110 protein-coding genes and 1 pseudogene (1 of these 111 cut by a window edge) are annotated in these 113,756 nt (G+C 71.7%); 43 read left to right on the top strand and 68 right to left on the bottom strand.

From position 1 onward, the window contains the following. Together F1721_RS16820 and F1721_RS16825 are read left to right on the top strand one after the other, a co-directional pair. On the top strand, positions 1-789 hold the 3' portion of the coding sequence (locus F1721_RS16820; protein WP_150067640.1) for an alpha/beta fold hydrolase. 24 nt of this gene lie to the left of the window's left edge; 789 of the gene's 813 nt are visible here — the last part of the coding sequence; its start codon lies beyond the left edge, outside the window; the stop codon is at positions 787-789. Between the two features lie 64 nt (positions 790-853). Continuing rightward, a complete protein-coding gene (locus F1721_RS16825) occupies positions 854-1,258 on the top strand; it encodes a hypothetical protein (RefSeq protein WP_150067641.1) in 405 nt (134 codons plus the stop codon). 106 nt (positions 1,259-1,364) lie between these two features. Here the strand turns inward: F1721_RS16825 and F1721_RS16830 are convergent, their stop codons facing one another. Next, positions 1,365-2,114, bottom strand: coding sequence for a DoxX family protein (locus F1721_RS16830; protein ID WP_150067642.1), 750 nt, complete (start codon positions 2,112-2,114; stop codon positions 1,365-1,367). A 112-nt stretch (positions 2,115-2,226) separates the two neighbouring features. On the opposite strand from F1721_RS16830, the gene F1721_RS16835 reads away from it, so the two are divergent. Beyond that, positions 2,227-3,174 carry an alpha/beta fold hydrolase gene (locus F1721_RS16835; protein WP_150067643.1) on the top strand — a complete coding sequence of 316 codons (948 nt, stop codon included), beginning with the start codon at positions 2,227-2,229 and terminating at the stop codon, positions 3,172-3,174. A 233-nt stretch (positions 3,175-3,407) separates the two neighbouring features. On the opposite strand, the gene F1721_RS16840 is transcribed toward F1721_RS16835, so the two are convergent. Continuing rightward, positions 3,408-4,952 carry a BCCT family transporter gene (locus F1721_RS16840; protein ID WP_211840497.1) on the bottom strand — a complete coding sequence of 515 codons (1,545 nt, stop codon included), beginning with the start codon at positions 4,950-4,952 and terminating at the stop codon, positions 3,408-3,410. A gap of 306 nt (positions 4,953-5,258) precedes the next feature. On the opposite strand from F1721_RS16840, the gene F1721_RS16845 reads away from it, so the two are divergent. Further along, positions 5,259-6,416 carry a PQQ-dependent sugar dehydrogenase gene (locus tag F1721_RS16845; RefSeq protein WP_246155047.1) on the top strand — a complete coding sequence of 386 codons (1,158 nt, stop codon included), beginning with the start codon at positions 5,259-5,261 and terminating at the stop codon, positions 6,414-6,416. Positions 6,417-6,529: 113 nt separating this feature from the next. Here F1721_RS16845 and F1721_RS16850 read toward each other — a convergent pair whose 3' ends face one another. Then, a complete protein-coding gene (locus tag F1721_RS16850; protein ID WP_150067644.1) occupies positions 6,530-7,120 on the bottom strand; it encodes a TetR/AcrR family transcriptional regulator in 591 nt (196 codons plus the stop codon). Positions 7,121-7,208: 88 nt separating this feature from the next. Here F1721_RS16850 and F1721_RS16855 point away from each other — a divergent pair, with 88 nt between their 5' ends. After that, positions 7,209-8,621 (top strand): FAD-dependent monooxygenase, encoded by a 1,413-nt coding sequence (locus tag F1721_RS16855; RefSeq protein ID WP_150067645.1) that lies wholly within the window; start codon positions 7,209-7,211, stop codon positions 8,619-8,621. A 46-nt stretch (positions 8,622-8,667) separates the two neighbouring features. Here F1721_RS16855 and F1721_RS16860 read toward each other — a convergent pair whose 3' ends face one another. Then, positions 8,668-9,801: an adenosine deaminase gene (locus F1721_RS16860; protein ID WP_150067646.1), complete on the bottom strand. Its 1,134-nt coding sequence runs from the start codon at positions 9,799-9,801 to the stop codon at positions 8,668-8,670. Between the two features lie 9 nt (positions 9,802-9,810). Next, entirely contained in the window at positions 9,811-11,295 is a 1,485-nt protein-coding gene (locus tag F1721_RS16865; RefSeq protein ID WP_281288771.1) for an MFS transporter, read from the bottom strand. A 177-nt stretch (positions 11,296-11,472) separates the two neighbouring features. Between F1721_RS16865 and F1721_RS16870 the strand changes: the two genes are divergently transcribed. The 6 genes from F1721_RS16870 to F1721_RS16895 are packed head-to-tail and all read left to right on the top strand — an operon-like array spanning position 11,473 to position 15,324. Beyond that, positions 11,473-12,216 (top strand): GntR family transcriptional regulator, encoded by a 744-nt coding sequence (locus tag F1721_RS16870; protein WP_211840498.1) that lies wholly within the window; start codon positions 11,473-11,475, stop codon positions 12,214-12,216. Positions 12,217-12,269: 53 nt separating this feature from the next. Continuing rightward, positions 12,270-13,247, top strand: a complete 978-nt coding sequence (locus tag F1721_RS16875; RefSeq protein WP_150067648.1) for a nucleoside hydrolase — start codon at positions 12,270-12,272, stop codon at positions 13,245-13,247. Positions 13,248-13,261: 14 nt separating this feature from the next. Next, positions 13,262-14,200 carry a ribokinase gene (locus F1721_RS16880; RefSeq protein WP_150067649.1) on the top strand — a complete coding sequence of 313 codons (939 nt, stop codon included), beginning with the start codon at positions 13,262-13,264 and terminating at the stop codon, positions 14,198-14,200. Continuing rightward, the gene (locus F1721_RS16885) at positions 14,197-14,961 is read left to right on the top strand and encodes a DUF5753 domain-containing protein (protein ID WP_150067650.1); all 765 of its coding nucleotides are present in this window, start codon (positions 14,197-14,199) and stop codon (positions 14,959-14,961) included. Before F1721_RS16880 ends, F1721_RS16885 begins: the two co-directional genes overlap by 4 nt. Then, positions 14,958-15,134 carry a DUF397 domain-containing protein gene (locus F1721_RS16890; protein ID WP_150067651.1) on the top strand — a complete coding sequence of 59 codons (177 nt, stop codon included), beginning with the start codon at positions 14,958-14,960 and terminating at the stop codon, positions 15,132-15,134. The genes F1721_RS16885 and F1721_RS16890 overlap by 4 nt, the downstream gene beginning before the upstream one ends. Before the next feature lie 13 nt (positions 15,135-15,147). Next, on the top strand, positions 15,148-15,324 hold the full coding sequence (locus tag F1721_RS16895; RefSeq protein WP_150067652.1) for a DUF397 domain-containing protein: 177 nt from the start codon (positions 15,148-15,150) through the stop codon (positions 15,322-15,324). A gap of 57 nt (positions 15,325-15,381) precedes the next feature. On the opposite strand, the gene gatB is transcribed toward F1721_RS16895, so the two are convergent. The 4 genes from gatB to gatC are packed head-to-tail and all read right to left on the bottom strand — an operon-like array spanning position 15,382 to position 18,888. Continuing rightward, positions 15,382-16,887 carry an Asp-tRNA(Asn)/Glu-tRNA(Gln) amidotransferase subunit GatB gene (gene gatB, locus F1721_RS16900; RefSeq protein WP_150067653.1) on the bottom strand — a complete coding sequence of 502 codons (1,506 nt, stop codon included), beginning with the start codon at positions 16,885-16,887 and terminating at the stop codon, positions 15,382-15,384. Then, entirely contained in the window at positions 16,884-17,084 is a 201-nt protein-coding gene (locus F1721_RS16905; RefSeq protein ID WP_150067654.1) for a hypothetical protein, read from the bottom strand. Before F1721_RS16905 ends, gatB begins: the two co-directional genes overlap by 4 nt. Continuing rightward, positions 17,081-18,589 carry an Asp-tRNA(Asn)/Glu-tRNA(Gln) amidotransferase subunit GatA gene (gene gatA, locus F1721_RS16910; RefSeq protein WP_150067655.1) on the bottom strand — a complete coding sequence of 503 codons (1,509 nt, stop codon included), beginning with the start codon at positions 18,587-18,589 and terminating at the stop codon, positions 17,081-17,083. Before gatA ends, F1721_RS16905 begins: the two co-directional genes overlap by 4 nt. Further along, a complete protein-coding gene (gene gatC, locus F1721_RS16915) occupies positions 18,589-18,888 on the bottom strand; it encodes an Asp-tRNA(Asn)/Glu-tRNA(Gln) amidotransferase subunit GatC (protein ID WP_093146731.1) in 300 nt (99 codons plus the stop codon). The genes gatA and gatC overlap by 1 nt, the downstream gene beginning before the upstream one ends. Positions 18,889-19,189: 301 nt before the next feature. Here gatC and F1721_RS16920 point away from each other — a divergent pair, with 301 nt between their 5' ends. Beyond that, complete coding sequence (locus F1721_RS16920) at positions 19,190-19,843, top strand: ACT domain-containing protein (RefSeq protein WP_150067888.1); 654 nt, start codon at positions 19,190-19,192, stop codon at positions 19,841-19,843. A 466-nt stretch (positions 19,844-20,309) separates the two neighbouring features. Here the strand turns inward: F1721_RS16920 and F1721_RS16925 are convergent, their stop codons facing one another. The 13 genes from F1721_RS16925 to F1721_RS16985 form a co-directional block, all read right to left on the bottom strand. Further along, complete coding sequence (locus F1721_RS16925) at positions 20,310-20,795, bottom strand: GNAT family N-acetyltransferase (protein WP_150067656.1); 486 nt, start codon at positions 20,793-20,795, stop codon at positions 20,310-20,312. Positions 20,796-20,833: 38 nt separating this feature from the next. Then, complete coding sequence (gene ligA / locus F1721_RS16930; protein WP_150067889.1) at positions 20,834-22,954, bottom strand: NAD-dependent DNA ligase LigA; 2,121 nt, start codon at positions 22,952-22,954, stop codon at positions 20,834-20,836. A gap of 225 nt (positions 22,955-23,179) precedes the next feature. After that, entirely contained in the window at positions 23,180-23,854 is a 675-nt protein-coding gene (locus F1721_RS16935; RefSeq protein WP_150067657.1) for a hypothetical protein, read from the bottom strand. Between the two features lie 85 nt (positions 23,855-23,939). Next, entirely contained in the window at positions 23,940-24,947 is a 1,008-nt protein-coding gene (locus tag F1721_RS16940) for a DUF6461 domain-containing protein (RefSeq protein ID WP_211840499.1), read from the bottom strand. Between the two features lie 162 nt (positions 24,948-25,109). Next, positions 25,110-26,138 (bottom strand): methionine synthase, encoded by a 1,029-nt coding sequence (locus F1721_RS16945; RefSeq protein WP_150067659.1) that lies wholly within the window; start codon positions 26,136-26,138, stop codon positions 25,110-25,112. Positions 26,139-26,269: 131 nt separating this feature from the next. Continuing rightward, complete coding sequence (locus tag F1721_RS16950) at positions 26,270-27,802, bottom strand: fatty acyl-CoA synthetase (protein ID WP_150067660.1); 1,533 nt, start codon at positions 27,800-27,802, stop codon at positions 26,270-26,272. Between the two features lie 33 nt (positions 27,803-27,835). Further along, positions 27,836-28,750, bottom strand: coding sequence for an alpha/beta fold hydrolase (locus F1721_RS35115; protein ID WP_246155050.1), 915 nt, complete (start codon positions 28,748-28,750; stop codon positions 27,836-27,838). A gap of 154 nt (positions 28,751-28,904) precedes the next feature. Continuing rightward, a complete protein-coding gene (gene mnmA / locus F1721_RS16960) occupies positions 28,905-29,993 on the bottom strand; it encodes a tRNA 2-thiouridine(34) synthase MnmA (protein ID WP_150067661.1) in 1,089 nt (362 codons plus the stop codon). A 3-nt stretch (positions 29,994-29,996) separates the two neighbouring features. Next, positions 29,997-31,232 (bottom strand): cysteine desulfurase family protein, encoded by a 1,236-nt coding sequence (locus F1721_RS16965; RefSeq protein WP_150067662.1) that lies wholly within the window; start codon positions 31,230-31,232, stop codon positions 29,997-29,999. A gap of 33 nt (positions 31,233-31,265) precedes the next feature. Further along, entirely contained in the window at positions 31,266-32,630 is a 1,365-nt protein-coding gene (locus tag F1721_RS16970) for an MFS transporter (protein ID WP_246155058.1), read from the bottom strand. 71 nt (positions 32,631-32,701) lie between these two features. Next, entirely contained in the window at positions 32,702-33,541 is an 840-nt protein-coding gene (locus F1721_RS16975; protein WP_211840500.1) for a lysophospholipid acyltransferase family protein, read from the bottom strand. Next, positions 33,538-34,302 (bottom strand): GNAT family N-acetyltransferase, encoded by a 765-nt coding sequence (locus F1721_RS16980; protein ID WP_150067663.1) that lies wholly within the window; start codon positions 34,300-34,302, stop codon positions 33,538-33,540. Before F1721_RS16980 ends, F1721_RS16975 begins: the two co-directional genes overlap by 4 nt. Positions 34,303-34,438: 136 nt before the next feature. After that, positions 34,439-35,659, bottom strand: a complete 1,221-nt coding sequence (locus tag F1721_RS16985) for a glycosyltransferase (protein WP_170301515.1) — start codon at positions 35,657-35,659, stop codon at positions 34,439-34,441. A gap of 128 nt (positions 35,660-35,787) precedes the next feature. Between F1721_RS16985 and rnhA the strand changes: the two genes are divergently transcribed. Then, positions 35,788-36,246, top strand: a complete 459-nt coding sequence (rnhA, locus tag F1721_RS16995) for a ribonuclease HI (protein WP_150067666.1) — start codon at positions 35,788-35,790, stop codon at positions 36,244-36,246. Between the two features lie 54 nt (positions 36,247-36,300). On the opposite strand, the gene F1721_RS17000 is transcribed toward rnhA, so the two are convergent. Further along, positions 36,301-37,251, bottom strand: a complete 951-nt coding sequence (locus tag F1721_RS17000) for an electron transfer flavoprotein subunit alpha/FixB family protein (protein WP_150067667.1) — start codon at positions 37,249-37,251, stop codon at positions 36,301-36,303. Positions 37,252-37,285: 34 nt separating this feature from the next. Continuing rightward, complete coding sequence (locus F1721_RS17005) at positions 37,286-38,068, bottom strand: electron transfer flavoprotein subunit beta/FixA family protein (RefSeq protein WP_150067668.1); 783 nt, start codon at positions 38,066-38,068, stop codon at positions 37,286-37,288. Between the two features lie 284 nt (positions 38,069-38,352). Between F1721_RS17005 and F1721_RS17010 the strand changes: the two genes are divergently transcribed. Continuing rightward, positions 38,353-39,195, top strand: coding sequence for a DegV family protein (locus F1721_RS17010; RefSeq protein WP_150067669.1), 843 nt, complete (start codon positions 38,353-38,355; stop codon positions 39,193-39,195). Positions 39,196-39,519: 324 nt separating this feature from the next. Here the strand turns inward: F1721_RS17010 and hrpA are convergent, their stop codons facing one another. From hrpA to F1721_RS17025, 3 genes are all read right to left on the bottom strand, one after another. Continuing rightward, a complete protein-coding gene (hrpA, locus tag F1721_RS17015) occupies positions 39,520-43,464 on the bottom strand; it encodes an ATP-dependent RNA helicase HrpA (RefSeq protein WP_150067670.1) in 3,945 nt (1,314 codons plus the stop codon). 292 nt (positions 43,465-43,756) lie between these two features. Continuing rightward, complete coding sequence (locus tag F1721_RS17020; RefSeq protein WP_150067671.1) at positions 43,757-44,539, bottom strand: enoyl-CoA hydratase/isomerase family protein; 783 nt, start codon at positions 44,537-44,539, stop codon at positions 43,757-43,759. A gap of 110 nt (positions 44,540-44,649) precedes the next feature. Continuing rightward, a complete protein-coding gene (locus tag F1721_RS17025; RefSeq protein ID WP_150067893.1) occupies positions 44,650-45,417 on the bottom strand; it encodes an ABC transporter ATP-binding protein in 768 nt (255 codons plus the stop codon). A 483-nt stretch (positions 45,418-45,900) separates the two neighbouring features. Between F1721_RS17025 and F1721_RS17030 the strand changes: the two genes are divergently transcribed. The 3 genes from F1721_RS17030 to F1721_RS17040 all read left to right on the top strand — a co-directional run bounded on the left by F1721_RS17030 (position 45,901) and on the right by F1721_RS17040 (position 48,489). After that, entirely contained in the window at positions 45,901-46,518 is a 618-nt protein-coding gene (locus F1721_RS17030; protein ID WP_150067672.1) for a cysteine dioxygenase, read from the top strand. 127 nt (positions 46,519-46,645) lie between these two features. Beyond that, positions 46,646-47,074, top strand: a complete 429-nt coding sequence (locus F1721_RS17035) for a rhodanese-like domain-containing protein (protein WP_246155062.1) — start codon at positions 46,646-46,648, stop codon at positions 47,072-47,074. Positions 47,075-47,328: 254 nt separating this feature from the next. After that, on the top strand, positions 47,329-48,489 hold the full coding sequence (locus tag F1721_RS17040) for a hypothetical protein (RefSeq protein WP_246155065.1): 1,161 nt from the start codon (positions 47,329-47,331) through the stop codon (positions 48,487-48,489). A 1-nt stretch (position 48,490) separates the two neighbouring features. Here the strand turns inward: F1721_RS17040 and F1721_RS17045 are convergent, their stop codons facing one another. Next, complete coding sequence (locus tag F1721_RS17045; protein WP_150067674.1) at positions 48,491-49,435, bottom strand: NADP-dependent oxidoreductase; 945 nt, start codon at positions 49,433-49,435, stop codon at positions 48,491-48,493. 69 nt (positions 49,436-49,504) lie between these two features. Here F1721_RS17045 and F1721_RS17050 point away from each other — a divergent pair, with 69 nt between their 5' ends. Then, entirely contained in the window at positions 49,505-50,443 is a 939-nt protein-coding gene (locus tag F1721_RS17050) for a GlxA family transcriptional regulator (RefSeq protein ID WP_150067675.1), read from the top strand. 4 nt (positions 50,444-50,447) lie between these two features. On the opposite strand, the gene F1721_RS17055 is transcribed toward F1721_RS17050, so the two are convergent. From F1721_RS17055 to F1721_RS17065, 4 genes are all read right to left on the bottom strand, one after another. After that, entirely contained in the window at positions 50,448-51,143 is a 696-nt protein-coding gene (locus tag F1721_RS17055) for an N-acyl homoserine lactonase family protein (protein ID WP_170301516.1), read from the bottom strand. Positions 51,144-51,220: 77 nt separating this feature from the next. Further along, positions 51,221-51,394, bottom strand: coding sequence for an NUDIX hydrolase (locus tag F1721_RS34455; RefSeq protein ID WP_170301502.1), 174 nt, complete (start codon positions 51,392-51,394; stop codon positions 51,221-51,223). Then, positions 51,387-51,875, bottom strand: coding sequence for a DinB family protein (locus tag F1721_RS17060; protein WP_150067677.1), 489 nt, complete (start codon positions 51,873-51,875; stop codon positions 51,387-51,389). Before F1721_RS17060 ends, F1721_RS34455 begins: the two co-directional genes overlap by 8 nt. Then, a complete protein-coding gene (locus F1721_RS17065) occupies positions 51,847-52,455 on the bottom strand; it encodes a TetR/AcrR family transcriptional regulator (protein WP_150067678.1) in 609 nt (202 codons plus the stop codon). Before F1721_RS17065 ends, F1721_RS17060 begins: the two co-directional genes overlap by 29 nt. Before the next feature lie 112 nt (positions 52,456-52,567). Here F1721_RS17065 and F1721_RS17070 point away from each other — a divergent pair, with 112 nt between their 5' ends. Beyond that, the gene (locus F1721_RS17070; RefSeq protein WP_150067679.1) at positions 52,568-53,752 is read left to right on the top strand and encodes a Cmx/CmrA family chloramphenicol efflux MFS transporter; all 1,185 of its coding nucleotides are present in this window, start codon (positions 52,568-52,570) and stop codon (positions 53,750-53,752) included. A 5-nt stretch (positions 53,753-53,757) separates the two neighbouring features. Here the strand turns inward: F1721_RS17070 and F1721_RS17075 are convergent, their stop codons facing one another. Further along, positions 53,758-54,255: an SRPBCC domain-containing protein gene (locus F1721_RS17075; protein WP_150067680.1), complete on the bottom strand. Its 498-nt coding sequence runs from the start codon at positions 54,253-54,255 to the stop codon at positions 53,758-53,760. Positions 54,256-54,300: 45 nt separating this feature from the next. Next, positions 54,301-56,850, bottom strand: a complete 2,550-nt coding sequence (glgP, locus tag F1721_RS17080) for an alpha-glucan family phosphorylase (RefSeq protein WP_150067681.1) — start codon at positions 56,848-56,850, stop codon at positions 54,301-54,303. Between the two features lie 158 nt (positions 56,851-57,008). Here glgP and F1721_RS17085 point away from each other — a divergent pair, with 158 nt between their 5' ends. Together F1721_RS17085 and F1721_RS17090 are read left to right on the top strand one after the other, a co-directional pair. After that, complete coding sequence (locus F1721_RS17085; protein WP_246155068.1) at positions 57,009-58,169, top strand: neutral zinc metallopeptidase; 1,161 nt, start codon at positions 57,009-57,011, stop codon at positions 58,167-58,169. 187 nt (positions 58,170-58,356) lie between these two features. After that, positions 58,357-59,829: a neutral zinc metallopeptidase gene (locus F1721_RS17090; RefSeq protein ID WP_150067683.1), complete on the top strand. Its 1,473-nt coding sequence runs from the start codon at positions 58,357-58,359 to the stop codon at positions 59,827-59,829. Positions 59,830-60,144: 315 nt separating this feature from the next. Here F1721_RS17090 and F1721_RS17095 read toward each other — a convergent pair whose 3' ends face one another. Next, positions 60,145-61,062, bottom strand: a complete 918-nt coding sequence (locus F1721_RS17095) for a tetratricopeptide repeat protein (RefSeq protein ID WP_150067684.1) — start codon at positions 61,060-61,062, stop codon at positions 60,145-60,147. Between the two features lie 337 nt (positions 61,063-61,399). Between F1721_RS17095 and F1721_RS17100 the strand changes: the two genes are divergently transcribed. Next, entirely contained in the window at positions 61,400-61,654 is a 255-nt protein-coding gene (locus F1721_RS17100) for a hypothetical protein (protein WP_246155071.1), read from the top strand. Between the two features lie 76 nt (positions 61,655-61,730). Here F1721_RS17100 and F1721_RS17105 read toward each other — a convergent pair whose 3' ends face one another. Further along, positions 61,731-62,033, bottom strand: coding sequence for an MTH1187 family thiamine-binding protein (locus F1721_RS17105; RefSeq protein WP_150067685.1), 303 nt, complete (start codon positions 62,031-62,033; stop codon positions 61,731-61,733). 146 nt (positions 62,034-62,179) lie between these two features. Between F1721_RS17105 and F1721_RS17110 the strand changes: the two genes are divergently transcribed. Then, entirely contained in the window at positions 62,180-62,680 is a 501-nt protein-coding gene (locus F1721_RS17110) for a MarR family winged helix-turn-helix transcriptional regulator (protein WP_150067686.1), read from the top strand. Between the two features lie 42 nt (positions 62,681-62,722). On the opposite strand, the gene F1721_RS17115 is transcribed toward F1721_RS17110, so the two are convergent. From F1721_RS17115 to F1721_RS17125, 3 genes are all read right to left on the bottom strand, one after another. Then, positions 62,723-63,082, bottom strand: coding sequence for a DUF3817 domain-containing protein (locus F1721_RS17115; protein WP_281288772.1), 360 nt, complete (start codon positions 63,080-63,082; stop codon positions 62,723-62,725). 76 nt (positions 63,083-63,158) lie between these two features. After that, the gene (gene cutA, locus F1721_RS17120; protein WP_150067687.1) at positions 63,159-63,476 is read right to left on the bottom strand and encodes a divalent-cation tolerance protein CutA; all 318 of its coding nucleotides are present in this window, start codon (positions 63,474-63,476) and stop codon (positions 63,159-63,161) included. Positions 63,477-63,558: 82 nt separating this feature from the next. After that, a complete protein-coding gene (locus tag F1721_RS17125) occupies positions 63,559-64,944 on the bottom strand; it encodes a glycoside hydrolase family 47 protein (protein WP_246155073.1) in 1,386 nt (461 codons plus the stop codon). Positions 64,945-65,387: 443 nt separating this feature from the next. On the opposite strand from F1721_RS17125, the gene F1721_RS17130 reads away from it, so the two are divergent. The 8 genes from F1721_RS17130 to F1721_RS17165 all read left to right on the top strand — a co-directional run bounded on the left by F1721_RS17130 (position 65,388) and on the right by F1721_RS17165 (position 72,559). Next, the gene (locus F1721_RS17130; RefSeq protein WP_150067897.1) at positions 65,388-66,362 is read left to right on the top strand and encodes a LacI family DNA-binding transcriptional regulator; all 975 of its coding nucleotides are present in this window, start codon (positions 65,388-65,390) and stop codon (positions 66,360-66,362) included. Next, positions 66,359-67,402 carry a class I mannose-6-phosphate isomerase gene (locus F1721_RS17135; protein ID WP_150067689.1) on the top strand — a complete coding sequence of 348 codons (1,044 nt, stop codon included), beginning with the start codon at positions 66,359-66,361 and terminating at the stop codon, positions 67,400-67,402. The genes F1721_RS17130 and F1721_RS17135 overlap by 4 nt, the downstream gene beginning before the upstream one ends. Beyond that, positions 67,399-68,163: an ATP-binding cassette domain-containing protein gene (locus F1721_RS17140; RefSeq protein WP_150067690.1), complete on the top strand. Its 765-nt coding sequence runs from the start codon at positions 67,399-67,401 to the stop codon at positions 68,161-68,163. Before F1721_RS17135 ends, F1721_RS17140 begins: the two co-directional genes overlap by 4 nt. Next, positions 68,163-69,206: an ABC transporter permease gene (locus tag F1721_RS17145; RefSeq protein ID WP_150067691.1), complete on the top strand. Its 1,044-nt coding sequence runs from the start codon at positions 68,163-68,165 to the stop codon at positions 69,204-69,206. The genes F1721_RS17140 and F1721_RS17145 overlap by 1 nt, the downstream gene beginning before the upstream one ends. 50 nt (positions 69,207-69,256) lie before the next feature. Beyond that, a complete protein-coding gene (locus tag F1721_RS17150) occupies positions 69,257-70,234 on the top strand; it encodes an ABC transporter substrate-binding protein (RefSeq protein ID WP_150067692.1) in 978 nt (325 codons plus the stop codon). Between the two features lie 91 nt (positions 70,235-70,325). Then, a complete protein-coding gene (locus tag F1721_RS17155) occupies positions 70,326-70,508 on the top strand; it encodes a hypothetical protein (RefSeq protein ID WP_150067693.1) in 183 nt (60 codons plus the stop codon). 169 nt (positions 70,509-70,677) lie between these two features. Beyond that, positions 70,678-71,097, top strand: coding sequence for a TipAS antibiotic-recognition domain-containing protein (locus tag F1721_RS17160; RefSeq protein WP_150067694.1), 420 nt, complete (start codon positions 70,678-70,680; stop codon positions 71,095-71,097). Positions 71,098-71,239: 142 nt separating this feature from the next. Further along, positions 71,240-72,559 (top strand): DNA polymerase IV, encoded by a 1,320-nt coding sequence (locus tag F1721_RS17165; RefSeq protein ID WP_150067695.1) that lies wholly within the window; start codon positions 71,240-71,242, stop codon positions 72,557-72,559. Here F1721_RS17165 and F1721_RS17170 read toward each other — a convergent pair whose 3' ends face one another. From F1721_RS17170 to F1721_RS17180, 3 genes are all read right to left on the bottom strand, one after another. Then, a complete protein-coding gene (locus F1721_RS17170; RefSeq protein ID WP_150067696.1) occupies positions 72,560-73,321 on the bottom strand; it encodes a hypothetical protein in 762 nt (253 codons plus the stop codon). It lies immediately after the preceding gene. Between the two features lie 81 nt (positions 73,322-73,402). Next, on the bottom strand, positions 73,403-74,590 hold the full coding sequence (locus F1721_RS17175) for an acetyl-CoA C-acetyltransferase (RefSeq protein WP_150067697.1): 1,188 nt from the start codon (positions 74,588-74,590) through the stop codon (positions 73,403-73,405). 205 nt (positions 74,591-74,795) lie between these two features. Beyond that, positions 74,796-75,800 carry a hypothetical protein gene (locus F1721_RS17180; RefSeq protein WP_150067698.1) on the bottom strand — a complete coding sequence of 335 codons (1,005 nt, stop codon included), beginning with the start codon at positions 75,798-75,800 and terminating at the stop codon, positions 74,796-74,798. Between the two features lie 131 nt (positions 75,801-75,931). Here F1721_RS17180 and mce point away from each other — a divergent pair, with 131 nt between their 5' ends. Then, a complete protein-coding gene (mce, locus tag F1721_RS17185) occupies positions 75,932-76,378 on the top strand; it encodes a methylmalonyl-CoA epimerase (protein ID WP_150067699.1) in 447 nt (148 codons plus the stop codon). 42 nt (positions 76,379-76,420) lie between these two features. Here mce and F1721_RS17190 read toward each other — a convergent pair whose 3' ends face one another. The 3 genes from F1721_RS17190 to F1721_RS17200 form a co-directional block, all read right to left on the bottom strand. Beyond that, on the bottom strand, positions 76,421-78,823 hold the full coding sequence (locus F1721_RS17190; RefSeq protein WP_150067700.1) for a penicillin acylase family protein: 2,403 nt from the start codon (positions 78,821-78,823) through the stop codon (positions 76,421-76,423). Between the two features lie 73 nt (positions 78,824-78,896). Continuing rightward, positions 78,897-79,541 (bottom strand): TetR/AcrR family transcriptional regulator, encoded by a 645-nt coding sequence (locus F1721_RS17195; RefSeq protein ID WP_150067701.1) that lies wholly within the window; start codon positions 79,539-79,541, stop codon positions 78,897-78,899. 109 nt (positions 79,542-79,650) lie between these two features. Continuing rightward, entirely contained in the window at positions 79,651-80,049 is a 399-nt protein-coding gene (locus F1721_RS17200) for an SPW repeat protein (protein ID WP_150067702.1), read from the bottom strand. A gap of 294 nt (positions 80,050-80,343) precedes the next feature. Between F1721_RS17200 and F1721_RS17205 the strand changes: the two genes are divergently transcribed. The 3 genes from F1721_RS17205 to F1721_RS34460 all read left to right on the top strand — a co-directional run bounded on the left by F1721_RS17205 (position 80,344) and on the right by F1721_RS34460 (position 83,477). Further along, on the top strand, positions 80,344-82,209 hold the full coding sequence (locus F1721_RS17205; RefSeq protein ID WP_150067703.1) for a M protein: 1,866 nt from the start codon (positions 80,344-80,346) through the stop codon (positions 82,207-82,209). A gap of 175 nt (positions 82,210-82,384) precedes the next feature. After that, positions 82,385-83,206, top strand: a complete 822-nt coding sequence (locus F1721_RS17210; protein ID WP_150067704.1) for a MerR family transcriptional regulator — start codon at positions 82,385-82,387, stop codon at positions 83,204-83,206. A gap of 106 nt (positions 83,207-83,312) precedes the next feature. After that, complete coding sequence (locus F1721_RS34460) at positions 83,313-83,477, top strand: hypothetical protein (protein WP_170301517.1); 165 nt, start codon at positions 83,313-83,315, stop codon at positions 83,475-83,477. Between the two features lie 6 nt (positions 83,478-83,483). Here the strand turns inward: F1721_RS34460 and F1721_RS17215 are convergent, their stop codons facing one another. The 3 genes from F1721_RS17215 to F1721_RS17225 all read right to left on the bottom strand — a co-directional run bounded on the left by F1721_RS17215 (position 83,484) and on the right by F1721_RS17225 (position 86,519). Further along, the gene (locus F1721_RS17215) at positions 83,484-84,299 is read right to left on the bottom strand and encodes an alpha/beta fold hydrolase (protein WP_150067705.1); all 816 of its coding nucleotides are present in this window, start codon (positions 84,297-84,299) and stop codon (positions 83,484-83,486) included. Between the two features lie 76 nt (positions 84,300-84,375). Then, entirely contained in the window at positions 84,376-85,434 is a 1,059-nt protein-coding gene (locus F1721_RS17220; protein WP_150067706.1) for a metallophosphoesterase, read from the bottom strand. 122 nt (positions 85,435-85,556) lie between these two features. Then, complete coding sequence (locus F1721_RS17225; protein ID WP_150067707.1) at positions 85,557-86,519, bottom strand: extracellular catalytic domain type 1 short-chain-length polyhydroxyalkanoate depolymerase; 963 nt, start codon at positions 86,517-86,519, stop codon at positions 85,557-85,559. Positions 86,520-86,682: 163 nt separating this feature from the next. Here F1721_RS17225 and F1721_RS17230 point away from each other — a divergent pair, with 163 nt between their 5' ends. After that, a complete protein-coding gene (locus tag F1721_RS17230) occupies positions 86,683-87,930 on the top strand; it encodes a 3-hydroxybutyrate oligomer hydrolase family protein (RefSeq protein WP_387511924.1) in 1,248 nt (415 codons plus the stop codon). A 110-nt stretch (positions 87,931-88,040) separates the two neighbouring features. On the opposite strand, the gene F1721_RS17235 is transcribed toward F1721_RS17230, so the two are convergent. Genes F1721_RS17235 through F1721_RS17245 form a run of 3 tightly spaced genes read right to left on the bottom strand, consistent with a single transcriptional unit; the run spans position 88,041 to position 91,958 of the window. After that, positions 88,041-89,822, bottom strand: coding sequence for a helix-turn-helix domain-containing protein (locus F1721_RS17235; RefSeq protein WP_150067708.1), 1,782 nt, complete (start codon positions 89,820-89,822; stop codon positions 88,041-88,043). Between the two features lie 4 nt (positions 89,823-89,826). Then, positions 89,827-91,164 (bottom strand): MFS transporter, encoded by a 1,338-nt coding sequence (locus F1721_RS17240; protein WP_150067709.1) that lies wholly within the window; start codon positions 91,162-91,164, stop codon positions 89,827-89,829. Between the two features lie 29 nt (positions 91,165-91,193). Continuing rightward, positions 91,194-91,958 (bottom strand): 3-hydroxybutyrate dehydrogenase, encoded by a 765-nt coding sequence (locus tag F1721_RS17245; protein WP_150067710.1) that lies wholly within the window; start codon positions 91,956-91,958, stop codon positions 91,194-91,196. Positions 91,959-92,176: 218 nt separating this feature from the next. Between F1721_RS17245 and F1721_RS17250 the strand changes: the two genes are divergently transcribed. Both F1721_RS17250 and F1721_RS17255 read left to right on the top strand, forming a co-directional pair. Further along, positions 92,177-92,695, top strand: a complete 519-nt coding sequence (locus F1721_RS17250; protein ID WP_170301518.1) for a GNAT family N-acetyltransferase — start codon at positions 92,177-92,179, stop codon at positions 92,693-92,695. 78 nt (positions 92,696-92,773) lie between these two features. Continuing rightward, positions 92,774-93,283, top strand: coding sequence for a GNAT family N-acetyltransferase (locus F1721_RS17255; RefSeq protein WP_246155075.1), 510 nt, complete (start codon positions 92,774-92,776; stop codon positions 93,281-93,283). A gap of 136 nt (positions 93,284-93,419) precedes the next feature. Here the strand turns inward: F1721_RS17255 and F1721_RS17260 are convergent, their stop codons facing one another. From F1721_RS17260 to F1721_RS17305, 10 genes are all read right to left on the bottom strand, one after another. After that, positions 93,420-94,169, bottom strand: a complete 750-nt coding sequence (locus F1721_RS17260; RefSeq protein WP_150067712.1) for an alpha/beta hydrolase — start codon at positions 94,167-94,169, stop codon at positions 93,420-93,422. 46 nt (positions 94,170-94,215) lie between these two features. After that, positions 94,216-94,524 (bottom strand): hypothetical protein, encoded by a 309-nt coding sequence (locus tag F1721_RS17265; RefSeq protein ID WP_211840502.1) that lies wholly within the window; start codon positions 94,522-94,524, stop codon positions 94,216-94,218. 21 nt (positions 94,525-94,545) lie between these two features. Beyond that, on the bottom strand, positions 94,546-95,517 hold the full coding sequence (locus F1721_RS17270) for a DUF3558 domain-containing protein (RefSeq protein ID WP_150067713.1): 972 nt from the start codon (positions 95,515-95,517) through the stop codon (positions 94,546-94,548). 179 nt (positions 95,518-95,696) lie between these two features. Next, complete coding sequence (gene dhaM / locus F1721_RS17275; protein WP_150067714.1) at positions 95,697-96,374, bottom strand: dihydroxyacetone kinase phosphoryl donor subunit DhaM; 678 nt, start codon at positions 96,372-96,374, stop codon at positions 95,697-95,699. Continuing rightward, entirely contained in the window at positions 96,371-97,009 is a 639-nt protein-coding gene (dhaL, locus tag F1721_RS17280) for a dihydroxyacetone kinase subunit DhaL (protein WP_150067715.1), read from the bottom strand. The genes dhaM and dhaL overlap by 4 nt, the downstream gene beginning before the upstream one ends. A gap of 14 nt (positions 97,010-97,023) precedes the next feature. Continuing rightward, entirely contained in the window at positions 97,024-98,019 is a 996-nt protein-coding gene (dhaK, locus tag F1721_RS17285; protein ID WP_150067716.1) for a dihydroxyacetone kinase subunit DhaK, read from the bottom strand. Between the two features lie 137 nt (positions 98,020-98,156). After that, entirely contained in the window at positions 98,157-99,671 is a 1,515-nt protein-coding gene (locus F1721_RS17290; RefSeq protein WP_150067717.1) for an aldehyde dehydrogenase family protein, read from the bottom strand. Between the two features lie 72 nt (positions 99,672-99,743). Further along, positions 99,744-100,733 (bottom strand): hypothetical protein, encoded by a 990-nt coding sequence (locus F1721_RS17295; RefSeq protein ID WP_150067718.1) that lies wholly within the window; start codon positions 100,731-100,733, stop codon positions 99,744-99,746. 63 nt (positions 100,734-100,796) lie between these two features. Continuing rightward, entirely contained in the window at positions 100,797-101,054 is a 258-nt protein-coding gene (locus F1721_RS17300) for a hypothetical protein (RefSeq protein ID WP_150067719.1), read from the bottom strand. Positions 101,055-101,071: 17 nt separating this feature from the next. Then, entirely contained in the window at positions 101,072-102,754 is a 1,683-nt protein-coding gene (locus F1721_RS17305) for a sodium:solute symporter family protein (RefSeq protein ID WP_211840516.1), read from the bottom strand. A gap of 254 nt (positions 102,755-103,008) precedes the next feature. On the opposite strand from F1721_RS17305, the gene F1721_RS17310 reads away from it, so the two are divergent. Then, positions 103,009-103,197, top strand: a complete 189-nt coding sequence (locus tag F1721_RS17310) for a hypothetical protein (RefSeq protein ID WP_150067721.1) — start codon at positions 103,009-103,011, stop codon at positions 103,195-103,197. Between the two features lie 142 nt (positions 103,198-103,339). On the opposite strand, the gene nucS is transcribed toward F1721_RS17310, so the two are convergent. Beyond that, positions 103,340-103,999: an endonuclease NucS gene (nucS, locus tag F1721_RS17315; RefSeq protein ID WP_150067722.1), complete on the bottom strand. Its 660-nt coding sequence runs from the start codon at positions 103,997-103,999 to the stop codon at positions 103,340-103,342. Positions 104,000-104,109: 110 nt separating this feature from the next. Between nucS and F1721_RS17320 the strand changes: the two genes are divergently transcribed. Next, positions 104,110-105,510, top strand: a complete 1,401-nt coding sequence (locus F1721_RS17320; RefSeq protein ID WP_150067723.1) for an amino acid permease — start codon at positions 104,110-104,112, stop codon at positions 105,508-105,510. A gap of 59 nt (positions 105,511-105,569) precedes the next feature. Here F1721_RS17320 and F1721_RS17325 read toward each other — a convergent pair. Then, positions 105,570-107,190 (bottom strand): annotated as a pseudogene (locus tag F1721_RS17325) (glycoside hydrolase family 13 protein). 197 nt (positions 107,191-107,387) lie between these two features. On the opposite strand from F1721_RS17325, the gene F1721_RS35120 reads away from it, so the two are divergent. From F1721_RS35120 to F1721_RS17335, 3 genes are read left to right on the top strand one after another with little or no spacing between them, the layout of a single operon-like run. Continuing rightward, the gene (locus tag F1721_RS35120) at positions 107,388-108,254 is read left to right on the top strand and encodes a DUF222 domain-containing protein (protein ID WP_342782934.1); all 867 of its coding nucleotides are present in this window, start codon (positions 107,388-107,390) and stop codon (positions 108,252-108,254) included. Positions 108,255-108,260: 6 nt separating this feature from the next. After that, positions 108,261-108,752: an HNH endonuclease signature motif containing protein gene (locus tag F1721_RS35515; RefSeq protein ID WP_342782935.1), complete on the top strand. Its 492-nt coding sequence runs from the start codon at positions 108,261-108,263 to the stop codon at positions 108,750-108,752. Positions 108,753-108,798: 46 nt separating this feature from the next. Further along, positions 108,799-109,338 carry an NUDIX domain-containing protein gene (locus F1721_RS17335; RefSeq protein ID WP_150067724.1) on the top strand — a complete coding sequence of 180 codons (540 nt, stop codon included), beginning with the start codon at positions 108,799-108,801 and terminating at the stop codon, positions 109,336-109,338. 10 nt (positions 109,339-109,348) lie between these two features. On the opposite strand, the gene ehuA is transcribed toward F1721_RS17335, so the two are convergent. The 5 genes from ehuA to murA form a co-directional block, all read right to left on the bottom strand. Next, a complete protein-coding gene (ehuA, locus tag F1721_RS17340) occupies positions 109,349-110,113 on the bottom strand; it encodes an ectoine/hydroxyectoine ABC transporter ATP-binding protein EhuA (RefSeq protein WP_150067901.1) in 765 nt (254 codons plus the stop codon). Positions 110,114-110,117: 4 nt separating this feature from the next. Continuing rightward, entirely contained in the window at positions 110,118-110,768 is a 651-nt protein-coding gene (gene ehuD / locus F1721_RS17345; protein ID WP_150067725.1) for an ectoine/hydroxyectoine ABC transporter permease subunit EhuD, read from the bottom strand. Next, complete coding sequence (ehuC, locus tag F1721_RS17350) at positions 110,769-111,479, bottom strand: ectoine/hydroxyectoine ABC transporter permease subunit EhuC (RefSeq protein ID WP_150067726.1); 711 nt, start codon at positions 111,477-111,479, stop codon at positions 110,769-110,771. 12 nt (positions 111,480-111,491) lie between these two features. Next, positions 111,492-112,397: an ectoine/hydroxyectoine ABC transporter substrate-binding protein EhuB gene (ehuB, locus tag F1721_RS17355; RefSeq protein WP_150067727.1), complete on the bottom strand. Its 906-nt coding sequence runs from the start codon at positions 112,395-112,397 to the stop codon at positions 111,492-111,494. Between the two features lie 82 nt (positions 112,398-112,479). Next, complete coding sequence (murA, locus tag F1721_RS17360) at positions 112,480-113,736, bottom strand: UDP-N-acetylglucosamine 1-carboxyvinyltransferase (RefSeq protein WP_150067728.1); 1,257 nt, start codon at positions 113,734-113,736, stop codon at positions 112,480-112,482. Between the last annotated feature and the right edge of the window lie 20 nt (positions 113,737-113,756).

A 113,756-nucleotide genomic window follows, 5' to 3' on the forward strand; every position in this document is an offset into this window, starting at 1 on the left:
CGCTCGCAGGACGGCACGGAGATCGCGTTCGAGGAGTCCGGCAGCGGACCCGCGGTCGTCCTGGTGTCCTCGGCGCTGGCCGACCGCTCCGACGCGCGCAAGCTCGCCGCCCTGCTGGCCGAGCACTGCACCGTCATCAACTACGACCGGCGGGGTCGGGGCGCGAGCGGCGATGCGGCGGAGTACGCGGTCGAGCGCGAGATCGAGGACATCGCGGCGCTGATCGAGCACGCCGGTGGTTCGGCCTCGCTGTTCGGGAGTTCCTCCGGCGCGGTGCTCGCGCTGCGCGCTGCGGCGGCCGGGCTCGACGTCGAGCGGCTGGCGGTGTACGAGCCGCCGTTCGTGGTCGAGGAGGGCGACTTCGGACCGCCGCGGAACTTCCCGCAGCAGATCGGCGCGCTGCTCGCCGAGGACCGACCCGGCGATGCGGTCAAGCACTTCATGACCCGGGCGCAGGGCATGCCCTCGTTCGTGGTCAACGCGATGCGGTTGGTTCCCGGCGTGTGGTCCGGGCTCAAGGCGATGGCGCACACGCTGCCCCACGACATCGCGGTGATGGGCGACACCCAGCAGGGCAGGCCGCTCGACGCCGAGGAGTGGCCGGTGACCGCGCCGACCCTCGTGCTGACCGGTGGCAAGAGCCCGGCCGGGTTCCACGCCGCTGCCCGCGCCATCACCGAACTGCTGCCCACCGCGGAGCACCGCTCGCTGCCCGGCCTCAACCACGGTGCCGTGGTGATGGCCCCCAAGAAGCTCGCGCCGCCGCTCGTCGAATTCCTGCGCGGCTGAGCGATTCCTTCCGGCGCGCTGCACCGTCACACGAACGAAACCCCTTCGGAAAGGCGGAAATCCGATGACGAACAACTCCCTCGACCGGCTCGTCGGCACTTGGCGGGTGAGCGGTGAGGCCACCGGCCAGGTCACCTACTCGTGGTTGCCGGGCGGGCACTTCCTGCAGCAGGAGATCGACATCGAGCAGGCCGGGCACCGGGTGCGCGGTATCGAGATCATCGGGCGCGAGAAGCCCTTCGGTGCCACCGAACCCGGTGCCGACCTCAAGTCCCGGTTCTACGGCGGGGACGGCGAAACCCTCGACTACGTCTACGAGATCGACGGGGACGAGCTGATCATCTGGGGCGGCGAGAAGGGATCGCCCGCGCACTACCGCGCCCGGTTCAGCGCCGACGGCGACCACCTCGCCGGGGACTGGGTGTGGCCGGGCGGCGGCTACCACGCCGAGCAGACCCGGATCCGCTGAGCTCAGGTGTCGTGAGTGCTTCGGGGTGCTATAGCCCCGTTTCCCGCTCACGACAAGCAGAGCGGGGGCGCGCACTTCGCGTGCACGCCCCCGCTCCGGTCGTCGATCAGGGGTGGCGGAACAGCAGCAGGACCGCTGCCGCCGCGGCGGCGGCGATGATCAGGCTGATGAAGCCGAACACCAGCGGGCGGCGGAACCAGACCCGCCCGTAGTCCAGCGCCACCCGGCCGGGGCCGGTGAACATCAGGCCCAAGCCCAGCACGCCGAGCGTCGCCTCGAACTCGAAACCACCGGTGGCGGCGAAGAACCCGGCGTTGAGCTTGAGGACGATCGCGTTGGCCATCACGCCCACCACACCGGCCGCGGCCAGCGGGGTGAACAGGCCCAGCACCAGCAGCGCACCGGCACCCAGCTCGGTTCCGCCGGTGACCAGGGCGAGCACCGCGCTCTGCTGGAAGCCCATCTCGGCCAGCGCCTGGGCGAAACCCTCCGGGCCGGGGCCGCCGAGCACGCCGAAGAGCTTCTGCGCGCCGTGCACGAGGAAGATGCCGCCCAGCGCCAACCGCATGATCAGCAGGCCGAGGTCGGTGCTGCCGCTCCAGCCGAACGGCTTGCGGGTGTTGCCGAGGTCGTCGTAGTAGACGTCCTCCTCCCGCCCGCGGGCATCGACCAACGACGTGGCTTCGGCGTCGCTGTAGCCGTCGTCATCGTCGTAGTAGTCGTACTTCTGCGCACCGAGGCTCTGCGTGCTCCGGGCACCTTGCGCGCTCGCCCCCGGTTGCTGGGCGTGCGCGCCGTAGCTGCGATCGTCGGGGTAGCCGCCCGCACCGCCGGGGCGATCGTCGTGAATCCTCACGCCGGACGAGGCTAGGGCATGTTCACCCCAACGTGCGACCCCTTGCGGCAAAACCGTCCCGACACGTGACTGCATCGAGACCGCGCTCCCGGGCCTGCGGCAGAATGGTCCGATGGCGCGGCAGGTGTTCCGGGATTTCGATGTTTCCGCTGGTGACGGCGCGCGGTTCCGGGAGTGGGCGGAAGCCGGTGCGGCCGCGCGACCGATGGTGCTGCGGTGCCCGGAGCTCGACGGGGCGCCCGAACTGCTGCCGGTGGATTCCGCCACGCGAACGCTCACCTGGTCACCGCGGCGCGCTGACGCGGCCACGCCGGGTGAGCACGCGGCGGACGCGATCGCTGCCCTCGACGCCGTCGGCGCGGAGACCGGTGTGGTGGTCGGCTGGTCGGGCGGCACGGTGGTGGCGGTCGAACTCGCCCAGCGCTTCCCGGACCGGGTGCGCGGCTTGCTGCTGCTGGCCGGTCCGCCGACGCTCGGCACGGACGCCCTGCTGCGCGCCTTCGGCGTCCCGGATACCGCCCGCCGCCTGCTCGCGCTGGGCGGTTCGGCGTCGCTGCGCCTGGTCGGCGACCTCCTCGAATCGATCACCGCGAACCTGCCGATCGCCGACCTCCCCACCCGGCTGCTGCAGAACTCCGGGCTGCTGCGGGCGGACGCGGACGGGGCCGCGCTCGCCGCGGCGGTGCGGCGCCTGCTGCAGCACGACTGGCGGTGGCACGCCGAGCTGAGCCTCGCGTGGAGCGCTTCGGTCCGCTCCCGCGTCTCCGGGTTGTCCTGCCCCGTCACGGTGCTGGCCGGTGCGCACGACGTGCTGGCGGACGTCGGCAGCGTCGCGAAGTCGGTCGCGGAACTCCCGCAGGCGCGGGTGCGGACGCTGCCGACCTCCCACTTCCTGCCGTTCGAAGCGCCGGACGCGGTCCGCGCGGAGCTCGCCCAGCTGCTGCGCCGGGTCCAGGCGGTCGAGTGCGCCCGCCTGGGCATCGATCCCCCGCCGCCGGAGGTCCCCCGCCCAGTGCCGCCTCTCCCCGTGCCGCCTCTCCGCGATTCACAGCGGTGGTGACGTTTCGAGGTTTTCTCGCGTTTTTCGGGTTTCTTGTGGCTGGGTTGCGTCACGGTCCCCTGAGGTGCGGTTGGGTGGGGCTCAGGACTGTGGTCGGCGGAGTCGTCCGGGGTTCGTTCGGCGGTTTTGGCGGTAACTGACTGGGGTTCCGGGCGTGGTGGGGTGTCAGTTCTGGGCAGAACTGACACCCCTTGTCCGCCGGGCCGGAGCTTGCCGGGACCTCGGGGGGTGGGTCAGCGGATGCCCTGTTCGGCTGCCATGTCGTGGAGGATCTTCGGGGCCGTCCAGAGGGTTGGTAGCAGGACGAAACCGGCTGGGACCGCGGTGATCACGATGAACGACTGCAGCGCGCTGACGCCGCTGTCGCCGACCGCGATCAGCGCGACCGCCGCCACGCCCATCAGCAGGCCCCAGAAGGCGCGGGAGAACTTGTTCGGCTCCCCTCCGGTCGTCCCGGCCGTGGCGATGGCCAGCGACATCGAGTCCGTGGTGGTGGCCACGAACGTCGTGGTCAGCACCAGCAGCACCACGCCGAGCACCGCTCCCCAGGGCAGCTGCTGGGCGATCGAGACCAGCGCCGCGGGCAGCCCGACGTCGGCGAGCGGGCCCGCCACCGAGCCGGGGGTGCGCTGCTCCAGCATGATCCCGGTGCCGCCCAGCACCGTGAACCACAGCGCGGTGGCCACCGGCGCGACCCCGGCGGTGAAGCCGACCAGGTCGCGCACCGTGCGCCCGCGGGAGATCCGCGCGACGAAGATCGCCATCAGCGGCGCGTAGCCGATGAACCAGCCGAAGAAGAACACCGTCCAGCTGCCCAGCCACTCGCCGTCGCCGCGGTACAGCGACATCGGCAGGAAGTCCTGCACGTACCGCGCGAAACCGCTCAGGAAGCCATCCACCACGAACGCCGCCGAGCCGAGCACCAGGATCGCGGCCATCGTCGCGACCGCCAGCCACACGTTGAACCGGCTGAGCAGCTGGATGCCCTTGTCGACGCCGGTGACGACGGACAGGACCGCGACCGCCGTCAGACCGAGGACGATCGCGACCTGCATCGGGTAGCTGTCCGGGGTGCCGAACAACGTGGACATGCCGTAGGAGACCTGCATCCCCAGGAACCCGATCGGGCCGACGGTGCCCGCGACCACCGCGATGATGCAGATGACGTCGACGACCGCGCCCAGCCAGTGGTGCTGGATGCGCTCGCCGAAGACCGGGTGCAGCAGCGTGCGCGGCCGCAGCGGCAGGCCCTTCTCGTCGGCGCGCATCATCACGATCGCGCCGAGCGTGCCGAGCACCGCCCAGGCCAGGAAGCCCCAGTGCGAGAAGCTCTGCGCCAGCGCGACCGTGACCGCCTCCGTCGAACCGGGCGGCACGTCGGCGTAGGCGGGCGGCAGGTCGGCGAAGTGGTAGACCGGCTCGGCCGAGGCCCAGAACACCCCGCCCGCGGCGAGCAGGGTGCACATGATCATGGCCAGCCACTTGAAGGTGCCGAACTCGGGTGCGACGTCGCCCCCGAGCCGGACCCGCCCGTACCGGGACGCGCCGAGCACGACGGCGACCCCGAAGGTGGCCAGCAGCAGGAGCTGCCAGTACGGGCCGAACCAGGCGGCGCACGCGGTGAACGCGGCGGTCACCGCGTCGCCGGTCGCCTGCGGCGCGATCAGCGCGGTCACCACGAAGGCGGTGAGCAGTCCACCGCTGAGCGCGGACACCACCAGGTCGGTCCGGGGGCGGGTGCGCGGCTGGTCGACGACTTCCGTGCTCGTCGAGGTCACGGGATACCAATCTTCTCGGGTGCAGGGCGCCGGACCAGGCGCATCCGAGGTCGCGCGAGGGCGGAGAACGGCGCCTGATCGGATCGGCCGAAGCCGATCGGTTCCACTGAGGAAGGACCCTCCAGGTCGGCACCAACGAACCCGGGGACGCTAACCCACCGGGTCGAAACCGGTCGAAAACACCCCGTCCGACCATGACGAGGAACACCCGTCCGGGGGCGTGAGCGCGTAGCGGTGTTCGAACACCGTTACGCACTCACGACCGCTCACCGGGGGTTTACCGGCGGACCACTAGGGTCGGGCGTCGTGGCAGCCCCGAATCGCATGCGTCGAGTCCTGCTGAGCACGACCGTGGTGCTCAGCACGTTGCTGGCGGGCTGCGCGCAGTTCCCCGAGGAGCACACCAGGCCGTGGGGCGATCCGCCGTCGCTGGAACCGCAGGCCGGTCCGCAGCCCTCGTTCGAGAGCGAAGCGCCCCCGCCGCAGACCGGCACCGCACCGGACCAGCCCGCCCAGCCGGTGGGCTGCGAGGACCCGAGCCCGGCCGTGGTGGCGACCTGCCTGGACCCGATCGGCGCGATCGCCGTGCTGCCCGGCGGCACCGCCGCGCTGGTCGGCGAGCGGGCCACCGGACGCGTGCTGCGGGTCGAGCGCGGCGCGAAACCCGTTGAGCTGGCCCGGATTCCGGTGGACGCGAGCGGCGGCGGCGGGCTCACCGGGCTGGCCCTGTCCCCGACCTACCACGAGGACGAGCTGTTCTACGCCTACGTCACGACCAGCAGCGACAACCAGGTCGTGCGGGTCGCCGCGGGCGACCGCCCGAAGCCGGTGCTGACCGGCATCCCCAAGGGCCCGAGCGGCAACTCCGGCGCGCTGCTGGACGACGGGCAGGGCGCGCTGCTGGTCGCCACCGGCAACGCGGGCAACCCCGGCAACGCCGCCAACCCGCAGTCGCTGGCCGGGAAGCTGCTGCGCATCGACGGCTTCGGCAATCCTGCGCAGGGAAATCCGGACTCGAAGTCGCCGGTGGCGGTCTCCGGCCTGACCGACCCGCGCGGGCTGTGCGGCACGCCCGGCCTGGGCATCTACTGGGTGACCGACCGGCTGGGCGGCCAGGACGCGCTGTTCCGGCTGAAGCTCGGCGAACCGCTGGGTTCGCCGTCGTGGACGTGGTCGGACCGGCCCGGCGTCACCGGCTGCGCGGCCGACCCGTCGACCGTCGTGGTGGCGCTGGAGGACGCCGCCGCGCTCTACACGCTGAGCCCGGCGCCGGACGGCACCGTGACCGGCCAGCCCGCGAAGGTCATGGAGAAGACCTACGGCCGCTTCTCCGCCGCGGCGCTCGCCCCCGACGGCCTGATCTGGCTGGGCACCTCGAACAAGGACGGCGGCGCCCCGATCTCCAGCGATGACCGCGTGCTCCGCCTGGAGCCGCCGACCGGCGGGACCGCGGGCAAGGACTGATCATCACTGCCGGCGTCAGCGAGTGGCTGTGCAGGGTGACCACCGGCGGGTTCTGAGCGGTTTCCCGGCGAGGACGGCCCCTCCGCCGCGTAGCGGAGGGGCACCAGCAGCTCTCAGCGGCCGTTCACGCCGCGGTCGGTCAGGTCGGTGAGCAGGTCGATCGCCTCGTCGTCGGTGAGGTCGGCGGTCGCCGGGTGCTGCTGGACCAGCTTCGCGTGGGCGAACTGCTGCCACAGCGCGGAGATCGCCAGCGCGGTGGCCTCCGGGCGGTCCGAGGTCCCGGCGAGGTGGTCGGCGAGGTGCCGCAGGTCCGGCTCCAGCAGCTTCGCGAGGCGGTCGGCGAACTGCTGGTCGACCTGCGCGGCCTGGCCGAGCGCGAGGACCACGGTGCGGTTGTCCTGGAAGAACCGCCAGTACTGCGCGATGTGCCAGCGGATCGCCGAGCGCTTGGCGAAGTCCGGGTCGTGCTCGGCGGCGGCCCCGACCTCCCGGTCGCTGGCCTCGATCATGTCCGCCAGCAGCGATTCCAGCAGGTCCTCCTTGCTGCCGAAGTGGTTGTAGAACGACCCGGCGGCCCGCCCGGCCTCGGCGGTGATGTCGGTGATCTTGGCGTTGAGGTAGCCGACCCGGTCGAAGACCCGCTGCGCGGCGGCCTTCAGCGCGGCCTCGGTCTCCGCGGCCCTGGCCTTGCGGCTGTCCGCCACAGCACACCTCCCGTTCCTTGACAGGGCACGCTAGCAAGCTCCATTCTGAATCTGAATTCACTGAATCTCAATTCACCAAGGAGCGGACGTGGACACCCGAGTGCTGATCGCGGGCGCGGGCCCGACCGGCTTGACCCTGGGCGTCGAACTGGCCCGCCGCGGCATCGACCTCCGCATCGTCGACGCGGCCACCTCACCGTTCGCGGGATCGCGCGGCGACGGCCTGCAACCCCGCACGCTGGAGGTCTTCGACGACCTCGGGGTGCTCGACGAAGTCCTCAGCAGCGGAGCGCCACCGGCCCCGCTGCGGGCGCACGTCGGCGGCGAGTACGTCGGCGAGCGCCGGATGGTGGACCCGGTCGAGCCCACGCCCGGCGTCCCGCACCCGAACCCGTGGGTGCTGCCCCAGTGGCGGACCGAGGAGATCCTGCGCAACCGGTTGGCCGAGCTCGGCGTCCGCGTCGAGCAGGGCGTGGAACTCCTTGACTTCCAACAGGATTCCGCCGGAGTGACGGCGACGCTGAGCACCGGAGCGGTCCGCGCGGCGTTCCTCGTCGGCGCGGACGGCGGGCGCAGCGCGGTGCGCAAGACCTTGGGCATCGAATTCGCCGGTGAGACGGACGAAAGCATCCGCATGCTGCTCGGCGACGTGCAGGTGACCGGTCTGGACCGCAGCTGCGGCCACTGGTTCAGCTCCGCCGAGGACCCGGCCCGGGGCATCGCGCTGACCCCGCTGCCCGGCACGGACGCGTTCCAGTGCGCCGCCCCGCTCCCCGACGGCTTCGAACCCGCCGCGACGCTGGCCGCCCTGCAGGCGCAGCTCGACGAGCACTCGGGCCGCTCCGACCTCCGGATGCACGACCTGACCTGGTCCACGGTGTGGCGCCCGAACATCCGCATGGCCCGGCAATTCCGCTCCGGCCGCGTCTTCCTCGCCGGCGACGCCGCGCACGTCCACCCGCCGACCGGCGGCCAAGGTCTGAACACCGGGATCCAGGACGCCTACAACCTCGGCTGGAAGCTGGCCGACGGCAGCGCCGAACTCCTCGACAGCTACGAGCTGGAGCGCCTCCCGGTCGCCGCGTCGGTCCTCGGCCTCAGCGCGGAGATCCTGCAGCGCCACGTCGAAGGCCGCGCCGATGCGCACCGCCGCGGCCCGGAGACCAACCAGCTGGACATCTCCTACCGGAACAGCCCGCTCTCCCACGACGAACGCCCCGACCCGGGTGCCGTCCGCGCCGGGGACCGAGCCCCGGACTCACCGCTGCGCGACGAGAACGGCGAGCAGATCCGCCTCTTCGACCTCTTCCGAGGCCCGCACTGGACCCACCTCGCCTTCGCCGCGGAACCCCCGGCGACCAGCCCGAACGTCCACGCCCACCGCATCCCCGACGGAATCGCCCGAGCCACCTACGGCGTCGCCCCGGGCACCCACGTCCTGATCCGCCCGGACGGCTACATCGCCCGCATCACGACGACCGTCCCCGCGCAGCGGGCATAGGGCGCTTCCTCGGGCGCCTTGTGCGGAAGGCGCCCGTGGAAGCGGCTCAGGCGAGGGCCGGGGTGTGGGCCGACACCGGGCCGAAGAGGGCTTCCGAGCGCAGGGCGGCGTAGCCGGGCTTGATCACCTCGTTGATCAGCGCCAGGCGCTGGTCGAACGGGATGAACGCCGACTTCATCGCGTTCACCGTGAACCACTGCAGGTCGTCCAGCGAGTAGCCGAAGGTGTCCACCAGCTCGCGGAACTCGTTGCTCATCGAGGTCTGGCTCATCAACCGGTTGTCGGTGTTCACCGTGACCCGGAAGTTCAGCCGCCGCAGCAGCGCGATCGGGTGCTCGGCCACCGACGGCACCGTGCCGGTGTGCACGTTCGAGCACGGGCACATCTCCAGCGGGATGCGCCGGTCCCGCACGAACGAGGCCAACCGGCCGAGGCGCGCCGTGCCGTCGGCGGCGAACTCGATGTCGTCCACGATGCGCACCCCGTGGCCCAGGCGGGCGGCCCCGCACCACTGGATGGCCTCCCAGATGGACGGCAGCCCGAAGCCCTCACCGGCGTGGATGGTGAAGTGGGCGTTCTCCCGGCGCAGGTACTCGAAGGCGTCCAGCGAGCGGGTGGGCGGGAAACCGGCCTCCGGACCGGCGATGTCGAAGCCCACCACCCCGGCGTCGCGGTACTTCACGGTGAGCTCGGCGATCTCCAGGGCCCGCGACTGCTGGCGCATCGCGCACAGCAGCACGCCGATGCGGATGCGGTTGCCCGCCTCCCGGGCCCGCGCCGCACCCCGGGCGAACCCGTCGAGCATCGCCTCGACGACCTCCTCCAGCGCCAGCCCCCGCTGGGTGCTCAGCTCCGGGGCGTAGCGCACCTCGGCGTAGACCACGCCGTCCGCGGCCAGGTCCTCGGCGCACTCGGCGGCCACCCTGCTGATCGCGTCGGCGGTCTGCATGACCCCGACGGTGTGCACGAAGCGCTCCAGGTACTCCTCCAGCGAACCGGCCTCGGTCGCGGCGGCGAACCACGCGCGGACACCGTCCACATCGGACGTCGGCAGGGCGTCGTAGCCCGTCTGCTCGGCCAGCTCCGCGACCGTCTCCGGACGGAGCCCGCCGTCGAGGTGGTCGTGCAGCAGCACCTTCGGGGCGCGGCGGAGCTGGTCGGCGGTCGGCACGTCGGCCACTTGTTCCTCCTAGTTGTGCTTGTTCGGGTTCTTGATCAGCAGCGCGGTCATCAGCGCGAGGGCCACGAAGCAGCCCGAGGACCACAGCGCGGCTTGGAAGGCGTCGGCGGTCGGCGGCCCGCCCGAGCTGACGGTCGTCACGACGCTGGAGGCGACGGCGAAGCCGAGCGAGGCGCCGATGCCGAAGCACGCTCCGTTCAGGCCGGGCAGCGAGCCGGGCTTGTCCTCCGGCGCCAGGGCCACCGCGAGACCGTTGAGCGCGGTCAGCATGTACCCGGTGTAGGTCACGCCGAGCACCGCCAGCGCGGCGCAGGTGATCACGGGCGACTGCGGGAAGAGCACCAGGAACACCATCGCCGCGGCGGTGCCGACGGAGCCGATGAGCACCGAGCGCCGCCAGCCGATGCGGGGGCCGAAGTGCCCGACCAGCGGAGCGGCGATGACGCCGAGCGCGGAGGCCGGGGTGAGGTAGAGCAGGGCGGACGTGGTCGCCGACAGCCCGTAGCCCGCGCCCTCGGTCTGGGTCAGCAGCGGAATGGTGAAGTTCAGCATCCCGAACACCCCGGCGAGGGTGAAGATCGTGGTCAGCAGCAGCGGCCAGCCGCTGCGCGATGCCAGCACCGAGGTGTCGATGATGGCGTCCCGGTTGTTCCGCTCCGCCACCGCGAACAGCGCGAGGGCCAGCACCCCGCCGACGAGCAGCGCGAGCGTGGCCGGTGACGACCAGCCCCAGACGCTGCCCTCGTTCAGCGCGAGCAGGGTGCCGGTGAGCCCGGCGCCCAGCAGGGCGGCGCCCCTCCAGTCCATCCGCCCGGTCGTCGCGGCAGATGCGGGCACCCAGGAGTAGACCGCGACGAGGGCGATCACCGTGATCAGCCCGGTGAGCGCGAAGATGCCGCGGAAACCGACGGTGTCGGCCACCCAGCCGCCGATGATCAGGTCGACCCCGGCGATGCCGCCGTTGACCGCCGTGATGATCCCCAGCGCGCGGCCGAACTTCTGGGGCGTGAGGGTCTCGTGCAGCGTCAGGTAGGCCAGCGTGAAGGTCGCGGCGGAAACGCCCTGCAGGATCCGGCCGACGATGAAGACCTCGATGGTCGGGGCGAGCGCGCAGACCGCCTCGCCGACCAGCGCGGCCGCCAGCGTCGCCAGCAGCATGCGGCGGCGGCCCGCGTAGTCGCTGAGCCGCGCCAGGGTGACCTGGCCAATCGCGGAGAACAGGAAGAACAGCGTCTGGGAGAGCCCGGCGGCCCCGCTGGTGGTGCCCAACCGGTCGATCACGTCGGGCAGCGCGGGCGAGAGCATGGTGGCGTTGATCTGGTACCCGGCCACCGCCAGCACCAGGGCGGCGAGCAGAGCGCCGGAGCGCACCGGTGGTGCGCCGGTGGGCGACAGGTCGCGGACCGTCGTCATGAGAACCTCCGCATTGAGGCGGTTTCGAGGGGAGCAGCGGGAGGTGGTGGACGCCCGGAATGCTGCGGGAGCCCGGCTCACCGACCGATCTTGTCTGACATGTGCCGGGTGTTGACGGAAGGGTTTACCCGCTCCCCTCGCCTTCCGTCAAGGGTTCTCCCCTGCTGATTTTGGTTTCCCACAGGCTCGCCGCAGGGAATTGACGAGCGAGCCCAACTCTCCTAACTTGTCTGACATCAACCCATCAGGGGGTGCGACGTGGCGGCCAGACGACCGCAACGGCGACCGGTCGTGGAGCTCTACGAGCGGATCGTCGAGGCAATCCGGCAGGGTGCCTACCCGCCGGGCTCGACGCTGCCGTCCGAACCGAAGCTCGCCGCCGACCTCGGCGTGAGCCGACCGGCGCTGCGCGAGGCGCTCATCCTGCTGCAGGAGGACGGCGTGATCACCGTCCGGCGCGGAGTGGGCCGGACCGTCAACGACCGCCCGGCCCGGCGCGGGTTCGAGCGGTTGCAGCCGGTCGAGAGCCTGCTCGGGGCCGACGGCTCCAAGGTCCGACCGCTGGTGCGGATCATCGAGGAGCCGACGGACCTGGTGATGCAGCACCTGCCGGTGCCGGCGAGCTGCGACATCTGGTTCTGGGAGAGCGTCGTCGACGTCGACGGCGTGCCCAGCTGCCTGGTGGAGGAGTGGAGCGTGCACGACGAGGCGCTGGCCGCCGTCGATGCGCGGCTGCCCGGAGCGCTGGCGAGCGCCGAGGGGCAGCCGAACACGATGCTGCACGTGCTCTCCGACCTCGACCCGTACCTGCCGCTCAGCGGCACGAGCTCGCTGACCGCGACCGTGCTCGGGCGGCGCCGCGGGGAGGTCTTCGACCGGTCACCGGACACCCCGGTGGTGCTGATCACCCAGGTCGTCTCGATCGAGCGCACCCCGCTGATCGCGGCGAAGTACGTGTTGCCCAGCGGCGCGCCGAGCATCCCGGTGCGCCAGTCCCGATGAGCAGCCCGGCCCCGCCGGAGCGCGACCCCCGAAAGCAGAAAGGCCCGCAACCGATGGCGTCCGAGGAAACCCTGATCGTCGACTGCGACACCGGCATCGACGACGCGCTCGCGCTGCTGTACCTGCTCGGGGACCCGGACGTGGAGATCGGCGCGGTGACGACGGTGTTCGGCAACACCGACGCCGACACCGCGGCGCTCAACACGCTGCGGGTCCTGGAGCTGGCCGGGCGGCCGGACATCCCGGTGGCCGTCGGCGCCCGCAGCAACTGGCGCGGCGGCTCGCACCTCGCCTCGTACGTGCACGGCGACGACGGTCTGGGAAACACGAACCTGCCCGCCCCGACGGCCGCGCCGAGCAGCGAACCGGCCGCCGAGCTGATCGTGCGCCTGGCTCGGCAGAACCCCGGGACCGTGCACCTGCTCGCCGTCGGCCCGCTGACCAACCTCGCCACCGCGCTGCTGCTCGAACCGGAACTGCCGCGACTGGTCAAGCACGTCACGATCATGGGCGGCGCGCTGCGGCACCCGGGCAACGTCACCCCCGCCGCCGAGGCGAACATCCACAACGACCCCGAAGCGGCCCGGATCGTGCTGCAAGCCGGGTGGCCGGTGACGCTGGTGCCGCTCGACGCCACCATGACCGAGGTCATCACCGAGGACCACCAGCGGCGGCTCGCCGCGACGGGTTCCCCGGTGGCGACCTTCACCGCGTCGATCCTGGACCAGTACTTCGACTTCTACGAGAGCACGGTCTTCGGCGAGCGCAAGGCCGCCTGCCACGACCCGCTGGCCGCGGCCATCGCGGTCGGCGACGTCGAGCCGCTGCTGGCACCGGTCGTGGCGGTCGACGTCGACACCGAGGACGGGCCGGGCCGCGGCGCGACCGTCGCGGACCTCCGCGGGCAGTACCGGAACTTCCCGCCCCAGGAGGGCGCGACCGTGCGGGTGGTGCTGGAAACCGACCGCACGTTCCCGGAACTGCTGGTCGACCGGCTCTGCAGCGCCGCACCCGCGCGGCGCGTCGCGTGAGCGGAGGAGGTGCGATGTCGCGCGAGGTGGACCTCGTCGTGGTCGGGTCCCTGAACATCGACCTCACCGCGGGCGTGCAACGGCACCCGCTGCCCGGCGAAACGGTGCAGGCGACCGCCTTGACCACCAGCGCGGGCGGCAAGGGCGCGAACCAGGCGGTGGCCGCGGCGCGGCTCGGCGCCCGGACCGCGTTGGTCGGCCGCGTCGGCGCGGACGCGCACGGCGACACCCTGCTGGCCGCGCTGCGGGCCGACGGCGTCGACACCGCGCACACCCGCCGCGACCGGTCGGCGGCCACCGGAACCGCGCTGATCAGCGTCGCCGCCACCGGCGAGAACAGCATCATCGTGTCCGCGGCCGCCAACGCGCAGCTGTGCCCGGCCGACATCACCGCTGCCCAGCCGCTGATCGCGTCCGCGCGGGTGGTCTCGGTCGTCCTGGAGATCCCGGTGGCGACCGCAGCCGCGACCGCCCGCGCGGCGCGAGCCGCCGGAACCCGCTTGGTGCTGAACCTCTCCCCCGTGGTCGACCTGCCCGCCGAGGTGCTCTCGGCCGCCGACCCGCTGATCGTCAACGAGCACGAGGCGCGGGAAATCCTGCAACGCAACGGTTTTCCGGTACCTGACGAGGACATCGCGCACGCGTCGGCCCTCCTGCAGCTCGGAGTGCGATCGGCCGTGGTCACCTTCGGCCCGCGCGGTGCGGCCGTCGCAGAACCCGACCGCGCCGAGCACGTTCCCGGAGTACCGGCCGACGCGGTCGACACCACGGGAGCCGGAGATGCCTTCGCCGCCACCGTGGCCTGGCGCCTCAGCCAAGGCGACCCGCTCCCCACCGCCGCCCGCTGGGCCACCCTCGTCGGAGCCTGCAGCGTCCAGCAACCCGGCGCACAACCGTCGTACCCGAAGCTCGACCGCGTCCTCAGCACCGCCGAAGCAGCTCCGCCCAGGTGAGGCCCACCCGTGCGACGTTTAGCCAGGTCGAAACCGCGAAGGGCTCCTTCAGCACCGACGAGCTGAAAACCCTGCTGGACTTCTACGAAGTCACCGAGGACGAGCGTCAGACGGTCCTGGAACTCGGCGCCCAAGCCCGCAAACGCCAACGCGGCCGGACCTACACCGACCAGCTGCCGCGTTCGTTCGAACGCCTCGCAGACCTCCAAGCCGACGCCAAGGCCATCGGCTTCTACGACACCGGCATCATCCCCGGGCTGGCGCAGACGCACGACTACGTGCGTGCCCTCATGAAGGCAGGAGACGGCGTCTGGTGGGACCACGATCCAGAAGAGGTCGAGCGTCGAATCGCATACCGGTTGGACCAGCAGAAGCGAGTTCTGGAGTCGGACGTACCCAAAGAGGTCGTCTTCGTGCTCACCGAGACCGCGCTGCAGCAAGTCGTGGGAAGCCTTTCCGTTCTGCGCGGGCAGATCTTGCATCTGTTGCAGCTCAGCGAACGTCCGAGCGTAGTCGTACAGGTGATGGCCAGCAGCGCCCCGGACAATCCGCTGCTCGGTGGCGGGCTGATCACGCTCGATTTCGGTGAAGCTGCACCGAAGATCGCGTTCAGCGCTTCACATGGCCCAGCGACCTATCACGATCAAGAAGAGGACACTGGCCCCATGTTCCGCGCGTTCGATCGAGTGCGGAAGTTGGCGCTGTCACCGAAGAAGACGAGCAACCTTCTCCTGACCAGACTGAGGGACATGCAGCGATGAGCTACGACACCGGATGGTTCAAGAGCACCAAGAGCTCGGCGTCCAGCAACGCCTGCGTCGAGGTCCGATTAACCGACCAAGCCGTCACCGTGCGGGACTCCAAGGCCCCCGACGACGGACACGTCCAGATCAGTCACAGCGCTTGGCGAAAGTTCCTGACCAGCCTCCGCTGAAAGGCCTCAAACGATGAGCTATGACGCCGGATGGTTCAAGAGCAGCCGCAGTTCAGCTGCAAGCAACACGTGCGTCGAGGTTCGATTAACCGACCGCACCGTTGCCGTCCGCGACTCCAAATCCCCCAACGACGGGCAGATCCAGGTCAGCCACGCCGTCTGGCGCGACTTCCTCGCCAGTCTCCGCTGAACGCACGGAGGGCACCTCCGGCGATCTGCTCGCCTGAGGTGCCCTCCGCTGTCAGGACTACTGGCCGCAGGCCGCCAGGACCAGCTCGCGGACCCGCTTCGCGTCGGCCTGGCCCTTGGTGGCCTTCATGACCGCGCCGACGATCGCGCCCGCCGCCTGGACCTTGCCGCCGCGGATCTTGTCCGCCACGTCCGGCTGGGCCGCCAGCGCTTCGTCGATCGCCTTCTGCAGGGCGGAGTCGTCGGAGACGACCTCCAGGCCGCGGGCCGCCACCACGTCGTCCGGCTCGCCCTCACCGGCGAGAACCCCGTCGACCACCTGGCGGGCCAGCTTGTTGGTCAGCTTGCCCTCGGCGACCAGGGCGATCACCCGCGCCACCTGCTTCGGGGAGATGTCCAGGTCGGCCAGCTCCACACCGCGGGTGTTGGCCTGCTGCGCGAGGTAGGAGACCCACCAGGAGCGGGCGTCGCCCGGCTGCGCACCGGCTTCCACCGTCTCGGCGATCAGCTCCAGCGCCCCGGCGTTGACCAGGTCGCGCAGCTCCTCGTCGGACAGGCCCCACTGCTCCTTGGCGCGCTTGCGGCGCTCCCACGGCAGCTCAGGCAGGGTCTTGGACAGCTCCTCGACCCACTCGCGGGACGGCGCGATCGGCACCAGGTCCGGCTCCGGGAAGTACCGGTAGTCCTCGGAGGTCTCCTTGCGGCGGCCCGCCGACGTGGTGCCGGTGGACTCGTCGAAGTGCCGGGTCTCCTGCAGGATCGAGCCGCCGGAGGCCAGCACCGCCGCGTGCCGCTGCATCTCGAAGCGCACCGCGCGCTCCACGCTGCGCAGCGAGTTGACGTTCTTCGTCTCGGTGCGGGTGCCGAACTCCGCCGAGCCCTTCGGCATCAGCGACACGTTCGCGTCGCAGCGCAGCGAGCCCTGGTCCATCCGCACGTCGGAGACGTCCAGCGCGCGCAGCAGGTCCCGCAGCGCGGTGACGTAGGCGCGGGCGACCTCGGGGGCGCGCTCACCGGCGCCGACGATCGGCTTGGTGACGATCTCGATCAGCGGCACACCGGCGCGGTTGTAGTCCAGCAGCGAGTGGTCCGCGCCGTGGATGCGACCGGTGCTGCCGCCCACGTGCAGCGACTTGCCGGTGTCCTCCTCCATGTGCGCGCGCTCGATCTCGACCCGGAACGTCTCGCCGTCGTCCAGCACCACGTCCAGGTAGCCGTCGTGCACGATCGGCTCGTCGTACTGCGAGGTCTGGAAGTTCTTCGGCATGTCCGGGTAGAAGTAGTTCTTCCGGGCGAACCGGCACCACTCCGCGACCTGGCAGTTCAGCGCCAGGCCGATCCGGATCGCGGCCTCCACGGCCTTGCCGTTGACCACCGGCAGCGCACCCGGCAGGCCCAGGCACACCGGGCACACCTGGGTGTTGGGCTCCGCGCCGAAGGCGTTGGCGCAGCCGCAGAACATCTTCGTCTTCGTGGACAGCTCGACGTGCACCTCGAGGCCGAGCACCGGGTCGAACCGGGCCAGGACCTCGTCGTAGTCCATGATCTCGGCGACGGCGGTCACTTCTCGTCCTCCTCGCCCTTGCGCAGCGCGCGCACGGCCAGCGCGGTGCCGGTGATCAGCCCGGCTGCGGTGATGATCGCGTCCGCCAGCTCCAGCTTGTCCTTCTTCTCCCGCGCCGCGCGGATGCTCGCCCGCAGGCCGAAAGCCGCGGACAGCACCGAGGCCAGCTGGAACGCCGCCTTCAACTTCGGGTTCATACCGCCACCTCCAGCTCGGGCACGCGGAGCGCACCGCGCGCGGTCTCGTACGCGGCCCCGACCCGGTAGAGCCGGTCGTCGGCCATCGCCGGGGCCATGATCTGCAGCCCGACCGGCAGGCCGTCCTCATCGGACAGTCCGCAGGGGACGCTCATCGCGGCGTTGCCGGCCAGGTTCGACGGGATCGTGCACAGGTCGGCGAGGTACATCGCCATCGGGTCGTCGACCCGTTCGCCGATCTCGAACGCGGTGGTCGGGGTGGTCGGCGAGACCAGCACGTCGACCTGCTCGAACGCGGCGGCGAAGTCGCGGGTGATCAGCGTCCGCACCTTCTGCGCCTGCCCGTAGTAGGCGTCGTAGTAGCCCGAGGACAGCGCGTAGGTGCCGAGCATGATGCGCCGCTTGACCTCCGGGCCGAACCCGGCCTCGCGGGTCAGCGACATGACCTCCTCGGCGCTGCGCGCACCGTCGTCGCCGACGCGCAGGCCGTAGCGCATCGCGTCGAAGCGGGCCAGGTTCGAGGAGCACTCGCTCGGCGCGATCAGGTAGTACGCGGGCAGCGCGTAGGTGAAGTGCGGGCAGGAAACCTCGACGACCTCCGCGCCCAGCGCGGCCAGCTGCTGCACCGCGGCGTCGAACGCGCGCTGCACGCCCGGCTGGTAGCCGTCGCCGGAGAGCTCGCGCACCACGCCGACGCGCACGCCCTTGAGGTCACCGGAGGCGCCCTCGCGAGCAGCGGCGACGACCGGCGGCACCGGCTGGTCGATCGAGGTCGAGTCCAGCGGGTCGTGCCCGCCGATGACCTCGTGCAGCAGCGCGGCGTCCAGCACCGTGCGGGCGCACGGCCCCGGCTGGTCCAGCGACGAGGAGAACGCGACCAGGCCGTAGCGGGACACCCCGCCGTAGGTCGGCTTCACGCCGACCGTGCCGGTCACCGCGCCCGGCTGGCGGATGGAGCCGCCGGTGTCGGTGCCGATGGCCAGCGGCGCCTCGAACGCGGCCAGCGACGCCGACGAACCGCCACCGGAACCACCCGGGATGCGGTTGAGGTCCCACGGGTTGCGGGTCGGGCCGTAGGCGGAGTTCTCGGTCGACGAGCCCATCGCGAACTCGTCCATGTTCGTCTTGCCGAGGATGACCACGCCCGCCTCGCGCAGCCGCTTGGTCACGGTCGCGTCGTACGGCGGGACCCAGCCCTCCAGCATCTTGGAGCCGCAGGTGGTGGGCATGTCGGTGGTGGTGAAGACGTCCTTGAGCGCCAGCGGGACCCCGGCCAGCGGCGAAGCGGCCTCGCCCGCGGCGCGGTCCTCGTCGGCGCGGCGGGCCGCGGCCAGCGCGCCCTCGGTGTCCACGTGCAGGAACGCGTGCACGACCGAGTCCACGGCCGCGATCCGGTCCAAGTGGGCCTGCGTCACCTCGACCGACGAGACCTCACCCGCCTCCAGCTTCGCGGCGAGCTCGGACGCGGTCAGCCCGGTCAGGCTGCCGCCAGATGCGGTCGTCATCAGGCCTCCTCGGTGAGAATCCGCGGCACGCGGAACCGGTCCTCTTCAGCGGCGGGCGCGGCAGCGAGCGCCTGCTCGCGCGTCAAGCCCGGCCGCACCTCGTCCTCGCGGAAGACGTTGGTCACCGGCACGGCGTGGGAAGTCGGCGGGATGTCGTCCGCAGCGACCTCGCCCACCTTGGCCACCGCATCGAGGATCTGGTCCAGCTGGCCGGCGAAGGTGTCGAGCTCGGCCTCGGTGACGGCCAGCCGCGCCAGGCCGGCGAGGTGCGCGACCTCGTCGCGGGAGATCTTGGACACTGCGAAGGCTCCCTGGTCATGTCCGGTTTCACGGGTACCGCCCAGTCTATTGACGAGGCGGCCAGGAACATTCCTGGGGTTGCGTGCCTGCGCGCAACTGCGCGCAGGACCGTGCGCCCGGGAACCTTCGAAAGCCGTCGATCGTTTCACTGCGTGGACGGCGGTGGCACCGGGAGCTACCGGGATCTGCCACAATTTCAGGGCCAGTTCCTCGTGCGAGGAGCCGCTGGAGTGCGGCCTCGTGCGCCTGGAGCAGCGCGACCGGCGAGGTGTCGCGCACGAAACTGGAGGCTTGAGTCCGGTGTCCTTCCTCATCCGGGTGCAGATTCCGGACCGGCCGGGCAACCTCGGCTCGGTGGCGAGCGCGCTCGGCGAGATCGGTGCCGACATCCTCAGCGTCGACGTCGTCGAGCGGGCGGGCGGCGTGGCGATCGACGACCTGGTGGTGGAGCTGCCCTCCGGGCGCCTGCCGGACGTGCTGATCACCGCGGCCGAATCCGTCGAAGGCGTCACCGTCGACGCGGTCCGCCCCTACGCGGGCGTGCTGGACACCCACCGCGAGCTCGAGCTGGTCGAGGAGATCGCCGCCGAGCCCGGTCGCGGCCTGCAGATCTTCGCCGAAGGCGTCCCCAAGATCATCCGCTCCGGGTGGGCGATCGTCTTCGGCCACCGCTCCGGCGGCGCGGAGCAGCTGGCGGCGAGCACCTCCGCCCCGCAGGAGGGCTACCTGGAGCTGCCGTGGCTGCCGCTGCCGCGCGCCACGATCCTCGACGGCGACGACACCTGGGTCCCGGAGACCTGGCAGGAGCTGGGCACCGAGCTGGCGGCCACCCCCATCGGCAAGCCGGACCGGGTCCTGCTGGCGGGCCGTCCGGGCGGCCCGATGTTCCGCGCCGCGGAACTCGCCCGCCTCGCCCACCTCGCAGGCATCGTCTCCGTCGTCCTCGACGGCTGATTCCGATCGAATCCGGCGCCCTCCACGGCATCCCCCGGCATGTCGGACCCCGACACGCCCGGGCGCGGGGGAACTTCCGCGATTTCAATGGAAATCAGAGGTCCGATTTCCATTGAACTTGTTCATGGACCGCAGCCGCGAAGGGCGAACTGCACCGATCGGCAGGTGCCGCATGCGCCGCCAGGCGCATAACCCACCCTCGCAACTCGCACCGCCGCGGGTTCACGGTGCCCACCCCTCCGGGGTTCCTTCCGGCGAGGACGGCCCTGACGCCGTGTATCGGGTCATGCACAAGCCAGGGCACCCGGAGTCCAGGCGGGCGCTGAGGTTCCGCCACCGGCACCGCCACGCAGAACGAGGTTGGAAAAACCTCACTGAAATCGCACTCCACCGACCCCGACGGCCCGACCGCAGTTCCACCTGAAACTGCGGTCACCCGAGCCGAACGGACCGGTTCGGGGCGGGCTCACAGGTCCAGGGCGAAGGCCAGGAGGTGGACGTCCGGGGCCGGGGTCCAGTCGCGGTCCGGGCAGCGTTCGAAGCCCAGGTTCCGGTAGAGGCGCTGGGCCGTCTCCGAGGTGTCCTTCACGCAGAGCACCACGCGCTTCAGGTCCTGCTCGCGGGCCCGGTCGATCACCGCTCGCACCAGCGCTCGGCCGACGCCGTTGCCCATCGCTTCCGGCGCCACCGCGAGCATGCGGAACTCCAGCTCACCGGGCTGCGAGATCTCGGCGTAGGCGGTGCCGGGCTGGACCACGGTGACCGTGCCGACCGGCTTGTCGCCGACGAGGGCGACCAGCAGCTCGGCACGCTCCGCGCGGTCGGCCGCGTCGCGCAGCACCGAGGCGTAGTCGACGTCGGCGGGCATGCTGCCCGCCTCGGTGTAGGCGCGGACTGCGATCTCGCCGATCGCCTCGTACTCGGCCGACCGGGCCACCCGAACTGTCGTCATGCCGCCGATCCTGCCAATGCGCACCGACAGCGGCCGGGTCACTCCTCGGCGGGCAGCGCGACCTCCGCCGCCGCCTCCGGGCCGTCGTCGAGCAACACGCGGAAGCCGTCCTCGTCGAGCACCGGCACCTTGAGCTGCATCGCCTTGTCGTACTTCGAGCCCGGCGAGTCGCCGACCACCACGAACGCCGTCTTCTTCGACACCGATCCGGCCGCGCGCCCGCCACGGGCCATGATCAGCTCCTTGGCCTCGTCCCGGGAGAAGGTCTGCAGGGTGCCGGTGACCACGATCGACAGGCCTTCGAGGGTGCGCGGGATCGACTCGTCGCGCTCGTCGGCCATCCGCACCCCGGCGGCCCGCCACTTGCGCACGATCTCCTGGTGCCAGTCCACCGCGAACCACTCGCGCACCGCGGTGGCGATGGTCGGGCCGACCCCGTCGGCGGCGGCCAGCTCCTCCTCGGAGGCCGCCTCGATCCGGTCCAGCGACCCGAACTCGCGGGCCAGCGCCTGCGCCGCGGTCGGGCCGACGTGCCGGATGGACAGCCCCACCAGCACCCGCCACAGCGGCTTCTCCTTGGCCGTCTCCAGGTTGGCCAGCAGCTTGGCGCCGTTGGCCGAGAGGTTGCCCTCCTTGGTGGTGAACAGCGGCGTCTTGAGCAGCTTCGGCTCGTCGAGGTCGAACAGGTCGCCCTCGTCGTCGATCACGCCCGCGGCCAGCAGCGCGCCCGCGGCCTCGTAGCCGAGCGCGTCGATGTCCAGCACCTTGCGGCTGGCCAGGTAGAACAGCCGCTCGCGCTGCTGCCCGGGGCAGCCCTGGGCGTTCGGGCAGCGCAGGTCGACGTCGCCCTCCTTCTGCTGCGCCAGCGGCCACCCGCACTCCGGGCAGGTCGCGGGCATCACGAACTCGTGCTCGTCACCGGTGCGCACGTCGACCACCGGGCCGAGCACCTCGGGGATCACGTCACCGGCCTTGCGGATGACCACCCGGTCGCCGATCAGCACGCCCTTGCGGCGCACCTCGTCGGCGTTGTGCAGGGTCGCCATCGACACCGTGGACCCGGCGACCTTGACCGGCTCCATCACCGCGAACGGCGTGACCCGCCCGGTGCGGCCCACGTTGACCTGGATGTCCAGCAGCTTCGTGGTGGCCTGCTCCGGCGGGTACTTGTAGGCGATGGCCCAGCGCGGGGCGCGGGAGGTGGCGCCGAGGCGGCGCTGCAGCGGCACCTCGTCGACCTTGATCACGATGCCGTCGATCTCGTGCTCGGCGGAGTCGCGGTGCTTGCCCCAGTGCTCGATGTGCTTGGTCAGCTCATCCACAGTGGACAGCACGACGGTGTGCCGGGACACCGGCAGCCCCCACGCCTTGAGCGCCGCGTAGGACTCGGACTGCCGCTGCGGCTCGAAGCCCTCGCGCTTGCCCAGGCCGTGGCAGATCATCCGCAGCGGGCGGGTCCGGGTGATCCGCGGGTCCTTCTGCCGCAGCGAGCCCGCGGCGGCGTTGCGCGGGTTGGCGAACGGCGGCTTGCCCGCCTCCACCAGCCCGGCGTTGAGCTCGGCGAACTCGTCGACGCGGAAGAACACCTCGCCGCGCACCTCGACCAGCGCGGGCACCGGGTACTCGTCGGTGCCGGTGAGCTGCTCGGGCACGTCGGCCATGGTGCGCACGTTGAGCGTGACGTCCTCGCCGGTGCGGCCGTCACCGCGGGTCAGCGCCCGCTCCAGCCGCCCGTCCCGGTACAGCAGGTTGATCGCCAGGCCGTCGATCTTCAGCTCGCACAGGTAGTGCGCGTCGCCGCCGACCTCGCGCTCCACCCGCTCGACCCAGGCCTGCAGCTCCTCGGTGCTGAACGCGTTGTCCAGGCTCAGCATCCGCTCGAGGTGCGCGACCGGGGTGAACTCGGTGGAGAAGGTGCCGCCGACGACCTGCGTCGGCGAGTCGGGTGCCTGCAAGGCCGGGTGCTCGGCCTCCAGCCGCTGCAGCTGGGCGAACAGCTCGTCGAACTCGCCGTCGGAGATGGTCGGCGAGTCGAGCACGTAGTAGCGGAACTGGTGGCCGCGGACCTCCTCGGCGAGCTCCGCGTAGCGCTCGCGCACGTCGGCGGGCACGTCCTCGACGCCCTCGGCCGCCCGGTCGGCGGCGGGGTCGGTCGGCACGGTCTCCTCAGCGCCGTTGTCCGGGTTGCGGTCGTCCACGTCCTTGCTGGTCACGCCCCGAGACTAGCGAGCGGCCCCGACAACGGCACGCAGCGGCTCGCCGGGCCCGGACTCCTCCCGGCGTCACAGTTTCAACTGAAACTGCGGCCGTCGGCCACGGTGACCCACAGTTTCAACTGAAACTGCGGACCGGACGACCGGCCCGGCCGTCCGCTGCCAGCGGGGTCAGGATTCCGGGGAGGCGGTGCGGTCCAGGTCGCGGACCAGTTCGCGGAGCTCCAGCAGGCCGATCGCGCCCTCCGGTTCCCGCTCCGCGGTCTCCACCCGGCCCAGCCGGTCGGCCGCCAGGCGCTCGCCGAGGGTCGCGTCCAGGGGCAGGAAGGTCAGCGCCCGGCGCGCCTTGTCCTCCAGGTCCTGGAACCCGGGGTGGTAGACGGCCACGTCGACCACGCCTTCGGCCTCGTCGACCTGCGCGGCCACCCGCACCTCGCCCAGCGGGTACTTCTCGCCGCGCAGGTTCACCGTGACCTCGGTCGGGTCCGGCACCGGCGGCACCGAGTCGTGGTACTCCCACAGCGTGTCCTGCTCCGGCGCCGCCGCGATCCAGGCGTCGGTGTAGGGCCGCAGCTCGGGGTCGGCCTGGCCGCTGAGCACCAGCGCGTACACCGCCTTCTCGCCGTGCTCGATGGCGAAGGTCAGGTTCGGGTGCACCGCAGCCACCATGTCGGCCACCAGGTTCTCGACGCGCTGCGGCTCGCTGTCGCCGAGCGCGGAGGCGAGCTCGGGCAGCAGGTCGTCCCAGCGCTGCCAGAACACCTCGGCGCGAGCAGCCGCCTCGGCGTGCACGTCGACCGGTTCGACGGCGTCTTCAGCGGCACGGCGGCGGAGGAACCTGAACATGCCCCCATTGTGCCGGTCGGGTCGCCCGGCTCGGGGCCGAACGGGCAGAGTCACCGGGCCGAACCCGCCGACCTGCACCGATCGGTCACGGAGCCAGTTCGGTCGCGACGATGCTCGCCAGCTCCCCGATCTCCACGCCGCGCACCTGCCGCGCCGCGCCCAGGACTCCGGCCAGCGCGGTCAGCGGGTCGCTGTGCGTCGCCAGGCGCACCGCCTCCGCTGCCCGCAGGTGCGCGCGGGTCTTGCTGCACGGGCGGCTGTGAACGCTCCGCCAGGACAGCTCCCGCACGGCGGCGGCGAGCTCGGCGTGGTCGACCGGGGATCCGGTGCTCAAGCAGCACGCGGTGCGGCGCAGCACCGGGTGGTCCACGCAGTCGGCGGTGACGATCACCTGCCGGGCGATGACCGCCGCGGCCCGCCGCAGCGGCCGCGCACCGGCCGAGCGCAGCGCCGAGATCAGCTCCGGCGGGTAACCGGCGACCTGCTCCAGCGGGTCGGCGACCGGGACCAGGTCGTCCGGCCACGGCGCGACGGGGAAGGTGCGCAGCCGCCCGGCCAGCCAGCCGGGGCTCGGCGGCAATCCGGTGATCCGCCCGGCCAGCGCCAGCATCAGCGCCACCGGATCGGCCTGCGACCAGGGCAGATCACCGCGCAGCTCCTCAAGCCCGTCGGGGTCGGTGCCCTCCCGGAACTCCGGCAGCACCGCCTCGAACGCGGTCCGCAGCTCGCCCTGCACGGCGTGCGAGAAGCGGGTCATCCCACCGCCGTCCCAGAACACCGAGACAGCGTCGGTCTCCGCGGCCCGCCGCAGCACTTCCGGCCGCTGCCCCTGCAGCCCGCTGTCCTCGATGACCAGCACCCAGTCGCCGAGCTGCTTGAGCGCGACCATCGGGTGCTTCTCCTGGTTGGCGAAGGCCTCCTCGCAGAACTCGTCGACGTCGAGCTCCCGCCCGAACCCGGCGACCGCCCCGAACGCCCCGGCCACCTGGTCGAGATCGCCACCGCGCACGAAAGTCAGGCACGCAGCTTCCTGGATGATGCTGCGCCGAACCCACCCGGCGCGCTCGATCTCGCTGACGCAGTAGCTGCCCACATCCCCCTTAATACCAGCGCACGAAGGCCCTCACCGGCGAATCGGAAAAAGACCCGCCCCGACGACGGCCGGATCGGCACCGGAAGTCCACAGAGGACTCACCCGGTGGCACCACCTGCGCCACTCGGACCAAGCCGATCGTCGATCCCCGCGCCGGATCGACTACTGCTCGGCTTCGTCGGCGAAGAGCTTGGCCAGGTCGTTGGTGAGGCTGATCGCTCGGCGGGACCAGGCCGGGGTTGCTCCGGCGAGGCCGCAGGTCGGGGTTGGGACGCTTCGCTCGGCGAGGGCCTTTCGGGCGAAGCCGAGGCGGGAGGCCAGGTCGAACGCCGGTTGCGCGAGGGTGCGCAGGGTCGCGTTCGCCGGTTCGGTGCTGGGGACCAGGCCGAGGAACAGCGTGGTGCCCTCCTCCCACGCTTCGCCGAGTTCGTCGGCGAAAGCACCGGAGACGTCGCCGAGTCCGGAGGCGTCCAGCGCGATCGCGCCCGCACCCGCGCGACGCAGCAGCGCGACCGGGGGTCGCCGGGCGCAGCAGTGCACGATCACCGGCGAATCCGTTGCCGCCGCGAGCTTTTCGATCACCTCGGCGAGCAGGCGCTGGGCGTCGGGTTCCGGGACTGCGGGAACCTTGCCGTAGCCGGACGGCGTGGGCAGGGCACCCGCGAGCACCGCGGGCAGCGACGGTTCGTCCAGCTGCACCACCACGCGGGAACCGGTGCGGCTGGCCACCTGCGCCACGTGCTCGCGCAGGCCTTCGGTCAGCGACTCCGCGAAGTCGCGCAGCGCGCCGTGGTCGGTGAGCACCCGGTGACCTCGGTGCAGCTCGATGCCCGCTGCGAGCGTCCACGGGCCTGCTGCCTGCACCTTCACCGCGCGGGGCGTGCCCTTCTCCGCGACCGCCTGCTCCAGCGCGTCCATGTCCCAGCGCAGCAGGTCGACGGCGCGCTGCTGGTCCCGGCCGGGCCGACCGGCGACCCGGTAGCCGGAGGGCACGACCTCGACGGCCAGGTCCACCAGCAGGCCCGCGGTGCGGCCCAGGACGTCGGCGCCGACGCCGCGGCCCGGCAGCTCCGGGAACGGCGCCAGGTCGGGCAGCTCCCCGACCACGGTGCGCGCGGTCTCCACCGGATCCGTGCCGGGCATCGACCCGATGGCGGTGGCGATCCCCGGACCCCAAGGTGCGTCAGTCACCCCGCCATTATCGACAGCCCGCGCCCGCCCGCCCGACCGGGCGGCGCGCTGGAGCGGCGAGGCCCCGGATCGCGGCGATTTCGCTCTCCCGGGCGCCGTTTTTCCTGGTGGTGGCCAGTGGAGACGGAGCCTCAGCCGGCGAGCTGGTCCCGGAGGACCCTCTTCAGGAGCTTGCCGGAGCTGTTCCGCGGCAGGTCGTCGAGGAAGTGGATCTCCTTGGGCACCTTGAACCCGGCCAGCCGCCCGCGGGCGTGCTCGAGCAGCTCCGCCTCGGTCACCTCGCCCTTGGCCACCACGACCGCCGCGATCCGCTCGATCCACTTCGGATCGGGCACCGCGACCACCGCCACCTCGGCCACCGCCGGGTGCCCGTAGAGCGCGTCCTCCACCTCGCGGGAGGCCACCAGCACCCCGCCGGTGTTGATCACGTCCTTGATCCGGTCCACCACGAAGACGTACCCGTCCTCGTCGCGGCGCACCAGGTCACCGGAGTGGAACCAGCCGCCGCGGAACGCCTCGGCGGTCTCCTCGGGCTTGTCCCAGTACCCGGTGCACAGCTGCGGCGACCGGTAGACGATCTCGCCGGACTCCCCCGGCGCGACCTCCTCGCCCCGCTCGTCGACGACCTTCGCCTCCACGAACAGCACCGGCCGACCGGCCGAGTCCGGCCGCTCGTCGTGCTCCTCCGGCCTCAGCACGGTGGCCAGCGGCGCGATCTCGGACTGCCCGAAGCAGTTGTAGAAGCCGAGTTCCGGCAGCTGCTCCCGCAACCGCTGCAGCACCGGGCCGGGCATGATCGAGGCGCCGTAGTAGGCCTTGCGCAGCGATTTGAGGTCCCGCTCGGGGAAGTCGGCGTGGTTGGCCAGCGCCACCCAGACCGTCGGCGCGGCGAAGAACGAGCTGATCCGCTCGTCCTGGATCCGCCGCAGGATGTCGCCCGGTTCCGGCACCTCCACCAGCCGGTTGGTGGAGCCGATCATCAGGTTCGGCAGCAGGAACACGTGCATCTGCGCGGAGTGGTACAGCGGCATCACGTGCAGCGGCCGGTCGTCCTCGGCGAAGTCCAGCGCGGCCAGGCAGGACAGGTACTCGTGCAGCAGCGCGCGGTGGGTCATCATCGCGCCCTTGGGCAGCGACGTCGTGCCCGAGGTGTAGAGCAGCTGCACCAGGTCGTCGTCGGAGACGTCCACGTCGAGCTCTGGGACGGGACCTGCACCGCACTGCGCGAGCAGCGACTTCTCGTCGTCGCGCAGCGGGATCACGCGCTCCACCCCGGTGTCGGCGCGGACCTCGTCGAGCTTGCCCGTCAGCGCCGGGTCCACCAGCGCGATGCTGCTGCCCGACTGCGCCAGCAGGTAGGAGAGCTCACCGGAGGTCAGGTTGTAGTTGATCGGCACGTGCACCAGGCCCGCCCGCGCGCAGGCGAGGAACCCGATCAGGTAGGCGTCGGAGTTCTTGCCGTAGGCCGCGATCCGGTCGCCCTTGCTCGCGCCCGCGGCCAGCAGCAGCCCTGCGGCGCGGGTGACCGCGTCGTCGAGCTCGGCGTAGGTCCACTCCGCCTCCCGCCCGGCGCTGTCGACGAACCGCAGCGCGACTCGATCCGGGACCCGTGCGGCGCTGCGGCGCAGGACGTCGGCAACGGTGCTGGCGCGAAGATCGGACATGGGACCTCCATTCGGCGCAGGTGATCCCAGACACTAACCGCGCGACGCGCCCGCTTTCCAGAACTCGCGCAGCGCCGCGTTGACGACGTCGGGGCGCTGGCTGTGCGGCCAGTGCGAAGCACCGGCAACCCGAAGCAGCTCCGCGCCGATGCGCTCCGCGCTGACCCGCGCGCACTCCATGATCGGTTCGCCGCCGTGCTCCCGGTACGCCTGCGGTGCGTCCTCCCAGGTACCGGTGATCACCAGCTTCGGGAACGCGCCGAGCCGGTCGAGCGGGATCTGCGCCTCCCAGGCCGGGAACTCGTTCAGCGCGGTCCGCGTGGCGCGCGCCAGTTCCGGGGTCGGCTCGGGGGCTTCGAAGCCGACCGACTCGAAGTTGAGGCGCACCAGATCGGCGTCCGAGAGGTCCGGCGGCACCGACGCGACGGCCGCCCGGTTGCGCTCCAAAGCCGCGGCGACCAGCGGCGCATCGGCAGCGATCTGGAAGCACGCGGGCTCGATCAACGTCAACGACCGCACCGACCCAGGGGCACGCGTGGCCGCGAGCAGGGCGACCACGCCTCCCGAGGAGTGCCCGACCAGGTGCGCGCCGCCGTCGAGCAGCTCGGCGATGTCCTCGGCGTCCTGCGCGTAGTCGCTGCGCTCGACGTCCGGGCTGCCCCCGTAACCGCGCCGGTCCGGGAGCACGAGCCGGAAGTCCTCGGCGAGCGGGAGCTGCGCGCCGAAGCCGAACGCGTCGTGCGTCGCCCAGGAACCCGAGCCGTGCACGAACACCGCGCGCTCGCCGTTCCCCCGCTCTGTCACGTGAATCACGCGGTGATCATGTCGCCACCGAGCACGACGCGGCAAGCTCAGCTGCGCAAAACCCGCCAGCACCACCTCGACGTCGTCGACCAGCGGCTGCACGATGCCGTGCACCAGCTCCGCCTTCGACGGGTAGTACAGCACGGCTTTGGTGATGCCGAGCTGCTCGGCGACCTCGCGGACCTCCGCGCTCGGCGCTGAACCAGAAAATCGCCACCGACGGGGCGAAAACCCTCATCTTCATCCCTGTCCAAGTGCATCGGCAGGGCGGACAAGGCCATCAGCCCGCAGCAGTCCCTCAGCGGGTGGCGGAGATGATGCCGCTGCCCAGGACCAGGTCGCCTTCGGCGTCCGGGCGGTAGAGGACGATCGCCTGGCCCGGGGCCACGCCGCGCAGCGGCTGGCGGAGCTGGACGCGGATGCCGTCGCCGTCGGCTTCGGCGACCGCTTCCGCGGTGCCGCCGTGCGCGCGGACCTGGATCACGCACTCCGTCGGGCCGGGCAGCGGCTGCTCGGAGGGCCAGATCGGGCGCTTGGCGTCGATCTCGGTCACCGACAGCCGCTCCGCCGACCCGACCTTGACCGTGCCGGACACCGGTTCCAGCGACAGCACGTAGCGCGGCCGACCGTCCGCCGCCGGGGCGTCGATGCCGAGGCCCTTGCGCTGGCCGATGGTGAAGCCGTGCACGCCGGTGTGCTCGCCGAGCACCGCGCCGGTCTCGGCGTCGACCAGCTTGCCCGGCTGCTGGCCGAGCTTGTTCTCCAGGAACTTCTTGGTGTCGCCGTCCGGGATGAAGCAGATGTCGTGGCTGTCCGGCTTCTCGGCCACCGCCAGGTCGCGCTCGGCCGCCTCCACCCGCACCTCGGACTTCAGCGAGTCGCCGAGCGGGAACATCGAGTGCCGCAGCTGCTCGGCGGTCAGCGAGGCCAGCACGTAGGACTGGTCCTTGCCCCCGTCGCGGCTGCGCCGCAGCTCCGGCACGCCGTCCACGACGGACAGCCGGGCGTAGTGGCCGGTGCAGACCGCGTCGAAGCCCAGCGCCATCGCCTTGTCCAGCAGCGCCTCGAACTTGATCTTCTCGTTGCAGGTCAGGCACGGGTTCGGGGTGCGGCCCGCGGCGTACTCGCCGACGAAGGTCTCGATGACCTCCTCGGTGAACCGCTCCGCGAAGTCCCACACGTAGAACGGGATGCCCAGCAGGTCGGCGGCGCGGCGCGCGTCGCGGGAGTCCTCGATGGTGCAGCACCCGCGGGCACCGGTGCGCAGCGTGCCGGGCTTGGCCGACAGCGCCAGGTGCACGCCGACGACGTCGTGCCCGGCTTCCACCGCTCGCGCCGCGGCGACCGCGGAGTCCACCCCGCCGCTCATGGCTGCCAGTACTCGCACGCCTCACACCTCCGTGGCGGTGGCAGTCCGCCCCGCCGAAGATCGGCGCAACCCGGCCAGACCGGCGCTACGCGCTCGTTGCACCACCGGCCCGATGGCCTCGGTGAGTGCCTGTACATCGGCCGCCGTCGAGGTGTGCCCCAGGGAGAAGCGCAGCGAGCCCCGCGCGGCCTTCGGGTCCGCCCCCATCGCCAGCAGCACGTGGCTGGGCTCGGAGACCCCGGCGGTGCACGCCGACCCGGTGGAGCACTCGATGCCCTTGGCGTCCAGCAGCATCAGCAGGCTGTCGCCCTCGCAGCCGGGGAAGGTGAAGTGCGCGTTGCCGGGCAGCCGCGACGGCCCGCCGCCGACGGTGCCGTCCCCGGGGTCGCCGTTGAGCACCACGTCCGGGACCACGCCGCGCACACCGCGGATCAGGTCGTCGCGCAGCTTCGCCAGCTGCGGCGCGTGCGCCTCGCGGGCGTCGACGGCCTCCCGCACCGCAGCGGCCAGCCCCAGCACACCGGGGGTGTCGAGCGTGCCGGAACGCACTTCGCGCTCCTGGCCGCCGCCGTGCAGCACCGGTGTGCACTTGACGTCCCGGCCCAGCAGCAGCACGCCCACGCCGTACGGACCGCCGACCTTGTGCCCGGTCATGGTCAGCGCGGACACGCCCGAGGCCGCGAAGTCCACCGGCAGGGTCTCGACGGCCTGCACCGCATCGGTGTGCAGCGGCACCCCGTGGCGCTCGGCGATGGCGGCCAGCTCCGCGACCGGGTTGACCGTGCCTACCTCGTTGTTCGCCCACATGACGGTGGCCAGCGCCACGTCGTCCGGGTTCTCGGCCAGCGCCGCCTCGAACACCTCCGGGCGCACCCGGCCGTGCTCGTCGGCGCTCAGCCAGGTGATCTCGGCGCCCTCGTGCTCGGCGAGCCACTCGACGGCGTCGAGCACCGCGTGGTGCTCCACCATCGACGCGAGGATGCGGCGGCGCGCGGGGTCGGCGGCCCGGCGGGCCCAGAAGATCCCCTTGACCGCCAGGTTGTCGCTCTCGGTGCCGCCCGCGGTGAACAGCACCTCGGACGGCCGGGCGCCCAGCGCGTCCGCGATGTCCTCGCGCGACTCCTCAACCGCGCGCCGGGCCCGACGCCCCGAGGTGTGCAGCGACGAGGCGTTGCCGATCCGGGTCAACGCCTCGCTGAGCACTGCGACCGCCCCCGGTCGCATGGGCGTGGTGGCAGCGTGGTCGAGGTAAGTCATCGCCCGTCCAGGGTAATGCAGGCCGACCGCTGGTCAGGACGTCCGGTTGCGAGTCGCGCGCACCAGCGCCAACGCGGCCAGCCCGGCCGCCACCAGCAGCGCCAGGTCCAGCGGCGCGACGCCCGCGGTCGGGCTCGCCGGGGTGGCGAGCGCGGCGACCACCACGCCGCCCAGACCGACCAGCGCGGCCTGGCCGAGCATGTCCGAGATCTGCAGCGCGGCCGAGTTGAAGCCGCGCTCACCCGCCGCGGACAGCGCCAGCACCCGCACCGAGGTGCTGGTCACCCCGATGCCCATCCCGCACCCGGCGACGAACCAGCACGCGAAGACCAGCCAGTGCGGGCCCCACGCGGGCAGGCTCAGCGCGAGCCCGGCGATACCGACCCCGACCAGCGCGAACCCGGCCGCCACCACGCGCTCGCGCCGGAGCTCCCGCTGCCTGCTCTGCCACAGCGCCCCGGCGGTCCACCCGACCGAGCCCACCGTGAGCGGCACTCCCGCAGCCGTCGGCGAGTAGTGGTGCACCACGGTCAGCGCCAGGGGGACGAACGCCTGCGCGGTGAAGAACAGCCCGGAGAGCAGTCCCCGCGAGAGCACCATCACCGGGATCCCCGGCCTGGCGCGCAAGGTGCCCGCAGGCAGCAGCAGGCGCAGCGAGGGCACCAGCACCACAACCCCGACCAGACCGACGAGCAGCGACCCGACCGCCGGATCCTGCGCGGCCCAGTTCAGCGCCACAACGCCGCCCGCCGCACCCACCGCGGCCAGCGGCAACCCGGGCCGCGGCACCGGCGGGTCGTCCGAACGCGCGCCGAACCGCCGTGCCGCGGGCACCAGCATCACCGCGCCGATGCAGACCAGCGGGGCCAGCCCGAGGAAGACCCACCGCCAGCTCGCCTGCTCGGTCAGCACCCCCGACACCACCGGCCCGACCAGCGCGGGCACCACCCACGCCGAGGACAGCGCGCCGAACGCGGCCGGGCGGTGCTCCTCCGGGAAGACCCTGGCGATCATCACGTACAGCGCGACGATCAGCACCCCACCGGCCAGCCCCTGCAGCACGCGCGCCACCAGCAGGACCGGCATGGTCGGCGCGAAACCGGCGACCAGCAACCCGATCGCGAACGCGGGCAGCGCCAGCAGCAGCGGGACCGCCGGTCCGCGGCGGTCGGACTGGCGCCCGCCGATCACCGTCCCGATCGCGCTCGCGGCGAGGAAGACGGTGAACGGCCAGGAGTACCAGTGCTGCGCGTCGAGCTCGGCGACGATCGTGGGCAGCGCGGTGCCCAGTCCCATCGCCTCGAAGGCGACGAGGGTGATGACCAGGACCAGTCCGGCGGTGAAGGTGCGGCGTTCCGGGTTCCACAGAGCGCTTCGGGACGTCTCGGCAGTGGCCACCCGCCCAGCCTGCAACCTCCACCGCGCTGGAAGTCCAGCAGTCGCCGGAGAACGACCCCTTCAGAGCAGCGTCACGCGGCGAGCCGGTGGCTGGGCCGCTCGACCCGATGGCCGTGCGCCGCCCCGATGGCCGCCGCGATCGACTCCTGCGCGCGCCGGGCCAGCTCCCGGCGATCGCTGCCGCGCAGTTCGGGCAGCACGACCAGCTCGACCACCAGCCCCCGCGTGCGGGCGACGGTCAGCACCGAGCTGACCAGCGTCGTCTCCCCGAGGAAGGCCGCCGCCGTGGTGACCTGCCCGGTCCGGTCGCGGAACCGCAGCGCCACCGGCTGCATCCGCGCCCCGGCGTCGACCGCGGCCTGGAAGACCGCGGGCCGGAACGTCCCGATCGCCCGCCCGCACCAGGTGGTGCCCTCCGGGAAGGCGCCGATCACCGCACCGGCGCGCAGCTCGTCGGCGATGGTGCGCACCGAGTCGGGCAGCGCCGACAACCGCTCGCGGTCGATGTAGACGGTGCCGACCCGACCGGCCAGCGGCCCCAGCAGCGGCCACGACCCGACCTCCACCTTGGCCAGCATCCGCATCGGGCACAGCACCTGCAGCGCGACGATGTCCAGCCACGACACGTGGTTGCAGACCACCAGCGCACCGCCAGCGGGCATCCCGCCGTCGAGCACGATCCGGATGCCCAAGGCGCGCAACAACGTCCGGAACCACGCCACCAGCGCCTGCTGCCGCCACACCGTCCCGAGCACCGGCAGCGCGAGTGCCAGCACGCACCCGCCGATCAGCAGCGCGACGACTCCGCTGAGCCGGAGCGCCAGGTGCAGCAGGCCGACCTCGCCATCGCGGTCGCGCGGCGGCATGCACTGGTCGCCGCACGGCGAAACCGGCATCCACGGGTGGTTCATGCCGCCTCGCCCAGGAAGAACCGCAGGTAGCGCTGGTCCGCGCGGTCGAGGTCCAGCAGCACGAAGAAGTCGGCGACGTCGAAGTCCGGATCGTGCGCGGGCCGCCCGCACACCTGAGCCCCCAGCCGCAGGTACCCCTTGAGCAGCGGAGGGAGCTGCGCGCGGCCGGTCACGGCGAATGGCTCCCAAGGCCGGTGCGGGTGCACTCGGTACTCCTCGGGCGCGTAGTGCTTCGCCGACACCGCGTTCCACACGTGCGAAGCCAGCACGCCACCGTCGTCGAGCGGCACGGACGCGCAACCCGCGAGCATCCGGTGCCCGTGCAGCAGCATGTACCGCGCGATCCCCGTCCACACCAGGCCGATCACCGCCCCGTTGCGGTGGTCCGGGTGCACGCAGGAGCGCCCGGTCTCCACCAGCGAGGAGCGCAGCGGCGCCAGCGCGGACAGGTCGAACTCGGTTTCCGAATAGAGCATCCCGGCTTCCGCCGCCCGGTCCGGCGGCAGCATCCGGTAGGTCCCGACGACCTCCCCGGAGTTGTCCTCGCGGACCACGAGGTGGTCGCAGTGGTCGTCGAAGGAGTCCCGGTCGAGGCCGAACTCCCGACCGGTGACCGTGGCCCCCATCTCCTCGGCGAACACCTGGTACCGCAGGCGTTGCGCGGCGTGCACCTCGTCGGAGTCTCGGGCGACCAGCAGCGAGTAGTGGGCGTCGGCCGCCGCGCTCGGCGCGGCGCTGGCCAGCAGCTGCGTCTCGGACATGCCGCAGGTGTATCGCCGCGCGGCGAACGCCCAACACACCGGACGAGGGCACGGAGCAGGAACTTTCGGTGAACCCCTGGTGCAGGGCGAAACCGCTGCCCCGAACGGCCGGTTGCCGCGCAACCGGCCGACCGGCTCACCCGGGGAAGGCGGCGAGCGCCCGCTCCAGCACCGCGGCCGGGCTCGGCTGGGTCGCCATCTCCGCGCTCACCTCGCGCGCGGCATCGCCGAACGCGGGCTCGTCCAGCAGCTTCCGGACCGCCGAGCGCACCGTCTCGACGTCCACTGCTGTCGGATCGTGGGACAGCCCGACGCCCCGGTCCACGACCCGCTCGGCCGACATCGGGTTGTCCGCGAAGGCGGGCAGCACCAGCTGCGGCACGCCGTAGTGCAGCGCGGCCGCCGTGGTCCCCGACCCGCCGTGGTGGACCAGCAGCGAACTGGTCGGCAGGAACGCCGACAGCGGCAGGAAACCCACCGCCCGCACGTTGTCCGGCAGCGGCGCGACGTCGGCGAGGTCCGCCTCCCGCCCGGCCAGCACCACGTCCGCGTCGAACTCGCCGAGCGCCTCGACGACCACCGACAAGCTGCTCGTACCGGACATCACCGGCACCACGGTGCCGAGCGTGACGCCGATCCGCGGGCGCTCCTGCCGCTGCATCGCCCACCCCGGCACCGCCGAGCCGCCGTTGAACGGCACGAACCGCATCGGCCACCACGGCAGGCCGTCCACCGCGTCCGGCTCGTCGGCGACCAGCCCGCCCATGCTCGGCGGCCGCGGGTCGATCCGCGCGATCACCTCCGGTCGGCCGTCCGGGATGCCCAGCTGGGCCCGCAGCTCCAGGGACATCTCGGTGTCGTCGTAGAAGTTCCGCCCGATGCGGAAGCTCCCGTCCCGGGACGACCAGGACACCCGGTTGCCGACCTCCAGCACCGGCACCCCGAGCGCCACCGCGGTCAGCAGGCCGGTCGGGTGGTCGGTGGTGTGCACGACGAGATCCGCGCCGAACGCCCGCCCCGCCTCGATGGTGCCCTGCGTCATCGTGAGCGTGAACAGCGAGAACGGCCCGCCGTCCTGGGGCATCTTCGCGTACGCCCCGGTCAGGCCCCGCGCGGCGAGGAACCGCTCGAACTCGGGCGTCGGCTCCTGGGAGCCCGCGACGCGCATCAGCTCCTGCCACACGTCGTGGTCCGGCAGCACGTCGGCCACCGGCAGCCCGGCCCGCGCCCCGGCGTCGACCATCTCGCCGGTGGTGGCCAGCAGCACCTCGTGCCCGGCAGCCCTGGCCGCCCAGATCAGCGGCACGACCGGGAACGTCAGCCCGTAACCGGGCGCAGTGGTGAACAAGATCCGCACGTCCACCGAGCATGCCACCGCACAGCCCGCCCGCGCAGCCCAATTACCGGCGAGCATGGGAACCTTCCTGCCACACCGACCGCGCCTCGGGTCTCCGCACCGATCCGGCGGCGGCTAGATTCCGGGACATGCAGCGAACGACCGAGCGCGTAGACCTCTACACCGACGGCGCATGCAGCGGGAACCCCGGCCCGGGCGGCTGGGGCGTCGTGCTGCGCTACGGCGACCACGAGCGCGAGCTCTACGGCAAGGACGCCGCTACGACGAACAACAAGATGGAGCTCATGGCGGTGATCGAAGGCCTCGCCGCCCTGACCCGCCCGATGCCCGCGGTGCGCATCTACACCGACAGCACCTACGTGCTCAAAGGCATCACGGAGTGGATGCGCGGCTGGAAGCGCAACGGCTGGATGACGTCGGCCAAGAAGCCGGTCAAGAACGCCGATCTGTGGCAGCGCCTGGACGCCGAGTGCGCGCGCCACGGCGAAGTCCAGTGGGAGTGGGTGAAGGGCCACAACGGCCACCCCGAGAACGAGCGCGCCGACCGGCTAGCCTGCCGCGGCCGGGACGAGGCCCGGGAGGACTGAAGCGCGAAAAGGCGGGCCGCACCTCGGTGCGACCCGCCCTCACATGCTTCGCGCTCAGCTCTTGCGCTTGGTGATCTCCTCGGTGAGCTGGGGTGCGACCTTGAACAGGTCGCCCACCACGCCGTAGTCGGCGATCTCGAAGATCGGCGCCTCGGGGTCCTTGTTGACCGCGACGATCGTCTTGGAGGTCTGCATGCCCGCCCGGTGCTGGATCGCACCGGAGATGCCCAGGGCGATGTAGAGCTGCGGCGACACCGTCTTACCGGTCTGCCCGACCTGGAACTGGTGCGGGTAGTACCCGGAGTCCACCGCCGCACGCGAGGCACCCACCGCAGCACCCAGGGAGTCGGCGAGCTTCTCCACGACCTCGAACGACTCCGCCGAGCCGACACCGCGGCCACCGGAGACCACGATGCTGGCCTCGGTCAGCTCCGGCCGGTCACCGGCCTCCGCGGGCTGACGACCGGTGATCTTCGCACCCGAGGACGCCGGAACCTCCACCGACTCCACCGCCGCAGCACCCGAAGCCTGCTCGGCCTCGATGCTGCCCGGCAGCACGGTGATCACCGGAGTGCCCTTGGTGACCTTGGCCTTCGCGTCGTAGGTGCCACCGAACAACGAGTGGCTGCCCACGCCCTCAGCGTCCAAGTCCACGACCTCCGACAGCAGACCCGACCCGGTCCGGACCGCCAGACGCCCCGCGATCTCCTTGCCGTCGATCGACGCCGGTACCAGCACCGCCGCCGGGGACGCCGAACCCACCAGGCTGGCCAGCACGTCGACCTGCGGGGTCACCAGGAACTGGCCCGCCTCCGCCGACTCCGCCGCGTACACCTTCGCCGCACCATAGGCGCCCAGCGACTCGGCCAGCTTGCCCGCCGTACCCGGCTCACCGACCACCACCGCCGACGGCTCACCGATCCGGCGCGCCGCGGTCAGCAGCTCGTAGGTGACCTTCTTAACCTCGCCGTCCACGTGATCGACGAGGACCAGAACCTCAGCCATGAAAACTATGCCTCCTCGTAAACCCGTGAACGACTCAGAGCAGCTTCTCGCCAGCCAGGAACTCGGCCACCTGCACGCCGCCCTCGCCCTCGTCGGTGACCTTCACACCACCGGACTTCGGCGGCTTCGGCGCCGACTCCACGACCTGGGAAGCGGCGTTGGCCAAACCGACCTCGGCCGCGTCGATCCCGGCATCGGCCAGCGACAGCACCGCGACCGGCTTCTTCTTCGCGGCCATGATGCCCTTGAAGGACGGGTACCGCGGCTCGTTGATCTTCTCCGTCACCGACACCACCGCGGGCAGCCCCGCCTCCACGGTGAACACGCCCGCGTCGGTCTCCCGCTCGATCTTCACGCTGGAGCCGTCGGTCTCGACCTTGCGCGCGTACGTCAGCTGCGGCCAGCCCAGCACCTCGGCCACCATCGCCGGAACCGCACCCGCGCGACCATCGGTCGACTCGTTACCGGCGATCACCAGATCGACGCCCTCCACGGTGCCGATCGCCTTCGCCAGCGCACGAGCCGTCGCCGGGGCGTCCGAGCCCGCCAGCGCCTCATCGGACAGGTGCACCGCCTTGTCGGCACCCATCGACAGCGCCTTGCGGATCGCGTCGGTGGCGCGGTCCGGGCCCATGCACAGCACGGTCACCTCACCGCCCTGCGCCTCCTTGATCAACAGCGCCTCCTCCACCGCGCGCTCGTTGATCTCATCCAAAACCGCATCGGCCGATTCGCGGTCCAACACGTGATCCGCATCCTTGAGCTTCCGCTCGGAATACGTGTCGGGCACCTGCTTGACCAGGACGACGATGTTCATGGGCCCTCTTCGACCTCCTGCGGACTGACGACGCTCGCTGGCCCTCCAGCGGCTTTGCTTGCGGACCCGGCGCTGTGCGGTCCGGGTAGGTTGACCTTGCCATGCCCCTGGTTGAAAAGCACAGTGATGCCAACCACCGGCAATGTTACCGGCCGGTAGCACGGGGACAACCAGGCCCCGCACGTGACGGTACTCACCTTTTCCGGCCAGGACGCGAACCGAATGATACGGACACGTCCACGGGGCAGATATGAAGAATGTTTACTACTTAGTAGCCTGACCGCATGAGGCAACGCGTCGCCATCGTGACGGACTCGACGGCTTCCATTCCGCTCGACGTCGCCGATCAGCTGGGCATCTCGATCGTCCAGCTGGAGCTCAAGGTCGGCGACGAGTACAACGACGAGCGCCGGGTGCCGCACGCGCAGCTGGCCGAGGCCATGCGCCAGGGCACTCCGGTGGCCACCGGGGAACCGCCGCCACCGGCCTTCTTCTGGAACTACAGCGACGCGGTGGCCTCCGGCGCCGAGGCGATCATCTCGGTGCACATCTCCGAGGGCCTGTCCCGCACCTGCGACTCCGCCCGCATCGCCGCGGCGGAGATCGGCATCCCGGTCTACGTGGTCGATTCGCGGCTGGTCGGCCTCAGCCTCGGGTTCTCGGTGATCGCCGCGGCCGAGGCCGCAGCCTCCGGGGCGACCCCGCAGGGCGTGATGAGCGTGCTGGACCGGCGCCTGCGCAGCACGATGCAGCTGCTCTACGTGGACACGCTCGAATACCTGCAGCGCGGCGGCCGGATCGGCCGGGCGCAGGCGTGGCTCGGGCAGGCCCTGTCGATCAAGCCGGTGCTGGCCCTCAAGGAGGGCATCATCGACCAGCACGCCAAGGGGATCGGGGCCGACCGGGCGCTCAAGAAGGCCGTGAGCACCGCTGTCCAGCGGGCGGGCAACAACCCGGTCGACGTCGGCGTCGAGCACTTCGAGTTCGGCGATCGAGCCAAGCAGGTGCTCGACGAGCTCCGCTCGCAGCTGCCCCAGATCCGCCGTGCCACCGTGGAGGAGACGAGCGCGATCCTCGGCGCACACGCAGGCCCCGGCGCGCTCGGCGTGACCGTCTCCCCCGTCTGACTCGTGCGCGGCGCCGTTCTCGGCGGACAAGCCGTTGCGGCGCCGTGAAATCGCGTGAATTCCGGGCAGCATTCAAAGGCGGCCCCGCACGGGGCGAAACAGCCCGCCGAACGCGGAATTCGTTAATTCCGAAGGGATTTCAACAACTTCTCCGGCAGTTTCCACTCCGTCGAGTGATGCAAACGGGTGTTCGACTCCGGATACTCGATTTCGGGCAGCGCGAAGCGCACCGGTTCTCCCGGACCGCGCTGCACCGCTCACCCGAAGTCGAATCCGGAGGGAACCCCCATGTCGTCCACCACCGTGCTGCTCCGCCTGGTCGGCTCAGCCCGTCAGCTTGTCCATCGCGCGGTTGATGCGCTTCACCGACACCGGGTACGCCGTGCCGAGCGTCTGCGCGAACAGGCTGACCCGCAGCTCCTCGATCATCCAGCCGACGTGCTGCAGTGCCTCGCTCGGCGAACGTCCCTGCGGCACCCCGGCCAGCAGGTCCCGATAGCGCTGCTCGACCTCGTCCACCTGGTACATCCAGTCCCGGTCCCGCTGCGGGTGGTACTGGAGCTTGTCCAGGCGCTGCTCGATCGCGCGCAGGTAGCGCACCAGGTCGGGCAGCCGCGCGAACCCGGTCGCGGTCACGAAGCCGGGGTGCAGCAGGGCGCCCAGCTGTTCCCGGATGTCGGCGTAGGACTCGGCGGGCAGCACCTTGGCCCGGTCCACGAGCGTGGACTCGACCCGCTGCGCGGCGACCAGCACCTGCTCCACTTTGGACACCGCCTCGACGGTGACCGCGCCGAGCTGCGCGCGGACCTTCTCCTGCAGCGCGGTGAACGCCGCCTCGTCCCAGACCGGGCCGCCGTAGTCCGCCATCAGCTTGTCGACGGCGCAGCGCACGCAGTCCTCCAGCACGGCGTTGAGGTCGCCGTACCGGCTGCCGCCCAGCACCAGCCGGGTGGTGCTGCTCATGCCGCGCTGGATGGACTTCACCGGCGAGGGCAGGTTCAGCAGCAGGAGCCGGCGGGTGCCGTCCCACAGCGCCCGGCGCTGCTCCTCCTCGGTGTCGAACATCCGCACCGCAACGCTGTCGCCGTCGTCGACGAGCGCCGGGTAGGCCTTCACCGCGTGCCCGGAGCGCTGCTGCTCGAAGGTGCGCGGCAGCTCGCCGAAGCTCCAGGAGCGCAGGCCGCGCTGCTCGATGTCGTCGGCGGCAGCGGAGATCTCCGCGCGCAGCTTCGGCTTCAGCTTCCGCTTCAGCGCATCCAGGTCCTTGGACTCGGCCAGCTTGCGGCCCTTGCCGTCCACCACGCGGAAGGTCATCTTCAGGTGGTCCGGCACCTTGTCCAGGTCCCACTCGGTGCTCGGCACGGCGACGCCGGTCATCTGCTTGAGGCCCTGCTGCAGGCTCTCCAGCAGCGGTGCCGCCATGGGCTCGATCCGGGACAGCACCGCCTTGGCGAAGTCGGGCGCCGGGACGAAGTTGCGGCGCAGCGTCTTCGGCAGCGACTTCAGCAGCGCGGTGACGAGCTCCTCGCGCAGCCCGGGGATCTGCCAGTCGAACCCGCTCGGGTCGACCTGGTTGAGCACCGGCAGCGGGATGTGCGCGGTCACGCCGTCCGCATCCGCCCCCGGTTCGAACTGGTAGGACAGCGCCAGCCGGAGTCCGCCCTGCGGCCAGACGTCCGGGTAGTCCTGGTCGCTGACCGCCGCCGACTGCTGGTTGATCAGCATCGACTTCTCGAAGTTGAGCAGGTCGGGCTGCTCGCGGCGCACCTTCTTCCACCACGAGTCGAAGTGCCGACCGGAGACCACCTCGGCGCCGACGCGCTGGTCGTAGAACTCGAAAAGGGTCTCGTCGTCGACCAGGATGTCGCGCCGCCGCGCGCGCTCCTCCAGGTCCTCGACCTCGTCGAGCAGCGCCCGGTTCTCGTGGAAGAACGCGTGCCGGGTGTCCCAGTCACCTTCCACCAGCGCGTGCCGGATGAACAGCTCGCGGCTGAGCTCCGGGTCGATGCGCCCGTAGTTGACCTTGCGGCCGACCACCAGCGGAACGCCGTAGAGGGTGACCCGCTCGGCGGCCACCACGGCGGCCCGGTCCTTCTCCCAGTGCGGTTCGCTGTAGCTGCGCTTGACCAGGTGCTGCGCGAGCCGCTCCACCCACTCCGGTTCGACGCGGGCGACGATGCGCGCCCACAGCCGGGAGGTCTCCACCAGCTCGGCGGCCATCACCCAGCGCGGCGGCTTCTTGAACAGCGACGATCCGGGGAACACCGCGAACTTGGCGTTGCGGGCGCCCTGGTACTCGTTGGCGCTCCGCCCCGGCTGCCCGGACTTCTTCTCGACGTCCTTGAGCCCGATGTGCGAGAGCAGACCGGCCAGCACCGACTGGTGGATCCGCGCCGGATCGGCCTCCTGGTCGTTGAGCGTCAGGCCCATCGACCGGACCATCTGCCGCAGCTGGCCGTAGAGGTCCTGCCACTCGCGCACCCGCAGGTAGTTGAGGAAGTCCGTGCGGCACAGCTTGCGGAACTGGTTGGACGACAGCTCCTTCTGCTGCGCCCGCAGGTACCGCCACATGTTGAGGAAGGTGATGAAGTCGGACTCGACGTCCTTGTCCACGAAGCGCGCGTGCTTCTGGTCGGCGGCCTGCTGCTTGTCGGTCGGCCGCTCGCGCGGATCCTGGATGGACAACGCCGCGACGATCACCAGCACCTCGCGCAGGCACCCGTTGCGGTCGGCCTCCAGCACCATCCGGGCCAGCCGCGGATCGATCGGCAGCTGCGCGAGCTTGCGGCCGATCGGGGTGAGCCGCTTGGTCAGCTCGGTCTTCGAGCTGTCCAGCGCGCCCAGCTCCTGCAGCAGGTTCACCCCGTCGGTAATCTGCCTGCGGTCCGGCGGTTCCAGGAACGGGAAGGACTCGATCTCGCCCAGCCCCAAGGAGGTCATCTGCAGGATGACCGAGGCCAGGTGGGTGCGCAGGATCTCCGGATCGGTGAACTCCGGGCGGGCCAGGAAGTCCGCCTCGGAGTAGAGCCGGATGCAGATGCCTTCGGAGACCCGGCCGCAGCGGCCCTTGCGCTGGTTCGCCGAGGCCTGCGAGATCGGCTCGATGGGCAGCCGCTGCACCTTGGTGCGGAAGCTGTACCGGGAGATGCGCGCGGTGCCCGGATCGATGACGTACTTGATCCCCGGCACCGTCAGCGACGTCTCGGCCACGTTGGTGGACAGCACGATCCGCCGACCCGAGTGCGGCTGGAACACGCGGTGCTGCTCGGCGGCCGACAGCCGTGCGTACAGCGGGAGGATCTCGGTGTTGCGCAGCTTCTGCTGCTTCAGCGCGTCCTCGGCGTCCCGGATCTCCCGCTCCCCGCTGAGGAAGACCAGGATGTCGCCGGGGCCCTCCGCGCAGAGCTCGTCCACCGCCTCGCAGATCGCCTGGGTCTGGTCGCGCACCACGTCCTCGGACTCGTCCGAGTCGTCCAGCAGCGGGCGGTAGCGGACCTCCACCGGGTAGGTGCGGCCGGAGACCTCGACCACCGGCGCATCGTCGAAGTGCCGCGAGAAGCGCTCCGGGTCGATGGTCGCCGAGGTGATGATCACCTTCAGGTCGGGGCGGCGCGGCAGCAGCTGCTTGAGGTAGCCGAGGATGAAGTCGATGTTCAGGCTGCGCTCGTGCGCCTCGTCGATGATCAGCGTGTCGTAGCGCCGCAGCAGCCGGTCGTGCTGGATCTCGGCGAGCAGGATGCCGTCGGTCATCAGCTTGACCAGCGTGTCCTCGCTCGCGCGTTCGGTGAACCGCACCTGGTAGCCGATGGCGTCGCCGAGCTCGGTGCCGAGCTCCTCGGCGACCCGCTCGGCGACCGTGCGGGCCGCCAACCGGCGAGGCTGGGTGTGCCCGATCATGCCCTTGATGCCGCGACCGAGCTCCAGGCACATCTTGGGCAGCTGGGTCGTCTTACCGGAGCCCGTCTCACCAGCGACGATGACGACCTGGTGATCGCGGATCGCGGCGAGCAGATCGTCCCGCCGCTGGCTGACCGGCAGGCTCTCCGGATAGCGGACCTCGGGTACGTTGGCGCGCCGGTTCTCGATGCGCAGCTCGGCCGCCTCGACGTCGGCGGTGATCTCCTCGGTCACCGACTGCAGGGCCTGCGGATCGCGGATCTTCCGCGCGCCCTCGATGCGACGGCGCAACCGACGCTGGTCGTGCAGCATCAGCTCGGGCAACCGGTCCCGCAGATCAGCGAGCGGAGATTTCACAGACGACGTACCCATACTCCGCACAAGCATAGAGAAGGCCCGGTCACCCCTGCCGCTGAATTTCACCACCCTCACAAGAACCGCATTGATCCCGGGCACGTCCTGCGCGGCAGTGCAAGCTGCGAGGGTGGGTTATGCGCCTGGCGGCGCATGCGCCCCCTTGCGAGCGGTGCCGATCGTGCGTCGCGGCTGCGGAAGCCGATCGCGACAAATGGGTTCAGCGAGAACCCTCCACGAGCCGGATCGAGCCCCCGCTGCGGCTGCGGCGGGCCCGGCGGCGTTGTGGCCGCCGCCGGGCGCGCCCGGCTCAGTTGCCGGTGAACTTGGCCTTGCCCGGGCCGTTCTCGATGAAGGAGCGCATGCCGATCTTCTGGTCCTCGGTGGCGAACGTGCCTGCGAACAGGTGCGTCTCCAGCTTCAGACCGTTGTCCAGGTCCAGGTCCAGCCCGCCGTCGATCGCGGCCTTGGCCGCCGCCAGGGCGCGGGCGGCGCCGTTGGAGAACTGCTCGGCCCACCGCCGCGCGGCCGCGTACACCTCGTCGGCGGGCACCAGCTCGTCGACCATGCCCAGCTGCAGCGCCTCCTGCGCGTCGACGAACCGGCCGGTGTAGATGATGTCCTTGGCCTTGCTCGGCCCGATCAGCCGCGCCAGCCGCTGCGTGCCCCCGGCGCCGGGGATCACGCCCAGCAGGATCTCCGGCTGGCCGACCTTGATGTTGTCCGCCGCGATGCGCCGGTCGCAGCTCAGCGCCAGCTCGAAGCCACCGCCGAGGGCGTACCCGGTGAGCGCGGCGACGGTCGGCTTCGGGATCGCGGCGACCTGGCTCATCGCGTCCGACAGGCCGCGCTGCTCCTTGCGCGCCATGTCCCCGTAGGACATCTCGGCCATTTCCTTGATGTCCGCACCGGCGGCGAAGACCTTCTCCCCGCCGTAGACGATCACGGCGCGGATGTCGTCGCGCTCGGCGGCCTCGAGCGCGACCTCCCGCAGCTCGATCTCGATCTGCCGGTTCAGCGCGTTCATCTTGGGCCGATCCAACCGGATCGTCCCGATCGCGCCGTCCACCTCAAGCCTGACGAACTCGCCCACGCGGCAACCTCCTCGTCGAACCGCCACCTCGCCGGGCAGGCTATCGCGCACGGCACCGGAACTGCTGTGTCCCGGATCTCAGAACGTCTCTTCCGGGGGGGGGGGAGCGCTCAGCCGCGCCGCCGCGCGAAGTACCGGTCGCCGCTGCGCTGCAGCTCCAGGTCCTGGTCGAAGGTCTTGGACAGGTTGTCCTCGGTGAGCACGTCGTCGAGCAGACCCTGCGCGACGACGTTGCCGTCGCGAAGCAGCAGGCCGTGCGTGAAGCCGGGCGGGATCTCCTCGACGTGGTGGGTGACCAGCACGGACGCCGGGGCGTCCGGGTCCATGGCCAGCGCGGACAGCCGCGCGACCAGGTCCTCGCGGCCGCCCAGGTCGAGACCGGCCGCGGGCTCGTCGAGCAGCAGCAGCTCGGGGTCGGTCATCAGGGCGCGCGCGATCGTGGTGCGCTTGCGCTCCCCTTCGGACAGCGTGGCGAACTCCCGGTCGGCCAGGTGCGCGACGCCGAGCAGTTCGAGCAGCTCCGCGGCGCGGTCGGTGTCCATGTCGTCGTACTCCTCGCGCCACCGGCCGAGGACCGAGTACCCGGCGCTGACCACGACGTCGCGGACCAGCTCGTCACCGGGGACGCGGGCCGCCAGGGCCGCCGAGCAGAGCCCGATGCGGGGGCGCAGCTCGAAGACGTTGGTCTTGCCCAGCCGCTCGCCGAGCACGTCGACGGTGCCCTCGCTCGGGTGCATCTCGGTGCTGGCCATCTTCAGCAGGGTCGTCTTGCCCGCACCGTTGGGCCCGAGCACCACCCAGCGCTCGTCGAGTTCCACCGACCAGTTCACGTCGGCCACCAGCGTGGTCTTTCCCCGCCGAACACCGACGCCATCCATCCGGATGACCAGGTCGTCCACGTCTACCTCCCCGCTGTGACTGACCGCAGCGCCTGGGCGTGGCGCCCCCGGTTCGTCTCGATCCAGGACCGCCGCAGGCCGTCGGCGGGTCCGCTCCGCGCCCCATTGTTCCGTCCGCGACCGCAGCGGCTGCGGGCGGGAGCACTCAGCGCTCCCTCAGCCGGGTGACACCCGGCCGGGGCTCGGACAACGCCGCCGTCCAGCATCCGGGAACGTCTCGATCGTGCTGGCGCAGCCCACCCGGCCGTGCCACGATCGCTGACGTGTCCGATTCGTTGCTCACCCGCGATCGCGTGATCGACCTGTTCCGGGTCGTCACCGCCGCCTGTTGCTGAAGCGGCTCCGCCGCTTTCCAGGTCCGTTCGCGCGGCTCGACGAATCACTCCACCCCGCATCCCCGCCACGTCCGGCGGCGGTCGTGTCGTGCCGTGCTCCCCGCAAGACACGAACTGGAGACACGCCATGAGCGCTGTGCAGCAGCACCGGCCCGATCAGCAAACCGCCCACCTGTCCGAATACACCCCGACCGAACCCGTGCCCGCGCCCGGCGAGGTGGAACTGCACCCCGGCCTCGACCTGCCCCTGCTGCGCGACCTGATCCGCCCCGACCACCAGTTGTGGACGCCCCGCGAGCTGCGCGACCTGACCAGCCTGGTCTCCTCCGAGCTGACCGGTCCGCTGCTCGACATCGTCCGCATCGACGACGAGAACCGCTGGTGGGCCAAGCTCGGCCTGACGGCCGGGGTCGAGCTGTGGTTGCTCTCCTGGGCGCCCGGCCAGGGCACCGCACCGCACGACCACGGTGGAGCGTCCGGCTCGTTCTCCGTGCTCTTCGGTGCGCTCCGCGAGGACTACCGCTACCCGGCGGGCCCGATCCGCACCTCGCACCACGAGGTCGGGTCGAGCATCGGTTTCGGCAGCGGCCGCGCCCACCAGGTCCGCAACGTCAGCTCGGTGAACTCGGCGAGCGTGCACGCCTACTCGCCCCCGCTGCTGCCGGTCCACTACTACTCGGACCTGTCCGAGGTCCCGCCGATCCCGCCGCAGCGCTCGCCCCGACTCCCGGAGGAACACGGATGACACTCCGCGCGTCAACCAGAGCCCTGCTCAACCGCACCTCAGGGGGACTGTGATGCAACCCAGCCGCAAGAAGCCAGATCGACCCCCAAGCGCAACCACAGCTGAAGAAGCGCGGAGAGACCGACCCGTGACCGCCATCCCGGCCCAACGGCGCACCGAAGTCGCGCCCGGCCCGTTCGGCATCGATCACCTGCTGGCCGAGTCCCGGGAGAAGCTGACCCGGGTGTCCCCGCAGGAAGCGCTGGCGCTGCAGCAGGACGGCGGCCTGATCATCGACATCAGACCGCAGTCCGACCGGCTCGCCGAGGGCGAGATCCCCGGCGCGCTGACGGTCGAGCGCATCGTCCTGGAGTGGCGCCTGGACCCGTCCGGCGGCCACCGCCTCGACGGCCTGCACCCGGATCGCCCGGTGGTCCTGGTCTGCAACGAGGGCTACGCCTCCAGCCTGGCCGCGGCCCAGGCGAAGGGCCTCGGCCTGCGCCGGGCGACCGACCTCGCCGGTGGCTTCCGCGCCTGGAAGGCCGCCGGGCTCCCGGTCACCACCGCCGTCAGCTGATCCCCGACGACCGAGAGCAGGGGAACCTTCCTGTCACCGATGGCAGGAAGGTTCCCCTGCTCGCACCATCCCTGCGATGACAGGAAGGTTCCCATCCTCACCGCTCCCCTCGGCGTGCGTGACAGGAAGGTTCCCTTCCTCCACCTCACGGCCGCCGGGTGACAGGAAGGTTCCCTTGCTCGCAGCGGCGTCGAGTGTGGTCCTGGGTGAAAGCGCGCATGAGCGGCCGCTGCGTCCCGTACGCTTCCGACCTTGTGCAAGCGCAGAGTTTGGTGTTCCGCCCGTGGTTCCTGGCCGGGCTCGTCGGGGCCGTCGTCATCGGTGCGGTGGAGGCGATCGCGGGTACCGGGCTGACCGGGACCGCCGTGGCGTGGGCCGGTGCGCTCGTCGGTGTGGTGCTGCTCCCGATGGCCACGCAGCTCGGGTTGATCGTCGGGTCCGTCGTCTTCGGTCTGCGGGTGCGGCACGTGATCTTCGGCGCCATGCGGGAGGTCGCGTCATGGACCCCGAAGCGGGTCACCTTCACCTTGCGAGCGCTGCCGATCACGTTGCGCGCTCAGATCGGCCCGTGGCGGTCGCCGGTGATCCTGCGCTGCTGGCTGGCGGGGTTGTTGTCGGCCGCGGTCGGTGTCGCGGTGGTCGTGGGCGGCTGGCTGCTGGCCGATTCGGCGTTCTGGCGCGGGTTCGTCGTCGCCGTCACGCCGCTGATGCTCTACAAGCTCTGGCCGCAGCGGGTTCCGCTGACGACCTCGACCGGGTGGCTGCTCTTCTCGCTGCCGCGGTTGAAGGGCGCTGAACGTTCCGAGTTCGTGGCTGCACCGTTGGCCGCTCGCGCTTACGAGGCGTTGCGCACCGGGGAGATCGACGCGGCGGAGTCCTTCGCCGACGAGCTCACCGAGAAGCACCCCGGGTTGAACGCCACGGTGTCGTGCCGGATCTCGGTGCTGGAGGCCCGCGGCGAGTACGCACCGGGGGTTCTGCTGCTGCTGAAGCACTTGTCGGAGCAGAACGACCTGCCGCCGCGCAAGATGTCCTACCTGCTCGCCGGGTTGGCGGGTCTCGGTTTCAAGGCGGTCGAAGCCGGGCAGCTGCCCGCGGAGTCCTTGCTGCCGACCGCGAAGAAGGCGCTGGAGGACGCCATCAAGCTCGGCTACCCGGAGTTCGAGCTCAGCGGCACCAACGGGCTGCTGGCGCTGATCGAGGGCGACCCGGAGTCCGCCGTCCGGCTCGCGCGGACCGCGGCGGACTACAACCACACCCCGCTCTCCCGCGCCGACGACCTGGTCACGCTGGCCCGCGCTCACATGGCCTGCCACGACAACGCGGCCGCGCGCGAAGCGCTGGCCAAGGCCGAGGAGCTGGCCCCGTGGTCGCCGCGCGTCACCGAGACCCGCCAACGGTTGTCCGTGGCGTGATTCAGCGCGCGGTCAGCACGAGCTTCCCGGTGGTGCGGCCGGTCTCGCCGAGCGCGTGCGCCTCGGCCGCGTCCGACAGCGGGAACGTCCCGGCGATCTCCGCGCGCAGCTGACCCGATTCGACGAGATCGGCGATGGCGCGCATCCCCGCCTGATCGGCTTCGACGAGCAGCAGCTCGGCGCGCACTCCCAGCGATTCGGCTTCGGCCACCAGCTCCTCCTTGGCGTACGGGAGGATGGAGACCAGCAGTCCGCCGGGCCGGAGGGTGCGCAGCGAGCGGCTGCGGTAGTCACCGGCGATGGTGTCCAGCACCACGTCGACGTCGCTGACCGCGTCGGCGAAGTCGACCTCCCGGTAGTCGATCAGCTCGTCGGCGCCCAGACCGCGCAGGAACTCGTGCTTCCCGGCGCTCGCCGTGCCGATCACGTGTGCGCCCCGGGCCTTGGCGATCTGCACCGCCAGGTGCCCGACACCGCCAGCGGCGGCGTGGATCAGGACCCGCTGCCCGGCCTGCAGGTTCGCGGTGTCCACCAGGGCCTGCCAGGCGGTCAGGGCGGCGAGCGGGATCGCACCCGCCTGCACGTGGTCCACTCCGGACGGTTTGCGGACGAAGGCGCGGGCCGGTCCGGTGACGTACTCGGCGTGCGAGCCGACGCCGTGCGGGTAGGGCAGCATGCCGAACACCTCGTCGCCCGGCTTGTGCAGGGTGACCCCGGTGCCGACTGCCTCCACCACGCCGGAGACGTCCCAGCCCAGCACGTACGGCGGCTTCCCCAGGAACAGCTGCTGTGCGCGGTGCTTCCAGTCCGTCGGGTTGACCCCGGCCGCGTGCACCCGGATCAGCACCTGGCTCGGGCCGGGTTCGGGGCGCGGCAGCTCGACTTCGCGCAGCACCTCCGGGCCGCCGAACTCGTCCTGGCTGATCGCGCGCATCGTTTCGCTCATGCCTCGAGGCTGCCGCATCCGCCCCATCGGCGAAATGGCAGGAATGCCAACATTCGATAGGATCGTGCCATGCATCGGGTCGTGGTGCTCGCGCTCGACGGGGTCTACCCGTTCGAGCTCGGCGTTCCCCAGCGCGTGTTCGGCAGCGCCGATGGCCGCTACGAGGTCCTCACCTGCACCGTCGACGGTCGGCCGGTGCGCAGCGAGGCCGACTTCACGATCACCGTCGAGCACGGCCCCGAGCTGCTGCGCACCGCGGACACGGTGGTGATCCCGCCCTACGACATGTCCCTGCTCACCGCCGAGCTGCCGCAGCCGGTGGCCGATGCGCTCGCGATGATCCGGCCGGGCACCCGCATCGTGTCGATCTGCACGGGCGCGTTCGCGCTGGCCGCTGCGGGTGTGCTCGACGGCCGCCCGGCGACCACGCACTGGTGCCTGACCGACCAGTTCCGCCGCTGGTTCCCCGCGGTCCGGCTGGACCCGGACGTGCTGTTCGTCGACGACGGTGACGTGCTGACCTCGGCGGGCGCGGCCTCGGGCGTGGACGTGTGCCTGCACATCATCCGCAGCGATCACGGCAGCGAGGTCGCCAACCAGGTGGCCCGGGTGTGCGTCGTGCCGCCGTGGCGCGACGGCGGCCAGGCCCAGTACATCGAGCGCCCGGTCCCCGACCCCGCGGAGTCCAGCACCGCGGCGACCCGCGCGTGGGCGGTCGCGAACCTGCACCTGCCGCTGGCGCTGGCCGATCTCGCCGAGCACGCGCGGATGAGCGGCCGCACCTTCGCCCGCCGGTTCCGCGACGAGGTGGGGATCAGCCCCGGCCGGTGGCTCACCCAGCAGCGCGTGGCGCGGGCCCGCCACCTGCTGGAGTCCAGCGACCTGCCGATCGACGAGATCGCCGCGCAGGTCGGCTTCGCCACGGCGGCGTCGCTGCGCCAGCACCTGAACGCCGCGATCGGCGTCGCACCGCTGGCCTACCGCCGCACCTTCCGCGCCGGGGCCTGACCGGTCAGTCGTAGCTGGCGCGGAGATCCCGCCACTGCTCGGCGTCGTGGCTGTGCAGGATCCGCGCGATGCCCTGTTCCGCGACCAGGCGCATCAGCTCGCGGGTGCTCTGCCGGGCCGCTTCGACGTCGTGGTCGTGGCCGGAGCTGGGCCTGGCGGCCGGGTCGCACACCTCCGCGGTCGGGATGGCGTCCCCGGCGATCAGCACCGGGCCGGTGCGCGGCAGCCGGACCAGGACCGACTGGTGGCCCGCGGAATGCCCGCTGCTGTCCACGAGCTCCACCCCGTCCAGCAACGTCGTGCCACCGTCCACCGCCCGGTAGTGCAGGGCCTCGCTGTCCCAGTGCGCCCGCTGCCACTCGTAGCGCAGCGCACCGGAGGTGCGCGCAGCTTCGAGCTCCCGCCGCTGGACGACGATCTCGGCGTTCGGGAAGCGGTCGAGGGCACCGGCGTGGTCCGGATCCAGGTGGGTGGCGATCACGTGGTGGACGTCGTCGGCGCTCAGCCCGAGCTGGTCGAGCCGCGCGAGGACGTGCTCGTCCGGCCCGACCTCGAACGGCGCTTCGGGATCTCCCGCGAACTCGATCGGCGCCCCGGTGTCGACCAGCACGTTCTTCCCGCTCGGATGCCGGATCAGAACTGCTGTGATGGGCAGGCCTTCGCCGCGCACGGTCCCCAGCCGCAGCGGGTGGAGGATCACAGGTGGACTCCTTTCTCCCCAGGTGCGGCGCCAGCCGATCCGGGGCCGTCCAACGCACGTTCCAGCAGGTGGAGGAACTAGCCCTGACCGTCGGCCAGCAGGTCGGCCGCTCGCCGCAGCGGGACGAAGCGGCAGCGGAAGACCATGCCGTCATCCTCGCTCTCGACCACGTGCGTCCAGAGCTCCGGCCCGTCCGGCGCTGCTCTCGTCGCGCAGACGGCGACTCGGACCCTGGCCGCTCGGCTACTCACCGGTCGCACCGTCGATCCGCTCGCGGAGCAGGTCTGCGTGGCCGTTGTGGCGGGCGTACTCCTCGATCATGTGGGTGAGGATGTAGCGGAGCGAGTACGCGCCGTGCTGCGAGGTGCGGTCCAGCGAATCGGCTTCCGCCACGATCGCGCGGGATCTCGCGATTTCCGCCCGCCAGATCGCGAAGGCCTCGTCCGGGTCGGCGTCGTCGACGTCGAAGTCGGCCCACCCCTGCGCGCCGGGCTGCGTCCAGGGGCTGGTGGTGGTCTCCCCGTTGAAGACCGTTCGGAACCAGGAGCGTTCGACCTCCGCGAGGTGCCGGACCAGGCCGAGCAGCGACAGGTCCGACGGTGGTGCTGAGCGCTCCCGCAGCTGGTCCGGGGCGAGGTCGGCGCACTTCACCGCCAGGGTTTCCCGCTGGCGGTCCAGGAATCCGGTCAGCGTCGCGCGTTCGTCAGCGGTCCGGTCGGGTTCGCGTCGCACCGGTGCAGCTTTCCAGGAGGTTCTCCACCACGTCCAGCAGCGCCGCGCGGTCCGGCTGGACCCTGGCCAGCACGCGCAGGCCGTAGTACGTGCTCAGCACCTGGCGGGCCAGGACTTCCGCGCTGCGGTCCGGGTCGATCTCGCCGCTGCGCTGGCCTTCCGCCAGGGTTTCGCGCAGGGCCTGCTCCACCGTCGCGAAGTTGCGCCGCACCTCCTCGCGGACGTCCGGGTCGGCCGCGGCTCGTTCGATGGCCGCGTTGATCGCGAAGCAGCCCGGGCGGTCGGTGTCCGAGAGGTCGGCGTCAATCGCGGTGGCCAGCAGTTCCCGCAGGCGGTCCGCGACCGGGCCCGGGGCGCGCAGCACCTCGACCTGCTCGGCCGTGGCCGTCTCCTGGTACTTCCGCAGGCTGCGCAGGTAGAGCTGGCGCTTGTCGCCGAAGGCGTTGTAGAGGCTGGACGGACCGAGCTCGGTGCGCTCGCTGAGGTCGCGGGTCGAGGTCGCCTCGTACCCGCGGCGCCAGAAGGTGTCCATCGCCGCGTCGATGACGCGGGCTTCGTCGAACTTCCGCGGCCGGGCCATACCGCCACCCTAGCCGTTTTGGAGCGCTCGGACGAAAACCTCACACTTTTGAATCGATCGCTTCAAAATACTGCTACCGTCGGGCCCGCAACCGATCACCGCTGGAGGTTCCGTGCCCCTCGCCATCTACGTCCTCGGCCTGGGCATCTTCACCCAGGGCACCTCGGAGTTCATGCTCTCCGGACTGCTCCCCGACATCGCCTCCGACCTGGGGGTTTCCATCCCGGACGCGGGCCTGCTGATCTCCGCGTTCGCCATCGGCATGGTCGTCGGCGCCCCGCTGCTGGCCATCGCCACCATGCACTGGCCGCGCCGGACCGCGCTGGTGGTGCTGCAGCTCGTCTTCATCGGCGCGCACGTCGTGGGCGCGCTCGCGCCGGGCTACTGGGTGCTGTTCGCCACCCGCATCGTCAGCGCGGTGTCCTACGCCGGGTTCTGGGCCGTCGCGGTGGCGACCGGCGTGGGGCTGGTCGCGCCGGAAGCCCGGAGCCGGGCCGTGGCGATCATCGCCAGCGGGCTGACGCTGGCCACCATCGTCGGCGTGCCCGCGGGCACCGTCCTCAGCCAGTTCACCGGCTGGCGCGCGGTGTTCTGGGCGGTCGCCGCGCTGACGCTGGGCAGCCTGCTCTGCTCGCTCCTCACGATCCGCAAGAACGCTGGAGCGCAAGGGGAAACGCGCAGCATCGCGACCGAGTTGCGCGCGATGGCCCGCCCGCAGCTGTGGCTGTCCTACGTGGTCACCGCGCTGACGTTCGGCTCGGTCATCGTCACCTTCAGCTACCTGGCACCGCTGCTGACCGACGTGACCGGCCTGTCCGCGCAGTGGGTTCCGGCCCAGCTGGCGCTGTTCGGGGTGGGCGGCCTGCTCGGCATGTCGATCGGCGGCCGGACCGCGCAGGCGCACCCGATCGGCACCCTGCTGCTCGGCCTCGGCGTCCTGGTGCTGGCCTCCGCGCTGCTCGCGGTGGCCGCGGACAACGCGCTGATCACCACCGCGCTCGTCTTCGCCCTCGGCGTGAGCGGGTTCGTCACCAACCCGGCCCTGCAGTCCCGGGTGTTCGCCCTCGCCCCCGGCGCCCCGACGCTGGTCGGCGCGGGCAACACCTCGGCCTTCAACATCGGCAACACGCTCGCGCCGATGCTGGGCGGCCTGGCCATCAGCGCTGGCCTCGGCTTCGCCTCGGTGGCCTGGGTCGGTGCCGCGATCGGCGCGGCAGCCCTGCTCACCGCCGCGCTGGCGGGCTTCCTGCAGCGCCGAACCGCCCAACCGAGCACGGCCCGGCTCGTGCGTGTCTGACGCGCTCAGCTGGGCCGCGCCTCCACCACTGCGGCCAAACCGTTGAGCATCAACCGTGTGCTGCCCTCCCGCTCGGCGATGTCGGCACTGCCGTCCCCGGTCAGGACGACGAAGACGAACTGCTCGGTGTAGACCAGGCGCGTCCCGTCCGCATGCGGGGACAGCTCCACCGTCACCAGCGACAGCGAACGGCGAAGGCCGTCCAGCACGAGCTCGGAGGTGAGCACGATGCGTTGCGCGGGGACGATGTCGAGGAAGCGCGAGCGGTACTCGACGTGCTCCACGACACCGCCCACGGCCAACGGACCGCTGGTCGTCTCGCCGCCACCGGGCCGGAAGTCCAGCTCGTGCCGACTCGCCCCCGGCTCGCCGGGGATGCGGAACCACCGCTGGCGCAGCTCGAAGTCGGAGAAGGCGGCGAACACGCGATCCGGCGGGGCGGCGAGCAGCACTTCGTGAGCCACTGTGCCGTGCAGAGCACCTCGGTGCTCGGTATCGGTCATGCCCTGATCATGCCCGCACGTACGGGGATCCGGAACGTGCAGCGCTCACCCCGCCAGGACGACCTTGCCCAGCTCAGCGGGCCCGGACAGCAGCGGGTGGCGGGGCAGCACGCGGACGGTGTAACCGGCCGGTCCCGCGTGCGGCAGCGTCACCGTCGCCTCGTAGCGGCCGTCGGCGGTCGGGTGCATGGACTCCGAGACGAAGTCGTGCAGCACGTCGGAGTCGTCGACGCGGCCCACCACCACCTCGACGTCCACATCGGACGGATCCAGCCCGGCCAGGTCGACCCGCGCCCGCACCGTCACCTGCCCGCCCAGCAGCGGGGTCCCGTCGTCCACCGACATCTCGGTGTCGCTCACCTTGACCCAGGTCCACGCCGCCTGCAGGCGGGCCCGGTAGTCCGCGATCTCGCGCGCACCGCGGAAGTCGTCCGCGGTCATCGCCCGCATCGACCGGGCCGCCGGGGCGTAGTGGTTGTCGACGTACTCGCGGATCATCCGGGACGCCTGCACCCGCGGGCCCAGCGTGGCCAGGGTGTGGCGCACCATCGACATCCACTTGCCCGGCACCCCGTCGGTGTTGCGCTCGTAGAACATCGGCGCCACGTGCTCGGAGATCAGCTCGTACAGCGCCGCGGACTCCAGGTCGTCGCGCCGGTTGGGGTCGCTGACGCCGTCGGCGTTGGGGATCGCCCAGCCGTTGTGGCCGTCGTACATCTCGTCCCACCAGCCGTCGCGCACCGACAGGTTCAGCCCGCCGTTGAGCGCCGCCTTCATCCCCGACGTGCCGCACGCCTCCAGCGGCCGCACCGGGTTGCTCAGCCACACGTCGCAGCCGGACACCAGGTAGCGCGCCAGGGACATGTCGTAGTCCGGCAGGAACACGATGCGGTGGCGCACGTCGGCCTGGTCGGCGAACTTCACGATCCGCTGGATCATCGCCTTGCCGCCCTCGTCGGCCGGGTGCGACTTGCCCGCCACCACGATCTGCACCGGACGCTCGGGGTTGAGCAGCAGCTCCCGCAGCCGTTCGGTGTCGCGCAGCATCAGCGTCGCCCGCTTGTAGGTCGGCACCCGGCGGGCGAAGCCGATGGTCAGCACGTCCGGGTCGAAGACCGAGTCGCACCAGCCCAGCTCCAGGTCCGACGCACCGCGCTGCAACCACGCCGTGCGCAGCCTGCGGCGCACCTCGTCGACCAGCCGCTGGCGCAGCGAGCAGCGCAGCTCCCACAGCAGCGAGTCGCTGACCGGCTCCATGCCGCGCAGCCCCGCCCCGCTGTCCATCTCGGACTCGCCGAGCAGCTTGCCCAGCTCCCGCGCGGACCAGGTCGGCCCGTGCACCCCGTTGGTCACCGAGCTGATCGGGATCTCCTCCAGCCCGAAACCCGGCCACAGGCCGCGGAACATCTTGCGGATGACCTCGCCGTGCAGCTCCGACACCCCGTTGGCGCGCTGCGCGAGCCGCAACCCCATGTGCGCCATGTTGAACATGCCGGGGTTGTCCTCGGCGCCCATCGCCAGCACGCGGTCGGTCGGCACCCCGGGCAGCAGGGCCTGCGCGGAGCCGTCGCCGAAGTAGTGCCGCACCAGGTCCACCGGGAACCGGTCGATACCGGCCGGGACCGGGGTGTGCGTGGTGAACACCGTCCCGGCGCGCACCGCCGCCACCGCCTGGTCGAACTGCAGCCCCGGGTCCTCCTGCAGCTCCCGGACCCGCTCCAGGCTGAGGAACCCGGCGTGGCCCTCGTTGGTGTGGAACACCTCGGGCTGCGGGTGCCCGGTCAGCTCGCAGTAGGCGCGGACCGCGCGCATCCCGCCGATACCGGCCAGGATCTCCTGGCGGATCCGGTGCTCGGCGTCGCCGCCGTAGAGCCGGTCGGTGGTGCTGCGCAGGTCGTCGTCGTTCTCCGGCAGGTCGCTGTCGAGCAGCAGCAGCGGCACCCGGCCGACCTGGGCCTTCCAGATCCGCGCGTGCAGGGTGCGCCCGGCGGGCATCGCCACCCGCACCAGCACCGGCCGCCCGGACTCCTCGGTCAGCATCTCCAGCGGCAGGCCGCGCGGGTCCAGCACCGGGTAGTGCTCCACCTGCCAGCCCTCGGTGGACAGCGCCTGCCGGAAGTACCCGGACCGGTAAAGCAGGCCGACGCCGATCAGCGGCACGCCCAGGTCGGAGGCGGCCTTCAGGTGGTCCCCGGCGAGCACGCCGAGACCGCCGGAGTAGTTCGGCAGCGCCTCGGTGAGGCCGAACTCCATGGAGAAGTACGCGATCGAGTCGGGCAGCGCGGCGCCCTCGTCCTGCCGCTGCTGGTACCAGCGCGGCACGGTCCGGTACCGGCGCAGGTCGTCGGCGACGGCGCGGGTGCGGGCCAGGAAGTCCTCGTCACCGGCCAGCTGCCGCAGCCGGTCGGCGGGCACCTCGGCGAGCAGCCGCAGCGGGTCTCCGCCGACCGCCGACCACACCTGCGGGTCGACCGCCGCGAACAGGTCCTGCGTCGGCGGGTGCCAGGCCCAGCGGAGGTTGGTCGCCAACGTGCCGAGAGCGCTCAACGGCTCGGGCAGGTGGGCGCGCACGGTGAAACGGTGGACGGCTCTCACGGGAGCGGACCATATACCGGACCGGCGCGGCACGTGCGGCCCTACCAGCCGCCACGACGGGTGGGAAGCTTGACCTCGTGCGTGCGTTCGGACCTGTGACGATGATGATCTTGCTGCTCATCAGCTCGTGCGCGGCAGCGCCCCCGGGACCGCCCCGTGTGGCCGATCACACCGTCGACCCGGCGTTCGTGCACGGCACCGATCACGGCGACGTGGACCGCCTGGCCGCCACGGTCGTCACCGACGTCCAGGACTACTGGGCGAGGCAGTACCCGGAGGTCTTCGGCACGCCGTGGCGCAACCTCGACGGTGGGTTCTTCTCGGTCGACACCAACGGCGAAGGCACCGCGCCGCCCTGCTCGGCTGCGGTGAGCGACCTGGAGGGCAACGCGTACTACTGCGCCACTGTCGACGCCATCGCCTGGGACCGCACAGCACTGCTGCCGGTGCTCCGAGAGCACTACGGAGATGCCTCGGTCGTCGTGGTGCTCGCGCACGAGCTCGGCCACGCCGTGCAGCAGCGCGCGAGGATCGGCGCCGACGCTGATCCGGTGCGCCTCGAAGCGATGGCTGACTGCTTCTCAGGCGCCTACGTCCGCTCCGTCACCGACGGCCGCTCAGAGCGCCTACGCATCAACGCCGAGCAGCTGGACCGCGCGCTGCGCGCGATCATCCTGTTCCGCGATCCGGTGAGCACCAACAACACTGAGGCGCACGGGAGCGCTTTTGAGCGCGTGACGGCGTTCCAGGACGGTTACGCCAACGGCCCGCGCCGCTGCACCGACATCACCGAGACACCGCTGGCCGCACTGCCGCCCGACGGCCCCAACCTCCCGCTGAACGACGCCCTGCGCACCGACAGCATCTCGGCGTACTTCGGCGGCCTGGTCGGCGAACGCTGGGTGCCGCCGGTCATCCGCCCGGAGCAGAGCTGCCCCGAAGCCATCGGCGCGGCCGGGTACTGCCCCAGCCCGCCGACCATCGTCCTCAACAGCCGCGCGATCGCCGACGCGCACGCGAAGATCGGCGACCAGGCCGTCACCACCCTGCTCGCCGCGAAGTTCGCGCTGACCGCCAACGCCGAACTGGGCCGCCCGACCACCGGCCCGGCCGCCAGTCGGCAGATCACCTGCCTCACCGGCGCGTACACCGCGGCCCAGCCCGGGCTGGCGCAAGGCGACCTCGACGAGGCGGTGACCGTCCTGCTCGAATCCGACGACATCGCCAGCGACGCGCAGGGCGCGAACCCGCTGACCGGGTTCGACCGCATCACCGCCTTCCGCACCGGCGCGCTCGGCGGCGCGGCCGCCTGCGGCTGACCGCCGTCGCGAGGATGGGAACCTTCCTGCCACCCGCCCCGGCAGCACGTGAGGAAGGGAACCTTCCTGCCACCGCCCGATCCGGCCAGATCGCGCTGGCGCTGATCGACCACCCGATAGGCTGGCCCGCGCACCGGGGCGGGGAGCCCGGTGCGCGGAGGAACCTGCAGCAGGATGGGGCGCGCCAGTGGCACGGGCATCGACGAGAAACCGACGGCGGAAGCGGATCCTCGGCACCGCGCTGTCCGCGTTCACGTGCATCGCGCTCGTCGCGGGCTGCGCGCAGCAGATCAGCGGCACCCCGACCACGATGGGCAGCTACTCCACCACCGAGGTCGCCGGGCTGCCGGTCACCAACGGCCCCAGCGGTCCGAAGCCGAACGCCCCGGAGGCGCCGCTGCCCGTCGAGGGCACCGACAACGGGCAGATGGACGAGCTGGCCCGCAACGCCGTCGCCGACATCGACGAGTACTGGACCTCGGTCTTCCCGGAGGCCTTCAAGGGCAAGCAGTTCGTGCCGGTCAAGCGCCTGGTCTCCTACGACGCGGGCGGCCCGGGCGCGCAGGTGTGCGGGCAGAGCACCGCGGGCGTGGTCAACGCCTTCTACTGCCCGCCGGACGACCTCATCGCGTGGGACCGCGGCACCCTGCTCCCGGAGCTCAACAACAGCTTCGGGCCGATGGCCGTGGTCGCCGTGCTCGCCCACGAGATGGGGCACGCGGTGCAGCACCGGGCGCGCACGGCGTCCGGCAACGACCAGGTGATCGTGCTGGAGCAGCAGGCCGACTGCTTCACCGGCGCCTACTTCCGGCACGTCGCCGAGGGTTCCTCCAAGTACTTCCAGATCTCCACCGGCCAGGGCCTCAACGAGGTCATGGGCGTGCTGAGCTTCATCCGCGACGCGCCGGGCAAGTCCGACTTCCAGGGCAGCAACGCGCACGGCAGCGCCTTCGACCGGGTCACCGCGTTCCAGTACGGCTTCGACGAGGGCCCGCAGCGCTGCGCCGAGATGGACTTCGAGGACGTCTCCAAGCGCACCACGCTGTTCGGCTCGTGGAAGGCCGAGCAGGACACCGACCTCCCGGTGGACGACAAGGGGCTGGACGCTGTGGGCAAGAGCCTGCAGGAGGTCTTCCGCGACACCGGCGCCGAACCGCCGCGCATCATCACCAGCACCGCCCCGTGCAGCGGCCAGCGGCCCACCAGCCCGGCGTCCTACTGCGCCACCACCAACACCGTCTCGCTCGACGTCCCGGCGCTGCAGAAGATCGCCCAGCCGCCGAACAAGGACACCGAGTCCGGCTACGGCGACTTCGCCGCCTACGCCCAGGTGGCGTCGCGGTACGCGCTGTCGGTGCAGAAGGCGGCGGGCCTGCCGCTGGACGACCCGGCCGCGGGCCTGCGCACGGCGTGCATGGTCGGCGCGTGGAGCGGGCTGCTGGTTGAGGACCCGATCGGCAAGCGCAACCCGGTCGGCAGCCTGCGAGTGGTGCCGGAGGACATCGACGAGGGCGTGGCCGCGCTGCTCGGCGAGGACAGCCTGATCGCCGCCGACGTCAACGGCAAGCAGGTGCCCGTCGGGTTCGCCCGCGTGGAGGCGTTCCGCATCGGCGTCCAGGAGGGCATGGCGCCCTGCAGCACCAAGTACAGCGCATCCTGATCCGACGCCCGATCAGTTCTCAACCCTGATCACAGCAGCGGCGTCCCACGCTCATGGAACGACAGCTCTCCTGGGAAGGCTGCTACGACGTCCGCGACCTCGGCGGCACGGCACGTCCGAGCCTGAGGTGATCGCGGACGTCGTCGGCTCCCGGGACATGGCGGCCTACCTCCGCTCCGCCGGGGTCGCCTCGGAGCACCTCGCCGCGCTGCGCGACCGAATGCTCACCTGACCCCGGAAACGCTCGCGGCCCGTCACCCGGGAGGCGCGCGACTTCTCGCGAACCAGCCCGGGTGACGGGCCGCGGGCAGGGGCTCAGAACAGGGCGCTGGCCAGAGCTCGGCGGGCGGCGGTGACGCGCTCGTCGCCCTCCGGGAAGACCTCGAACATCTCGACCAGGTGGCGGCGGACCCGGTCCCGCTCGTCGCCCGAGGTGCGCTTGACCGCGCGGACCAGCCGGTCGAAGCCCTCCTCGACGCGCCCGATCGCCAGCTCGGCGTCGGCCGCGGCCAGCTGGGCGTCGACGTCCTCGGGGGCGGCGTCGGCGCGCTCGATCGCGGCCGGATCGGACTGCTCGGCGCGCGCGGTGAACCGGACCTGCGCCAGCGCGGCCTTGGCCTGCTCGTTGTTCGGCTCGCTGTCCAGGATCTTCTGGTAGGCGGCCTCGGCAGCGGCGTAGTCGCCGCGCTCCAGCGCGTCCTCAGCGGCGGTGAACCGCGGGTCCTCGGGCTCCTCGACCGGCTCGCCCGCACCGCCCTGCTCGGCGGCCCGGATGCCGGGCAGCTGGTCGCGCAGGGCGTTGAGCAGCTGGTCGATCCACTGCCGGATCTGCGGTTCCGGGAGCGCCCCGGTGAAGGCGTCCACCGGTTGCCCGCCGGCGATCGCGATGACCATCGGCACCGACTGCACCTGGAACAGCTGCGCGATCCGCGGGTTGGCGTCGACGTCGACCTTGGCCAGCACCCACGCGCCACCGCCCTCCTGGGCGAGGCGCTCCAGGACCGGGGAGAGCTGCTTGCACGGCCCGCACCAGGTCGCCCACAGGTCGACGACCACCGGCACCTGCAGGGACTTCTCGACCACCTCGGCCTGGAAGTTCTCCTCGGTGACGTCGATGACGGACGCGCCCGCCGGTGCGGCTCCGGCACCGCCTTCTGCGGTCGGCTGCGCTGCTGCGCGGGCATTGGCCTCGGCCCGGCTCTTCAGGGCCGACAGGTCGACTGCGCCCGCCATCGCGGCGGACATTGCGGCTGCGTTCTGGCGTGGATCCGGCCTCGTCACGCCCCCATCCTGACACGTTCCGCCCGCCGGGCGGTGGCAGGGCGGCGGATGTTTCGCCATCAGCGATAGCGCCACGCCAAGCCCGACACGCCGCGCAGCTCACAGATCAACTCGAAGCAGTGAACAACTTCCCTCTAAGGGGTGGAAGCAGCGCCGGATCTCTCAAGCTCGGCGGCCTCCGGGGCCGAATGTGAGGGCAGAGCCCGCGGGGACTGCTGGTCTTCTGCGGGCCTTCGAGGCCTCCGTTTGGTGGACCTCCTGCAAGTAGTTCAACGAGAGGTACGAAACAGTGCGTATTGCTACCCGTGTTGCCGGTGTCGCCGGTGCCGCTGCTCTCGGCGTCGTGACCCTGGGCACCGCCGCGTTCGCGGACAGCGCCGACAACAACGGCATCAACCTGCTCGACGACAACAACATCAGCGCGGTTCCGGTGCAGGCGTGCGGCAACAACGTCGGCGCCGCCATCGGCGTTGTCGTGCCGGTTCTGTCGCCGCAGGCGAACAACTGCCTCAACGCGCCGGTGGTCGACCACCCGAAGGGCTGAGGGGCACCACCCGGAGCTGACACCGGGGGCGGCGTCGACACCGACGCCGCCCCCGGTTCGCGTTGCGCGGCGGAGCTCACTGCTCGCGAAGGTGCTCCTCGACCCGGCGCACCTTCGCCTCCAGCTGACCGGTGTGGCCCGGCCGGATGTCGGCCTTGAGCACCAGGCTGGTGCGCGGCGCCCCGGCCGAGGCGGCCTCGGTGGCCCGCTTCACCACGTCCATGACCTCGTCCCACTCGCCCTCGATGGTGGTGAACATCGAGGTCGTCTCGTGCGGCAGCCCGGACTCCCGGACCACCTTCACCGCGGCCGCCACCGCCTCGCTGACGCTGTCGCTGTCGCCGACCCCGCTCGGGGCCACGCTGAACGCCACCAGCACGTCTGCTCCTCCCGTCCGCGTCCGGCGGCCGACGCCGCCGGACCGATGTGATCGTGCGCGATGAACGCACCCACTGTCGTCGATTTCACCGCCCCCGGCACCACAGCCCACAACCGGGCTGGTCACCGCTGCTAGCGTCGAACACCATGAGCACCCGTAGTCCGCTGCCCTTCGACCCCATCGCGCGCGCGGCCGAGATCTGGGCCGACCGGGTAGGCCCGTCGACGACGATGGCCGCGGTGACCAGCGTGATGCGGGTGCAGCAGATCTTGCAGTCCGCGGTCGACAACGCGCTCCGTCCGCACAACCTGACGTTCGCCCGCTACGAGGCGCTGGTGCTGCTGACCTTCTCGCGGCGCGGCAGCCTGCCGATGCGGGTCATGGGCGACCGGCTGCAGCTGCACCCGACCAGCGTGACCAACATCGTCGACCGGCTCGAGCAGGACGGCCTGGTGCGGCGGGTGCCGCACCCCACCGACCGGCGCACCACCCTGGTCGAGATCACCGAGGACGGCCGGGACCTGATGAAGAAGGCCACCGAATCGGTCACCGAGATCGACTTCGGCCTGCGCGGCATCACCGAGCGCCAGACCCAGCAGCTGACCGAGCTCCTCGGCAAGGTCCGCCACGCCGCGGGCGACTTCTGACGGCTCGCCTCGCGTTCTGCCCGAGGCGAGCCCGGAACACCGTCAGTTCAGCTCGCGCAGGGCGTAGCGGACTCGTCCCCAGAACGTCGGCTCGTCCGAGTCGGGTTCGGTCAGCAGGCCGCGGCGGTTCGCCCAGCGCTCGAACCACACCGACGCCAGCGGCGGGACCGACGAGACCAGCGCGAGCACCAGGACCCGGAACTTCCAGCGCAGCGGGCTGAACACGATCAAGCAGGTCACCACGTAGGCGGTGAAGATCAGCCCGTGGACCCAGCCCATCACGGTCACCCCGAGCGGCATGCCCAGGCCGTACTTGAACGCCATCGCCACCAGCAGCCCCACCCACGAGAACGCCTCGGCGATCGCCACCAACCGGAACCACCCGGCATGCGTACGCGGCACGTCGACCCCACTTCCGTCCAGACCGGCACTTCCCCCGAGTGTGCCCGGTGACCAGGATCACCCCGATGGCGGTCCGTTATGACCGGGTCTGCTCGTCGACCCAGGACAGGTACTCCGGGTTCCCGCCGACGATCGGCGTCGCGATGATCTCCGGCACCTCGTAGCCGTGCTCGGCCTTGAGGTGCGCGACGAGCGCGGGCAGCCGGGCGGCGGAGGTCTTGATCTGCAACTGCCACTCGGGGGCGTCCTGCGCCGCGCCCTCCCACACGTAGAAGCTGCGGATCGGCACGACCTGCACGCAGGCGCCCAGCGCGGCCTCGACGACGCCCCGCGCCAGCGCAGCGGCGGACTCCTCGGAGTCGGTGGTGGTCACGACCAGCACATGATCAGCCATTCCCCCAGCGTAGTGCGGCGGCGGTGACAGGAAGGTTCCCATCCTCGCACCGGAGCACGGGAACCTTCCTGCCGTCCGGCGGTCAGCGGCGGGCGCCGCGCAGCAGGTTCGCCTCGGTGCTCAGGTAGTTGTCGCGGTAGTCGAAGCGCGGGGTGTCGGAGAACAGCAGCCAGTAGTACTTCATCTGCTCCGACCACCAGTAGCCCGGACAGCTGTCCTCTTGGGACGGTGGCTTCGCGGTCACGTCGGAGAGGCTGGCGAAGCCGTAGTCGGTCTTCGAGGTCCGGAGCATGTTGTCGTAGTGGACCCGGGCGCGTTCGCGGAAGATCTCGTCGCCGGTGGCCAGCCACAGCATCAGCGCGGCGTCGGCGAACTCGGGGCGCAGCGCGTTGCTCGGGTCGCTGGCCGACATCGTGACGTAGTCGAAGGAGTGCGGGATGACGCCAAACTTCTCCTGCGCGGTGTTGAACGCGTCGTGGTACGCGCGGCCCTCGTCCACCCGCCCGGATTCGGCGAGCAGTCCGGCGTAGAACCCGGCCAGCACGCTCTGCTCCCGGCTGAGGACTTCCCCGGTGAAGGCGTCGACCTGCGGGAACCACAGCAGCCCGTCGCGACGTTCGGCCTGGTGGGCCAGGATCGCGTCGGTGAGCGTGTCGTACCACTGGCGGAGCTCTTCGTCGCCGAACAGCGCGTAGCCGTCCCACAAGTACTCGTAGTAGGAGTCGCCGGGCGGGCCGACCGTGGCCTGGCGGTTGCGCCACTCCCCCGTCTCGGCGTGGATGTCGTGCGGCAGCAGGCCGAGTTCGGTGCGCTTGTCGTGGACCACGCGCATGGCGCGCTTGGCCAGGTCGTAGTAGCGGCGGTCGCCGGTCCACTCGGACAGCACGCCGAACTCGGCGATGTAGGTGCCGACCTCGACGATGTTGGTCTCGGGGCGGCTGACCGCACCGGTCGCCAGGTTCACGTAGCGGTAGGGCAGCCCGGTCGGCGATTCGGTGAACGCGGGCAGCAGCCGGTCGGCGACGTCGACGGCCAGCTCCAGCAGCCGGGGCCTGCCGGTGCAGTGGTAGGCCGCCGCGAGCCCGCCGACCATGCGGATGTTGGTCTCGAACACCTGGAACGGCGCGTCGACGTCGAAGCTGAGGTTGTCCTCGATCCACTGCACCGCCTGCGCCACCTCGGCGTCGGCCCCCATCAGCCACAGGGTGTCGACGGCCTCCACCGCGCTGAGCCCGACCGAGTGCCCCGGCACGAAGAAGTCCTCGCGGCCGCCGGAGATCGGCTTGATGTGGTCGGCGCCCAGCGCGCGGTCGACGTAGTGCTGCCACGCCCACAGGAACTCGCGCCGCACGGATTCGGCGGTGGGCTTCCAGTTGCGGCTCGCCGAGGCCGCCGCCGGGGCCGCCGCCAGCAGCCCTCCCGCGACCGCCGCCCCGCCCATCAGCCGCAGAACGGTTCTCCGGGACACGCCTCCGAGCATCGCCGCCTCCTCGAGCTGGACAACCTTGTCAAGCCGCGCGGTTCACCGTTGCGGGCCGTCCCGGCGAGGTCAATGCAGCCCGCCGATCCTGTCCGGTTTCGACACGGCGCGGTGCCGATCAGCGGCGCTCGGTGCCGCCGTCCGCCCCCTTGACCCGCGCGGGGCGGATGCGAGGAAGGGAACCTTCCTGTCACCGCACCCCGGGGCTGACCTGAGCAAGGGAACCTTCCTGCCATCCCCGGCCGGTCGGGGGTGGAGCATGGGAACCTTCCTGTCATCGCACCCCCGGCGGGGTTGGGCCGATCGGTGGTCGCCGGGGAGCCGGGTGGCAGCAATGGGCCCGGCGGGATTGACACGGGTCGCCGCGGTGGGGTGCAATGCCGCTCGCCATGACAACGTTGTCTGACTCCGGGAACGTCCGGCGCGCCACGATGAGCGACGTGGCGCGGCTGGCGGGCGTGAGCATCAAGACCGTGTCGCGGGTCGTCAACGCCGAGAGCGGCGTGCACCCCGCCACGGCGGAGCGGGTGCTGTCCGCGATCGACCAGCTGGGGTTCCGGCGCAACCTCAGCGCCCGCAACCTCCGGCGCGGCACCGGGACCGGCACGCTGGGGCTGGTCCTGGAGGACCTCGCGAACCCGTTCTACTCGGTGCTGACCCGCGCGGTGGAGGAGGTCGCCCGCTCCCGCGGCAAGCAGGTCCTCACCGGATCGTCCGATGAGGACCCGGCGCGGGAGCGCGAGCTGGTGCTGGAGTTCTGCGCCCGCCGCGTCGACGGGCTGATCGTGGTGCCCGCCGGGCACCAGCACGGCTACATCGCGCACGAGATCAACGCCGGGACGCCGGTGGTGTTCGTGGACCGCCCGCCCGGCAACCTCGACGCCGACGCGGTGCTCATCGACAACTCCGGCGGCACCGCGCTCGCCGCCCAGCACCTCGCCGAGCACGGGCACCGGGAGATCGCGTTCCTGGGCGACGCGCCCGAGATCCACACCGCCGCCGAGCGGTTGCGCGGGTTCCGCGAGGGCTGCGCGCGCGCCGGGGTGCCGTTCGAACCCGATCTGGTGCTGATGGGCCCGCACACCGACGAGTCGGTGGCCGAGGCGCTGCGCACCACCCTGCGGCGGGCGACCGCGCTGGTGACCGGCAACAACCGGATCACCATCCACGCCCTGCGCGCCCTGGCCGGTCGGCCCGACCGCCCGGCGCTGGTGGGCTTCGACGACTTCGAGCTCGCCGACCTGCTGGACCCGCCGATCACGGTGGTCACCCACGAAACCAGCGCGCTGGGCCGGTCCGCCGCCGAGCTGCTGTTCTCGCGGCTGGACGGCGACCGCACCCCGCCGCGCCGCATCGTCGTCCCCACTCGGCTGCTGGCCCGAGGATCTGGAGAGGTTGCACGGTGAGTTCTGTCCACGATGATCAGTCGGTGCGGGCGCTCGTCCTGCCCGCCAACCAGCCGCAGCAGTTCTACCGCGGTGGCACGTCCATCGCGGCGCTGCGCGGTGGCGGTGACGATCGCGAGTTCGGCCCGGAGGACTGGGTCGGGTCCACCACGACCCGGTTCGGCCAGCCCGAATCGGGGCTGTCCCGGCTGCCCGACGGCCGCTGGCTGCGCGACGCGGTGCGCGAGGCCCCCGAGCAGTGGCTGGGTTCCGAGCACGTGGCCGCGTTCGGCGACAGCACGGCGCTGCTGGTCAAGCTGCTCGACGCGGGGCAGCGGCTGCCGGTGCACTGCCACCCGTCGGACCGGTTCGCCCAGCAGCACCTGGGTTCGCGGTTCGGCAAGACCGAGGCGTGGATCGTGGTCGGCACGAGCGGCCCGAACCCCGTGGTCCACCTGGGTTTCCGCGACGACGTCGCGCCCGAGGTGGTCGAGCGCTGGGTGACCACCCAGGACTCCTCGGCGCTCTTGGGTTCGCTCAACGAGATCCCGGTGCGCCCCGGCGACACGGTGCACGTGCCCGCGGGCACCCCGCACGCGATCGGCGAGGGCGTGTTCATCGTCGAGCTGCAGCAGCCGACGGACTTCTCCGTCACGTTGGAGTGGCGAGGTTTCCTGGCCGATGCCGAGAGCGCGTTCCTCGGCATGGACCAGCGGACCGCGCTGCAGACCCTCAACCACAGCGGTTTCGACGACGCCGCGCTGGCGTCGCTGATCAAGCGCACCGCGGACCAGGACGCGGCGCGGGTCGGGCTGCTGGCCGACGACGCCGCGCCGTTCTTCCGCGCTGATCGGCTGCACGGCGCGGTCGAGCTCGAACCCTCCTTCGGGGTGCTGATCGTGCTGGACGGCAGCGGAAAGCTGCGCTCGGACAACGGAACCGACCTCGATCTGCGGCGCGGGACCACCGCGGTGGTCCCGCACGCGGCCGGGGCCGCGCAGCTCGAGGGCGATCTCACCGCGGTGCACTGCCGACCGCCGTCCGCTGGGAGCCGGATATGACCGAACCACTGCTCGAAGCCCGCGACCTGGTCAAGCGCTACGGCGGCGTGGAAGCGCTGCGCGGTGCGTCGTTCACCGTCCACCCCGGCGAGGTCGTCGCGCTCATCGGCGACAACGGCGCTGGAAAGTCCACACTGGTCAAGTGCCTGTCCGGGGTGGAGCAGCCGGATTCCGGGCAGATCCTGGTCTCCGGCACCCCGGTGGTGCTGGACTCGCCCGCCACCGCCCGCGCGCACGGCATCGAAACCGCCTACCAGGACCTCGCGGTGGCCCCGGACCTGGACCCGGCCGCGAACCTGTTCCTGGGCCGCGAGCTCCGGCGCCCGGGTCTGCTGGGCCGCCTCGGCATGCTGGACAAGGCGGGGATGCGCGCGCAGGCCGCCGAGCAGTTCGCCAAGTTCGGGGTCTCGCTGCCGGACCTGACGGTGCCGATCGGGTCGCTGTCCGGTGGCCAGCGGCAGAGCGTCGCGGTGGCCCGGTCGGTGGCGTGGGCCGACAAGCTGGTGTTCATGGACGAACCGACCGCCGCGCTGGGCGTCGTGCAGCGCGAGCGGGTGCTGGAGGTGATCCGCCGGGTTCGCGACACCGGCATCGCGGTGGTGCTGATCAGCCACAACATGCCGGAAGTGCTGTCGGTGGCGGACCGGGTCGAGGTGCTGCGCCTCGGCAGCCGGGTGGCGCGGTTCAACGCCGCCGAGGCGACCTTGGAGGACCTCGTCGGTGCGATGACCGGCGCGCTGTCGCAGGAGGACGCGAGCTGATGCCCACCCAGCAGGAAACCCGGAAGTCCGATGTGGACGCAGCACCGCGGGCCAAGGGCCTCGGCGCGCGGCTGGCGTCCTCGAACACGCTGTGGACCGGCCTGGTGCTGGTCGCGCTGTGCGTGCTGTTCAGCGCGCTGCGCCCGGACGCCTTCCCCACCCTGTTCAACGCGCAGAACCTGCTGGTGCAGGCGGCGCCGCTGCTGATGCTCGCGGTCGGCATGACGTTCGTGATCATCACCTCCGGCATCGACCTCTCGGTGGGTTCGGTGCTGGTGTTCTCCGGCGTCGTCTCCGCGATGACCATGGAGGGGCTCAGCGGCGGGGACGCCACCGACGCCGGGTGGGGCGTGATCGCGATCGGCCTGGTCGTGGCGCTGGTCGGCGGCGCCCTGTGGGGTGTGCTCAACGGGGTGCTGGTGGCGGTGGCCCGGGTTCCGGCGCTGATCGTCACGCTGGGCTCGTTCGGTGCGGCACTCGGTGCCGCGCAGCTGCTCACCAACGGCATCGACGTGCGCACCGTGCCCAGCGCGCTGCGCACCACGCTCGGCACCGGGACGTCGTTCGGGATCGTGCCGAACCTGGTGATCCTGGCCGCGCTGGTCACGCTGCTGGCGATCTGGCTGCTGCACACCACGGCCTTCGGCCGCTACACCTACGCGATCGGGTCGAACGCCGAAGCGGCCCGCCGCAGCGGCATCAAGGTCACCCGGCACCTCATCGCCGTCTACGCCCTGACCGGGGTGCTGGCCGGGCTGGCCGGGTTCATGTCGCTGGCCTACTTCGGCACCACCACGATCAGCGGCCACAGCAACGACAACCTCAACGCGATCGCGGCGGTCGTGCTGGGCGGCACCAGCCTGTTCGGCGGCATCGGCACCGTGCTGGGCAGCGTCATCGGCGTGTTCATCCCCGCGGTGCTCGACGCCGGGTTCGTGATGGCCGGGGTGCGGCCGTTCTGGCAGCCCATCGCGGTCGGCGCGGTGCTGGTCGCCGCGGTCTGGCTGGACCAGCGCCGACGGAGGGCGCGCAACAACCGCTGAGAGAAGTTCTTCGAGCAAACCAGCACAACGGCGTGTGGAAGGTGATTCGGATGAGAACTCGCAAGACGGTGCTCGCGGTGGGCGCGGCGCTGCTGCTGGCGGGCTGCGGCTCCGGCCAGATCGGCGACACCGGGGGCGGCCAGACCGATCCCGGCAACAAGAACCTCGCGCTGATCACCGGGATGCGCGGCGAACCGTTCTACGTCTCCATCGAGTGCGCCGCCCAGCAGGAGGCGGCCGCGGCGGGCTACCAGCTCAACGCGCAGGCCCCGGAGAAGTTCGAGCAGGCCGAGCAGTCGCAGATCCTGGGCGGCATCGTCAGCAGCCGACCCGGCGCGGTGATCATCTCCCCGACCGACGACAAGGCGCTGGCCGCACCGCTGCAGCAGGCCAAGAGCAACGGCATCCAGGTCGTCGAGGTGGACACCGCGCTCGAGGACCGCTCCATCGCGGTCACCTCGCTGTCCTCCGACAACTACGCGGGCGGGCAGCTGGCCGCGCAGACCCTGGCCCAGCTGGTCGGCGACAAGCCCGGCTCGGTGCTGGCGCTGAACACCAAGGCGGGCACCTCCACCACCGACGAGCGCGCCAAGGGCTTCGAGGACGAGATCGCCAAGCACCCGAACCTGAAGCTGCTGCCGACCCAGTACACCGAGAACGAACCGGCGACGGCGGCCCAGATCGTCTCCGCGACGCTGGCCGCGAACCCCGACCTGGTGGGCGTTTTCGGCACCAACCTCAACACCGGCGAGGGCGCGGCGACCGCGCTGTCCAACGCGGGCAAGTCCGGCCAGGTGCAGCTGGTGGGCTTCGACGCCAGCCCGAAGCAGGTCGACGACCTGCGCAACGGCCGGGTGCAGGCGCTCATCGCGCAGAACCCGGGCAAGATCGGCCAGGAGGGCGTCCGCCGGGCGATCGCGGCGATCAAGGGCGAGCCGGTCGAGCGCGAGACCAAGACCGAGATGATCGCCATCACCCGCGACAACATGGACCAGCAGGCCCAGTACTTCTACAAGTCCAGCTGCTGAGCGTCGAGCCCCGGGCGGCCGGGTGCGAGGATGGGAACCTTCCTGTCACCGATGCCGCCCGGAGCTCGCGGTTCGCGGTTACCGTGGGGGCATGGCCTCCTACGGCGAACTCCTCCCCGGGCGCAAGCTGAAGCACGAAGGTGACCAGGGCGGCATCTCGCAGGGGCACGATCCCGGCGGGCCGCTGGACCTCGAGCGGGGCGTGGTGTACCTCGCGCCGCCCGCGCAGGCGCAGCCGGACGAGCGCGACGACACCTCCGACGAGCAGGGTTGATCGGCGTCACAGCCCGGTAGCGGATCTTCTCAATCACCCGCGGTGCCCAGATCGCTCCGTTACTGTGCCACGGGCAGATGAACATCGTTAGCGAAATCGTGCAGCGGTGCTCACTGCCTGTGCTCTATCGGAGTGCGCCGTACCCGTGCGGAGTGGAGGAAGGGACGCCGTGCAGCCGGACAAGGTGTTTGGGAATCCTGGGCTCGAGCAGGCCGAGGCCGTCGAGGACGGGACCGCCCTGATCGGGAACATGACGCCCGCGGGAGTCGACGGCCCCATCACCCCGCAGCAGCGGCAGGCGATCGCGCACAAGATCGGCGAGGACTGGAACCGGATCAGCTCCAGCATCGCCGAGCTGTTCGCCACCGGGGTGCCCGGCAACGATCCCCGCACGCAGCAGGTCGTCGGCGAGCACTACCGCTGGATCTGCCACTTCTGGACCCCGGACCGCGCCTCCTACCTGCGGCTGGCCGAGATGTACGTGAACCAGCCGAAGTTCCGCCGCCGCATCGAGCGCAAGAAGCCGAAGGGCATGGCCGCCTACCTCCGCGAGGCGATGATCACCTACGCCTGGGCCAACCTCCGCTGACCTGCGCATCCGCGCGCGGGGTGACAGGAAGGTTCCCATCCTCGCAGCAGCCGGCCGCGGCGCGTGGTGACAGGAAGGTTCCCCTGCTCGCACCGCCCGCCTGCGTCGGCCGTTGTCGGGGCGATCCCGTTGAATGGTCGGCATGCGGAGGTGGGTGCTGCACATGGACATGGATGCGTTCTTCGCATCCGTGGAGCAGCTGACCCGCCCCACCGTGCGGGGTCGTCCGGTGCTGGTCGGCGGGCTCGGCCCGCGCGGGACCGTGGCCGGTGCCAGCTACGAGGCGCGCGAGTACGGGGCGCGCTCGGCGATGCCGATGGCCGAAGCACGGCGGCGCTGTCCGGTGGCGGTGGTGCTGCCGCCGCGGTTCCGCGTCTACCAGGCGGTGAGCGCGCGGGTGCTGGGCATCGTGCGGGAGGTGTCCGACGTCGTCGAGCAGGTGTCGGTGGACGAGGCGTTCCTGGAGCCCTCCGAGCTGGCCGGGGCGCCGACCGAGCGGGTCGAGCACTTCGCGACGCAGCTGCGCGCGCGGGTGCAGCGCGAGGTCGGGGTGACCGCGTCGATCGGCGCCGGGCCGGGCAAGCAGCTCGCCAAGATCGCCTCCGACCTGGCCAAGCCGGACGGGATGCTGGTGGTGCCCGCCGAGGAGCAGCTGGAGCTGCTGTCGGCGCTGCCGGTGCGCAAGATGTGGGGCATCGGCCCGGTGACCGAGTCCAAGCTGCACCGCATCGGGGTGCACACCATCGGGGAGCTGGCCGCGCTGCACCTGGGCGACGTGGTCTCGCTGCTGGGGCAGGCGCACGGGACCGAGCTGCACCGGCTGGCGCACGGCATCGACGAGCGCCCGGTGGCCGAGCGGGCCGAGGCCAAGCAGGTCAGCGCGGAGACCACCTTCGACGTCGACATCACCGATCAGGCCGAGCTGCTCTCGGAGGTGCTCGGGGTCGCCGAGTCGGCGCACCGCCGGCTGGTGTCGTCCGGCCGGGCGGCGCGCACGGTGACGATCAAGGTGCGCGACTCCGACTTCACCACGATCAGCCGGGCCGCGACCTTCACCTCGGCGACCAGCGACTTCGGTGCGCTGTCCGCGGCGGCGCGGCGGCTGCTGCCGGTCGCGGTCCCGCCCGGCACGCCGGTGCGGCTGGTCGGGGTGTCCTACTCGGGGCTGGCGACCTCCGAGCAGGAGCCGCTCTTCGACAACCCCGCCGACCAGGGCGGACCGGCCGAACCCGCACCGCAGCCGGTGGTCCGGACCGCACCGGAGCCGGAGATCCGGCAGTGGCGGGCCGGGGACGACGTGGCGCACGCGGAGTTCGGGCACGGCTGGGTCCAGGGCGCCGGGCACGGCCGGGTGACGGTGCGGTTCGAGACCGCGACCACCGGGCGCGGGGTGGCCAGGACCTTCGCCGTCGACGACCCGCAGCTGAGCGCGGCCGATCCGCTGGACAGCCTCGGCTGGTGATCAGTCCTGCGGCTTGGGCAGCTGGCGGCGGTAGTGGCCGACCCACTTCTGCGGGGCGACGTCCTGCACCGCTGCTTCCAGGGTCTTCGGCAGCCTGCTGAACGGCGGGAGGTGGAACCGGTAGCGCTCGCCGGGCATGCCGGGCATCGACGCCGGTTCGGTGACCCGCCAGCGCTCCAGCTCCGGGTGCCGCGCGGCGAAGCCCGGGTCGGCCGGGTAGAACTCCAGCGCCTGGCGGCGCTCGGGGGCGACCGGGCGGCGGTGCTGGATCCACGGCAGGGTGCCGATGCCGACGGCCTTGATCTCGTCCCACGCCACGCCGAAGACCTCACCGGAGGTGCGCGCGTAGAAGCCGCTCCGGTCGATCAGGAAGCCGCGGCCGTTGAGCACGCCGCGGGAGCCCGCGATGAACCACACGAAGATCACGCCGAAGACGAGCTGCCAGATCCACAGCCCGACGCTGCTGCCCTGGTTGACCAGGGTCGCCGCGATCAGCACCGTGCACAGCCCGCTGATGCCACCGCCGATGAGCAGCGCTTTGAAGCTGCTGGCGCTGACGTCGACGTCCCGCGCGTCGGCGCCGAGGACGGTCGGCCGGTGCCCGGGGCCCGGCTGCACCCGGGTGGCCGGTTCCTGCACCGCGGCGCGCTCCGAGGTGTAGCGGGCGGTGGTGCGCCCGTCGAGCGGGCGAGCGGGCACCGTCTGCCGCTGCTGGTTGTCGACCCGGTCGGCGCGTTCCCATCCCCCTGGAAGCCACTTCATGCCGCCCAGGGTAGTCCCGAACGTCCTAGTTGATCACGGTTGTGGCCCGATTTCCGGGTCGGCCTCGGGGTGTTCTCAGGGTCAGGCCGTCGGGACCCGGAGGATCAGCGCGTCGCCCTGACCGCCGCCGCCGCACAGCGCGGCCGCGCCGACCCCGCCGCCGCGGCGCTTGAGCTCCAGCGCCAGGTGCAGCGCCAGCCGCGCGCCGGACATGCCGATCGGGTGGCCGAGGGCGATCGCCCCGCCGTTGACGTTGACCTTCTCCTCGTCGATGCCCAGCGCGCGGGTGGAGACGATGCCCACCGCGGCGAAGGCCTCGTTGATCTCCACCAGGTCCAGGTCCGCGGCGTCGATGCCCGCCTTGGCGCAGGCGGCCTTGATCGCGTTGGACGGCTGCTCGTGCAGGCTGGCGTCCGGGCCTGCGACGACGCCGTGCGCGCCGATCTCGGCGATCCAGGTCAGCCCCAGCTCCTCGGCCTTGGCCTTGCTCATCACCACGACCGCGGCCGCGCCGTCGGAGATCTGCGACGCCGAACCGGCGGTGATGGTGCCGTCGGAGGCGAACGCCGGGCGCAGCTTGGCCAGCGACTCGGCGGTGGTGTCCGGGCGGACGCCCTCGTCGGCGTCGACGACCAGCGGGTCGCCCTTGCGGCGCGGGACCTCCACCGGAACGATCTCCTCGGCGAAGATGCCCTTCTCCGCCGCCGCGGCCGCGCGCTGGTGCGAGCGGGCCGCGAACGCGTCCTGCTCCTCGCGGGTCACCCCGTGGCGGGCGTTGTGCTTCTCGGTGGACAGCCCCATCGCGACCTGGTCGAACGCGCAGAACAGGCCGTCGTGGGCCATGTGGTCGAGCATCTGCACGTCGCCGTACTTGAAGCCCTCGCGCGAACCGGTCAGCAGGTGCGGGGCCTGGGTCATCGACTCCTGACCACCGGCCACCACGACGTCGAACTCACCGGCCCGGATCAGCTGGTCGGCCAGCGCGACCGCGTCCAGCCCGGACAGGCACACCTTGTTGATGGTCAGCGCGGGCACGTCCATCGGGATCCCGGCGGCGACCGCGGCCTGCCGCGCGGGGATCTGCCCGGCGCCGGCGGTCAGCACCTGCCCCATGATCGTGTACTGGACCTGGTCGGGGCGGACCCCGGCGCGCTCCAGCGCGGCCTTGATCGCGAACCCGCCGAGCTGGGCGCCGGAGAAGTCCTTGAGCGACCCGAGCAGTCGCCCCATCGGGGTCCGCGCACCAGCCACGATCACCGAACTGCCCACGACTACCTCCCGGTCCTCGCCACGCCTCGTCGCGCCGCACCACCACCATCATGGCCCGGTGCGCACCACCGGGACCATACCCGCGATGACACCCGGTGCCGCCTGTGACGACTGCCATACGCGCCGGGTGACAGGAAGGTTCCCATGCGCACGCCTCCCCCGGCCCGCAGTGCCGCGGCGGCGCGGGTCGGGGGAGGCGCTGCGGTCAGCAGTTGCCGCTGCCGGTCGTGGTGTCGCAGAGCCCGGATTCGGCTTCCCAGGTGAGCTTGGTCCTGGCGTTGACGCCGAGCTCGCGGGAGGCCGAGACGTCGGTCTTCGCGCCGGAGTCGGCCTTGAGCCAGTAGCGGACCTCGTAGTCCTTTCCGGACTTGGTGTAGGTGAAGACGTAGAACGGGTCCGGGACGGGCGCGGGGCCGTAGTCCGGGGCGGTCCAGGCGTCCTCGCCCTGCGCCGAGCTCGGGTCGACGTACAGGCAGTCGTACTCGGCGCCCTCGTAGGTGCAGGTGCGCATCTCGGCCCCGCCGTAGCGGGTGACGGTGGGGTCCTTGACCACGCCGTCGGCCTTCAGCCGCTCGTAGATCGACTCGCAGGCGCCCTGGTCGCAGGCGTGCCAGTCCTTCCAGGCGGCGGCGCGGGCCTGGGCCGCGGTGGAGCCGCCGCCGATCGCGGTGCAGTACTTGCCGACGATGTACGGGGCCATCTTCTGCGCCGCGCCGACCGAGTCGATGGCGGTCGCGGCGGTTTCGTCGGCGCCGAGACCGGCGGAGTCGAGCTGCCAGACGCCGACGCCGGGGTTGAAGAACAGTCCCTTCGCGCGCTGCTCGGGGTCGGCGAGGGAGGTCTGGTCGTCGTAGCGGGACAGCGTCATCGGCGACGGCGAGTCCCCGGACCCGGACACCTCCGGCCAGGTCGGCGACAGCACCAGGTTGGTGGCGTCCTCGGCGCTGATCTCGCAGGAGGCCTTGCCCGCCGCGTCGGCGGCGGCCGAGCTCACCGCTTCGTAGGGTTCCGCGCCGAACTTCAGCTCCCCGAGCCGGACCCACGCCCGCTCGCGGCGCAGGTCGTCGGCCCTCGGGTTGTCCCCTCCCCCGCCGCTGGGCGTGCCGCCGCCGCCCGCGGCCAGGGCGGGCACGCCGAGGCCCAGCACCAGTCCGAACGACGCCAGCAGCACTGCGGTTCTGCGGCCCGGTCCACGTTGCCTTCTTGCCATGTGCGCCCCTCTCACGTGAATCAGCCACATGCTGGTGCGAAGCAAGGTCACCCGACTCCGCCCATCGGGGCAATTCGATCTTCCGTTTTCCACGCTTTTCCCAGCCCTGCGGGCGCGGCTAGGCTGCGGGCATGCGAGCGGAACTCAGCGGTCTGGTCACCGCGGTCGACCACGTGGGCATCGCGGTCGCGGACCTGGAGGCGGCGATCGCCTTCCACCGGGACACCTTCGGCCTGGAGGTCGCCCACTCCGAGGTCAACGAGGAGCAGGGCGTGCACGAGGCGATGCTGCGGGCCCCGGGCGACGCGACGGGCGCGACCCAGCTGCAGCTGCTCGCACCGCTGCGGGAGGACTCGGCGATCGCGAAGTTCCTGGACCGCAGCGGTCCCGGCCTGCAGCAGCTGGCGTTCCGGGTGACCGACGTCGAGGCCGCCATGTCCGCGCTGCGCGCCAAGGGCCTGCGCCTGCTCTACGACGAGCCGCGCCGCGGCACCGCGAACAGCCGGATCAACTTCGTGCACCCCAAGGACGCCGGGGGCGTGCTCGTCGAACTCGTGGAGCCCGCCGACCACGCGTGAGCGGCGACGGCGGTTCTTGCGACCATCGCCGCTCACGAGCGGTCAGGCGGGCAGCAGCTGCACCCAGCGCTCGGCGATGCTCTCCACCGCCTCCCGGCTGTAGGCGAGGGGGAAGTACTCGCCGGTCCGCCACCGCTCGGCGAGGTCGCGGTAGTGCGGGTCGTCCGGGTCGCCGGACTGGCCCGGGGTGTTCACCGCGACCGACGAGTCCCAGTCGCCGACGTCCAGCACCATCCGGAACGACGGGCCGTTGGTCTGCCGGAAGTCGCTGGTCCGGTAGGAGGACTGGTTGACGGTGTCCGGGGAGCCGCCGCGCGGCAGCGGGCCGACGTCGAAGCGGGCCCGGTCGACCGCGTTGAACGCCGCCGACGCCGGGTGCTGGAAGAAGCTGTGCTGCAGCTCCCCCCACTTCCAGGTCCGCTCGCCCCGCCCCAGCAGCTCCCGCACCTCCGCGTAGGCCGAGCGCAGGGTGTCCAGCAGCAGCCGGTCGCGGGCGGCCGCGTCCGGCAGCCACCGGCCCGGGTTCTCCAGCTCGTCGAGCAGCACCAGGGTGTCGGCGTCCTCGATGATCTCGGCCGCCTTCGGCACCGCGGCCCGCACGAACCCCGGTCCGAGGTGCTTGGACAGCCACACCTCGAACAGCGCCGCCGGACCGGAGTCGGCCGCTTCCACCGCGTCCCAGCCCCGCAGCATGCGCAGCGCGCGGCGCAGGTCGGACTCGCCGCTGTCCACTCCGGACAGCAGCGCGATCAGCCTGCGCGCCGGGATGGACAGCTGGTCGTTCTGCAGCTGCTGCGAGTCGGCGATGGTGTGCCTGCGCTGGCGGGACAGCACTTCGACGATCCGCTGGTGGCGGAACGGGTTGGTCCACTCGTAGCCGAGCCCGAGGCCCTGGTGCTCCGGCGGCAGGTTGAACTGGTTGGCGGTGGCGATGAACCCCTCCGCCGGGTTGAGACGTCGCGGCAGGTCGTCGCCGGAGCGGAAGCCGTCCCACTCGTAGCGGCCGTCGCCGGGCACCGGCAGCAGGCCGTCGTAGCCGACGCGCTTGGGCGCCAGCCCGCCGGGCACCCAGCCGATGTTGCCGTCCACGTCGGCGTAGACCTGGTTCTCCGTGGGCGCGCCCCAGTTGCGCATGGCGCGGGTGAACTCGTCGAAGTTGCGGGCCCGCATGTAGGCGACGCTGCCGAAGTACGGGGACATGCCCGGCTCCAGCCACGCGGTGCGCACCGCGTAAGCGAGGTTGCGCTGCTCGTCGACGTGGATCACCGGGCCGTGCCGGGTGAAGGCCAGCTCGACGGTGCGCGCCGCCTCGTCGCGCACCTCGACCTGCTCGCGCAGCACCGACATCGCCTCCCAGCCGCCCTGGTAGCGGTAGCGGCGGCGGTCGGCCGGGTCGAGCTCGTAGACGTACAGGTCCTCCTGGTCCATCGGGAAGATGGTCAGCCCGAAGGCGACGGTTCCGTTGTGCCCGATGGAGATCCCCGGCAGCGCGGGCTCCCCGGCGCCGATCACGTCCAGGCCGGGCGCGGACAGGTGCGCGAGGTAGCGCAGCGACGGCGCCGAGTAGGCGCGGTGCGGGTCGTTGGCCAGGATCGGGCGCCCGGTGGCGGTGCGCTCGCCGCTGATCACCCAGTTGTTGCTGCCCTCGGTGGCCGGGTCGCGGACCACCGACTTGCGGATCCGGCCCTCGGCGAACTCCACCTCCTGGGTGGCCAGGTCGAAGACCTCCAGCACGTCGTCGGGCAGCGCGCACGGGTCGAAGCCGTCGGGCACCACCGTCCGGTGGTCCGGCTGCAGGCCCTGCCGGACCTGGTCGGCGTCCACCCCGGCGGCGCAGGCGACCCGGGCGCGCTTGACCTCGCTGGTCAGGTTGCGGGTCAGGCCGTGGCTGCGGATGCGCACCACGTCCGCCGGTTCCCAGCGGTCCGGCCGGTAGCCGAGGACGCCGAACTCGGCGGGCAGCTGCTCGGGGTGCTCGTCGAGCCAGTCGAGGTAGGCGTTGATCCCGGCGGTGAACCGGGCGGCGATCCGCTGCGCGTCCGGCGAGTAGCGCGCCCACTCCACGTCCATGTCGCCCCGGTACAGGAACAACCGGGTGGCCCGGTCCTGCGGCACGTAGTCGGGTCCGAGCACCTCGGCGAGCTTGCCGAGCCCGCGGCGCCGCCACAGGTCGATCTGGAACAGCCGCTCGCGGGCGGCGTTGAAGCCCTGCGCGAGGAAGACGTCGTCCTCGTCGCGGGCGTAGATGTGCGGCACGCCGTAGCGGTCCACGATCAGCTCCACCGGCGCCCGCAGCCCCCGCACCCGGTAATGCGCCCGGTTCGGCGCCGCATCCGCGGTGGCGCCCGCCATCACCCCAGCTCCCGCGATGCCGACCGCCGCGGCGACGAGGCCCTGTCTCCGGGAGAACCGCACCTGATCAACGCCCACCACAACCTCCCGCATCGACCGACTGCAGGAGTTTTTAGCGCGGGCAACGACCTTTCACAAGACTGAAGAGAATTCAGATATGTGGTGCTCAGGCGGGTTTGACCTTCCTCGGCTTGCCGACGCCCGACTCCAGGGCGCGGGCGATGAACCCGATCTCGCGATCCAGCTCGTCGTCGTGCGCGCCGTGCCGGGCCAGCGAGTGCCGGTGGTTGACCACCCGCGCCAGCAGCAGCGCGGCGGTGTCGATGTCGCCACCGGCCAGGCCCGGGGGCAGCGCCAGCTCGATCACCCCGCGGATCTGCTCGACCACGTGCCGGAACCGCTGCTGCAGCGCCTCCCGGACCGCGACGTGCGTGTCCGCCTCCCGCCACAGCAGGTGGCTGAGCAGCGGCGACGCCTCCAACCGGGCGTCCAGCTCGCGCACCAGCCTGCGCAGGCTGCCCGCGACGTCACCGCGCACCGCGACCCGGTCGGACACCACCGGGTCGTCGGGCAGCCGGTCGACCAGCGCGGTCAGCAGGTCCTGCTTGCGGCGGAAGTAGTAGTGGATGAGCCCCTTCGGCACCTCGGCCCGCTCCGCGATCCGCGACGTCGGCGTGGCCTCGAAACCGTGCTCGGCGAACAGCTCACCGGCCGCCTCGAGGATCCGCTCCCGCGCGGAGGCACCGTCGTCCGCGGGCCGCCCGGAGTCCGAAGTGGACCCCCGCGCGCCGGAGCCGCGAGCCTGAGCCATCAACCCGACCTCCCACCGCCTGCGCACCGGCGAGGCGCGCGGCCCGGAGACTACCGCCGGGCCGCGCGCCCGCCGCACCGTGAGCGCTGCACCCGCTCACGCACCGCCGTCAGTGCTGACCGGCGATCCCGCGGTGCGCGGCGTTGGCCTCCGGGAGCGCGGCCGCGCCGGCGAGCACCGCCAGCACACCGACGATCCAGGAGGTCCACGAGGCCCCCATGAGCGCGGAGTACCCGAGGACCCACGGCGAGATGAACAGCAGCGCGCCGAGCAGCATGTGGCAGTACTCGCTGGTCATCGACCCGGGCATGGCCAACGACCAGACGCTGGCCAGCACCAGCAGCGCACCCAGCACGATCATCGCGGACATCGCCGCCCCGTTCGTCGGCGTCCACAGGGTCCCGATGATCAGGTAGGCGCCCAGCACCACCCCGACCCAGTCCTGCCAGCGAACCCACGGCTTCGCAGTCGAACCGCTAGACCTGTCGGCCACGTCGATCACCTCCACTGAGCACGACCAACAACTCCATTGCACGCTTGGTTGGCCAGCCGGTCAAGTGCCCTCCGGCGAATCCCGGCGGCCGGGCGCGACCCCCGGGGACGTGATCAGCCCGGGGGTCCTCGGTTTGTCTGGTTCATCACCTCCGGCCCGCCACCCGGTCGGGGGTCGGGCGCTTTCCGTTGGCGGGGCCGGGTGTTGGGCGACACGCCCGGCGGCGGCTCGCGGGCGCGGCGCGGAAAATCCGGCTGATACGCGCCACACCTCCCACAACAACGTCGTCTTCCAGGTAGCTTGGTTGCCATGGGCCTTGCCGACGACCGCGACTTGCTACCTCTTGGATCGGGCTTCGACCTCGTTCGCAAGAACGGCTACGACCGCGCCCAGGTCGATGAGCACCTGGAGCGGCTCGACGCCGACATCCGCATCCTGAGCGCGGATCGCGATGCCGCCGTCTCCCAGGCCAACGACCTGTCCAAGCAGCTGGAGTCGGCCCGCTCCGAGATCGAGAACCTGCGCGGGCAGGTGGACCGGCTGGCCAAGCCGCCGACAACGCTGGAGGGCCTCAGCGAACGCCTGCAGCGGATGCTGCGCCTGGCCCAGGACGAGGCCAACGAGATCCGGAGCCGCGCCGAGAACGACGCGGCCCAGATCCGCGCGCGCTCCGAAGCCGAGGCCACCAACCTGCGCACCCGCTACGAGCGGCTGCTCGCCGAGGTGGACAGCCGGCGCTCCGAGATGGAGACCGAGCACCGCTCGCTGATGGACAAGGCCAAGTCCGAGGCGGAGCGGATCACCCGCGAGGCCGAGGAGAACCGCAAGCGCGCCGACCAGGAGTCCGAGGCCCGCCGGGCGCAGGTCGAAGAGGACTTCGAGATCGCGATGGCCGCGCGCCGCAGCGAGGCCATGCGCACCCTGGCCGAGCAGGAGGCCAACAGCAAGGCCGAGGCCGAGCGCCGCGTCCGGGAGGCCACCGACGAGGCCAACCGGCGCCTGCGCGAAGGCACCAACGAAGCCCACCGCCGCGTCCGCGAAGCCACCGACCAGGCCAACCACCTGGTCAGCGAAGCGACCGCCAAGGCCGAGAAGCTCACCCGCGAGTCCACCGAGGCCGCCAACAAGCGCGAGCGCGAAAGCACCGAAGCGGCCGCCAAGCTGGAGCGCGAGAGCAAGGCAGCCGCCGAGAAGCGCGAGCGCGAGAGCATCGAAGCCGCGGAGAAGCGCGAGCGCGAGAGCAAGGAGGCCGCCGAGAAGCGGCTGCGCGAGTCCAAGCAGGAGGCCGAGCGCCTGGTCCGCGAGGCGACCGAGAAGTCCGAGCGCATGATCCGCGAGTGCACCGAGGAGGCCACCCGCCTCATCGACGACGCCACCCGCGAGAGCAAGCGCCTGGTCGCCGCGGCCCGCGAGGACGCCCGCATCCGCCTCGGCTCGACCACCGAAGAGGTCCAGCGCCGCCTCCGCAACGCCGACGAGCACGTCCACTCGCTGACCCAGCTGCGCGACGCGGTGGCCAAGAAGCTCCGCGACGCGGCCGAGATGCTCGGCCAGACCACGCCCCTCCTCGAACGCCTCGACCAGGAGGACGCCGAGGAGGAGAAGCTCCGCGAAGCAGCGGCCGAAGCCCGCGAACAAGCCCGCAAGGACGCCGAAGAAGCCCTCGCCCAGGACAGCCGCGAAGCTGTGCAGGGCCCCGAAGCGGCGAAGCCCGCGCAGCCGGGAGCGAAGGCCGAGGCGACGAAGTCGCCGCAGGCCGCAGGCGCGAAGCCCGCGCAGGCGAAGCAGCCGCAGCAGGCGAAGCCCGCGGAGGCTGAAGCGCAGCAGGCGAAGCCCGCGCAGGCGGGCGCGAAGCCGCAGGCGCAAGCCGGTGCGACGCCGCAGGCGAAGCCCGCCGAGGCCGAGGCGAAGCAGGCGAAGCCCGCGCAGCCGGAAGCGAAGGAGAAGCCTGCGCAGCAGGCGAATCCGAAGCCGCAGGGCGGCAAGCCGTCGAGCGGCGAAGCCGCGGACGACGGGCCGACGGAGCAGATCCACCGCGACGTGGTCCGCGGCCAGGGCGCGAAACCCCAGCACAACTCGCACGACGAGCCGACCCGCCGGATCCAGCTGCCGGTCCCGGAGAAGAACGGCAAGGGCGGTCAGCGCTCGCAGACCACCAGCCAGCAGCGCCGCTGACACCAGGTCCTGGACCGCTCAGCAGCGATCGGTCGGGCGAACCACGAAGGGCACCTCCCCCGCGCGGAGAGGTGCCCTTCCCGCATCCGGCGGGTGCTCGCCGCCAGCCGCGGGCCGACGGCCGCTGAACCGCGCTTGCACCTGACACGGTGGTAGGTCGTAGACCGGGGGTGTCATGTTCAGCATTGGAGACTTCGCCAGGCACGGGCGGGTGTCGGTCCGGATGTTGCGCCACTACGACGCCATCGGGCTGCTGCCGCCCGCCCACGTCGACCGGTCCACCGGGCACCGGGCCTACCACGCGGCCCAGCTCGCCCGGCTCAACCGGATCGTCGCGCTGAAGGAGCTCGGGTTCACCCTGCAGCAGGTGCAGCAGATCCTCGGCGAGGAGTTCAGCGCCGAGCAGCTGCGCGGCATGCTCAAGCTGCGGCAGGCGGAGCTGGAGAACCAGATCGCGGCGGACACGGCCCGGTTGGCCGACGTGCGGGCGCGGCTCCAGGTGATCGAAGCGGAGGGCACCATGCCTGCCGAAGAAGTGACCGTCAAGTCCCTGCCCGCGGTGCGGCTGGCCGAGTTGTCCGGCACGGCGCGGAACATGGATCCGCAGTCGATCGGCCCGGTGATCCAGGGGCTCTACGACGAGCTGTGCGCGGCGCTGGAGCGGGCCGGGGTGGCGCCGGTCGGTCCGGCGACCGCCTACTACGAGGGCGGCGAGGACAGCGACACCGTGGTCGTGCACGCGGGGCTGCCGATCAACGCCGATCCGGATCCGGCGTTCGAGTTCGCCGTGGTGGACCTGCCCGCGGTGCCGCAGGCGGCCACCATCGTGCACCGCGGTTCGATGGACGACTGCTTGCCCGCCTACCAGGCGCTGGCGCAGTGGATGGAGGCCGCCGGGCACCAGCCGACCGGCAGCGAGCGCGAGGTCACCCTCGCCTGTCCGGAGGACCCGGCCGGAATGGTCACCGAGATCCAGTCACCCATCCGGACCAGCTGACGTTTCTCCTGCTCAAATCGGGTGAGCGTCATCGATCCAGTCGTCGGTCCTCCCTTACTGCCGAGGGGTGGTTGAAGGCAGTGCGCCCACGGAAAGGACCACATCGATGGTGGACCAGGAGTCGCCGACCGGTGATGACGCCAACGCCCGGGCGAGGCGGAAGTCGGGTCAGTACTTCGTGCTGCCCAGCGAGATGGCCGACGAGCTGCGGCGGACCGAGGCGAAGTCGAACGAGCAGGACTCGCGCCTGCCCGGCAAGGACGACGACTAGCGCCGGTCAGCCCAGCTCGGCCAGCCACGGTCGGACGACACCGGCGAACTCGTCCGGTGTCTCGACCGGCGGCAGGTGACCTGCGCCGGGCAGCGTCACGAGCTCACCTCCCGGCAGCACGTCCGCGAGTTCGCGGGCGTGCTCCGGGGGCGTGAGGCGATCTTCCTCGCCCACGACCACCAGCGCGGGCCCGGTGAAAGCCCGCAGCGCGTCAGTGCTGTCCGGGCGGCCTGCCATCGCGCGCTGCGCCCAGGCAACGCCTTCTGCAGGCTGCGCTTCGATCAACTCCCGAACCTGCTTAAGCACCGCGGGGCGCTGCTCGTGCGTAGTGCGTCCGAGGACGTTGGGCAGCGTGCTGTCGGCTAGCCATCCGCTCGTGCCTTCGCGCTCCGCGCGGTCCGCGGCGTTGAGACGGTTGGCGCGCTGCTCGTCGTTGTCCGCAACGGCTTTCGTGTCGACCAGCAGCAGCCCGGCGACGCGCTGCGGCGCAGCACGCAGCACGGCCATCGCGACGTAGCCGCCCATGGAGCAACCGCCCAGCACGACCTTCGGCAGTTCCAGCCGGTCGAGCAGTTCCACGATGTCCCTGGCCGCGGTGTCGATGCTCGGGTTCTCGGCCGCCCAGCGGCTGTCGCTGGGTTCGGCCAGGCTCCGCGCCCACGAGCCGTCCAGCGGGCTCTCCCCCAACCCCCGCTGGTCCGGCGCGATCACCCGCGCCTGCTCCTCCAGCAAGGCGCGGGCCGAGTTCCACATCCGCGCATCCGCGGGGAACGCGTGCAGCAGCACCAGCGGTGTTCCGACACCCGATTCGATGTAGTGCATCACCCCATCGTCCCGCACCCGCAGCCCGGCAGCGGGGTGGCGCGCGGCGCGGCAGCTGACAGGAAGGTTCCCATCCTCACCTCCGCACCGTGTGGCTGTGGGCGAGGACCGCCGTCGCGGTCGCGGGGTCCGCCGACTCGACGAGGTAGGCGTCGACGGTGATCGCGGACTCGGTGATGGACAGCGTCATGAAGCCGCGGTGGGCGAAGTCCTGCCAGTGGAAGTCGTTGGTGACGTTGCTCTGACCGCTCTCGGTCTGCGAGGACGCGCCGCACACGATCTGCTGGGTGCCGCGCACCGGGGCGAGGATCTGCGAGCAGTGGTCGTGCCCGGACATGATGAGGTCCGCCCGGCCCAGCACGATCTCCTCGTACAGCTCCTTCAGGTGCTTCCCGCTGGCGTAGTCGTCGGCGGTGACGCCGTTGTACGCACCGGCGTTCCCGTACGGCCCGTTGTTGATGTACGGGTGGTGCGCCAGCACGATCTTCCAGCTCGCCCTCGACTCGGCCAGCTTCGCGTCCAGCCAGGCGCGCTGCTCCCGCATGTACGGGCCGTCCCAGGTGTAGCGCGGGTCGAGCTGCGGCAGGAACGACGCGACCGGGTTGCTGTCCAGCGCGAAGAACTCCACCACCGGGTTCGGCGAACCGTCCGGCAGCGGCACCGAGTAGTAGCGGTCCGGCATGTACCAGCGCTGGGAGCTGTCGTGGTAGGCCACCTCGTAGTCGCCGCGCGCAGGGCCGTCACCGCCGCCCGGCACCAGTCCGCTGACGTCGTGGTTGCCGAGGATCATCAGCCACGGCACGTCGATCCCGGCGTTGGGCTGCTCGAACTTGGTCTGGAACTCGTCGTCGTCCGCGCTCTCCGGCCCGTCCAGGTAGAGGTTGTCGCCGAGCCCGACGGCCAGCGAACAGCCCTTCTCCGCAGCCACGCGCCGGGCCGCCGCGGCCACCGCGTACTGCTCGGGCGCGCCGGTGCCCGCGTCACCGGTGACGAGGACGGTGAGCTCCCGGGTAGTGGGCAGCGGGAACTTCCGCGTGCTCGCCGATGCCGCGACCGGCGTCAGGCCGACTCCGACGGCGGCGACGACCGCTCCGGCCAGCAGTTCCCGGCGCCCGATGGTGTGCTGTTCTCGCATGCGGACAGACGCTACGTACCGTCGAACCAACCGTTCCCTACTTCAGGTGAACGGAGCGGGAGGAGCGCGGAAACATCTGCGGCGGGCGGAGACCGCGTTCTGCGAGCATGGGAACCTTCCTGTCATCCCACCCCGGCCAGCAGCCCCCAGGACCTGCTGAGATGCCAGGAGGCGCAGACGTCGACGTCGAGCAGGTACGGACCGGCCTGCCCGCACTGTCCGTCAGCGGTGCCGGGATCGATCGGCTGACCGTGCCCCATCCCGGTGACGGAGACCGTTTCGACCAGGGTGCGCCCGGAGCTGTCGGCGTAGCTCTCGTGCGGGTAGCCCGCGATGGTGTCGGTGGACGTCGGGGTGGCCGGGATGCCGTGCACGTTCGTCCACTGCTCGACCAGTTCGCGCTGGTTCGCCGGTGCCACGGTGTAGTCGGCGGTGCCGTGCCAGATGCTCAGCGTCGGCCACGGCCCCTGGTGGGAGCTGGCGCCGCGCACCGCGTCGCCCCACTGCTGGGGCGTGCGGTCCTTGCCGGGGTTCATGCAGGTGAACGCATCGGGCATCGTCGACGCACAACCGTGCGGAACGCCCGCGACGACACCGCCCCCGGCGAACACGTCCGGGTAAGCGGCGAGCATCACCGCGGTCATCGCCCCGCCCGCGGACAGCCCGGTGACGTGGACCCGCGCCGGGTCCGCACCGGTGTCACCGATGGCGCGCTGGACCATCTGCGCGATCGACTCGGCCTCGCCGCTGCCGCGCGCGGTGTCCCCGCTCTGGAACCAGTTGAAGCACCGGTTGGCGTTGTTGGCCTGCTCCTGCTGCGGCAGCACGAGGGTGAACTGCGCGCGGTCGGCCAGTTCCACCCAGCCCGCGCCGGTGCCGTAGCCCGCCGCGTCCTGGGTGCAGCCGTGCAGCGCGACGACCACCGGTCGTCCTTCCGGCAACCCGTCGGGGACGTACTCGAACATGCGCAGCGCACCGGGATTGGTGCCGAACCCGGTCACTTCCCGGAGTTCGGCCGCCGAAGCCGTCGGAGCTGCCACGACCGCCGCGAGCAGCACCGTCAGGACTAGGGAGAACACGCGCATCCGAACCACCTCCTCGTGGTTCGGACCACGTTAGGAGCGGCCGCGCCGAGTGCTCCACAGTGGACGTCGCTACTCCCGAACCCCGGTTTGTGTGCCTCGCCCACATGTCCGGGCTCCCCGCCGCGCCCCTACCGTGACCGGGCGACCACGAGGAGGTGCCGCCGTGCGCAGGGGAACCGCGCTGCTGTCCGCCGGACTGCTGACCGGCGCGTTGCTCGTCCCGACCGCGTCCGCCGCGCCGCAGTGCGGCCCCGAGGTGCGGGTTCCCGGTGCCGCGCACCAGGAATCGGCGTGCCTGGACGACCTGACGACCACCGGGACGCTGACCTCCGGGCACACCGTCCGGGCTGACTGGGCCGGGCTGACCGCCGCGGACCTGCCCGCGCCGCCGCCGGTGCCGGGGCGGCAGATCGACGGCTACTTCCCGGACACCTCCGCGACCAACGGAAACCACGGCTGGAACCACGACGCCCAGTTCGTGCTGCGCCTGCCGGAGCGGTGGAACGGCGGTCTGGTCGTCTCCGGAACCCCGGGCAACCGCAGGCAGTACGCCAACGACCGGGCGATCGCCGACCACGTCCTGGCCGCCGGGTACGCCTTCGCCGCCACCGACAAGGGCAACACCGGCGCGGAGTTCTTCACCGACGGCGACCGGCCGGGCGACGCCGTGGCCGAGTGGCACCACCGGCTCACCGAGCTGACCGTCGCCGCCAAGCTCACGACCTGGCGCCACTACGGCCGACCGCCGTCGCAGACCATCGCCGCCGGGCTGTCCAACGGCGGCTACCTGGTGCGCTGGCAGCTGGAGAACCGGCCGTGGCTCTACGACGGCGGGGTCGACTGGGAGGGCGCGCTGTGGACGCAGCGCGACAACCTGCTGACGTTCCTGCCCACCGCGCTGCGCGCCTACCCCGCCGGGGACGAACGCGCTGTCCTGGCCGCGGGTTTCGCGCCGGGATCGCAGTTCCTGTGGGACTACCACCACCGCGTCTACTGGGACCTGACGCAGCGGATCTACCGCGAGGAGTTCGACCCCGGCTTCGACGGCGACCGGCAGGCCGGGATCCCGTTCTGCCGCACCGGGACCCCGGGCTGCGACGCCGACTACGACTACGCCGCGCGGCCCGCGGAGGTGCACCGGGCGGTCGAGCGCATCGCGCTGACCGGGCGCATCGGCAAACCGCTGATCACCCTGCACGGCACCCTGGACTCGCTGCTGCCGATCAGCCGCAGCTCGGACGTCTACGCCGGGATGGTGGCCGCCAGCGGCCGCGGCGACCTGCACCGCTACCACCGGATCGAGAACGGCAACCACACCGACGGCCTCGTGGACGAGTTCCCCGGGCTGCGGCCGCTCGCCCCGCACTTCCGCGACGCGTTCGACGAGCTGCGGGCCTGGCTGCGCGGCTGACCGGTCGGCCCGTTCTGCGAGGATGGGAACCTTCCTGTCACCCGGCGCACCCCTGCCCCGCCTCGTGACCTGCGGAGATCCGGCGGCTGGTCGATTCGCGGCGCTTCGAGCTAGGTCTGCAGGGTGTGCAGGCGCAGGGCCAGCTGGATCTCCAGCGCCCGGTCCGGTGTCTGCCAGTCCGCGCCGAGCAGCGAGCCGATGCGGTCGAGCCGCTGCACGACGGTGTTGACGTGCACGTGGAGCACGTCCTTGGCGCGGGAGAGGTTCGCGCTGGAGCCGAAGTACGCGTGCAGCGTGGCGAGCAGTTCGGTGCCCCGGCGGGCGTCGTAGTCGAGCACGGGACCGATCGTGCGCCGCACGAAGCCGTGCAGGTCGGTCTGCTCGCCGAGCAGCACTCCCAGGAAGCCCAAGCCGTCCATCGACGCGCCCTCGCCGATCCGCCCGAGCGCGAGCAGAGCGCGCAGGCACCGAGCGGCTTCGGCGTGCGCCGCCGCGATCTCCTGCGGTCCGTGCGCCGGGCCGGAGGCCCCCACCGTGACCGGACCGTCCACTGCGGACCGCAGGGTCTCGGCGGTGCGGGCGGCGAGCGGCCCCGGATCGGTGGCCGGGACCAGGAGGACGACTTCCTCGGCGTGGATCCCGGCGAGCGCCGCGCAGCGACCGGCGGCCACCGCCAGCCGCGTGCGCGGGACGCGTTCGGCGTGCGCGATGAGCACGGCGTGCGGTTGAGCCAGGTCCAGGCCCAGCCGCTCGGCCCGGGCCAGCAGCGCGCCGGGGTTCCGCTCGGGCGCGGTGAGCAGGTCGGTGAGCAGCTCGCCGCGCACCTCGTCCTCGGCTTTGGCGACCGACCGGCGCAGCATCAGCAGCAGTGCCGTGACCACCGCAGCGCGCTCGAAGAGCCTGCGGTCGGCGTCCACGAGGTCGCCGCGACCGGAAAGCACGATGCTGCCGAGCAGTTCCGGCCCGGCGTGCACCGCGCACACCCACCCGTCCGATGTGGACATCGCGCGCCCGCTGGCGCGGGAGGCGGCGACGGCGTCCGCAGGCGGGACCGGGGGCACCGGGTCGGCGTTGGTCAGCTCCGCGCCGTCGGCGTCGAACAGGCCGATCTGGCCGTGCAGGACGTCGGCGACCGCGGCCGCCACTTCCGGCACGTCGGCGCCCCGCAGCACCAGGTCCATGAGCCGGTCGTGGGCTTCCTCCGCGCGGTGCAGCGCCTCGCTCTGCTCGCTGATCTCCTCCAGCAGCGCGGCGTTGTCCAGCGCGATCGCGGCGTGGTCGGCCAGCGACGACAGCAGCGCGATCTCGTCCGGGGTGAACTCGCGGCGGGTGCGGTCCGAGGCGTAGAGCACGCCGATGACCTGGTCGCCGAGCGCCAGCGGCACGCCCAGGATCGCGGTCAGCCCCTCGTCGCGGACCGCCGAATCGATCGGACCGGTGTGCCGGAACCGCTCGTCGCCGAAGTAGTCGCGGGTCGCGTACGGCTGGGCGGTCTGCGCGACCAGCCCGCCCAAGCCCTCCCCCATGCCCAGCGTCACCTTCTGGAACAGCGCCGACACCGAACCGTCGGTGACCCGCATGTAGGTGCGGCCCGCGGCCTCGTCGTTGAGGCTCAGGTACGAGACGTCCACACCGAGCAGCGTGCGGGCCCGGCGCACGATCGAGCGCAGCACCGCGTCGGTGTCGCGCAGCCGGGCCAGGTCGCTCGCGGTGTCGAACAGCGCGCTGAGCTCGGCCTCCCGGCGGCGGTGCGCGCTGAGCGTGCTGTGGATCCGCAGCGCCAGCGCGGTCGCCCGGCTCAGCTGCGGGTTCTCCACCGCGACGTGCGCCAGCTGCTCGCTGCCCGCGCCGGTGGCGAGCAGTTCGAGCAGCCGGACCACGTCGTCGTTCACCCGCTCATCTTGGCACCGCGGCCTGCCCCCGCGGGGCGTCGTCGTGCAGCGAACTGCCCGCGGTCTCCCGAGCCACCAGCACCGCCACGACGGTGAGCCCGCACATCGCCAGCAGGTACGCCGACACCGCCACCGTGTTGCCGAAGGCCTGCAGCAGTGCCACCGCGATGATCGGCGCCAGCGCGCCCGCCGCGATCGAGGACAGCTGACCGCCGACGGAGAGACCGGTGTAGCGGACCCGGGTGCTGAACTGCTCGGCGAAGAACGCCGCCTGCGGCCCGTACATCGCACCGTGCAGCAGCAGCCCGACGGTGGTGGCCAGCGTGATCACCCACGGCGACCGGCTGTCCAGCAGCGCGAAGAACGCGAAGCCCCACACTGCCATCGCCACCGCGCCGAACAGGTAGACCGGTTTGCGGCCCACCCGGTCCGACAGCGCGCCCCACAGCGGGATGGCCAGGAAGTGCAGCGCGGAGCCGATCAGCACCGCGTTCAGCCCGACCGACTTCGGCAGCTCCAGCGGGCCGGTCACGTAGACCAGGATGAACGCGGTCAGCACGTAGTAGGAGACGTTCTCCGCCATCCGCGCCCCGATGGTGATCAGCACCTCGCGCCAGTGGTCCCGGAACACCGCCACCACCGGCACGTGCTCGCTGCGCTGCTCGGCCTTGCGCTGGGCGTCGAGGAACACCGGCGACTCGCTGACCGCGATCCGGATCCACAGCCCGATCACCACCAGCACCCCGGACAGCAGGAACGGGACGCGCCAGCCCCAGGCCAGGAACTGCTCGTCGGACTGCGTCGCGGCCAGCACCGCGAGCACCGCGGTGGCCAGCAGGTTGCCGCCCGGCGCACCGCACTGCGGCCACGACGCCCACAACCCGCGGCGGCGGTCGTCGCCGTGCTCGGACACGATCAGCACCGCGCCGCCCCACTCCCCGCCGAGCGCGAACCCCTGCACCAGCCGCAGCAGCGTGAGCAGGATCGGCGCGAGCGCGCCCACCGCGGCGTAGGTGGGCAGCAGCCCCATCGCGCAGGTGGCGCCGCCCATCATCAGCAGGCTCACCACCAGCAGCTTCTTGCGCCCCACCCGGTCGCCGAAGTGGCCGAACACCAGCCCGCCCAGCGGCCGGGCCAGGAACCCGATCGCGTAAGTGGTGAACGCCAGCAGGGTGCCGGTGAGCGGATCGGCCTCCGGGAAGAACAGCTGGTTGAACACCAGCGCGGCGGCCGAGCCGTAGAGGAAGAAGTCGTACCACTCGACGGTGGTGCCGATCAGGCTGGCGCCGACGACCCGCGCGATCGAACCGCCCCGCGAGTTGCCGGGTCTGTTGCTGGCCAAGGCGAACACTCCTTCGTGTCAGTGCCTTTTCAGGCGGCGGTCCAGCCGCCGTCCATCGGAAGCGAAACCCCGGTGACGTGGGCCGCGTGGTCCCCGCACAGCCAGCGCACGAGCTCGGCGACCCGCTCAGGGGCGATCAGCTCCTTGAGCGCGGCGCGCCGCAGCAGCACATCCGCGACCACTTCGGACTCCTCGATCCCGTGCGCGGCCGCCTGATCGGCGATCTGCGCGCGCACCAGCGGCGTGTCGACGTACCCGGGGTTGACGCAGTTGCTCGTCACGCCGCGCGCCGCCCCCTCCAGCGCGACCACTTTGGACAGTCCTTCGAGGGCGTGCTTGGCGGTCACGTAACCGGCTTTGAACGGACTGGCGCGCAGCCCGTGCACGCTGGAGACGTGCACGATGCGCCCCCAGCCCCGCCGGTACATGTGCGGCAGCGCGTTGCGCACGAGCTGGAACGGGGCGGTCACCATCACCTGCTGCATGCGGGTGAAGGTGTCCAGCGGGAACTCCGGCAGCGGCGCGACGTGCTGGAAACCGGCGTTGTTGACCAGGACGTCGACCTGCGCGGGCAGCGCTCCGACGGCCCCGGGATCGGCGAGGTCCACCACGTGCGCCCGGCCGCCGACCTCCGCGGCGACCCGCTCGGCGGCCGCCCCGTCGAGATCGACGACGTGCACCTCGGCCCCGTCGGCAGCGAGCGCCCGAGCGCACGCCCGCCCGATCCCGCTGCCCGCACCGGTCACCAGGGCCACCCGCCCGCCCAGCGTCCCGCCGTGCCCGTTGTCACTCATGCCGTAGGACGTTAAGCCGCTGCGCGCCGCTGGCCTATGTGCCCGAGCACCACAAGTCGGCGCGATCTTGTGGCTCTGCCGCCCATGCTTCGGTGGGTGAGCATGGGAACCTTCCTGTCATCCACCGGACTGCGCCGATGCGAGCATGGGAACCTTCCTGTCACCTCCAGCCGCAAACCAGCTGCTCGGCGACGGGGCGGCGGACTACCGTCCACGGCATGGTGGAGCCAGAAGAGATCCGCACCGAGCGGCTCGTGCTGAGCCGCATCCAGCCCGCCGACGCCGACGCGTTCATCGCCCTGCACGGCACCCCCGAGGCCTACCCCCACGACAGCAGGTTCCAGCGAACCCCGGAGCAGGCCCGCGAACAGCTCGACTGGTTCCGCGAGAAGTGGGCTGCGGACGGCATCGGCTACTGGACCATCCGGCTCGCCACCTCCGGCGAGGTGATCGGCTTCGGCGGCGTCCAGCACAAGGACGAGGACGACGACCCGGTGCTCAACCTCTTCTACCGGTTCTTCCCGACCGCGTGGGGCAACGGCTACGCGACGGAGATGGCCCGGGCGGCGATCAGCTGGGCGCGGCAGCACCGGCCCGACCGGCCCGTGGTGATCACGACCGACGTCGGCAACTCCCCGTCGATCCGGATCGCCGAGAAGCTCGGCTTCGCGCGGCACTCGGAACGCGAGCGCGACGGCTGGCCCGAGGTGGTGTTCCGGCTCGCGCCCGCGCGCTGACGTGAGCATGGGAACCTTCCTGTCACCCGCCCCGAAAACCAGCTGCTCAGCGACGGGTCGCGGACTACCGTCCACGGCGTGGTCGAGCCAGCGGAGATCCGCACCGAGCGGCTGGTGCTGAGCCGCCTCCGTCCCGCCGACGCCGACGCGTTCATCGCGGTGCACAGCGCTCCGGAGGCCTACCCGCACGACGGCTGGTCGCGACGAACCCCCGAGCAGGCCCGCGAGCTGTTCGACCGCTTCCTGCGGGACTGGGCGACCAACGGCATCGGCTACTGGACGATCCGCCTCGCCGGAACCGGCGAGGTGATCGGCTTCGGCGGCGTGCGGCACGCGGAGGAGGACGGCGAACCGGTGCTGAACCTCGCCTACCGGCTCTGGCCGAGCGCGTGGGGCAACGGCTACGCACCGGAAATGGCCGAAACAGCCCTGTGCTGGGCGAAGCGGCACCGCACCGAGCGCCCCGTGGTGATCGTGACGGACACCGGCAACGCGCCCTCGGTCCGCGTCGCCGAGAAGCTCGGCTTCGCGCTGCACCAGGAGCGCCGCCGCGACGGTCGTCCGGAGCTGGTGTTCCGGTCGACGTGAGGATGGGAACCTTCCTGTCACTCACCGCGCCCGGTGGCGTTCGGCGGGCTGGCCGACCAGCTCGGCCTGCCCGCCACGTTCCTGGTGGGCGCGGTGATCGCCCTGCTCGCGCTGCCGCTGGCCGCTCCGGCCGAGGTCAGGAGTTGACGATGGTGACCTGGCGGGTCTCCGACGGCCCGTCCCAGGTGCGCGGCAGCGGGGTCGGCACGTCCGGGGCCACCGTGCGCACGATCGCGTCGAGCGCGTCCTCGGCCTTGCCGACCCACAGGTGCTTGGTGTCCGGGAAGCCGGTCACCTCGGCCTGCGGGATGGCGGCGAAGCGCTTGCGCGCCTCGTCCGGGCGCAGGTAGTCGTCGAACTCCGGGATCAGCGCGTGCACCGGCTTGCCCGACTCCGCCCAGGCTCGCAGGTGCTCCTCGGTGCTCCAGCGCAGCGGCGGGGAGATCAGCACCGCGCCCTCCACCAGCGGGTCCAGGCCGTGCACCAGGGTCAGGTCGGTGCCGAACGACCAGCCCACCAGCCACACGTTCGGCAGGTCGTGGAACTCGGCGAACTCCAGCGCCGCCGCCACGTCGAACCGCTCGGCGTTGCCGCCGTCGAAGCTGCCCTCGCTGCGGCCCGCCTCGCTGGCCGTGCCGCGCGTGTTGAACCGCAGCACCGCGAGATCGGCCAGCGCGGGCAGCCGGAACGCCGCCTTGCGGTAGATGTGCGAGTCCATCATGCCGCCGTGGGTGGGCAGCGGGTGCAGGCAGATCAGCGTGGCCCGCGGCGGCCGGGACTCCGGCAGGGCGAGCTCGCCGATCAGCTGCAGGCCGTCGGCGGTGTGCAGGGTGATCTGCTCGCGGCGGGCAGGCAGCACGGTGTTGGCGCGGATCTCGGTGCTCATCGCCCCCGATCCTGCCACGGACGGGTGGCCGACACGGTGTGACGTGCTACGACCAGCGCCGCGTCGGACCGCGGCGGGACCGCGCGCTCCAGCAGCCGTTGTGCCAGTGGCGCCGCTCCTCGACGCCGCCGTGCGCCGCGCTCGGCCACGCCACCACGTGCGCGACGCCGGGCCGGATCTCGTGGTCGCAGCCGGGGCACCGGTAGACCTTGGTGGCCTGCGCGGCGGGGACGGTGCGCACCATCCACTCGCCGTCCGGACCGTGCTCGACGCGGGACGCGCCGAAGGCAGTACCCATCGCGCGGTGGCTGGTGTCAGCCGTCGGGCGGCGCTGCGGTCGGTTGCGTCTGGGCACGCGACAACCGTAACGGTCCGGCTACGGGGCGGGCGGCGGCAGGTGCGGCCAAGCCTGCCCGGCCAGGCCGCGGGCGAACTCGCAGGCGTCGATCCCGGTCATGCCCGGCACGGCCACCACCAGCTGCGCGACCTCGACCTGCCCGGCGGCGCCGAACGGCAGGTGCCCGGTCTCGGCCGAGCACAGCGGGAGCTGCGGATCGCCGCCGACCACGCTGACCACGGTGCGGCGCCCGGCGATCGTCTCCTCGACGGCCGCCCCGTGCAGCACCCTCGGCGGCTCGCCCGCGGTGTGGGTGAGCTGCACGCGCGGCGAATCGGCGACCTGCTCGCCCCAGGAGCACTGGTGCCCGGCGGGGCTCGGCTGCCCCTGGGCCTCCTCCAGCCCCGGCACCTGCTGCACGGCGGCGGAGTCCAGCACGTCGCACGGGTCGACCAGGGCCAGCGAATCCGCCGGGAAGTCCCGGTGCCCGACGCGGTGCTGTTCGAGCGCGGCGGCGGCCGCGTCCGCACCGGCCTCGGCGATGCCGCACAACCCGGACGCCGGATCGCCCACCAGCAGGTCAGCGCTGACCCGCAGGGCGACGTCGTCGGCGAACAGGACCTGCCGGGTGCAGTGCCCGGGCAGCGGCGCGTTCTGCACGATCCGCAGCGAACCGCGCGGCACGACCGGATCCCCCGGCCGGTCCGGGGCCTGGCCCAGCTCGCCGACCGCGAGCTGCACCAGCGAACCGTTCGCGAGCTTGACGTGCAGCAGGCAGTAGTCCAGCGAAACGGTGCCAGCGTTCTCCGCGGACCCGAACGCCTGCAGCGCGGCGGGATCGGTCAACGTGCACGGGTCCACTGTGCGCAGATCACCGAGCACGGCCCGCGCGGTGCCGTCCTGCTGCGGCGCGGCGGGCGCGTGCGGTGCACCGCCGGGAGTGCACCCCGCCACCAGCAGCACCCAGAACAACAGCAGCGGCAGGCCTCGGTGGCGGAGACGCGGCGACATCAACCCACCCTAACCCGGCGCGGCGACTCGGAGCGGTGAGCAAGGGAACCTTCCTGTCACGCACCCCGCCGGGCGCCGCGAGCATGGGAACCTTCCTGTCACCCACCGGCCGCGAAAAGCGAGCAAGGGAACCTTCCTGTCACACCGGCCAGGAAGGCTCCCCCGCTCCTCGGGTAGGGCTATTCGTCGAAGTTGCGCTTGGCCAGGTCGAGGATGCGCTCGATCGCCTGGCTCGCGTCGGGGCCGTTGGCGTGCAGGACGATCCGGTCGCCCTGCCGGGCGCCCAGCCCCATCACGCCCAGGACGCTGGCCGCGTCGGCCTCGTTGTCGCCGAGGCTGATCTTGACGTTGGCCTGCAGCCCGGTCAGGCTGCGCGCGAGCAGCGCCGCCGGGCGCGCGTGCAGGCCGACCTCGTTGGTCAGCTCCAGTTCCTCGCGGACTTCGTCCGCTGCGGCCGGTGCGCCCGGTTCGGCGAGTTCGCCGCCCTCGGCCGCCGCTTCCGCGGCCCGGCCGACCGCCGCCATCGGCTCGCCGCCCTGCGCGGCCACGGCCGCGGCGACCGCGCCCTCGACCAGCGGCGCGTCCACGACCAGGGCCGTGCTCGGGTCGCCGAGCGATTCCACCGCGAGCTCGGCGATCATCTGGGCGCTGCCCAGGTCGTAGAGCACCACCGCGCCCGAGCCGGTGTTGGCGTCCGACAGGGCCGCCGAGACCTTCTCGAAGTCCGTGCCGACGTTGCCGTCCGGCAGCCCACCGGCGGCGATCACCCGCACGTCGGGCGCCATCTGCTGGGCGAGTTCCACGACGCCTTCGGCGAGCCGGGCGCTGTGCGAGACGATGACCAGTCCGACGCTCATGAGCGGGCTCCCGAGGCTTCGGCGAATGCGGACAGCAGCAGCGCGGTCGAGCGCGCGCCCGGGTCGATGTGCCCGGCGCTGCGCTCCCCGAGGTAGGACGCGCGGCCCTTGCGGGCCACCAGCGGTTCGGTGGCCTGCGCGCCCCGGTGGGCGGCTTCAGCGGCCGCGGCCAGCACTTTCGCCGGGCTCTCACCGGACTCTGCGGCGGTCTTGGCCGCCTCCACCGCCGGGGTCAGCGCGTCGACCATGGTCTTGTCCCCGGCCGCCGCGCGCCCGCGGGCGACCACGCCTTCCAGCCCGGCCTGCACCGCCTTGGCGACCGCCACCCCGTCGAGGTCCGACGCATCGCCGACGGCGGCCGCGGCGCGCAGGAACGCCGTGCCGTACAGCGGCCCCGAGGCACCGCCGACGGTCGAGATCAGGACGGTGGCGCACAGCTTCAGCACCGCGCCGGGCGTCTCCGGGGCGGAGGTGTCCACTTTGGCCACCACCGCGCGGAAGCCGCGGTCCATGTTCTCCCCGTGGTCGGCGTCGCCGATCACGCGGTCCAGCTCGATCAGTTCGTCCCGGTGCTCGGCGACGGTGGCCGCCCCCGCCCGCAGCGCCGCGATCACGTCTTGTGCAGTGCAACCCATCCGGCGTTTCTCCCTCACCAGTGCAGCGCGGCGGTGTGCACCGGCGCGTCCCAGAGCTCGGTGAGCTCGTCGTCCAGCTTCAGCAGGGTCAGGCTCATGCCCTGCATCTCCAGGCTCGTGATGTACGGGCCGACCAGGCGCCGCCGCACGCGGATGCCGCGCTCGGCCAGCAGCCGCTCCGCGATGCCGTGCGCCAGGTAGAGCTCCAGCAGCGGGGTGCCGCCCATCGAGTTGGTGAACAGCAGCACCTCGTCGCCGGACTCGAACGGCAGGTCCGCCAGGATCGGCTCCAGCAGCTGCCGCACGATCTCGTCCGCCGAGGTCAGCGGCACCCGGGCCCGGCCGGGTTCGCCGTGGATGCCGATGCCGATCTCCACCTCGTCGGGGCCGAGGTCGAAGCTGGGCTGCCCGGCGTGCGGCACGGTCGGCGCGGTCAGGGCCATGCCCATCGACCGCACCCGGGCCACCACCCGGCGGGCCAGCTCCTCGCAGCGGTCCAGGTCGGCGCCCTGCTCGGCGGCCGCGCCGACGATCTTCTCCAGCAGCACCGTGCCGCCCACCCCGCGCCGACCGGCGGTGTGGGTGGAGTCCTTCACCGCCACGTCGTCGTCCACGATGACGCTGCGCACCGCGACGCCGTCCAGCCCGGCCAGCTCCGCGGCGGTCTCGAAGTTGAGCACGTCACCGGTGTAGTTCTTGACCACCAGCAGCACACCGGCCCCGGCGTTGGTCTCCTCGATCGCCGCCTGCACCGCGTCCGGGGTCGGCGAGGTGAACACCGCGCCCGGCACGGCCGCGGCCAGCATCCCGGGCCCCACGAACCCGCCGTGCAGCGGCTCGTGCCCGGAACCACCGCCGGACACCACCGCGACCTTGCCCGCCACCGGAGCGTCCGCGCGCACGATCACCGCCGGATCGGTGCGCACCCGCAGCAGGTCGGGGTGCGCCGCGGCCATGCCCTGCAGCGACTGCGCGACCACCGCCGCCGGATCGTTGATGATCTTCTTCACCCGCTGGCCTCCTTGCCTGCGCCGCTCACCGCCGCGCCGTGTGCTGTCCGGAGCGCCCCCGGGCCCGGCCGGGGGTGCGAGAGCAAGGGAACCTTCCTGTCACCCCCGGCGCAAGCCCAGCGGAAACGGCGAGTCGATCAGCGCCCGCGCACCAACTTGATCAGCCGCACCATGCGCCGGATGGTGCCCTTCGAGCGGCCGAAGTTCATCGGGTTCAGCGGGATCCGGTACCGGAGGCGGGTCACCGACTGGGGACGGGTGAACTCGCGCAGCCCGTCGGCGCCGTGGATCCGGCCGAAACCGGAGTCGCCGACCCCGCCGAACGGCAGCGAGGGAACCCCGGCGAACGCGACGACCGAGTTCACCGCGACCATGCCGCTGCGCAGCCGCCGCGCCAGCTCCGCGCCCCGGGAGCGGGAGAACACCGTCGCGCCCAACCCGTAGCGGGTGGCGTTGGTGCGGGTCACCGCCTCGTCGACGTCGCGGACCCGCTGCACGACGATGGTGGGCCCGAAGGTCTCCTCGGTGACCGCGAGGGAGTCCTCCGGCACGTCGGCGAGCACCACCGGCTCCACGAACGGCGGGCGCACCGAGTGCTGGCCGCCGACCAGCGCGCGACCGCCGCGCTCCAGCGCGTCGTCGATGTGCCTGCGGATCACGTCGACCTGCGAGGGCATCGTGATGGGCCCGAAGTTGGCGCCCGGCTCACCGCCCGGCCGCAGCTTCTCGGCGCGCTCGCGGATCATCTCGGTGAACCGGTCGGCGACCGCGTCCACCGCGTACACCCGCTCCACACCGATGCAGGTCTGCCCGGCGTTGGACATCGCGCCCCACACCGCGGCGTCGGCGGCCGCGGCCAGATCGGCGTCGGCGTCGACGATCAGCGCGTCCTTGCCGCCGCACTCGACCAGCACCGGGACCAGGTTCTCCGCGCAGGAGGCCATCACCCGCTTGCCAGTGGCGGTGGAACCGGTGAAGGCGACCTTGTCCACCCCGGACCGGCACAGCGCCGCCCCGGTCTCCCCGAAGCCGGTCACCAGCCGCAGGACCGGGTGCTCCGGGACCGCCTCGGCGAAGCTGTCGACCAGCCACTGCCCGACGCCGGGGGTGAGCTCGCTGGGCTTGAACACCACCGCGTTGCCCGCGGCCAGCGCGTAGGCGATGGAGCCCATCGGCGTGAACGCCGGGTAGTTCCACGGCCCGATCACGCCGATCACGCCGAACGGCAGGTATTCGACGGTGGCGGTCTGGTTGACCATCAGCACGCCGGAGGAGACCTTTCGGCGCTTGAGCACCTTCTCCGCGTTGCTCGCCGCCCAGTGCAGGTGGTCGATCACCAGCACGAGTTCCAGCCGGGCGTCGTCGAGCGGTTTGCCGGTCTCCGCGCAGATCACCCCGGCCAGCTCGTCCACGCGCTTGGCCAGCAGCTTGCGCCACGCGTCGAGCCGCTGCTTGCGCCCGGAGAAGCCGAGCTCGGCCCAGGCCTCCTGGGCGGCGCGGGCGGCTGCCACGCGGGCCTCGACCTCGGCCGCGTCGTGGATCGGATGGCGCCCCACGACCTCGCCGGTGCGGGGGTCGATCGATTCGAACGTCGCGGGATCCGCGCTGGTCGCGGACGGAGCTTCGACGTCGCCTCGGGCGGTCTGGGTCATGGCCGGCCTCCCACCTCTACATCGGTCGTTGTCATCGTGCAGCCTACGGAATCCGGGGGCCGACCGGGACCGTCACGCCGCGGGCAGCTTCGCCCGCACCTGCCGGGCCAGGTTCGCGGCGCTGACGCAGGGGTCCATCGGGATGCGCCGCAGGTTCGAGATCTCGACGTGCACGAACTCGGTGCCGGTCGCGGTCCTGCGGTGCTGCCACTCGACCGCGCAAGCCGGTGGATCGGTGCGGACCTGCACCGTTGTCGGGGCGCCGCCCAGGTCGATCGGCGGCGGGGGCGGCGTGCCCGGCGGTACGTCGGTGCGCTCCATCTGGCCGAGCTCGAACTTCACCTTCGCCGCGACGCCGTTCTCCGCGACCCACGAGCACTCGTACAGGCCGCGACCGCCCTCGTCGTCCGGGGCGCCGCCCGCCAGGGCGTCGCGCAGCACCGCGGGGTCGGCGATCTGGCAGGGGTCGAAACCGGCCAGGCCGCCCGAGGTCCGCGCGTTGACCGGCGGCGCGGTCCGCACCACGTCGATCGCGTCGGTCAGCATCTGCACCGCGGGCGAGCAGATGTCGGTCTGCGAACCGGAGAGCTGGATCGCCAGGCCGCGCGCGACGCCGAACGCCTTCAGGTCGGCGCCGGTGTGCGCGGCGCTCGCGAAGCAGGTCCCGGAGCTCTCGCTGATCTGCGCGGGCAGCCCGCCGATCCGGTGGCGGCTCGGGTCCTGCACCCCGTAGTCGAAGTACAGGGTCGCGTTGAAGTCCTCGCCGTCGTGGTCCTTCATGTAGTTCGAGCAGGTCCCGAGCCCGCTGGGGCTGAACTCCGGGTTCGGCCGGCCGTACTGCTCCAGGCCGGTGGCCCGCAGCGTGCCGCACACGTCGACCCCGCGCAGCCGCTCCGGCGCGAACGCCGGGTCCAGCAGCGCGCCCGGCTGGTCCACCGGGACGTCGGGCAGGTCGACGGTCCGCCGCTCGGAGACGGTCGGCTCGATCCCGGGCGACGCAGCGCAGCCGGCCGCGGCCAGCGCGCTGAGCAGCGCGGCGATCAGGGGCACGGGTCGGAACACGTCGATCACACTAGCGATCGACCTGCGGGCCCGGGACGGGAACCGGTCGTTCGACCGGCTACCTCACTGCTCGGCGGTCTCCGCGGGTTGGTCGGGCACCGCGATCGGGCGCAGCCGGGCCCAGGTGATGAACGCCGCGGCGAAGACGAGCATGCCGATGCCCGCCCACAGGTTGATGTTCACCCCGGCGGACTTCTCGATCTCGGCGTGCGGCTGCACCACGCCGACGACGACGAGCACCGCGCCGTAGATGACGAACAGCAGCGCGATGACGGTGCGGATGTCGAAGGCACCCGCGGTGTGGCCGGAACGACCGGACATGGGAAGACCTCCTGGGCTCAGGCGAAGACGATGTTGAGGGCGATGACCAGCAGCAGGGCGATCCCGGCCAGCAGGCCCGGCCGCCGGTACCAACCGGCGTCCTCACCGCTGGTGGCCGCCTGCAGGGACGACCGCGGGGTCAGCGAGTACACCAGCCCGGTCAGCTCGGCCTCCGGCTTGGGCCGGGTGACCATGCTGACCGCCACGCTGACGATGATGTCGACCACGAAGGCCACCCCGGCGCCCACGAAGCTCGCGCCCTGACCCGGCAGGTCCAGCACCCCGGTCTCCGACATCGCGAACACCACCACCGCCGAGACGGTGCCCAGCACCAGGCCCGCCCACCCGGCGTGCGGGGTCATCCGCTTCCAGAACATGCCCAGGATGAACGTGGCGAACAGCGGCGCGTTGAAGAACGAGAACAGCTGCTGCAGGTAGTCCATCAGGTTCGAGTAGCCCGACGCGATGAACGCCGTGCCCACCGCCGCGAGCGTCGCCCCGACGGTCACCCACCGGCCCATGTTCAGGTAGTAGCGGTCCGCCCGGTCCCGCACCACGTAGGCCTGCCAGATGTCGTAGGTGAACACCGTGTTGAACGACGACAGGTTCGCCGCCATCCCGGCCATGAACGACGCCAGCAACCCGGCCAGCGCGATTCCCAGGATCCCGTTGGGCAGCAGATCACGCATCAGCAGCAGGATCGCGTCGTTGTAGTCCACCGGGGCGCCCTCCGGCCCGCCCGCGGCCTTGAACGCCCCCAGCTCCGGGATCACCACCGCCGCGATCATCCCGGGGATGATCACGATGAACGGGATGAACATCTTCGGGAACGCGCCGATGATCGGCGTCCGCTGCGCCGCCGACATGCTCTTGGACGCCATCGCCCGCTGCACCTCGACGAAGTTCGTCGTCCAGTACCCGAAGGACAGCACGAAGCCCAGGCCGAACACCAGCCCCACGACGCTCCACACCGGGTTGGCGAAACCGGTCAGCTCCGTGCCCGGCCACGCCGACAGCTGCTCAGCGCCCCCGGGACCGCCCGAGACCTTGTCGATCAGGCCCTGGACCCCGCCGACCTTCACCAGCCCCACGATCGTCAGCGGCAGCAGCGCCGCCACGATCACGAAGAACTGCAGCACCTCGTTGTAGATCGCCGCAGACAAACCGCCCAGCGCCGTGTACGACAGCACGATCGCCGCCGCCACCAGCACCGAAACCCACAACGGCCAGCCCAACAACGCATTCACGATGCTGGCCAGCAAATACAAATTGACGCCCGCGATCAGCACCTGCGCCACCGCGAACGAAATGCCGTTCACCAAATGCGCGGCCTTGCCGAACCGCCGCAGCATGAACTCCGGAACGCTGCGCACCTTGGAGCCGTAGTAGAACGGCATCATCACCACGCCGAGGAACAGCATGGCGGGCACCGCACCGACCCAGAAGTAATGCATCGTCGGCATCCCGTACTGCGCGCCGTTCGCCGACATGCCGATGATCTCGATCGCGCCCAGGTTCGCCGAGATGAACGCCAACCCCGTCACCCACGCGGGCAGCGCGCGGCCGGACAAGAAGAAATCCAAACTCGTCGACACCGCGCGCCGCGCCAAATACCCGATCCCCAGCACGAACGCGAAGTACAACGCCAACAACGCGTAATCGACGGCATTCGCGTCCAACAACCGACCCTGGGCTAGCAGCACCGCCGCCCCACCTCCAGACCCAACAAAGTCCAACGACAACCACCACTGGACGCCCGCAGCCGGACAGTACCGCACAGTGCCTCAGCTCACACCGGGCCGATATCAATTCGTTGGATCCAGCAACTGAATCGTTCACCCGCCGCGCCGCGCGCGGCCATGCGAGTGATATTGCGGAGCGCAACCTCCGAACAACGGATTGTGACCGGTACCGTTGCAACAGGCACACGCGCAGCGGCCGAGGGGGAGGAGCTGTGAACGCCCGAATCGACCTGGCGATCGCCACCTGTCTCGCCGAGGACCCGATCGATCCCACCGCCAAGCCCGGCCCCGAGACCGAGCGATCAGCCGGATTCCTGCGGCACCTGACCGACCTGATCACCCCCTGGTCGGCCTTCCACCTGGACACCTGCCGGGCCCACAACTGCCCCGACCGCACCTGATCCGGCATGGCCCACGTGTCAACCGGAGTCCTGCTCAACCGCACCTCAGGGGACCGTGGCGCAACTCAGCCACGGGAAACCGCGAAACGCGAGATCAATCCCGAACGCGACCACCGCTGTGAATCGCGGAGTGGCGGAACAGTCAGAACAGCCGGTACTCGTCCGGCTCGATGCCGCGCAGCTTGTCGTAGTCCAGGACCACGCAGCGGATGCCGCGGTCCTCGGCCAGCGTGCGGGCCTGCGGCTTGATCTGCTGCGCCGCGAACACACCGGTGACCGGCGCCAGCAGCGGATCCCGGTTGAGCAGCTCCAGGTAGCGGGTCAGCTGCTCGACGCCGTCGATCTCGCCGCGCCGCTTGATCTCCACCGCCACGCTCGCGCCGTCGGAGTCCCGGCACATCAGGTCGACCGGGCCGATCGCGGTCGGGTACTCGCGGCGCACCAGCGACCAGCCCTCGCCCAGCGTCGTCACGTGCTCGGCCAGCAGCTCCTGCAGGTGCGCCTCGACGCCGTCCTTGACCAGCCCCGGCTCGGCGCCCAGCTCGTGCTTGGAGTCGTGCAGGACCTCTTCGATGCTGATCACCAGCTTCTCGCCGGCCTTGTTCTGCACCGTCCACACGCCGGGGTCCTCGATCAGCCAGCACGGCGGGCTCATCCAGTTCAACGGCTTGTAGGCCCGGTCGTCGGAGTGCACCGACACCGAACCATCGGCCTTCACCAGCAGCAGGCGCTGCGCCATGGGCAGATGCGCGGTGAGTCGGCCGACGTAGTCCACCTGGCAGCGGGCAATGACGAGTCGCACCCGGCACAGCGTACGGGCGTCGATCGACGCGCCGAGCACCCCCGGGGCAACCCGGCGGTAGGCCAGGTCGGACCTCGTCGTTCCCGCTGGCCGAGATACCGTTACCGCTCGTGTCATTCGCCCGAACCCTGCTGCGCGTCAAACCCGCTGAGCAAATCGCCGACGAGGGATCGCACACCCAGCTGCGCCGCACCCTCGGCCTGGTCCCCCTGGTGGCGCTCTCGGTCGGCGCGACGCTCGGAACCGGAATCTTCGTGGTGCTGGCCGAAGCCGCCCCGGCCGCCGGTCCCGCGGTGGTCGTGTCGTTCGTGCTCGCCGGTCTGGCGGCGCTGTGCTCGGCCCTGTCCTACGCCGAACTCGCGGGCAGCGTCCCGGTCTCCGGCTCGGCCTACTCCTACACCTACGCCACGCTCGGCGAGCTGGTCGCCTGGATCTGCGGCTGGTGCCTGCTGCTGGAGTACGGCGTGTCGGTCGCGGCGGTCGCGGTCGGCTGGGGCGGCTACCTGAACGAGTTCCTGCAGGGCACTGTCGGGGTCACCATCCCGGACGCGCTCTCCGCACCGCCCGGCGAGGGCGGCGTGGTCAACATCCCGGCGGCGCTGATCGTGCTGCTGGCCACCTTCGTGCTGCTGCGGGGCGTGCGGGAGAGCGCGCGGGCCACCACGATCACCACGCTGCTCAAGATCGCGGTGCTGGTGTTCTTCGTCGCCGTGGCGATCACCGCGTTCAACTCGGACAACATGACCCCGTTCGCCCCGTACGGGTTCGCCGGGATCTCGGTGGGCGCATCGGCCGTCTTCTTCTCCTTCATCGGCTTCGACGCGGCCTCCACCGCGGGCGAGGAAGCCCGCAACCCGAAGCGGGACCTGCCCCGCGCGATCATCCTGTCGCTGGCCATCGTCACCGCGATCTACGTGCTGGTCGCCTTCGCCGCGGTGGGCGCGGTCGGCGTGGACGTGCTCTCCGGCTCCAACGCGTCGCTGGCCACCGCGCTGCGCATCGTCACCGGGCAGGGCTGGGCGTCGGTGGTGCTCGCGTTCGGCGCGGTGATCGCCATCGCCTCGGTTGTCCTGACCGTGCTGTACGGGCAGACCCGGATCCTGGTCTCGATGTCCCGCGACGGCTTGATGCCGAGCATGCTGTCGAAGGTCAACCAGCGCGCGGTGCCCGCGCGCAACACCCTCGTCGTCGGTGTCGTGGTGGCGCTGCTGGCCGCGGTGGTGCCGCTCAACCAGCTCGCCGAGGCGACCAGCATCGGCACCCTGGTCGCGTTCAGCCTGGTCAACATCGGCGTCCTGGTCCTGCGCCGGACCCGGCCGGAGCTCCCGCGCAGCTTCCGGACGCCGCTGATGCCGTGGATCCCGCTGCTCGGCCTGGCGCTGTGCGTGTACCTGATCTTCGGCCTGGACGCGATCACCTGGCTGACCTTCGCGATCTGGACCGCCATCGGCCTGGCGGTGTACTTCGGCTACGGCCGCCGCAAGTCCAAGCTGAACGGCTCCGCGGGCTGAGCGGATGGGAACCTTCCTGCCACCGCCGCGCGCCGGAGGTGACAGGAAGGTTCCCATCCTCACCTCCCCGACGGCCGCAGCCAGACCGCGGCGTCGGCGGGCAGCTGACCGCCCACTAGCGGGGAGCTGGCCAGCAGCACCGAGCCGGGCGGCAGCGGCGCAGCGGTGCGACCGGTGTTCACCACGACCAGCACGTCGCCCCGCCAGAACGCGAGCACGTCACCGGTGTTGCGGTCGTCGTCCCAGCAGAACGCCTCGTCACCGCTGAACTCCCGGCGCAGCCGCAGCGCCGAGCGGTACAGCTCCAGCATCGAGCCCGGATCGCCGCGCTGGGCTTCGACCGAGTAGCCGCCCCAGTCGGCGGGCTGCGGAAGCCACGGCGGGCCGCTCCCGAACCCGAACGACGCACCCTCCCGGGTCCACGGCAACGGCACCCGGCAGCCGTCTCGGCCCTTCTCCTTGCCCCCGCTGCGCTTGCGATCCCGCAGCACCTCCTCCGGCAGGTCGGCGACCTCCGGCAGCCCCAGCTCCTCCCCCTGGTACAGGTACGCGGATCCGGGCAGCGCCAGCGCCAGCATGATCGCCGCCCTCGCCCGTCGGGTGCCCAGCGCGAGGTCGGCGGGCGGTTCGGTGCCGTTGGTCGCCAGCCACACCCGCGGGTCGGCGTCGCGGGGCAGGCCGAGCACCGACACCTGCCGCACCACGTCGTGGTTGGCCAGCACCCACGTCGCCGCCCGCCCCACCGACCGCGCGGCCGCGATCGACCCCGACACCACCCGCCGGTAGTCCGCGGCCCGCCAGCGCACCCGCAGGAACTCGAAGTCGAACGCCTGCTGCAGCTCCCCCGGCCGGAGGTAGCGCACCCGCCGCTCGCCGCGCACCCACGTCTCGGCGACGCCGATCAGCGGCGTTGAACTCGTGGAACACCCGGTTCCACTCCCGGTAGATCTCGTGCACCTCGGGCCGGTCCAGGAACGAGTGGTCCGGGTTGGCCGCGAAGTCGTCCAGCCCCGCGCAGCCCTCGCCGCCCACCACGTCGCGCAGCGGTTCCCGCAGGTCCTTGACCAGCGCCGCCGCCACGTCGACCCGGAACCCGTCGACGCCCCGGCGGCCCCAGAACCGCAGGATGTCGGCGAACTCCGCGCGCACCCGCGGATCGCGCCAGTTCAGGTCGGGCTGCTCGGGCGCGAACAGGTGCAGGTACCACTGCCCGTCCGGCACCCGGGTCCAGGCGGACCCGCCGAAGCGCGACTCCCAGTTGCTCGGCGGGCGGCCCGGCGCCCGCCCGGGGCGGAAGACGTAGCGCTCCCGCTCCGGGGAGCCCGGCCCGGCCGCCAGCGCACGCCGGAACCACTCGTGCTGGTCCGAGGTGTGGTTCGGGACCACGTCGAGCAGGACGCGGAGCCCGCGGGCGTGCGCGGCGGAGAGCATCCGGTCGAAGTCGGCCAGGGTGCCCAGCGCCGGGTCGATGGCGCGGTGGTCGGTGATGTCGTAGCCCGCGTCGAGCCACGGCGACCGGTAGCAGGGGGTCAGCCAGAGCGCGTCCACGCCGAGGTCGACGAGGTGGTCCAGCCTGGCCGTCAGGCCGGGGAGGTCGCCGAGGCCGTCGCCGTCGGAGTCGGCGAAGCTGCGCGGCAGGACCTGGTAGACGACCGCGTTCCGCCACCACGGGGTTGGCACGGTTCCCCTCCCCGGCGTTGCGTCCGGTGCAACCACAGGATGACCCGGGATCGCCGGGATGGCTCGCCGGTTCCCGGCCGCGGGCGGCGAGCTCGGCGTTGTCGTGCAACAGCTTTCGCGTTCCATCTCGACGTTTCACCTGATCAAGCGACCGAAAAACAGGTGCGAACGGGTGTTCGATTCGAGATCATGGACGCATGACACCGCTGATGAGCACGTACGACGCAGCCGAGGGCACCGCCGCCGATGCCCGGTCGGCAGCGGTGTCCTGGACCGACGCCGAAGTGGTCGCCCGGATCCAGGACCTGGAGGAGTCCATGCGGGCGACCATGTTCGAGCAGCTCCAGCTGATCGCCGAAGCCGAGCACCGGGGCCTCCCCGCAGACCGGGGCGCGCGGTCGATGCCCGCCTGGCTGCAGGGGCTGCTCAACATCGACTACCGCGACGCCAAGGGGCGCGTCACCGTGGCGCGCAGCGTGGAGGACCGCACGACGCTGTACGGCGAGCCGGTCAGCACCGACCTGCCCGCCACCGCGGCCGCCATGTCCGAGGGCGCGATCGGCCTGGAGCACGCGCGGGTGATCGTCACCGGCATCAAGAAGCTCCCGGAGCACGCGCGGGGCACCATGCTGGCCGAGGTCGACTCGATGCTGGCCGGGTGGGCCAGGCAGATGCCGCCGCGCGAGCTGGCGATCGTCGCCGAGCGGCTCCGCTACCTGCTGGACCAGGACGGCGCCTACCGCGACGAGGAGGTCCAGCACGAGGCGCGAGAGCTGCACTACGCCACCGCGCGCGACGGCATGATGGTCGTCAAGGCGCGCCTCGACCGCGAAACCGGCGCGAAGTTCGCCGCCCTCGTGGAGCCGCTGGCCGCACCCCGGCCGGAGGCCGACGGGGCGAAGGACCCGCGCACCGCGGGCCAGCGCAACGCCGACGCGCTCGCCGCGATCCTGGACCTGGCCGCGAGCTCCGACGCGATGCCGCGCGCGGGCGGCCAGCGCCCGCAGCTGGCGATCACCGTCGACTTCGACGACCTCAAGCGCGCCCTCGACCGCGCCGACTAGGACGGCATGCCCGGCACCCTGGCCGCCACCGACCAGCCGATCACCGCCGAGAACATCCGCCGGATTGCCTGCGACTGCGAGGTGCTGCCGATGGTCCTCGACGGCGACGGGCTCCCCCTCGACGTGGGCCGAACCAAGCGCACCGCACCCACCCACATCCGTGCGGCGCTGCTGCAGCGGGACGGCGTCTGCGCCTTCCCCGGGTGCGACCGGCCGCCCGGCACGCCCGACGCGCACCACATCGTGTCCTGGTTGGACGGCGGGCCGACCGAGCTGTCCAACATGGTGATGCTGTGCGGGCACCACCACCGCACGGTGCACGCCCAGCGCTGGGAGATCGCGGTGCGGGACGGGCGCCCCACCTTTACCCCACCATCCACAGTGGACCTGTCACGAACACCGCGACCAGGTGGCCGCGCGACACCGGCCCAGCACCGCGCGCTCATCGAGCGGCAGCTGCCGAGACCGCGCGACCCGGTGGACGCGCTCGCGAACTGAGCGGGCGCGTCGCCCCCGCGCGCCCGCAGTCCGGCACCATGGCCGCATGGAGCAGACCAGCAGCCGCGAGGTGTACGCGAATCCGTGGATGTCGGTGCGCGAGGACGGGGTGCGCCGGGCCGACGGTTCCGAGGGGATCTACGGGGTGATCGACAAACCCGACTACGCGCTGGTGATCCCGCTCGACGAGGATCGGCTCCACCTGGTCGAGCAGTTCCGCTACCCGGTGGGCCTGCGCCGCTGGGAGTTCCCGCAGGGCACCGCACCGGACCGGCTCGACGTCGAGCCGACCGAGCTCGCCGCCCGCGAACTGCGGGAGGAAACCGGCCTGCGGGCGGCGAACCTCGTCGAGCTCGGCACCCTGGACGTGGCGCCGGGCATGTCCAGCCAGCGCGGACGCGTGTTCCTGGCGACCGGCCTGACCCCCGGCGAGCACGAACGCGAGCACGAGGAGCAGGACATGCGCACGGCGTGGTTCTCGCGCGCGGAGTTCGAGAAGATGATCGCCGCCGAGGAGATCACCGACGCGCAGTCCATCGCCGCCTACACCCTGCTGCTCCTGCACGAACGCCGGAACCCGGCGTGAGCGGCCGCGGTCAGGTCTCCTCCAGCACCGACCGCAGGAACCGGCGGGTCCGCTCGTGCTCCGGGCGCTCGAACAACTCCTGCGGCGGCTTGTCCTCCAGGATCCGCCCCCGGTCGAACATCAGCACCCGGTGCGACACGTCGCGGGCGAACTTCATCGCGTGCGTCACGCACAGCATCGTGATGTCGCTGGTCCGCGCCACATCGCGCAGCACGTCGAGGACCTCGGCGGCCAACTCCGGGTCCAGCGCCGAGGTGATCTCGTCCAGCAGCAGCACGTCCGGGCGCATCGCCAACGCGCGGGCGATCGCCACCCGCTGCTGCTGACCGCCGGACAGCTGCGCCGGGTAGGCGTCCAGCTTGTCCGCCAGGCCCACCACCTCCAGCAGTTCTCGCGCCCGCTGCCGCGCTTCCTGCACCGGCAGGCCCAGCACGTGCACCGGCGCTTCGGTGACGTTGCGCAGCACCCGCATGTTGGGGAACAGGTTGAACTGCTGGAACACCATGCCGATGCGCTTGCGCACCTCGCGCAGGTGCTTCTCGTCGGCGGGCACCAGGCGTTCGCCCCGGCGCACGTGCGTCAGGCATTCGCCACCGACGTGGATGGTGCCGCCGTCCACCCGCTCCAGGGTCATCAGCAGTCGCAGGATCGTCGTCTTGCCCGATCCGCTCGGCCCGATCAGGGTGACGCGCTCCCCGGGCCGCACGGCGAAGTCGAGCTCGTCGAGCACCACGTTGGCGCCGAACCGCTTGACCACCCGGTCGAAGCGGATCATCTCCTCAGCTCCCGACACGGCGTTCCAACCTCCGCACCAGCAGCGACGCCGGATAGCTCAACAGCAGGAAGCAGATCCCGGCCAGGGTCAGCGGCTCGACGTAGCGGTAGGCGTCGGCCCCCGCCTCCTGCGCCGCACCCACCAGGTCGAGCACACCGATCGCCAGCAGCAGCGGCGTTTCCTTGAACATCGAGATCGTGCAGTTGCCCAGCGCGGGCAGCACGCGCGGAATCGCCTGCGGGAGCACCACGCTCGTCCACACCCGGTAGGTCGGCAGGCTCAGCGCCGTCGCCGCGTCCCACTGCCCGCGCGGCACCCCGCCGATCCCCGCGCGGTACACCTCGGCCGCGTAGCAGGCGTAGTGCACGCCGAGACCGATCACCCCGGTGGTCAGCGACGAGAACCGCAGGCCGATGCCCGGGAGCACGTTGAACAGGAAGTACAGCTGCACCAGCAGCGGGGTGCTGCGCACGAACTCGATGAACAGCCAGGTCGCGCGGCTGACCGCCCGGATCCGCGACCGCCGCAGCAGGGCGAGCAGCAGGCCCAGCGCGAACGCCACGACCGAACCGAGCGCGGTGGCCTCGAAGGTCACCAGCAGGCCGCGCAGGACGTCCGGGATCACCCGGCCGGTGAACTCCCAGTCCCAGATCACCTAGATCGCCCCCGCGCCCCGGCCGAGCGATTCCCCCGGCTCGACGGGTTGGCGCCCCACCCCTGCCGCAGCCCGCCGCTCCAGCGCTCGCATCACCGCTGTGATCAGCACGGCCAGCACGAGGTACAGCGCTAGCATCAGCAGGTAGATCAGCGCGGTCTGGCCGGTGAAGCGGGGCTCGAGGACATCGCGGCCCTGGTAGGTGATGTCGTGCACGAAGATCAGCGACAGCAGGGCGCTGCTCTTCAGCAGCTGGATGAACAGGTTGTTGAACGGCGGGATCATCTCCACCACCGCCTGCGGCAGGATCACCCGCCACATCCGCTGCGTGCGGGTGAAGCTCAACGCGACCGCGCATTCGTGCTGCTCCCGCGGCACCGCCTGCACAGCGCCCCGCACGATCTCGCCGCCGTACGCGCCGTGGTTGAGTCCGAGCACCAAGATCCCCGCCCACATCGGCAGCAGCTCGAAGCCGACCAGCAGCGGCAGCGCGAAGAAGATCCAGAACAGCTGCACCACTTCCGAGGTGCCGCGCCAGACCTCGACGTAGCTGCGCGCGATGACCCGGACCCACCGCCGCCGCGAGAGCATCCCGAGCCCGGCGGTCAACGACAGCACGATGCACAGGGCTATCCCGCCCAGCGTCGCGATCAACGTCGCAGGAACGCCCTGCACCAGCACCCGGAGGAAGTGCGAGAAGTTCTCGAACATGCCGCCTCCCGGTCAGCTACCGGCGCACAACGCCTCCGTGGTGACCCCGGGCGGCGGCAGGTTCTCCCGGGTGAACCCGAACGGGCTCGCGATGCGCACCCACTCGCCGCTGTCCTGGAGCTTCTTCAGCTCGGTGTTGAACGCCTCGCGCAGCCCGGTGTCGGCCGAGCGGAACACGAACGCACCGGCCTGCACCTCCGGCCTCCCACCGATCACCGGGGTGAATCCCCTGGTGACCTCGACCTGGGCACCGGGGTTCTTCTGCACCAGGTCGTTGAGCGAGATGTTGGTCAGCGCGGCGCAGTAGGCGCGCTGGTTGACCACGGCCTGCAACAGCGAGTTCTGCGAGTCGAAGGGCTGCACCTGCGAGTCCGGGACGCCCGAGCGCTGGGCGTAGTCCTTCTCCACGGCACCGCTGAGGACCGCGAGGGTGAGCTTCTTGCGCACGACGTCCTCGAAAGTGGCGACGCCCTCCGGGTTTCCGCGAGGCACCAGGAACGCCGTCGGCGCGATGTAGTCGGGGATCGAGAACGCCGCGTTCTTGCAGCGCTCGGGAGTGATGAACATGCCAGCGGCGACCACGCTGAACTTGTTCGCGTTCAGCGCCGGGATCAGCTGGTTGAAGTCGACCTGCGAAGCCTGCACGTCGCCGACGCCCAGGTTGCCGAACACGGCTCGGGCGACCTCGGGCGCCTCGCCGGTGACCCGGCCGGTCTGGTCGGTGAAGCCGTAAGGCGCTTCCCCGGCGATGCCGACCTGGACGGTGCCCGACCGGCGGGCCTCCCCGAGCGCATCACCTCCCGCGTCACCGCCGGTCCGGGTGCATCCGCCGAGCAGCCCACCGCCCAGCACCAGCGCACCCGCGGCGACACCGGATCCCCTCAGGAACTCGCGACGCGTCCACCCGCTGCTCGCCATGACCATCGCCCCTTCGCGCCGGGAGCAGGGCCAACGCCCATGGTCAGGCCATCCGCTGTGGTTTGCATCACATGCGCGCGGCTCAGTCCGTCACGCGCTCGATGTCCGCTCCCAGGCTGCGCAGGTTCTCCACGAAGTTCGGGTAACCGCGATCGATGTGGAAGACGTCCCACACCTCGGTCACCCCGTCCGCGCACAGCCCGGCCAGCACCAGGCCCACACCGGCGCGGATGTCCGTCGCCCACACCGGGGCGCTGGAGAGCCGCTCCAGCCCGCGCACGACCGCGTGGTGGCCGTCGGTGCGCCCGTCGGCCCCCATCCGCACCAGTTCCTCGATGAACCGGAACCGGGACTCGAACAGGTTCTCGGTGATCATCGAGGTGCCGTCGGCCACCGCGGACAGCGCCAGCGCCATCGGCTGCAGGTCCGTCGGGAAACCCGGGTAGGGCAGCGTGACGAAGTCCACCGCGTGCGGCCGACCCCGCATCACCACCCGGAAGCTCTCCTCCTCGGTGGTCACCTCGGCACCAGCGCTGCGCAGCTTCTCCAGCACCAGGTTGACGTGCCGCGGGTCGACCCCGCGCACCGTGATGTCACCGCGAGTGGCCGCAGCGGCGAAAGCCCAGGTCGCGCCCACGATCCGGTCGCCGATCACGCGGTGCTCGACCGCCTTGAGCGAGGACACCCCGTGCACGGTCAGCGTGGAGGTGCCAGCACCCTCGATCTTGGCGCCCATCTGCTGGAGCATCACGCACAGGTCGACGATCTCGGGCTCGCGCGCCGCGTTGTCGATCACCGTGGTGCCCTCGGCCAGCACCGCGGCCATCAGGATGTTCTCGGTCGCCCCCACGCTCGGGAAGTCCAGCCAGATCTGGGCGCCGCGCAGGTTCTCCGCCTCCGCCACCACCGCGCCGTGCTCGATGTGGCTGGTCGCGCCGAGCTGCCGCAACCCGTTCTGGTGCATGTCCAGCGGCCGGGACCCGATCGCGTCCCCACCGGGCAGCGTCACGACCGCCCGACGGCAGCGGGCCACCAGCGGCCCCAGCACGCACACCGAGGCGCGCAGCTTGCCCATCGACGGCGACACCGCCTCGTGGCTGATCTCCGCGGGGGTCGTGATGCGCACCGTGCCGCCGTCGATCGACACGTCGCACCCGAGGCTGCGCAGCACGTCGGCCATCAGCGGAACGTCGAGGATCTCCGGGCAGTTGACGATCGTCGTCGTGCCCTCCGCCAACAGCGCGGCCGCCATCAGCTTCAGCACGCTGTTCTTCGCCCCGACCACGTCGACCTCGCCGACGAGACGCGCTCCGCCGTGTACCCGGAAGTGCTCACTCACGAGCATCGAGGTTACGGCCC

This window comes from Saccharopolyspora hirsuta (assembly GCF_008630535.1).
GTDB lineage: Bacteria > Actinomycetota > Actinomycetes > Mycobacteriales > Pseudonocardiaceae > Saccharopolyspora > Saccharopolyspora hirsuta.

Bases quoted from the DNA above. Each gene is read 5' to 3' on its own strand.
- F1721_RS17205 (WP_150067703.1), top strand. From the start codon at position 80,344: ATGGGCCTTGCCGACGACCGCGACTTGCTACCTCTTGGATCGGGCTTC.
- F1721_RS16925 (WP_150067656.1), bottom strand. From the start codon at position 20,795: ATGACGACAGTTCGGGTGGCCCGGTCGGCCGAGTACGAGGCGATCGGC.
- F1721_RS17045 (WP_150067674.1), bottom strand. From the start codon at position 49,435: ATGAGCGAAACGATGCGCGCGATCAGCCAGGACGAGTTCGGCGGCCCG.
- F1721_RS17075 (WP_150067680.1), bottom strand. From the start codon at position 54,255: ATGACCGATACCGAGCACCGAGGTGCTCTGCACGGCACAGTGGCTCAC.
- F1721_RS16835 (WP_150067643.1), top strand. From the start codon at position 2,227: ATGGCGCGGCAGGTGTTCCGGGATTTCGATGTTTCCGCTGGTGACGGC.
- F1721_RS16965 (WP_150067662.1), bottom strand. From the start codon at position 31,232: ATGACTTACCTCGACCACGCTGCCACCACGCCCATGCGACCGGGGGCG.
- F1721_RS17225 (WP_150067707.1), bottom strand. From the start codon at position 86,519: ATGCGCGTGTTCTCCCTAGTCCTGACGGTGCTGCTCGCGGCGGTCGTG.
- F1721_RS34460 (WP_170301517.1), top strand. From the start codon at position 83,313: ATGGTGGACCAGGAGTCGCCGACCGGTGATGACGCCAACGCCCGGGCG.
- ehuC (WP_150067726.1), bottom strand. From the start codon at position 111,479: ATGTTCGAGAACTTCTCGCACTTCCTCCGGGTGCTGGTGCAGGGCGTT.
- F1721_RS35515 (WP_342782935.1), top strand. From the start codon at position 108,261: ATGCCCGGCACCCTGGCCGCCACCGACCAGCCGATCACCGCCGAGAAC.
- dhaM (WP_150067714.1), bottom strand. From the start codon at position 96,374: ATGAGCGTCGGACTGGTCATCGTCTCGCACAGCGCCCGGCTCGCCGAA.
- F1721_RS17130 (WP_150067897.1), top strand. From the start codon at position 65,388: ATGAGCGACGTGGCGCGGCTGGCGGGCGTGAGCATCAAGACCGTGTCG.
- F1721_RS16880 (WP_150067649.1), top strand. From the start codon at position 13,262: ATGTCGCGCGAGGTGGACCTCGTCGTGGTCGGGTCCCTGAACATCGAC.
- F1721_RS16935 (WP_150067657.1), bottom strand. From the start codon at position 23,854: ATGTTCAGGTTCCTCCGCCGCCGTGCCGCTGAAGACGCCGTCGAACCG.
- F1721_RS17180 (WP_150067698.1), bottom strand. From the start codon at position 75,800: ATGGCAAGAAGGCAACGTGGACCGGGCCGCAGAACCGCAGTGCTGCTG.
- hrpA (WP_150067670.1), bottom strand. From the start codon at position 43,464: ATGGGTACGTCGTCTGTGAAATCTCCGCTCGCTGATCTGCGGGACCGG.
- F1721_RS17245 (WP_150067710.1), bottom strand. From the start codon at position 91,958: ATGAGTGACAACGGGCACGGCGGGACGCTGGGCGGGCGGGTGGCCCTG.
- F1721_RS17170 (WP_150067696.1), bottom strand. From the start codon at position 73,321: ATGAAGTGGCTTCCAGGGGGATGGGAACGCGCCGACCGGGTCGACAAC.
- F1721_RS17220 (WP_150067706.1), bottom strand. From the start codon at position 85,434: ATGCGAGAACAGCACACCATCGGGCGCCGGGAACTGCTGGCCGGAGCG.
- F1721_RS16905 (WP_150067654.1), bottom strand. From the start codon at position 17,084: ATGAACCCGAAGTTGAAGGCGGCGTTCCAGCTGGCCTCGGTGCTGTCC.
- F1721_RS17190 (WP_150067700.1), bottom strand. From the start codon at position 78,823: ATGCGGGAGGTTGTGGTGGGCGTTGATCAGGTGCGGTTCTCCCGGAGA.
- F1721_RS16875 (WP_150067648.1), top strand. From the start codon at position 12,270: ATGGCGTCCGAGGAAACCCTGATCGTCGACTGCGACACCGGCATCGAC.
- mce (WP_150067699.1), top strand. From the start codon at position 75,932: ATGCGAGCGGAACTCAGCGGTCTGGTCACCGCGGTCGACCACGTGGGC.
- F1721_RS16895 (WP_150067652.1), top strand. From the start codon at position 15,148: ATGAGCTATGACGCCGGATGGTTCAAGAGCAGCCGCAGTTCAGCTGCA.
- F1721_RS17290 (WP_150067717.1), bottom strand. From the start codon at position 99,671: ATGACCCAGACCGCCCGAGGCGACGTCGAAGCTCCGTCCGCGACCAGC.
- F1721_RS16825 (WP_150067641.1), top strand. From the start codon at position 854: ATGACGAACAACTCCCTCGACCGGCTCGTCGGCACTTGGCGGGTGAGC.
- F1721_RS17145 (WP_150067691.1), top strand. From the start codon at position 68,163: ATGCCCACCCAGCAGGAAACCCGGAAGTCCGATGTGGACGCAGCACCG.
- F1721_RS17050 (WP_150067675.1), top strand. From the start codon at position 49,505: ATGCATCGGGTCGTGGTGCTCGCGCTCGACGGGGTCTACCCGTTCGAG.
- F1721_RS17250 (WP_170301518.1), top strand. From the start codon at position 92,177: ATGGTGGAGCCAGAAGAGATCCGCACCGAGCGGCTCGTGCTGAGCCGC.
- F1721_RS17165 (WP_150067695.1), top strand. From the start codon at position 71,240: ATGCGGAGGTGGGTGCTGCACATGGACATGGATGCGTTCTTCGCATCC.
- F1721_RS17140 (WP_150067690.1), top strand. From the start codon at position 67,399: ATGACCGAACCACTGCTCGAAGCCCGCGACCTGGTCAAGCGCTACGGC.
- F1721_RS17260 (WP_150067712.1), bottom strand. From the start codon at position 94,169: ATGAGCACCGAGATCCGCGCCAACACCGTGCTGCCTGCCCGCCGCGAG.
- F1721_RS17195 (WP_150067701.1), bottom strand. From the start codon at position 79,541: ATGGCTCAGGCTCGCGGCTCCGGCGCGCGGGGGTCCACTTCGGACTCC.
- F1721_RS35120 (WP_342782934.1), top strand. From the start codon at position 107,388: ATGACACCGCTGATGAGCACGTACGACGCAGCCGAGGGCACCGCCGCC.
- F1721_RS17335 (WP_150067724.1), top strand. From the start codon at position 108,799: ATGGAGCAGACCAGCAGCCGCGAGGTGTACGCGAATCCGTGGATGTCG.
- F1721_RS17065 (WP_150067678.1), bottom strand. From the start codon at position 52,455: ATGGCCCGGCCGCGGAAGTTCGACGAAGCCCGCGTCATCGACGCGGCG.
- F1721_RS17000 (WP_150067667.1), bottom strand. From the start codon at position 37,251: ATGGCTGAGGTTCTGGTCCTCGTCGATCACGTGGACGGCGAGGTTAAG.
- F1721_RS17210 (WP_150067704.1), top strand. From the start codon at position 82,385: ATGTTCAGCATTGGAGACTTCGCCAGGCACGGGCGGGTGTCGGTCCGG.
- gatA (WP_150067655.1), bottom strand. From the start codon at position 18,589: ATGACGACCGCATCTGGCGGCAGCCTGACCGGGCTGACCGCGTCCGAG.
- cutA (WP_150067687.1), bottom strand. From the start codon at position 63,476: ATGGCTGATCATGTGCTGGTCGTGACCACCACCGACTCCGAGGAGTCC.
- F1721_RS17005 (WP_150067668.1), bottom strand. From the start codon at position 38,068: ATGAACATCGTCGTCCTGGTCAAGCAGGTGCCCGACACGTATTCCGAG.
- F1721_RS17030 (WP_150067672.1), top strand. From the start codon at position 45,901: ATGAGCGCTGTGCAGCAGCACCGGCCCGATCAGCAAACCGCCCACCTG.
- F1721_RS17025 (WP_150067893.1), bottom strand. From the start codon at position 45,417: ATGGATGGCGTCGGTGTTCGGCGGGGAAAGACCACGCTGGTGGCCGAC.
- dhaL (WP_150067715.1), bottom strand. From the start codon at position 97,009: ATGGGTTGCACTGCACAAGACGTGATCGCGGCGCTGCGGGCGGGGGCG.
- F1721_RS17010 (WP_150067669.1), top strand. From the start codon at position 38,353: ATGAGGCAACGCGTCGCCATCGTGACGGACTCGACGGCTTCCATTCCG.
- F1721_RS17270 (WP_150067713.1), bottom strand. From the start codon at position 95,517: ATGTCGCCGCGTCTCCGCCACCGAGGCCTGCCGCTGCTGTTGTTCTGG.
- F1721_RS17215 (WP_150067705.1), bottom strand. From the start codon at position 84,299: ATGCACTACATCGAATCGGGTGTCGGAACACCGCTGGTGCTGCTGCAC.
- F1721_RS16950 (WP_150067660.1), bottom strand. From the start codon at position 27,802: ATGTCCGATCTTCGCGCCAGCACCGTTGCCGACGTCCTGCGCCGCAGC.
- F1721_RS16980 (WP_150067663.1), bottom strand. From the start codon at position 34,302: ATGTCCGAGACGCAGCTGCTGGCCAGCGCCGCGCCGAGCGCGGCGGCC.
- F1721_RS17110 (WP_150067686.1), top strand. From the start codon at position 62,180: ATGAGCACCCGTAGTCCGCTGCCCTTCGACCCCATCGCGCGCGCGGCC.
- ehuB (WP_150067727.1), bottom strand. From the start codon at position 112,397: ATGGCGAGCAGCGGGTGGACGCGTCGCGAGTTCCTGAGGGGATCCGGT.
- ehuA (WP_150067901.1), bottom strand. From the start codon at position 110,113: ATGATCCGCTTCGACCGGGTGGTCAAGCGGTTCGGCGCCAACGTGGTG.
- F1721_RS17095 (WP_150067684.1), bottom strand. From the start codon at position 61,062: ATGGCGGGCGCAGTCGACCTGTCGGCCCTGAAGAGCCGGGCCGAGGCC.
- F1721_RS17300 (WP_150067719.1), bottom strand. From the start codon at position 101,054: ATGTCCGGTCGTTCCGGCCACACCGCGGGTGCCTTCGACATCCGCACC.
- F1721_RS16890 (WP_150067651.1), top strand. From the start codon at position 14,958: ATGAGCTACGACACCGGATGGTTCAAGAGCACCAAGAGCTCGGCGTCC.
- rnhA (WP_150067666.1), top strand. From the start codon at position 35,788: ATGCAGCGAACGACCGAGCGCGTAGACCTCTACACCGACGGCGCATGC.
- F1721_RS17150 (WP_150067692.1), top strand. From the start codon at position 69,257: ATGAGAACTCGCAAGACGGTGCTCGCGGTGGGCGCGGCGCTGCTGCTG.
- F1721_RS17155 (WP_150067693.1), top strand. From the start codon at position 70,326: ATGGCCTCCTACGGCGAACTCCTCCCCGGGCGCAAGCTGAAGCACGAA.
- F1721_RS16975 (WP_211840500.1), bottom strand. From the start codon at position 33,541: ATGAACCACCCGTGGATGCCGGTTTCGCCGTGCGGCGACCAGTGCATG.